The sequence below is a fragment of the Hyphomicrobium sp. NDB2Meth4 genome (genome assembly GCF_900117445.1).
Classification (GTDB): Bacteria; Pseudomonadota; Alphaproteobacteria; order Rhizobiales; family Hyphomicrobiaceae; genus Hyphomicrobium_A.
In genome coordinates this window covers 1-115343 of record NZ_FPEJ01000001.1, presented here as the reverse complement: position 1 = coordinate 115343, position 115343 = coordinate 1, and the positions used below count along the sequence as shown (strand labels likewise).

Below are 115343 nucleotides of genomic sequence, written 5' to 3'. Positions count from 1 at the left end.
GGCATCACCTTTGAGGTCCTGCCGTGTGATGAATCGACGGTGTGGAAAGAGGTGCTGGAGCTGATGGGGATCGAGAAGAACGATATCAAGAAGCTCGATTCAGCCGGAAAGCTGGACTACGTGCTCGACGCGGTGATGGGGCTAAGCACCTCGTACGAGCCGATCAGCTTCGAGCAGGGCGTCGAGCGGATGGAGCCGGTCAAGAACCGGAACGAGAACCGCCCAGTCTAGCGACCCCTCCGGATTAGCGCTGCAATTGAGGCGAGGCGTGTGCACCCACACGTCTCGCTCTCTTTTTATGTGGTTGCTCCGGCCTGGCGGCGCCGGCCGGAGCCGGGCTTGTGCGGCGATCAAGCGTCCCTCAGATTGAACCATGCAATCTGAGGGCGAGAGGGTTTCATGGGTAAGCTGGTGCTGTCGATGTTCATCAGTCTCGATGGCTATATCGAGAAGGTGTCGGGGTTCGCCGGACCAACCTGGTCAGGGGACTTGGAAAAGCACTGGTCGGGGCACGCACTGGCCCGCGCCAAGCACCTCGTCTACGGGCGGAAGAACTTCCTGTTCAACAAGTCGTTTTGGAGCGCGGCCGAAACGGACCCCACCAGCGTTGCAGCCTCGATCTCGTATGCCGGCACGATGAACAGTCTGCCAAAGACAGTGCTCTCGACCACACTCACCGGGGATCCGGGCTGGAATGGGAAGGTGGTCGCCGACAACGTGGCCGGCGAGATGGCTCGGCTGAAGCGTGAGGTCGATGGTGACGTCTTCTGCTTCGGGGGCGCCGGCATCGCCAACAGCTTGATGCGCGCCGACGTCATCGACGAGTATCGGTTCATGGTCACGCCCAGCATCTTTGGCGGGGGCAAGCGCCTCTTCGAACCGGGGATGCCGGAGATGGATCTGAAGCTCATCGACAGCATGCGGCTCGACACCGGGGCTGTCGTGTTGCGTTACGACCGGGTCAGAAACTAGAGCGGCTGACGCTGCTGCATTTTAGCTAAAGCCGGGGCAATGGGCGGGTGCCAGTGCGGCTTTCCGCTTCCACTCGCGTCGACGGCGAGCGGCCGTTGCCAAAGCCTGGTGGTCTTCGTTTGATGACTGTCTATATTCCTAGGCAGCCAGACCCTGCGGAAAGGGAGCAAGCCAGCATGGTCAATTTCAGCGTCAACGGGGCGAAGGTTTCCGTGCCCATCGAAGACGACACCCCGTTGTTATGGGTGATCCGCGATGTTCTTGGCATGACGGGTACCAAGTTCGGGTGTGGAATTGGTCAGTGTGGGGCGTGCACGGTGCACCTGGACGGTGAGCCGATCCGGTCATGTCTGACGCAAGTCTCCGATGTTGCCGACCGCGAAGTCACGACGATCGAAGGTGTTGGCGCGACGAAGGCTGGCAAGGCGGTGCAGCAGGCGTGGCTGAACCTGGAAGTGGTTCAGTGCGGCTATTGCCAATCGGGTCAGATCATGACGGCGGCGGCGCTGATCGCAGCGACACCTGAGCCGAGCGATACCGATATCGACCAGGGTATGTCGGGCAACATCTGCCGCTGCGGCACCTATGTCCGCATCCGCGAGGCTGTCAAAGAGGCGGCCAAGGCCGCCGCAGGCAAGTGAGGCCGGTCATGCTCAATGCGAAGTCATCGGCTGGCGGGGCTGGCGAACTCTCCCGTCGCCGGTTTCTTCAGGCGGGCGCGGCCATAGGCGGCGGGTTGCTGATCGGGTGGGGCGACACCGCAGATGCAGAGCCGGGTAGTATGCCGGTGGCCGAGTTTGCGCCGAACGCGTTCATCCGCATAGGCCGAGACGGCAAAGTGACGGTGATCTCTCCGTCGATCGAGATGGGCCAGGGCACGTATACTTCGCTGCCGATGCTGGTGGCCGAGGAACTCGACGTCGATATGAGTGCGGTTGGCTTCGAGCACTCGCCGCCGAGCGACAAGCTCTACGGCAACCCGGCGATAGGCGGCGCGCAGATCACGGGCGGGTCGACGGCGATCCGCGGCTTCTACAAGCCGATGCGCGAGGCTGGGGCGGCGGCACGACTGATGCTGCTGGATGCGGCGGCGGCGAAACTAGCCGTCGGCGTGGTCGAACTGACGACCGCAAATGGCCATGTCATCCATGCCAAGAGTGGTCAGAGGATCAGTTACGGGGCTCTCGTCGATGACGCCGCCAAGCTGTCGGTGCCGAGCAAGGTCACGCTGAAGGACCCCAGCCAATTCCGCATCATCGGGACGCCGGTGAAGCGGCTCGATGGGCCTGAGAAGGTGAACGGGTCCGCCAAGTTCGGGATCGACGCACAGGTACCCGGCATGAAGATCGCAGCCATTGCGATCAGTCCTGTGTTCGGCGGCAAGCTTGCCTCGGTGAACGAGGCGGCAGCGTTTGCCGTGCCCGGTGTGCGACAGGTCGCCAAGCTCGATGAGGCCGTGGCCGTAATCGCGGATCACTATTGGGCTGCGAAGAAGGGACTGGAGGCGGCTGCACCGAAGTTCGACGACGGTCCGAACGCCAAGCTCGACACCGCCGACATCGTCGCGGCTTTGGCGAAGGCGTCGAAGAGAGACGGCGTCGTAGCCAAGAAGGAAGGCAATGCCGCTGCTGCGCTCGGCGCGGCGGCGGTGAAGCTCAACAGTGTTTATGAGAACCCGTTTCTCGCGCACGCCACGATGGAACCGGTGAACTGCACCGTGCACGTGAAGCCGGATAGCTGCGATATCTGGGTCGGCACGCAGATACCCAGCAGTGCGCAGCTTGCCGTGTCGGAAGTTCTGGGCATCGATCGCGATAAGGTCAGCATCCACAACAGCCTTCTGGGCGGTGGGTTCGGCCGGCGGCTCGAGTTCGACTTCATCGTGCTGGCGGCACGCATCGCCAAGCAGTCGAGCGATCCGGTAAAGGTGATCTGGAGCCGCGAGGAGGATATCCAGCACGATATGTACCGGCCGTATTACTACGACCGGATCACTGCGGGTCTCGATGGTGAGGGCAAGCTCGTTGCGTGGAAGCATCGCATCACCGGATCGTCGATCATGGCGCGGTTCTTCCCAGAGTCGTTCAAGGGCGGCGTCGATATAGATGCGGTCGACGGGGCGACGGAGCTTCCCTACGACATCCCCAATTTGCTCGTCGATTACGTGCGCGAGGAGCCACCGGGGATTCCGACAGCGTTCTGGCGCGGAGTGGGTCCGACCCGCAACGCCTATGTCGTCGAGAGCTTCATCGACGAGCTGGCGGCCGCGGCGAAGAAAGACCCGGTCGAGTTTCGTCGCGAACTCACGGGAAAGAGCCCGCGTGCGCGCTACGTGCTCGACCGTGTGGCGGCGATGTCGAACTGGGGGACGCCTATGGGGCCGCGCAAGGGTCGGGGCGTCGCGCTGCTCAGCGCCTTCGGCTCATACGTTGCGGAAGTCGCGGAGGTGACCGTCTGGGATAATGGCGAGGTGCACGTCGATCGCGTCTTCGCGGTGGTGGACTGCGGGCAAGTCGTCAACCCCAACACGGTCGAGGCACAAATCCAGAGCGGCATCGTTTTCGGCATCAGCGCGACGTTGTGGGGGGAGATCACGCTGAAGGATGGGCGAGTGCAACAGTCGAATTTCGACAGCTACCGGGTGTTGCGTATCGACGAAGCGCCGAAGATCGAGGTCGAGGTGGTGAAGAGCAGCGAGGCGCCAGGCGGTATCGGCGAGCCGGGGACGTCGGCGCTAGCGCCCGCGGTGCTCAATGCCGTCTATGCGGCGACGGGCGTTCGGGTGCGAAAGCAGCCAATCGATGCGGCGCTGCTACGGTCATCGTAAGGGTGATCGAGGCTGAGAAAAAAATTGGCGGCGCGCCAGATGATTTTGGCTAAGCGCGCCGCCAATTGCTATCCGGTGAGGCGCTCGAATTACTTCTTCTCGTCGCCCATCATCTTGTCGCCGCCCATCTTGTCATCGTGCATCATCTTGTCGTCGGCTTTCATGCCGTCGTGGGCACCCATCTTGTCGTCATGCATCATCTTGTCATCGCTCATCATGGAGTCGGTGCCGCCTTTTGGCGCCATGGAATCCATATGTGTGTCGCCCATGGCGCCGCCATCTTTGCCCATCGGCTCGGCGGCCTGGGCCAGAGAAATCGAGAGTGCGAGCGCGCATGCGGTGAGAAGAATCTTCTGCATCGGTAACTCCTGATGTTTTTCCCGTCCGAGGAGGATTACGGCGTGGGGTCGCGCGTAGTTACGCGAGAATATTTTTCGTTCGGCGCGTAACATTTCGCGCTTTGCACGTTTGAGCGAGCGGGCCGCCGGCGGCCGCATGTGGCGCGCCGGGGCCGCTGTTTCAGTGCTGGATGTTCAGTGCGTGCCCGGATGATCCTCCATCGCCTTCTGCGTGACGGAGCCGCTCTTGGGCACAGCGTTCGGGTTTGATGTGGAGCCACCGTGCGTACCAGGGAGATCGTTCATGGCTTTCTGAGTGGCGCTACCGGTGTCGGGGACTGCGGTCGGGTTGGCGGTATGGCCGCCCATGGTGCCGGGAGCATCGCGCATTACTTTGTTGGAGAGGGAACCTTCGTCAGCACCAGCGGCGAAAGCGGGACCGGCGACTGCGGTAGCGATGGCAATGCAAATGGCGGCGGTGATTGATTTGCTCATGGCGTTGTCTCCTGTAGCGTGTTGATGGTTACGCTACTGGTTACGCGATGCCATTTGCGCTCGTTACACGCCGAAATGCGCGTCAAATTTGGTGCAGCTTGCGCGAAGCCCCGGAAATAGGCGTGTCGCTATTTCGTTACGTGGCCTTTCGAGAACTTTTTTTGTCGCGCAGTGTTCAGTTGGCAGATTAACCTGCCCGCAGTTTCGACAGCGCATCCATGAGCGTGGCTGAATCGTAGGGCTTGCGCACGACGATTTGGCCTTTCAGCTCGGGCGGGATTTGCGTGGAGTCGCCATACCCGGTCGCAAAGACAAACGGGATGCCACGGCGGACGAGCTCGTGTGCAACCGGAATCGATGTGCTCATGCCAAGGTTGACGTCGAGTACGGCAACGTCGGGCTGTTCCGTCGCCAAAATGCGCAGGGCTTCTGCAGCGGTCGCAGCTGTCAGCACAGTGTTGGCGCCGTTTTCGGCCAGAACCGTCTCGACTTCGAGGGCGATGATGAGCTGGTCTTCGACGAGAAGCAGCTTCAAACCGTCCAAGGGCGTGGGGGCATTGGCGGTGGGGCTGGTGCTATGAGAACTCATTGCTTTGTCGTCACGTCGTTTTACGAACGTCCCTGGTATGAGAAAGCGGGCGCGTACCCCCGCTGGATCGAATTCCAGTTCGCTTTGGCCGCCGAGGTCGTAAGGAAGGCTGCGGTCAACCAGCACGGTGCCGAAACCGCGTTGCTTCGGTTGGGAAACGACGGGGCCTGCTGATTCACTCCAGAGCAGTGTGCAGTCGTTGGCTTCATTCAGGGACCAACGGACTTCCAATTTGCCTGCCTGTGCGGAAAGCGCTCCGTATTTTGCGGCGTTCGTCGCCATTTCGTGGAGGACGAGCGCCATGACAGAGTATGCGCGCGCGGCGAGAGTTATGCCGGGACCTTCAAGCGTCACCGTGCGCGTGCCATTCCGGTAAGGACTGAGTTCGGCATCCAGCAGTCCGCGTAAGTCGCCGCCGCCATCGCTGCGGACAACCTGATCGTGCGCGAACGCAAGGGCCATGATGCGACCCTTGAGAGAAGCGATGTAATCCTCGAGCTCTCGGCCATCACCGACCGATTGGGTGATCAGCGATTTGATGAGAGCCAAGATGTTCTTGACGCGGTGATTGAGCTCGTCGTTCAGAAGTTTCTGGCGGACGTCGGCCTGTCGGCGCTCGGCTGCGAGGACCTCGTTCTGGCGCATCAACACTTCGAGCAGCGCGGTGCGCGCGGCTTCGGCACTGTCGCGATCGGTTGGGAGCCAAGGCAGCGATTGGCGTTCTACTGTCTGCTTCCAGAGCGCGAAGCTGGTGCGCGGGGTGAGGCGATCGCCGTGTGGGCCGGTTTCGTAGCTCTTGTTCGGGTCGCCGGCCCAGTGGATCGTTTCAATCACTTCCTTGCGGAAGAAGAATAGATAGTCCCGCGGCATTTGCGATAGCGGCACCGCCAGGACGCCGGATGCTTCTGCGGCGTACGCTTCGGCGGCGGGCAGATGTGCAGAGAGTTCGTGCGTCGCCCAGACGCGGCCTTCAGACACCGAAGCGATGAATCGGGCAAGCGCGGGCACGGCCGACTCCGGCGGGGTGCTGCCGGATGAGTCCCAGGCTCCGTTGAGCCAAATGCCGACACCGTCGCAGGGTAGAAGCGCAGCGAAGGTCTCGATGCGCTCGCGCAGAAAGGTCCCCACATCGTCGCGATAGAAGACCTCAAGCAAGATGTCATCCAGCGTGCGGCGGGCGCGGAGCGAAGCGTCAAGCCGCTCGCGCTGATTCATCGCTTCAAGATTGAGCGAGAAGTAGTCACCGAACATCTCTGCCGCGATGCGCTCGGGCATTGCCAGGATGCGTGGCGAATAGTGATGGCAGGCAAGGAGCCCCCAAAGTTCTCCGCCAACAATGATCGAGATCGACATTGATGCGGCGACGCCCATATTGCGCAGGTATTCGCAGTGGATGGGAGAGACGCTGCGCAGATGCGCGAAGCTGAGGTCGAGCGGCTCGCCCGAGGCGTTGAGCACAGGATCGATTTGAACAGTCTCGGCATTCACATCCGAGATGAGACGGATGGTGTTCTCGAGATAAAGCTTGCGGGCTTGACGAGGAATGTCGCTCGCGGGGAAATGCTGGCCGAGAAAGCTTTCGAGATGCGACCGCTTTGCTTCTGACACGACTTGGCCGGATCCGTCATGGGCGAAGCGGTAAATCATGACGCGGTCGTAGTCGAGCAGCGCCTGAATCAATCGCGGCGCATGGTCGAGCATGGCTTTGGAGGCACCGATGCTTTTCAGACGCGCAATCAGTGTGCGCGGCAGGTGCAGCGGACGCGAAGATTCCTCCGCATCGGAGCGCTCAAATTCGATAATGGTCTTTGTTTTCCCGAAGTGGGCAGCCACATCGTAGTGGCGAGAGCCGATCTTCACGGATGTGAGAAGCGCCGGCCGCGAAGGGTGGCGCCACTGGGCCAAAGCATTGCGGATCGTGTGCGCCGCCTCCTCACCCAAAATCGCGGCGGTGGTTTTTCCATTGAGGTCTTGCGCACGTAAGCCGAGATATTCCGCCGCATTGATGGAGTGGCGTTTGATCACGTTCGCATCGGCGTCGCACGCGATCAAACAGCCGTGCGGTTGAATGCTGCCGGGGATGTGAATCGGCTCGCGGTCGCAGTTCGTAAGTGAAACGCTTTCTACGTCAGTCATCGGAACCTCCAGGCGCCGGGCGGGACTTGTATTCCCCGACCGGCAGCAGTCGGCTGCCGCTTCGCAAAGGTTGGGAATTGGCAGGTATTGGGATGGAAAGCTCCGGAGCGCCCCGTCAGATCGGTTAGATGGGTGGCGGTTATCGTCACCTGTCCATAAACGTCCGAAGGCCGTTTTCGGTTTCCTTGCCCTCAATCGGGGGCTAACGAGCGGCCATGCGCATGGGAGCGCGGCACGGATGCGGAAGCACACGCGTGCGACGTCCAGGTGGGGCGGAAACGATTAGCTATTTCTTGCGGAAGGCGTCGAGGCGCACGATTTGCGCGCCGCCGTTGTCCTGGCGTGGCTTCTCGGCGGGAGTCTCGGCCTCGGCTGCGGTCTTTTCCTCGGTGGAGGGCGTTGTTGCAGCGGGTGCCGTTGCGGGGCGCAGTTGCGTCGGGGGAACCGGCGTTGGTGCGCCAGCAGGCTGCACTGGGACGACGTTCGGCGATGGTTGCTGCGCGTTCGTCAACTGGTCGGCTTTTGCCTTGCGCGGGACACGCGGTTTCTTGGGGGCAGTCGAGCGCAGGTTCGGGCGACCGCCGGTTGCGCGTTCGGGCGTGCGACCAGACGAGAGGCGATCGCTGACGCTGTCGCTGCCTTCGGGTGCGGCGTTCGGATCCTCAAATTGGATGCCGTAGCGCACGGACGGATCGAAGAAGACGCGAATGGCGGTGTAGGGAACGACGAGCCGTTCGGGGATGCCATCGAAGGTGAGCTTCACCTCGAATTCGTCCTCGCTGACGGCGAGATCCCAGAACCGGTGCTGGAGCACGATCGTCATCTCTGAAGGATACTTGTCCTTCAAGCGCTTCGAGAGCACCACGCCGGAGGCGGCGGTGTCGAAGGAGATGTAGAAATGGTGATCGCCAGGCAAGCCCGACTTGGCTGCCTGCGAGAGAACCGCACGCACAACGCCACGCATGGCGTCTTGTGCTAAGGCCTCATAATCAATCGTCGGCTCGGCCGGCATCGGTCTCGCTATTGGTCCCCGATCACACCCGAGCGCGCGTGAAATGCGGCTCGAGCTAAAGTGGAGGGCTTCTGTTGCCCGGTGCCCTCCGGACCGCGCCTTACCCGGCTAAGGGCAAGGGCTTCAAGTTCAGGCTTTTGGCACTGCGTTACGCAGCGACAGCAGCCTCAGCATAGTTGTCATTGGCAACTATTCTGAATGGCCCGATGACGGCGGAACCATGCCGAGCGAAAGCAAAGCCCTTTACACCTTCGTCGATCCTAGTTCGCCCCCATCAAATGCCGCCGCGGATTGCTCCGCAGCTGTCCGTCGGCCAGTCAGATGCAGATCGTTGCGTCTGTCGGCGGCATTTGGTGGAGGCGCCGGGTACTGCCCCCGGGTCCGATCGGCTTATTACGACCGCGTTTATCGCCATAGTCGGACGAATCCGACATGCTCAATATAGATGCAGACGCGGCAGAAAAAAAGCCTGCCCCTTCCGCGGGATGTCGGAGCGTCCGGTGACGGATGCGGGAAGGCTGCGGTAAGCATGTTGCCGGAGACGCACTATCGAGGATAGTGCGTGGGAATATGGCCCGGTCGTCAAGGACGCGGCCATGATATAGGCGGGATGTACGCGAAGTCGCACCTTCAGGGGGTGCAACGTAACCGGGAGCCGCACGCTGTCAGTTCCAATTGTCGAGGAGGGCCCGCTCGAGACCAGGGCTGCGTATGTCCCCAGGACGGGCTGGCCAGCGTGGGCGGTGCTTCCGGCAACGCTAGCCATTTTTGCTGGGGCGGCTGCGGTCGGCATCGTGTTCTCGATTGTTGCCGGTGCCTTGCTCAGCGCGGGCGCGACAGGTCCGCTGCCGACAGCAACGCCCTTGGAGGTGGTGGTTGCATGGATGCTCGGACTTCAGGTCGGCGTCATCGTCCTGACGATCTTAGCGGCAGGCTTTTTTGCTTCGAACCGCTGGGAGACGCTGGCGTTGCGGCGGCCGCAGCAGGGGTGGGTCGTGCTCGCCTGGGCACCGCTGCCGATGTTCATTGCGACAGGTGCCTGGACCGCTTTCCTGATGTGGTGGCGGCCCGACGTTGTCGTCGATGATCTCAAAGTTTTCAAGGACATGCTGACGGGCAACACGGCGCTTGCGGCATTGATCGTGATCGGGATTGGTGCGCCGCTGTCCGAGGAGTTGCTGTTCCGCGGCTTTATGTTCTCGGGTCTGGCCAAATCGCGGCTCGGAATTCTCGGGACGACACTGCTCACGGCGTCCTTGTGGACAGCCCTACACTATAGCTACTCGATGTTCGGGCTCATTGAGGTCTTCGCGATCGGCCTTTATTTCTCATGGCTGCTGGTGCGAACGGGGAGCGCCTGGGTGACCATCTTCTGCCACGCGGTGTATAATACCGTCGTTGCCCTGGTGCTTTATTCCGTCACGCTGCCCGTGCCGGCTGGTTGATCCTGCGGCACCTGGAATCGGCCTATATAGACGTCATGCAGCAGTACCTCGACCTGATGCGCCGCGTTCGTGACGAAGGCGTGCGCAAGACCGATCGCACCGGCACCGGCACACTCAGTGTGTTCGGGCATCAGATGCGCTTTGACCTCGCCGACGGATTTCCGCTGGTGACTACCAAGAAGGTGCATCTGAAGAGCGTCATTCACGAGCTGATCTGGTTTCTCGCGGGCGAAACCAATACGGCGTACCTGAAGGAAAATGGCGTCAGCATCTGGGACGAGTGGGCCGATGAAAATGGCGACCTCGGCCCGGTGTACGGTAAGCAGTGGCGCTCGTGGGCGAGCCCGGACGGGCAGACGATCGATCAGATCACTGAGATCGTGGAGACGCTGAAGACCAATCCCGACAGCCGGCGGATGATCGTATCGGCGTGGAATCCGGCCGACATTCCGGACATGGCGCTGGCACCGTGCCACTGCCTGTTCCAGTTCTACGTGGCAGATGGGCGGCTCTCGTGCCAGCTGTATCAGCGCTCGGCGGACATCTTCTTAGGCGTGCCGTTCAACATTGCGTCCTACGCGCTGCTGACGATGATGATGGCGCAGGTAACGGGTCTCAAAGCCGGTGAGTTCGTGCACACGTTCGGCGATGCGCACCTCTACCTCAATCACCTGGAGCAGGCGGACGAGCAGCTCAGCCGAGAGCCGCGGGCACTGCCGAGGATGGAGATCAATCCCCAGGTGACGTCGATCTTCAAGTTCAAGTACGGCGACTTCAATCTCGTCGGCTACGATCCGCATCCGCACATCAAAGCCGATGTGGCGGTGTAGGTGGCCGGGCACATGAAGATTTCCATTGTTGTCGCGGTGGCCGATAACGGCATCATCGGCCGCGATGGCGGTTTGCCGTGGCGGATTTCGTCAGACCTCAAGACATTCCGGCGGCTCACCATGGGCAAGCCACTGATCATGGGCCGCCGCACGTTCCAATCGCTGAAGAAGCCGCTCGACGGCCGCGACAATATCGTCATTTCCAGCAACGGCGATTATCGGCCCGAGGGCGCGCTGATGGCGGCCGACTTCCAATCGGCGGTTTCGCTGGCGCGCGAATGTGCCAAGGCGCGCGGGGTCGACGAAATAGCCGTGGTTGGGGGGACGGCGGTGTTCGAGGCAGCTCTGCCGATCGCTGATCGCATCTACAAGACGGAGGTTCATGGGGCGCCGCCGGGTGATGCGAGCTTTCCGGACCTCGACTGGAGTGCCTTTGAAGAGGTCGCGCGGGAGCCATTGCCGGCTGGGCCGAACGATGATTACCAAGCCACGCTGGTGGTCTTCGATAGACTTGGCGATAGGTAAATCTTTCCCACCGGGACATCGAATTAAGCCGCTATCACCTGCTTGAAGGTGGGCTCAGGCCACCAAATCTATCGAGCGTGTTTGCGCAGCGAGGACGCCCTGGCCTATAAGCGACTTCCAACCTTTCCGTGCGAGACGCGGGAATGGCTTTCGTGGCCGGACGCTTAGCGTTCCCTGTCTTGGCGCTATCGCATAAAGTATTGAAGGATCTCAATATATGCCCTGGAGCAATCAAAGTGGCGGCGGCGGCTGGAAAAGCGGCGGCGGCAACGGTGGAGGCCCGTGGGGTCAGGGTCCGGGCGGTGGTGGCGGCGGACAGCCGCCCGACCTCGAAGAGATGCTCAAGAGGGGACAGGACAAGGTCAAGCAGGTGATGCACGGCGGCGGCGTTCCGGGCCCGCTGCTGTTCTTGGTGGCAGTGGTCGCCTGCTCGGTCATTGCCTGGCAGGCGTTCACCTTCCGCGTCAATCCTGACGAACTCGGCGTGGTGATGCGCTTCGGCAAGTATGTCGGCAAGTATCCGCCGGGTCTGCACTTCCGCCTTCCCTATCCGATCGACGAAGTGCGCCTGCCTAAGGTGACGCGCCAGAACATCATCGAGATCGGCCGTGCGGGCCGCACCGGTGCCCTGCGCGATGCGGGCGATGAGAGCCAGATGCTGACGGGCGATGAAAACATCGTCGACATCAACTTCGTGGTCTACTGGCGCATCCGCGATGCCGAGAAGTACCTGTTCAACATCCAGAATCCCGACACGACGGTGAAGGAAGTCGCCGAGAGCGCCATGCGCGAGGTGGTCGGTCAGTCGAACATCCAGCCGATCCTGACGCAGGAGCGGCAGAAGACCGAAGAAGCCGTGCAGGCGCTGATGCAGAAGACGCTGGACAGCTATGGTGCCGGCATCCAGATCGACCAGGTGACACTGCAGAAGGTCGATCCGCCGGCCGAGGTGATCGACGCATTCCGCGATGTGCAGGCCGCGCGCGCCGATAAGGAGCGCCTGCAGAACGAAGCTTATGCCTATTTCAACAAGGTGGTGCCGGAGGCGCGCGGCGAGGCCGAGCGCATCATTCAGGCAGCCGAGGGCTACAAGCAGCAGGTGGTGAATGATGCCACCGGTCAGACGTCGCGCTTCACGCAGGTCTACGATCAGTACAAGAACGCTCCGGAAGTAACGCGCCGGCGCATGTTCCTCGAGACCATGGAGCGGGTGCTGGGCGGAACCGACAAGATCATCATCGACAGCAAGTCCGGGTCCGGTGTCGTGCCCTACCTGCCGCTCGAAAAGCTGCAGGGCCGCAGCAACTCCAACACGGACGGAGCCAACTAACCCATGCGTGCGCTGCTTGCTCTGCTGATCATCGTCGCCGGTCTTGCGACCGTTGGCATTTACACCTCCGCCTACATCGTGCACCAGAACGAGCAGGCGCTCGTTCTGCGGTTCGGTGAACCATTGCGCGTGCAGACGGATCCCGGCCTTTATTTCAAGGCGCCGTTCATCGATACGGTCGAGATCTACGACAAGCGTATTCTCGATCTCGACAGCCAGGCGCAGGAAGTGACGGCGGCGGACCAGAAGCGTCTCGTCGTCGATAGCTTCGCGCGCTACCGCATCGTCGATCCGCTGAAGTTCTACCAGACATTGCGCTATGAAGAGGCCGTGCGCTCGCGGCTGGGACCGATCATCGACTCGGCGCTGCGGCGTGTTCTCGGTGGCGCTACCTTCCAGGATGTCGTGCGTGACAAGCGCGAAGAGCTGATGCAGCGCATTGCCAAGCAGGTGAACCAGGAAGGCAACGAGTTCGGCCTGAAGGTCGTCGATGTGCGCATCAAGCGAGCCGACCTGCCCGAGCAGAACTCCAAGAGCGTATTCGACCGCATGCGTGCCGAGCGTCAGCGAGAGGCGGCGGAGTTCCGCGCGCAGGGCGCCGCCGAGGCAAACCGCATCAAGGCGACGGCCGATCGCGAGGCGACTGTCATCGAGGCAGAAGCAACCCGCAAGGGCGAGGAGCTGCGCGGTGGTGGCGATGCCGAGCGCAACAAGATCTACGCCGAGGCCTACAGCAAGGATCCGGAGTTCTTCGAGTTCTATCGCTCGATGCAGGCGTACGAGCGGGGTCTGAAATCCGCTGACACGCGGCTTCTGCTGTCGCCTGACAGCGACTTCTTCCGCTACTTCGCTGATCCGCACGGCAAGCCTCAGCCCTCGACCCAGCCGCCACGCTGATGGCCGACCTCGTCGTCGGCATCGGTCTGGTCCTGGTGATCGAGGGGCTTCTCTGGGCCCTGACGCCCAATCTTGCCGAACGATTCTTGCAGGCGGCGGCCTCCGTGCCGCAGAGTTCGCTGCGCGCTGCGGGGTGGAGCTCGGTGGCGATCGGCCTCGGCCTCGTCTGGCTGATCCGTGGCTGACCACCCGCGATGCTGGCGGCCCGGCGGCAGCTGGGCCGCGTTGACAGGGATCGCGGCTTGCCATCCACTGGCCGCGCCCCGGGGTTATCAGGGACGCGGGTTACGTGCGGCTGTTGGCCGGCTAGACCGACAGGAGATAAGAACAATGCTTGGGATGACGGCGCGCGGCGGATTGCGGTGCGGTGCTCGGGCGGGTGCGTGGTTGTCTCAGCGTTCGAAGATGGCTGCCGTGTGCTGTGCGCTGCTCGCGCCGGCGGCAGTTCAGGCACGCGGTCCTGAATCGGTGGCTCCGATCGCAGACGGCCTAATCGAGGCGGTGGTCAATATATCGACCAGCCAAGCGATCAAGGGCCCGCAAGGATTGCCGCTGCCGAGCGTGCCTAAGGGCTCGCCTTATCATGAGTACTTCGAGGATTTCTTCGATAACCGCGGCGGGCACTCGGCGCAGGATCGCATGGTGTCGTCGCTGGGCTCTGGATTCATCGTCGACGGGAAGCAAGGCATCATCGTCACCAACAACCACGTGATCGACGGTGCGGAAGAGATTCAGATCAACCTGCATGACGGGTCGAAGCTGAAGGCGGAGCTGCTGGGCAAGGACACCAAAACCGACATTGCCGTTCTGAAGGTGACGCCGAAGTATCCCTTGAAAGAAGTGAAGTTCGGTTCCTCGCAGGCGATCCGCGTCGGCGATTGGGTGATGGCGATCGGCAACCCGTTCGGGCTCGGTGGCAGCGTCACGCTGGGTATCATTTCGGCCAAGGCGCGCAACATCAATTCGGGGCCGTACGACGACTACCTGCAGACCGATGCCTCGATCAACAAAGGCAACTCGGGCGGGCCGCTGTTCAACATGGATGGCGAAGTCGTGGGCGTGAACACGGCGATCATTTCGCCGACCGGAGGGTCGATCGGCATCGGCTTTGCCGTGCCTGCCGATACGGTGGCGCCGGTGGTGCAGCAGCTGGTCGAGTTCCACGAGGTGCGGCGCGGCTGGCTCGGGGTGAAGATCCAATCGGTTTCGGAAGAAATTTCCCAGGCGCTGGGACTGCCTGAGAACGCGGGCGCACTCGTCGCCGCGACGACACCTGCGGGACCGGCCGCGAACGGGGGCATCAAGGCAGGCGACGTGATCGTGAAGTTCGCCAACGAAGATGTGACGAGCATGCGCTCGCTGCCGCGTCTCGTCGCGCGGGCGCCGATCGACAAACAGGTTCCGGTGGAGATTCTGCGCAAGGGCGAGCGTCTGACGCTTCAGATCACCGTTGGCCGCCTGTCGGAGGAAGACGAGAAGTCGCCGGAGGACGAAGATGCGAAGCCGGCAGCCTCGGGCGTTGATGTGCTTGGGCTGAAGCTTTCCGCGCTCACCGATGCGCTGCGCTCGAAATACGGCATCGATGCCGACGTGAAGGGCGCGCTGGTCGACGCCATCGATCCAAAGAGCCCCGCGGCCGGGAGCATCAAGGTTGGTGACGTCATCGTCCAGGCAGCAAATGAGCCGGTTACCGGCCCCAAGGATTTGAGCATGCGCATCGAGACGGTACGCAAGAGCAAGCGCAAGACAATGATGCTCGAAGTGGAAGATTCAAAGGGCGGGCACAGGTTCGTCTCTGTGCCGGTGGAATAGGCGGCCTCGCTGAGGCTTTGGCGCCGGTATATGGCGCCGTTGAGAAACAATACGATCGAGGGAGTGAGCCGGTGTCCAATCGTCACGGCATTATCGACACCATTATGGACAGCCTCGCGCCGGTGAACCGCGACGGGCACAAGTTCATCGCCATCGCGGCGGGGCTAGCGCTGCTGTTCTTCATGATCTGGACGCCGCTGGCGTGGATCTGCGTGATCGCGGCGCTGTACATCGCCTATTTCTTCCGCGATCCCGATCGTGTCACGCCGCTGCGCGATGGCCTGATCATCGCCCCTGCGGACGGGCGCATCGCTGCAATCGAGACTGTGACGCCGCCGACTGAGATGGGGCTCGGGCCGGAGCCGCGGGTGCGCATCTCGACGTTCTTGAGCGTGCTCAACGTTCACATCACGCGTTCGCCGGTTTCGGGGAAGCTCGTTCGTTCGATCTACATCCCGGGGGCATTTTTTAACGCTGCCCTCGATAAAGCGAGTGAAGAGAACGAGCGCCGGGTGATGATCATCGAGAAGCCGGACGGGACGGAGATCGGCGTCGTGCAAATTGCCGGCCTCGTCGCGCGGCGCATCGTGCCGTTCGTGCACGAGGGCGAAAGCGTCGGCGTGGGCGAGCGGCTGGGACTCATCCGCTTCGGCTCGCGCGTCGATGTCTATCTTCCGCCCGGCAAGAATGCTCTTGTGTCGGTGGGCCAGCTCGCCAATGCCGGTGAGACAGTCCTGGCCGATCTGCAGTCGACGGAACCGGAGCGCGTGGCGCGGCGGAGCTGAGTATGGTCAAGGTCAAGCACTGGCGCAGGGGATTTCGTGAGCAGAAGGCGTTCGGCATGGACCCGGTACTTCCGCGACTGGAACGTGAGACCCGGCGCCGCCGGGGGGCGCGCATGTTTCATCATCAGCGCATTCCGGTGCGCATGCTGGTGCCGAACTTCTTCACCATCCTTGGGCTGTGTGCGGGTTTGACCTCGATCCGCATGTCGATCGAAGGGCGCTACGAGCTGGCGCTGGCGGCGATCGTTTTTGCAGCGCTGCTCGATGGTATCGACGGGCGCGTGGCTCGGTTGCTGAAAGCGTCTTCGCGCTTCGGTGCTGAGCTCGACAGCCTCGCCGACTTCGTCAACTTCGGCGTCGCACCGGCGTTTCTGCTGTTCACCTGGGGGCTTGGGCTCGGCGAGTTCAAGAGCCTCGGGTGGATCTGTGTGATGATCTTTGCGCTGGCATCGGCGCTGCGACTTGCGCGTTTCAATGTCGCCCTCGACGAAGACAAGCCGAAGTGGCAGGCGGCATACTTCAGCGGCATGCCGACGCCGGCAGCGGCGATCGTGGTGCTGCTGCCGGTCTACATCGAACACTTGGGTTTCGAGGGTATTCGCACCTCGGCGGCGATGCTCGACGTGGTGCTGGTCTATACCGTCGTCATCGCCTTCATGATGGTGTCGACCATTCCCACCTTCTCGGGCAAGCTGCTCGGCGAACGCATATCGCGCGAATACGTCATGCCGCTCTTCATGCTGGCGGTGGGTTTTGTGGCTCTGCTCGTGACCTATCCCTTCGCCACGCTGACGGGTGCGTGCATTGCCTACCTCGCAATGATCCCCGTGAGCTGGTGGCGCTTCGGCCAAATGATGGCCGCTACGCCAATCGCACCGGCAGAAGACACCGGCAGCACGCGCCGCATCGTTTCCATTCGGTCAAACGATTCATCGGCGCGCTGAGGGCGCCGTCTGTCAGCGCTGCTGGCGCTGAATCAGACGGTCGCGCAGCGTTTTGAAGGTCGATTCCGCAGCCAGTTCGCGATCTTCCTCGCCGAAATTCTGCCCCGACAAATCGGAAGATCGCTGCTGCGGTGTTTCCTTGCGCACGCTCGATGAGGCGGTCCAGGCGTGCGGCTGCTGGGGCTGACGCGGTTGTTGCGCTGACCGCGAGCTTTCGGACGCGGGCGTGTACTCAGCTTCATGATGGTCGGGGTGCGGGGCCACATGGGGACCCAAGTCGATACCCGCGGCCATGTCGGACGTGCGCCAGCGCTCGACGACCTGCTCCAGGAAGCCGTCGTCACCCACCGACTTCTGCCAGTGCTCGGTGAAGCGAGCCGTCGTCGAGCGAGGCAGGCAGTGCGCGGGCAGCAGATCGAACTTGATGCGGACGGGCAAGGCAACGCCATCGCCGAAGGCGAGAGCTTCGCGCTGACCGAGCGAAGGCAGGAATTCGAGCAGGCCCGATCCGGTATCGCTGATGGCCGAATGCACGATTTCCTGGTCGCGGTCGTTCGACATGCGCAGGGCGAACACGGTGTTGCATTGGGAAAGGATGGTGGCGTCGACCTCGGCGGGACGCTGGGAGACGATGCACAGGGCAACGCCGTACTTGCGGCCTTCCTTGGCGATGCGGGCGATGGCGCGTTTGCACGGCTCGAAGCCGAGATGATCGGATGCCGGCACGTATCGGTGGGCTTCCTCGCAAACGAGCGTCACGGGGACTTTGCCCTCGCTCCAGTGGGCGAAGTCAAACGTCATGCGCGCGAGCACCGATACGACGACGTTGATGATCTCAGTCGGCAGGCCGGTCAGCTCGACGATGGTGATCGGCTTGTTGTTCACGGGCACGCGGAACAGGCGGCTCAACACCTGCGTCATGCCATCATAGATGGTGAGCGAGCCGAACATGAAGGCGTAGCGGCCGTCCTGCGAGATGGCGTCGATGCGGGCGCGAAGGTTGCGATAGGGTGAGAGATCGCGCTTGTTCTCCAGCTTGCCCATGCGCTCGTCGATGAGGCCGGTCAGGTCGGATATGCGATACGGCACCGGGGTGTCGACGGTGAAGCGCGCCTGCTCGGGAATGATCGAGCGGCGCACGACCTGATTATCCCGAGCACGGCCGGCGCTGTAGCGCGCCTTGGCGATAGGGATCAGCTCCTGCAGGATCTCGATCTCGGCCTTGCGCGAAGGATCTGAAATGAGCACCTCGATCAGCTCCTCGAAATTGAGGAGCCAGAAGGGGAGCTGCATGTTGCGAGGGCTGATGACCTCGGCCCATTCGGCGAAAGCGGTGGCGTATTCGTTGTGCGGATCGAGCAGCACGATGTGCGCCGCCGGGTTCTGCTCGAGGATTGCGCGCAGGATCAGTGCCGTGGTGCACGACTTGCCGGTGCCGGTGGTGCCGAGGATGGCGACGTGCTTGCCCAGCAACTCATCGACGCGGATCATCGCGGGGATGGTGCTATCCTGGCGGATACTTCCAACGCGAACCGAGTGTCCCGGCTCGCCCCAGAAGGCGGCGGCAAGCTCGGCTTTCGAGGCGACGCGCACGCGGTTGCCGAGTGAGGGATACGCTGTCACGCCGCGCGCGAAGACGTTGGCTTGGCCGGCCTCATCGGGCCAAAGTTCGCCCACGAGACCGAGTTCGGCGATCCAGATTTCGCCTTCATCCTCGCGGTGTGCAGGCACCGGGACGCTCAGGGCCGAGACGATCGCCAGCACGATGGTGTTGGCAGTATCGATTGCCAGAAGCGTGCCCATGTCGGGACGCACGGGGCGGACTTGGCCTTCCTTCGGGCTATCGAGAAGAACGATTGCCTTGGAGCCGGTTACCGAGACGATGCGTCCGATGGAGCGATCGGCGGCGCTCGTCTCATGTGGAATGTTGGACATGAAGCGCTGGGCGTCCGCAATATGGCTCACGAGGCAATATCCTGCTGAAAACTATCGGATTCGGTAGCGGTGGCACGCGTGGGGATGATCACCTCAACAGTCGTGCCCCGGCCCTTCACGCTGTCGATGTTTACAGAGCCGCCATGCAACTGGACGAGGGCGCGGGCGATGGGAAGACCGAGGCCTGTTCCGTCGCGCCAGCGTGCGTGGCCGCCGTCGGCTTGACCGAAGGGTGTCAGGGCGACAGCGACTTCCTCGGGTGTCATCCCGATGCCGGTGTCGCTGACGGCAATCGCAACGATACCGGGGCGCGCTGAGGCGATGATCGCAACTCGACCGCCGGCCTTGGTGAACTTCAGCGCATTGGAAATGAGGTTAGTGAATATCTGGCGCAGACGCACACCGTCGCCCCGGATCAACGGCAGATCAGGATCGATGCGCTGCTCCAGCACGACACCTGCATTCTCAGCCATGAGGCGGAACGAGGAAGCAGAAGCGCTCAGGACCTCGCACAGGTTCACCTCGCGCGCTTCCATCACGCACTTGCCGCTTTGGATCTTGGAGATGTCCAGGATGTTGTTGATGACGGCGAGCAGATGCCCCGCGGCGTCGTGAATGAGGTTGGCGTAGTCGGTCACCTGGGTGGATGACAGGCGGCGCTGCTCCTGTTCGGACAGCAGCTTGGAAAAACCAATTATGGCGTTGAGCGGTGTGCGCAGCTCGTGGCTCATGTTGGCGATGAACTCGGATTTCAGCTTGCTGGCGAGCTCGGCCTCGACGCGAGCCGAGCGTTCGGCCACACGGGCCCGATGGCGCAATATCGCGTCGCCCAGAAGCGAGGCGTACTCGTTCATCAGGGAGGACGGTTTTGGCTTGGACAGCGGACCGCTAAACATCGCCGGATATTGAACCCTTTTTTACGTGGCGACGGTATCGGGCAGCCGATAACGGCCGGTTAATCGGCGTCTGTTCCTGAGACAAATAAAGTGTTGAGGCGCGTGCCGGGGTGGCACGCGGATTGGCGCTCAAGGCGGAAATGCGATGGCGAGATGGTGCCCGCGTCCGCGCTCGATCAGCGGGTCAAGAAATGGAAGGGGACCTGGAGTTCCAAGGAGCCGCCGGTCTGGGCATCGCCGGGCGGAGGAGGAAACGGCGCGGATCGTTCCAGCGATGCCAAGGCCGCATCGTCAAGAAGCTTTGAGCCAGAACTCTGCACGATCGTGCGCGAGACGATCTCGCCCTGGGGGTCGACGGTAAAGCGCAGCAGGACCGTGCCGGTCTGCGCGGAACGCGGATTGACTTTATGCCGCTGCAGCTTCTTGGCGATCTCGCCCATGTAAAGACGCCGCGCGGTGACGTCGGCGCCGCTGAGCTTGGAGCCGACGCTCTGCTGCTCGGCGGCAACCATCGGTGCCACGGCTTGGGCCGTCATCTCGACGGGCTTTTCTTCCTCGACCGGCTTTGCTTCGGCGATCTCAACGGGTGCTTCGGTGGTAGCCTCGGACGAGGTGACGATGTCCTTCAGTTCGGGCTCTTTGGTCTCGACCGGCTCCGACTGCTGCATCTCCTGCACCGGCGCGATGTCGACCGCCTCGACGACTTCTTCGGCGCCGCCCAACATCGCCGAGCCTTCGATTGTGACGGTGAGGTCGGTGCTGAAGCTGTCGTCGCCCGATCCCGCGTCGAATGCCGATACAGCAGGTTCGGATGTCACGAATGCAAAGGCTAGCGCTCCGTGTGCGGCGAGCGAAAGCAAGACTGCAATTGGGCGGAGCAACTGCATTGCGCTATATTAATTCTGAGCCGGCGGGGCCGAACGGGATTGGGCCTTAGCCAAAAGCGAGACGCGTGCATAGCCGCTCTCACCGACAAGGGTGAGAACTTCCATGACGTCGCCATAAGCTGCTTTCGTGTCGCCGCGGACGTAAACAACTGCGTCGCCTTCCTCGGCGCGGATCTGACGCAAGCGGGGGACGAGGCTGGCGCGGTCGATGAACTCGTCGCGGATCTGGAAACGACCATCGGGTGTGAGTGTCACGACCATCGGCTTTTTTGCCTGGCCTAGTCGCGGAGCTGTCGTCTTCGGCAGATCGACCGGAACGCCGGCTACCATGAGGGGAGCTGCCACCATGAAGATGATGAGCAGGACCAGCATGACGTCGACCATCGGCGTGATATTGATCTCGGCCATCGGCCGATAGCCAACGCCGTCATCATCATCTGCCTGCGGAAGGTTTACAGACGCGCCCATCGGAGCTCAGTGTCCCTTGCTTGCGCGCATCGGGACGACGGTCTCGGAAGTGGGCCGCGACATCTTCTTTGCGATCTCGGTGAGAGATGTGTTGGCGCGCGCGGCGAGGCGGCCGAGCGACACGGATACAGCGTTGTAGGCCATCACGGCTGGGATGGCTGCCGCCAGACCGAGCGCGGTCGCGAGCAGAGCCTCGGCAATACCCGGAGCAACCGTCGCGAGACTGGTGTCCTGCTGCTGGCCGATGGCGGTGAAGCTGTTCATGATGCCCCAAACGGTACCGAAGAGACCGACGAACGGTGCTGCGGAACCGATGGTGGCGAGAAAGGGAAGCCCCGCTTCCTGCCGCTGCAATTCGCTTTTCAGCGTGCCACGCAGGGCCCGCTCGATGCGTGCGCGTACGGCACTGCGATCTTCGTTGCGGGATGCGCCGTCGTTCAGCTCGTCTTCGCCGGAATCGAGCAGGCGCTTGATAAGGCCGCGTTCGGTGTCGCTAGCCGTGCCGCTGCGGGCAACGGCTTCGAGCCGGCGGACTTGCCGTCGCAACCACATGAGGCGGATCATCTTCTCGAAGATGATGGCCCAACATGCGACCGAGGCGACGACAAGGCCGATCATGACACCCTTCACCACCGGGTCGGCCTGCATGAACATGCCGTAGAAGGAGTAGTCCTGCTGGGCGGCGGCGGCGAACACTATCACTGGCGAAACCCTTACTTTGAAATTTCAGCCTTGGTCAGCGATTTGACCTTGAGGTTGGCCAGGCAATTGGCAACCGGGCCGGATGCAGTCTTGCAATCGAGCACGTCGTTAACGAGGAAGTTGCCGATCGTGTCGCACTGCGTTCCCTCGAGGTCGAACAGCTTAACGGTGCGCTTATCTGCCCGGACGGGGGCCAGATCGAGCGCCAGGCGGCGTCCGATGACGCCATCCGTCTGGAACAGTACAAGATCAAGTTTGTACGCATCGTAAGAGGCTTGCGTCGGATTGCTCACGACGATGTAGGCGCGGCAACCTTTGTCGGACGGTTCGAGCTTGTTGAGCTCAACGGTCACACCTTCACCGCCTGTGTCGGACTGAGCAGAGGGCGTTTCCTGAGCGGCGAGTCCCGAGCTGACGCACAGGGCGGTGAGGACAGCGATGACCGCGCTCGATTTGGACTTTATTGTTTTCATGGGTCGCAACCAGTTCATTGTTGATCCGAACGTCCCGGACGCTCGATGAAGCGGTCGCCTATGTCAAAGACTTGGCGTGGCATCATTTGTTGCGCAGGGGCGACCGTGTGAGTTGCTAAACTTTCTCGACGTCTGGTTGCTGCGAGTGCGATCGCATCGTTGCTCTTCCTCCCTCGGCCGATCCTTATACGGTCGGCTCTATTTTTCGGTGTCCCAGGGGAGCCAGCCAAATGCCTCGGCGACGTAGCCGGGGATGAGTTTCCACCTGTGCGCCACTGAATGAAGTAACACTGCGCAGACGACCCCTGTCAAATACGGAAATGAGAGCACCGGTTGCCGGGAATAACTCCCGAGCCAACCGGGATTTTTTCCCGAATTCGATGCGCGTGAGACACACCGCCTCTGGGTTTGTCGGGACGGCTGCCGCGCAACCTTGACCAGAGTACGGCGGGAGACTTTTCTACCTCAGTTAATTACGCCCCCCTTCAGAAAATATCCCGAGCAACGGGAAAGTTTGAGGGAAAGGGTGACGACGGGAACGGGCTGGCGAACGGTGGCGGTTCGCAACACAAAGGCCCGGCCGGATCGGTGAGTTAGTCACCTCGCGTAACTGGGGGAATCGAGTAATGCGTTCCGCGACGGCGTTTGCGTCCGTATTGTGTCTGGTTGGTCTGGCTTCGACTACCGCGCTAGCACAGGAGCAAGGTGGCAACGCCGCTCCAGCACCGGCTTCGGCGGCCGCTGAGCTGCCCCCGGTGGAAGTCATCCAAGACACGCCCAGCCAGAAAGCGGTGCGCGCCAAGAAGAAGGCGCCGGCAGTATCTCCGCTCAGCAGTGTCGGTTCCGGTTCAGGTGGTGCGCCGCAAGCTGCCGCTGCTCAGGCTCCCGCCGCCGTATCAGCCGCGCCGCCAGTCACGGTGCCGAGCGCGGTCACCAATGTCACCGACACCGACATCGAAGCAGAAGGCACCGGCTCGATACAGCAGGCGCTGCAGCAGAAAGTGCCGGGCATCATCATCTCCGACGCAGCCGGTAATCCGCTCCGTGCAGAGCTTTCATATCGCGGGTTTGATGCCTCGCCGGTGAGCGGCCGTGCGCAGGGCCTTGCCGTCTACCAGAACGGTGTGCGCATCAACGAAGCCTTCGGCGATGTGGTCAACTGGGATGTGTTGCCGAGCAATGCCATCTCGTCGATGTCGGTCGTCAGCAACAACCCATCGTTCGGATTGAACGCGCTGGGCGGCGCCGTCAGCATCGCGATGAAGGACGGCTTCAGCTATCAGGGCGGCGAACTCGACATCATGTTCGGTTCGTTCGGGCGCAAGCAGGTTGGTGTGCAGGCTGGCGGCTCCAGCGGTAACGCCGCCTTCTATGTCGCCTCGGAGGTGTTCGAGGATGACGGTTTCCGCGACTTCTCGGATAGCGAGGTCAAGCGCTTCTATGGCGACCTCGGCCTCAAGGGTACTTACACCGAGATGCACTTCAGCCTGACGGCTGCCAGCAATCACTTCGGTGCGACGGCGGCGGCCCCTGTAGAGTTGCTCGACAGGAGCTGGAGCAATACCTTCACATCACCACAGACGACCGATCTCGAAGTCTTGATGCCATCTGTGTCGGCCAGCGTGAAAGCAACCGATACATTGACCTTCTCCGGCGTCGGCTATTATCGCCGCTATAAAAACCGGGTTGTCGACGGCAACCTGACCGAGGCGGAGGAGTGTGGTGATTACCTCTGCGTCGATGGTAATCCTCTGCTCTATAACGGGACCGACGAGCCTATCAACATCGGTCCCGCTCCCGCAGGCATCGACCTTGAGGAGCCTTATGGCTCGATCGAGCGTCTCGCCACGACAAGCAGCAGTTGGGGCGGCGTGATCGAGGCGCAGGAAAGAGCGAAGCTGTTCGGCAAGCGTAACCTGTTCCTCGCCGGCGTCTCGTACGATCACGGCGATACCAACTACAAAACCTCGAGCGAGCTTGGCACGATTGGCCCCAAGTATGTGGTCGAGGGAACGGGAATCATCGTCAGCGACGAAGAGAACGAGCTTTCTCCACGTGACCTAGACGCCGAGAACACGTATTGGGGCGCCTACTTCTCCGACGCGCTCGACGTGACCGACCGCCTCACGGTTACGGTCGGTGGGCGTTACAATTACGCTCGGATCAAGCTGACTGATAACACCGGGCTGTTCGACGAACTGAACACGACCAACACCTACGAGCGCTTCAATCCAATGGCGGGCGCCAACTACAAACTGGCTCCGGGGCTTTCGGTCTATGGCGGCTACTCGGAATCCAATCGTGCGCCGACGCCGGCCGAGCTTGGTTGCGCCGAGCCCGACAATCCCTGCCTCATCGAGAGCTTCCTGACCGACGATCCGCCGCTGAAGCAGGTGGTCGGGCGCACGGGCGAGATCGGCCTGCGCGGGCAAGGCGTGCTGAATGGTGGCGTCTATACGTGGGGCGCGGGTTTGTTCCGCACCCTGGCCTCGGATGACATTCTGCCAGTCACCGAATCGGGGGGCGCAGGACGCATCTACTTCGTCAACGCCGGCGATACGCTGCGCCAGGGCGTTGAGCTTTCCGCCACGTATGAAACGCGCAAGTGGAGCGTGTACGGGTCCTACGCCTACGTCGACGCTACGCTGGACAAGTGCGACGACCCGAGCGGTGAGTGCGCCTTCCTCGAGGCGGGAGATCGGTTGCCGGGAATCCCGCGTCACCGCTTCAAGGCTGGCTTCGACTACTGGCTGACGTCGAAGTGGAAGTTCGGCGCCGACGTGGTAGCCGCGAGCGATCAGCCGCTGTTCCCGAACGAGGCGAAAGAAGAGGCTGACGCGGACGGCATTTCGTCGATGCTCGGCGGCTATGGACGGGTCGACCTGCATACGTCTTACGACGTCACCGAGAAGTTCCAGATCTACGGCTTGGTCAAGAACCTGTTCGACAGCAGGTACGGCCTCTACGGCACTTACTTCGAGGCTGACGACGTCAGCGATGTCGACCAGGCCTTAGGCGGTGCCGGGTTCAACGACCCGCGCACGATCTCGCCGGCCATGCCTTTCGCGGCCTACGGCGGCGTCAAGATCAAGTACTGAGCCAACTCGCAGAGCTACTCCTGCCCTGCTGACCACCGAAGCCCTTCTCGTTCGCGAGGAGGGCTTTTGTGTTTGCCACTTGTGGAAGAGCTGTGCGTGGCCTGAAGGCAACTTTTGGCAAGTGATACACAGTTGCGGTTCCGTGGGCCGCTTGACGCGGCATCTGGCCCACCCTGCAATTCTTTTGATGTTGCGATTTGAGTCGCAGCAGAAAACAAGAAGAATTCGGGAATTTTTCCCGAATTTCACTGCGTGGTTTCCTGAGTTGCGTCGTTGCGTTGCCGAAGGAGTGCAAACAGCAAAAATTCATTCTTCGAGGGGGCGAGATGGACGGCAGAGGCCTGAGACGGTTGGCGCGGGCGGCTGGCGTAACTGCGTTATTGATTGTTCCAGCAGGTGCGCAGCAGGCAACCACTCCCGCACCTCAGCAGGCAGCGCCGGCACAGGGCGCGCCGCCTTCAGGGACGCCGTCGCAGGCTCCATCGCCAGCTTCGCCGCCAGCTCAGGCAGCGCCCGCACCTGGCACAGCGCCTCCGGCTGCCGCGCCCAACGCGACAGCGCAACAGCCGACGCCGCCGGTCCCCGCGGCGAACCAGCTTCCGCCGGTAGAGGTCATTCAGAAGAAGGCGCAGCCGGCACCCAAGGCGGCTGCCAAGAAGCCCGCGCCGACGAAGAAGCAGGTGGTTTCACCGGCCCCGCAACCGGCTCCCGCGCCAGCAGCTCCTCCAGTCACCGCCACACCGCAGCCGGTACAGCTTCTCGATACGCCAGCTACCTATGAGCCGGGCGAGGGAGGCATCGACAGCGGCTCGGTGCAGATGTCGCCCGTGCAGGGCAGCGCCATTCCGATCGGCAAGTTCCCCGGCGGCGTCGGCCGTGCCAGCGCGGAGGACTTCGCGCGAACGGGTTACACGTCCGTGCCGGAAGTGCTGCAGCAGACGGTCCCGGGCGTCATCTTAGAAGATGCGCAGGGCAACGTGTTCCAGCGCAACTTGCAGTTCCGCGGCTATGAATCATCGCCGGTCAACGGCGTGCCGCAGGGGCTTGCAGTCTATCAGAACGGCGTGCGCATCAACGAAAGCTTCGGCGACATCGTCAACTACGACTTCCTTCCGGACAACGCCATCAGCGGCATGACGCTGATCGGCGCCAACCCGGTGTTCGGCCTGAACGCACTGGGCGGCGCGCTGACGATCATGATGCGCGACGGCTGGAACTATCAGGGCGCTGAGCTCAACATCATGGGTGGCTCGTTCGGTCGCTATCAGGGCGGGCTCGCCGTCGGTGGCAACAGCGGCTCGTGGGCTGGGTTCATGTCGCTCGAAGGCATCCACGACAACGGTTATCGCGATTTCTCGCAGTCGCGCATCCGCCGCATGTATGCGGATATCGGTGCAAGGGGTGATGGCACGGAATTCCACTTGAACTTCACGGGTGCCGCGAACTTTGTCGGCGTGACTGCGGCAGCGCCCGAGCAGCTACTCGACCTCAGCTGGAGCAACACCTTCACCTCGCCGCAGACGACGAAGAACCAGGTGGCGATGATCTCGGCCAACGGCAGCATCGAGGTGTCGCCAACGTGGTCGTTGCAGGGTGTCGGCTACTATCGGTGGTTCAAGCAATCGCACATCGACGGCAACATCTCCGAGGCTTCGGCGTGCGCCGGCGACCCCAGCATTCTCTGTCTCGAAGGCGAGGAAATGGGCGGCTCGGGACCCGGTGTTAACGCCGACGGCACCATTCCGACTGATATCGCCGATACTCTCGGATCTTTGGATAGCACCTCGCAGATCACGAACAGCTTTGGCTTCTCAGGGCAGGCGGTCAACAAGGACTACATTGCCGGTTTCAAGAACCAATTCCTGATCGGCGCGAGCTACGATCAAGGCAACGTGTCGTACGGTGCGAACTCTACGCTCGGATCGTTCGAGCCCCTGTTCGTGGTCAACAGCCTCGACATTCTGCTGACCGAGCCGGATGACGTGCAGCCGCGTAATCTGGCCACCACCAATAACTATGTAGGTCTCTACCTGTCAGACACGGTCGATCTCACGACCGACCTCGCGCTTACGGTTGGGGGCCGCTATAATTTCGCTCGCGTGCTGATCGAGGACAAGTCTGGCCTCGCTCCCGAGCTCAACGGCAACAATAGCTATCAGCGCTTCAATCCCATGGTCGGCGCCACGTATCTGATCTCGCCGGGACTGACGCTGTATGGTGGCTATGCGGAAGCCAACCGCGCTCCGACGCCGGCCGAGCTTGCTTGCGCTGATCCCAATAATCCGTGCTTGCTCGAAAGCTTCCTGACGGCAGACCCGCCGCTGGAGCAGGTCGTGTCGCACACCTGGGAGCTTGGCCTGCGTGGCAAGCTCCAGGGGTATAACAATGAACGGTTCGAGTGGAGCGCGGGGCTCTTCCGCGCCCTCAACACCAACGACATCTACACGGTGGCGGCGCCGATTACGGGCCGCGGCTATTTCGACAACATCGGTGACACGCTGCGGCAGGGCGTTGAAATCGGCGGCCGGTACGTGGACCAGCGTTGGATGATGTACGCCAACTACGCGCTGGTGGATGCGACGTTCCAGTCGAGTTTCATCCTGCCGTCGCCGAACAATCCGGTCGCGTTCGAATGCGGCGAGAACGACGGTGAAGAAGTGACCTGCGTGCAGGTCAATTCCGGCGATCGTATCCCCGGCATTCCATTGAGCCGCTTCAAGGCGGGCTTCGATTACCTGATCACGCCGCAGTGGCGGTTCGGTGCCGACCTCACGGCGGCTTCCAGCCAGGTCTTCTACGGCGACGAAGGCAACGACACTGCGCCGCTGGGTGGCTACGCCAAGGTCGATCTGCACACTTACTACGACCTCACGGAGAACGTGCAGCTCTACGGCCTCATCTACAACCTCTTCAATTCGCACTACGGGCTGTTCGGCAACTACTTCAACCTGGAAGCGGCGAACGAAGCTTCGGAAGCCAATCCCGCAACGGGCGCCGACTTCTTCACGAACGCGCGCACAATCACACCGGCTCCGCCGCTGGTGGCCTACGGCGGTGTGAAGTTCCACTACTAAGTCGGTACTAAGTCGGTCTCAGTGCTCCCGGGCGCCGGCGGTCTTGAAAGAGGCTGCCGGCGCTTTTTGTTGCCCGGCTACATTTGCGTGACGTAGGCGCGCTCCTCGATCACGTCGTACTCGCAGACGGGGGCGGCGCCAGCGTTGGCGAGCGTCAGGACCACGTGGGGGTGCTTGAAGCGCAGCGGCCAGCGCTCGTTGGCGAGCTGCCAGAAGCGGACATCGACGTTCGAGCGGCCGATGACCAGGTCTACCGTGCTGGGACGCGTCCAAAGCGGGGCCGCGATGCCGGAGACGGGCATATAGGTGCTCTGACACGCGGCGATCGCGCGTTCGCGGTAGGCGCGGATGAGGGCTTCCTCAGCGCCGTCGCGGTAGAGGCGATCTTGGACCCATATTTTTGCCCCCGCCAGCACGGCGAGCGTGAGAACGATTGCTCTCAGCATGGAGGTCAGCTCCGCTTGAGAGGGAGAGGATCCGCGGGGTCTTTCGGCAGCGCAGCATGCGAGGGGGAGATTTTCGCCCCGGTATGGTGAAGAAAGCGTTGCCCAACGTGTCGCTGCGCTTGTCAGGCGGGGCCCATTGCGGCATGGATCGCGGCCATGTATCGAGCGGGCTTCGACTTTAGTCCCGCAACAGGTTGGCCTTCCGGGGGAGACGTCCCATGAGCAAGAAAAAAATCCTGATCACCTGGCCTCTGCCGGAGGCCGTCATGGCCCGCGCCCGCGAGAGCTACGATGTCATCGCGCACGGCGACAACCCGAAGATCACCGTCGACGAGATGCTGGAGACGGCGAAGTCGGTAGACGCGATCCTGCTGACGCTGAACGAGAAGTGCCCGAAGGCGGTGATCGACCGGGTGCCCGAGAACATCAAGTGCATCTCGACGTTCTCGATCGGCTTCGACCACATCGATCTGGAAGCCTGCAAGGCGCGCGGCATCAAGGTGGGCAACGCCCCGCACGGTGTCACGGTCGCCACGGCCGAGATCGCCATGCTGCTGCTGCTCGGCTCGGCGCGCCGCGCCTCCGAGGGTGAGCGCATGATCCGCACGCACTCCTGGCCGGGCTGGCAGCCGCTGCAGCTCGTTGGCCAGCGCCTCGACAACAAGAACCTGGGCATCTACGGCTTCGGCAAGATCGGCCAGGCGCTGGCGCAGCGCGCGCGCGGGTTCGACATGAACATCCACTATTACGACATCTACCGTGCGAAGCCCGAGGTCGAGGCGAAGTACAACGCTACGTATCACGACAGCCTCGACAGCCTGCTCGGCGTGTCGCAGTTCTTCTCGATCAACGCGCCGTCGACGCCGGAGACGCGCTACTTCTTCAACAAGGACGTGATCGAGAAGCTGCCGCAGGGCGCCATCGTCGTGAACACGGCGCGCGGCGACCTCGTCAAGGACGAGGACATGATCGCGGCGCTGAAGTCGGGTCGTCTGGGCTATGCCGGTCTCGATGTCTTCGCGGGTGAGCCCAACATCAACGAGGGCTACTACGACCTGCCGAACACGTTCCTGTTCCCGCACCTGGGATCGGCGGCGGTCGAAGCGCGGAATCAGATGGGCTTCGAGGCGCTCGACAACATCGACGCGTTCTTCGCCGGCAAGGACATGCCGTTCAAGCTCGCATAAGGATCGCCATGGGCGTCAAGCTCGCGCGTATCATTCTTTATGTTCAAGACGTTGAGCGCCTGTCGGAGTTCTACCGGCAGGCGTTCGGCTTTCCGCTCGTGCGCGATCTCGAGGGCAATGCGTTTCAGCTCGCGGAGACGGGCGAAAAGGGCTAATCAAAAGGTAAGACTACGGAGGGATTATCGGGGGGAGATGGAGTGAATCGAGGCGTCGCGCTCTGCCTGCTGGCCGAGGCGACACGAAGAGGAGCACTGCCATGGAACCTATCGAGCAGACCTCAACCGGCGCCGTGACGCCGGAGCGCAAGTCCTCCTTCGGCGACATCGCCGTGTGGATGCGCGGCCTCTACATGCTGCTTCTGGCGCTGGCGTTCGGAATTGCGCAAACGCTTCTGTGCGTGACGGCGATCGCGCAATTCCTGTGGCTCTTGTTCTCGGGTGAGCCCAACCGTCAGCTGGTGAAGTTCGGCAGTTCGCTGGCGAAATGGGTCGCGGACACGGCCAAATTCCTCACCTTCGTCAGCGACGAGAAGCCGTTCCCGTGGGCAGCGTGGCCTGCCGCAGACTAGGCGCACGCTTCAGCCCTGGCCAGTTACCGCATCTGCCAGCCAACGTCCTGTGCGAAGCAGGCGCGCATCGTCGTGGCGGAGGCCGACCAGCTGAACGCCGACGGGCAAACCCTTCGCTTCGAGCAGTGGCAGCGACAGCGCGGGCATGCCGAGGTAGGTCCACAGGCCATTCATGATCGGGCTCCCGGTGATCGCGAAGCCTTCGGGCGCCGGTCCTAGTGCGGCGGCAGTGAGGATGGCGCTGAAACCGCGCATGGCCATAGCGATGGTGCGGTAGGCTGGCTCGCGGCCGGTGATCGATCGCAAGTATGTCTGCGCGTCGACGGCGCGACCTTCCTTCAGTCGTTGAGTGAGGCCAGCGGAGATGTGCTGCGGGGCTTCGTCCAGCAGCGGGCCATAATAATGGGCGTTTTCGGCGAGCTGTACGATGCGCTGCCATTCGATGACATCGGCCAGGACTGGTATTTCGATCTCGACGGCGCGGTCGCCAAGGCGGGCGATGAGAGCCTCTAATGCGGCCTGCATTTCGGGATCGGCGTCCGACCAGGGCGGAGGCTTCACGAATGCGAAGCGTGGCGGGACAGGTGGGCGGGCGCGCGACGTGGCGAGCAGGCTTGGGCGGCTGCGGCGGAAGCTGACTTCATCATCGGGCTCAAGTGCCGCCATGCTGTCAGTGAGAAGGGCCACGTCTTCAATCGAGTGGCCGTAAACGCCTACCGTATCGAGTGTATGCGACTGCATCAGCACGCCCGCGCGGGGGATGAGGCCAAGCGTCGGCTTGAAGCCGTACACGCCGCAGAAGGAAGCCGGGCGGATAATCGACCCGGCAGTCTGGCTGCCGAGCGCGGCCGGGATCATGTGATCTGCAACGGCGGCAGCTGAACCTGCTGACGATCCCCCGGGCGTGTGGCCGAGATTGACGGGGTTGCGCGTGCGAGCGGGCGTCAACAGCGCCAGCTCCGTGGTGACCGTCTTGCCGATGATGATGGCGCCCGCTGCGCGCAGGGCCGCGACGCACGTTGCGTCGCGCTCGGGACGACGGCCGGCAAAGATGGGGCATCCGTTTTCGGTTGGATAGTCGGCAGTGTCGAAGATGTCTTTGACGCCGATGGGGACGCCATGCAGGGGGCCGACATCATCGCCGCGGTCAAGCTGCGCATCGGCTTCGCGCGCTTCAGTGATCGCAAGGTCGGGGTCGAGATGCGCCCAAGCGCCGACCTCTGGCTCGCGCTCGGTGATGCGTTCAAGGCACGCGCTGACAAGATCAACAGAGGAAATCGCCCCCTCCTTGATCGCGGTCGCGGCGGCCGTGGCAGAGAGTGCGGTGAGGTCGCTGGGAAGCGGGCGGCTCATACTTTAGATGGCTCCAATTGCGTCGTGTGGGCGGTGGGCGAGGAAGCAGCGGCGCGCCAAGGCGGTGTATCTTGGCCAGGTGCCTGGTTCCTACAGCCCACAGCGGGCCGTGGCATTGTGCTCAATCCTCGTGCAGGTGGCTTGACGGCTCTTTGCTTTCATACCTATAGCTGCTCCTTCCGCAGATAAAAGAAGCCTCGAGGGTTGCCTCGTACCCGGTTTCTACCGGGGTGGCGCCGCAAGGAGATGCTGCGGAAAACGTAGAGCATGCCGAGGGGAACGCACATGGCCAACCAGACCGGCCGCCACTTCCTGCAGATACCTGGACCGACGCCGGTGCCGGAGCGAATCCTCAATGCCATGTCGCGGCAGATGCTGGATCACCGCGGTCCGACATTCTGCGAATTCGGGCAGAAGCTCTTCGCTGACGTCAAAACGATTTTCAAGACGCAGAACCCCGTCATCATTTATCCCTCGTCCGGCACGGGCGCGTGGGAAGCGGCGTTCGTCAACACGTTGTCGCCCGGCGACCAGGTTCTGGTGATCGAGACCGGGCAGTTCGCCGTGCTGTGGCGCAACATGGCCGAGCGCATGGGCCTGAAGCCCGAGGTGCTGCCGACCGACTGGCATTCAGGCGGCGATGCGAACGCGCTCGAAGCGCGCCTCAAGAAGGACAGCTCGCATCAGATCAAGGCCGTGTGCGTGGTGCACAACGAGACCTCGACGGGTGCGCGCACGTGGGTCGACGACATGCGCCGCGCGATCGATGCGGCGAAGCATCCGGCGCTGCTGATGGTCGACGCGATTTCGTCGCTCGCGGCGATGGATCTGCGCTTCGACGAGTGGGGCATCGACGTTGCGATATCGGGCTCGCAGAAGGGCCTGATGCTGCCGCCGGGGATGTCGTTCACGGCGGTCAGCCCGAAGGCGATTGCGGCGTCGAAGAAGGCGAAGCTGCCGCGCTCGTACTGGAATTGGGACGACATGCTCGCGATCAATCCGACGGGCACGTTCCCCTACACGCCGCCTGTCGGGCTGCTGTTCGGCCTTTCCGAGGCGATCGCGATGCTGCACGAGGAAGGCCTCGACAACGTATTTGCGCGCCACGAGCGTCTCTCCGAGGCGACGCGCCGGGCGGTGCGCGGTTGGGGGCTGGAGACGTGGTGCCGCGATGCGCGCGGTCATTCGCCTGCGGTGACGGCGGTGGCGATGCCAGACGGGCACAACGCCGATACATTCCGCAAGCTGGTGCTCGAGAACTTCAACATGTCGCTCGGCACGGGGCTCAACAAGCTGGCCGGCAAGGCGTTCCGCATCGGCCATCTCGGATACACGAACGAGCTCACCATTCTCGGTGCGCTGACGGGTGTCGAGATGGGGCTGGAACTTGCCGGCGTGCCGCACCAGAAGGGCGGCGTGGCGGCGGCGATGGCATACATCGCCGAGACCGCACGTCCGGCCACCGCTAAAGCGGCTTAACAAAATCGCGGGCCGGACGTGATCCTGGCCCGCGCATTTTCTTAGATTATTTCGCAGACGCTTCGAGAAGCGGTCCTTTGACCGACTTCGGCACGTTCGATGGGCCGGAGTAGCCGGCGAGTGCGAGCTGCATCTTGCACTTGTTGCCAAGCTTCATGTAGCGGGCGACGACGCAGCTTTTCACCTTCGCGTAGGTAGGCGATGGGCCAAGGCAGCCGATGCGGCGCACGTCGCTTTCGCATGCTGCGCGCAGCGCAGGTGTGACTTCAGGCGGGAGCTTCAGCTCTTCTGCAATAGCCATGGATGCTGCCGGCCATGCGATAATCAAGGCAGCTACGCGCGCAATATTCATTACTTCCCCCTGGTGAGTGGCCGAGGTCATCATCAGTCAGTGCGATGCAGCAAAATATTGACGAAGCGGCCGCTGCGACAGCTCACCGCAGAAATAAGTTACTGAGCGTGATCTGGGTCAGCGACGAGCTGCTCAGACGGAGGCTTGCGCGCTGATCGTGTTCGCGCGGAATGCCGCGAAGCTCGCGGCGATGCGCCGGGACGTTGCGTCTGTGCCTGCGGCGTGGGCAACGACCGCCGCTGCCACGCGCTGAATGGCGTGGTTAAGCTCTGCTGCGATCGGCCAAATGCGATCAGGGCTGGGCGTGGGATGTAGCATGGGGCGGTGTGCTTCTTCCTCGGAAAGGGAGAGCTGGAACTCCGCTGCCGCTGCCGCGCTGATCATGTTCTGCTCGCCAGCGTCGAGACTATCCCAGAGCCCGCGACGCACGCCGAGGAGCATCGCGGTTCCGTTCTGATTGATGCTGGTGCCTGTGAGGTAAGGCGCGGCCGCCGGAATTTGCAGCGCGTAGCTGACGATCGCGCCGCCGCATTCGGCGATCTCGATGTCGCCTGCTCGCAGCGATGTGGCGATGGCGTCGGCAGGCAGCGAGACGACTTCCAATCCGAGGCCTTTGGCGACGTCTCGGGCCAGCCCGGTGACATGCGTTGTGCGCCCGGCCAGTGTCGCCATCGTATCCACGGGGCGCGTCGCGAGCATAAGGCTGTGCGATCCGGTATGGGCAGCGAGGAGCGGCTTCACACCCGCTTCGGCCGCAAGGTCATCCCAAAGTGCCTGGCCGCCGCCTACGGTGATCCAGGTCTGCAAATCGCGCGGCGCCAGGCCTTGGTCGCCCGGCAGGCCGGCGAAATAGGCAAAGGCGCGGTGCATATCGAGCTGGCTGTCGGCCGCATCGAAGAAAAGATCAGCGTCGCCAGCGCGCACAGCGTCGGCGGCATTTGCGATACCGAATGCTGGCGCAACGCGAATGCGGCCAGCGCTCAGCTCGCCGATGTTGCGGGCAAGCCGACGGGCATAGTCAGCCGGACCAGCAAAGCCATCGTTGAACGGGATTGCGAGGCGAAGCTCTTTGAGGCCCTTGCTCACTGCGGGGCTTGCCGAAGCCGCGACTCCAGCCTCCGTGGCGACTGCCTGCGTAGCAGCTGCGGCGGTGGCAGCGGCAGCTGCGCCGGTCGATTTCAGGAACTCACGCCGATCCATCGCGCCATCCCTTGAGGCAAGCGGCCTAAGCCGCATCAAAACCGATCGTGGCCCACACTACAACAGCGACCGGCATCCGTCTTCCGATGTCAAGCAGCTGAAGTCGAATGCAAATTATGACTTGGCGCAATCGACAGTGACGGTTGCGCCGCCGCTGCCGATGCTGACGGTTCCACCATCGCCCATCGGACCGCCGGCGCCTTGCTGACCATCCTTGCCAAGCGCGTTGGAGAAGGCGTCGTTGAGGCGCTGCGTGTCGCTATCTTCCTCGGGCTCGTGCACGGCGGCTTTGCAGCCTGCCGGTGCGTTGGCGCCGAGCTTCACGGGATCGGTTTCGGCGTAGTCGAAGGCGATGAAGTAGCTGGGGTCGAAGACAGCGAAGTTGAAACCTGGGGTGGCGGCTTCGATGGGTTTTTCGAGCGGCAGTGTGAAGTGGAGCGTGAGGATGCCCTTGTCGGTGTAATCGAGCCAATAGTCGACGGGCGGACTGAACTTCAGCGGATTTTTGCCGACCTTGGCGTAGGTGAAGTAGTCAAACTCCTTGAGGCCATCGATGTTGACCTGCGCCAGCTCTTTCAGCTCCTCGCGGTCGAACTTGCCGTCGCCGTTCTTGTCCAAGCCCTCGATGGCCTGCTGCGTGTACATCTCGTCGAACGTCCAAGCCTGGCGGAGGCCGGTGATGTTGCCTTTGTCGTAGAGTACCGTTTCCTGCATCGTCACCCAGACGTGCGGGTGGGCAGACGCTTTGGTGGCGGCTAGGGCCGCGCAGACTGACACTGCCGTCAGTACGAGCCAGGATCTGGTGGCGTGCACTTGAGGTGTCTCCGGGTCAAAGCAAGGTGCTGCCCGCTAGATGGAGCGGGAAGGTGGCGGTTGCGTGTTCGGCGTGGGTGCACTAACTTGCGGATATTATCACAATCAAGCCATCGATCGGATCTATAGCATGACGGGCGCCCGTTGGACGCTGGGAGAGAAATTTTGCCGCGTGGGCAAGGGGCGCTGGGGGAAACGTTGGGTTTGTGTCTGGCTCCCCGCCATTGCGGCCATTTGCCTGGCGCTGCCCGGGATGGCGTTGGCGGACGAGACGGACGTCGTCGTTACGATCAAGCCGATCCATTCGCTGGTCAGCAACGTGATGGAGGGAGTGGGTACGCCGCTGCTCCTGGTCGACGGGAAGGCATCTCCGCACAGCTTTTCGCTGCGTCCCTCGCAGGTGCAGGCCGTCGATGCCGCGGCGGTGCTCATTCGCGTCTCTGAAAGGCTGGAGCCGTTCACCGGCAAGCTGGTGCGCGCGCTTCCGGAGGGCGTGGAGGTGGTCACCCTGGTCGATGCGCCGGGTGTCCGTCTGCTCGAGCAACGCCATACGGGCACATTCGAGCACCGGCACGACGACGAGCCGGATGGGCACGGTGCCGAGGAGGAGGCTGATGCCAGCGACGCCGACGCGCACATTTGGCTCGATCCCGAAAACGCGAAGGCGATCAGTCGCTATGTGGCGGAGGTGCTCGCGCGACGCTTTCCCGAGCACGCCGCGCGCTTCAAGGCGAACGCTGAGCGCCTCGTCGGCGATATCGATGCGCTGACGAGCGAACTGTCGGCCACAACGCGGCCGCTGCAGGGCAAGCCCTTCGTCGTGTTTCACGACGCTTATCAGTACTTCGATCGCCGGTTTGACCTTGATGCCGTCGGTTCGATCACAGTCAGTCCGGAGGTGCAGCCGAGTGCGAAGCGTCTCATCGAGTTGCGCAACAAGATCCGCGAGCTGAAGGCGCTGTGCGTTTTCGCCGAGCCGCTGTTTCAGCCTCAGCTGGTCGCGGCGCTGACCGAAGGGACGGGCGCGCGGGGTGGCACGCTCGATCCGGAGGGGCTCTCATTGGACGCGGGGCGGCAGCTTTACTTCGTGCTGATGCGCAATCTGGCGAGTTCGCTCCAGGCGTGTCTGGCGCCGGCGCAGTAGGCTACCGAAAAAGAAAAAGGGCAGCTCAGCGCTGCCCTTTTCAATTCGATCGTGGTGCTTCGTCGCTGACTTACAGTGCGGCACTCTTGCCCGGCTCCATCGCCTTCTTGGCGTCCTCAGCCGCCTTCTTTGCGGCTTCGGCGGCGGCGCGGGCAGAGGCGGCTGCCTTGGCGGCAGCTTCGGCGGCTTTCTCAGCCGCAGAGGCGGCATCGTGAGCGCCGGAGCTGTGTGCCGGTGCAGCTGCCGTAGCGGCGGGAGCGCGCGGTGCAGCCGACTTCTTGTGAACCTCGGCGGTCTTCACCGTGGCTGATGGCTGGTGGGCTTCGGATTTCTTGACCGGCTTAGCGGGCTCCAGCGGCTGCTCTGCAGCAGCGGCAAGAGTTGCTTCGTCGGCGTTTGGATCGACGGCGTTGGGATCGGCGGCGTCCGCTTCGCCCATACCGGTTGCCGAAATCTTCTCGACGAGAGAAGACGCGGTGCGCGAGCGAATGCTGCGTCCCGGCGTCTTGTAGGATGCCATCGTCGCGCTGGATGCGTTGGCAGCAGGCGGCTCTGCGCCATCGGCAATATGCTCTGAGGAGAAGCGCTGCCAGGTGACCGTCACCTTGGTGCCGACGGGGACGCGCGGATAAAGGTCGAGCACGTCGTCGTTGAGCATACGGATGCAGCCCTTCGACACCGCCTGACCGATCGTCCAGGGCGCGTCAGTGCCGTGGATACGATACAGGCTGGAGCCGAGGTACATGGCGCGCACGCCAAGCGGGTTCATGCGGTGGCCACCAGGGACCCACAGCGGCAGCTTGGGGTTTTCGCGCAGCATGTCCGGCGTCGGACGCCAAGACGGATTTTCGCGCTTATTGGTGACCGTGGTGGTGCCCTGCCAGCGGCTCTGCTCGCGCGGCACGGCGATCGGATAGCTGATGGCGACGCCCGGCTTGGTGATGAGGTACAAGCGGCGGTCACCGAAGCTGACGATGATCTGGCCCGAGGTGTATTTGGGATCGAAAGAGACGGTCTGCTTGCTGCCGCCCCATTCCTGGCCGCCGCCCCAAAGAAATTCGAACAGACCCTGCGCTTGCGCATGCTGGGTCGTGAATGTGGAAGCGGTGGCAACGAGGGCTGCCAGGGCAATCGAACTCATCAGACTGCGAGACGTCATTACTGAATGTCTCCGGGGGTTAGTTTCGCTCGCGGGGAGCTTGCGGCCATAAGGTGAAGGCATCGTATATAGCAGTCTCATTTCTCGACGGCAGAGCAGGCGGGCCACACTGTGTTCGCATCCGCACCCTGAAGTGTTCTTTGGTGGGTTTTTCTGGCGACTGTCGCATTAGTGCACGGCCAAGAGCCTGATTTTCCATCACTTCCGCGCCTGTTGGTGCGGCAGTCTGGCTGCAGACCGAGTCGATTCGTCTGTGTGCAACCCCTTTGCTGTGGAGAATCTGTGCATCACTCCGGGTGTGACTGAGCAACCTTCTTGGACGTCGTTTGTTCTCTGTTTGATCTTGACGTGAACGCGTTTGGCATTTAGAACAAATGACGAACTCGATGACGTGTCATCGCAACGTTTGGTGCGAGAGCGTTCCAGTGGATCAGCCAGCCTCATCCCCCACCCCACCGTCCGGCTGTCTGCCCTGGGTCTCGCGGTCAGAGCCTGGCCCCAGTGCGTGTTCGCGTAGCGAGTTGCGTGGCGTAGGGCCTAGGAGCTCTTGCCCGAACCGGAATGGCGAGTCCCTCCTCGCCGTTCCGGAGGGCGGCATTTCAGGAATGCCCGGATCACTCCTGCCCGCGCTGGGTGGCAGACAGGAGGTGCTGGCGCGATTGCGTGCGAGCATCCGGACGATGGAGCGCGGCGCGCCTGAACTGCAGGCGGTCGATGATCCGCAGACGCGCGGCGGCTGGACTTTGGGTGTTCGAGAGTTCGATCGCCGGTTGGGCGGAGGCCTCGATCCAGCCTCGTTGCATGAAGTGAAGACGGTGCCACGCGGCGCGGGGGCTACGGCGGGCGACTGGGCGGCGGCTCTCGGCTTTGCATTGCGGCTTACGGCGCGTCGTCTTGAATGTCTGACGGGGGCGCAGTCCGCCCCGGCGCCCGTGTTGTGGTGCTGGTCATCGCAATTCGCACGTGAGTTCGGCGCGCCATATGGCGGTGGTCTTGCCGCCTTGGGCTTTGCGCCCTCGGATTGGCTGTTCGTCGAAACGGCGCGGGCGAGCGAAGCCTTGTGGGCGATGGAAGAAGGCTTGCGTTCACAGAGCCTGGCGCTGGTGATCGGGGTTATCAGTGAAGTCGAGCTGACGCCCGCCCGGCGCCTCAGCCTCGCTGCGGCAGAGCACGCAACGCCGTGCCTTCTGGTTACCGATCCGCGGCTGTCTCCTGCCGGCTCCACAGCCACACGCTGGCGCATCGAGGCGTGTTCCAGCGGCAGGCATCCCTTCAATGCATCGGCACCAGGAGCGCAGCGCTACGGCGTTGTGCTGGAGCGCTGCCGACATCGCCCAATGACGCACGAGCATCATCCTCTTTGGTTGGAGTGGTCGGATGAAACGCATCGTTTCCATATGGCTGCCGCTTTGGCCGATCGAGCGTCTGAGGCGCGCGCAGCCGGCGCTCGTTCCCGATGATGCATCGCTTGCCCTCGTCGAGGCAGGCGTCAACGGAATCCGTATAACCGCCGTCACCCCGCAGGCGGCGGCTAAAGGCGTGCGCATCGGCCAGGCCCTCGCCGATGCGCGCGCCGTCTTTCCCGAACTGATGACGCAGCAGGCCGATCCGCGCCGTGATCGCAGCGCGCTGATGCGCCTTGCACGCTGGTGCGGGCGCTATGGTCCGAACAGAAACATCGACGGCGAGGATGGGCTGTGGATCGACATCACAGGGGTGGCGCATCTGTTCGGCGGGGAAGAGCAGCTGCTGAACGATATCGCCACGCGTTTGCGCCAGTTCTCGCTGACGGCGCGCGTCGGCCTTGCCGATACGCTTGGCGCGGCGCATGCCTTGGCGCGCTTTGCGCCGTCGACGCCCGCGGTCGCTGGCGAGGGGCGAACTGAGCCGTCTTTGGCGCGCTTGCCTGTCGAGGCTTTGCGTCTGGTGCCGGATTCGGTGCTGCTGTTGAAGCGTCTCGGTCTGCGACGGATCGGTGATCTTTACCACCTGCCGCGGGCGGCGCTGGGGCGCAGGTTCCGCTCGGCGAAGGGTGTCGAGGCTGTGCTGACTCGTCTCGATCAGGCGCTGGGCGTGCGGGCTGAACCATGCAAGCCACTGCTGGAGCCCCCGGCACTTTATGTGCAGCGCTCCTGGCCTGATCCGCTGATCGCATCGGAGCAGCTGCAATCCGAGATGCGGCTGCTCACCAAGGAGCTTTGCGTGCATCTATGCGCTCGCGGGCTCGGCGCGCGGCACTTGGCGCTGTCGCTCTACCGGGCCGACGGCAGTGTTGCCGAGGTGCGTGCTGGGCTCAGTCAGCCATCATGGGCTGCCGAGCACATGGCGGACTTGCTGCTCGAGAAGATCGCCGCGCTCGATGCCGGCTTCGGTGTCGATGTGATGGTGCTGGCTGCCGTGCAGGTCGAAAGGCCGGGCCTTCAGCAAGAGACGCTTGCAACGCGTCTTACCCATGAGGCGCGTGCGGGGGCCTCAGAGCTCGTCGACCGGCTGACGAACCGATTGGGCGCAGCGCGCGTCAGCCGGATCGTGGCGTGCGAAAGCCATATCCCGGAGCGGGCACAGGTGCGTGTTGCGGCCCTCGCGCGCCAGCGGGCAGCCCTCTGGCCGGAGCATAAAGGTTCCGCGCCACCGCCGTTGTTGCTGCCAAATCCCGAGCCGATCGGGGTCGTCGCGGAGGTGCCGGAAGGGCCGCCGGCGAGTTTCACTTGGCGACGGGTGGAGCGACGCATCGTGCGCGCGGAAGGACCGCAACGCGTGGCTCCGGAATGGTGGGACGAGATCAGCACGAAGAAGAGCGGCACGCGCGATTACTACCGCATCGAGGATGAAGGAGGCGCGGGCTACTGGGTGTTTCGCGAAGGGCTTTACGGGCGGGGAGAAGAGGATCTGCCACGCTGGTTCCTGCATGGCCTCTATGGGTGAAGCATGAAGGGTAAGCACCACGGTGTCGCGTATGCCGAGCTGCAGGTGACGACGAACTTCTCGTTCCTGCGCGGGGCCTCGCATGGAGAAGAGCTCGTTGCGCAGGCGCAGGCGCTGGGGCTGTCGGCGCTCGCCATCACCGACCGCAATACGCTCGCCGGTGTGGTACGCGCGCATGTCGAGGCAAAGCAGCTCGGATTGAAGCTGATCGTCGGCGCGCGTCTCGATCTTCAGGATGCGCCGAGCCTCATATGCCTGCCGCGTGACAGGCAAGCCTATGGGCGCCTGTCGCGTCTGTTGTCGGAGGGGCAGAGGCGCGCGAAAAAAGGCGAATGTACGCTTTATCTCGACGACGTCGCGCGGCATGCCGAGGGGCAGATTTTCATCGTGGTTACGCCTGATGACTGGAGCTGGCGTTCGCTCTCATCGGGCGGGATGCCAGAAGTACCGGGCGCCACGATCATTCCCTTCAATCCCCGCCGTGACGATGCCGCCGCTTCGCAAGCGAATGCTGAGAACAGGAGCAATGCCGACATGTCCTGGCCTTCTTTCGAGGCGCAGCTGCGGCGGGTGCAGATGATGCTCGGGGAAAGCGCTGACGTCTATCTTGCGGCGAGCCATACCTATCGCGGTGATGACCGTACACGCATTGCGGCGTTGGCCGAGCTGGCGCGGCGCTGCGGAACGCCAATGGTCGCCACGGGGGATGTGCTCTATCACGCACCGCAGAGGCGCCCGTTGCAGGATGTTCTGACCTGCGTGCGCGAGAAGACGACGATCCGCGAAGCCGGACTGAAGCTGACGGCGAATGCGGAACGGCATCTGAAGCCGCCGCTGGAAATGGCGCGGCTGTTTCGCGGGCATGAGGATGCCATCGCGCGCACGATGGAGATTGCCGAGGCGTGCTGTTTCTCGCTCGACGATCTCAAATACGAATACCCCGACGAGCCGGTGCCGCCCGGCAAGACCCCACAGCAGCATCTGGAGGATCTGACCTGGGCGGGCGCGAGCTGGCGTTTTCCCGATGGTATCCCAGAGAGAGTGCGTGGGTTGCTGGTGCGTGAGCTGGAGCTGATCGCGAAGCTCGAATACGCGCAGTATTTTCTCACCGTTCACGACATCGTGCACTTCGCGCGTTCGAAGAGCATTCTATGCCAGGGGCGCGGGTCGGCGGCCAACTCGGTGGTCTGCTACTGTCTTGCCATCACGGCGGTCGATCCGATGCAGATCGATGTCCTGTTCGACCGGTTCGTGTCGCCGGAGAGGCGCGAGCCTCCGGACATCGACGTCGATTTCGAGCACGAGCGGCGCGAGGAGGTGATCCAATACATCTACGCGCGCTATGGGCGGCACCGGGCAGGCTTGGCGGCGACTGTCATCTCCTATCGCGCGCGCTCGGCGGTGCGCGATGTCGGCAAGGCGATGGGCTTGTCGGAGGACACGGTCTCGGCGCTGTCGGGCATGGTGTGGGGCACGTCGAGTGGGGGCTCGCTGCCCGAAAAGCACGTGCGCGCGGCGGGGCTTGATCCGAAAGACCCGCTGCTGGCGACTGTGCTGGAGCTGGCGCATGAGCTGATGGGGTTTCCGCGGCATCTATCGCAACATGTCGGCGGGTTTGTGCTGACGCGTGGACCGCTGATCGAGGTGGTGCCGGTCGGCAATGCGGCGATGGAGGATCGCACCTTCATCGAGTGGGACAAGGACGACATCGCCGCGCTCGGGCTTTTGAAGGTCGATGTGCTGGCGCTGGGGATGCTCACCTGCATCCGCAAGGCGTTCCAGCTCATCGCGCAGCACGAGGGCAAAGAGCTTGCCCTGGCAACGGTCCCGCGCGAGGACCCGCAAGTCTATGACATGCTGTGCCGCGCCGATTCCATCGGCGTGTTCCAGGTGGAAAGCCGGGCGCAGATGAACATGCTGCCGCGCCTCAAGCCGCGGTGCTTCTATGACCTCGTCATCGAGGTGGCGATCGTGCGTCCTGGGCCGATCCAGGGCGACATGGTGCATCCGTATCTGCGGCGGCGCGATGGCCTGGAAGCGGAGCATTATCCCTCGCCTGCGCCGGGGATGGGTCCAAAGGACGAGTTGAAAAATATCCTCGGCAAGACGAAGGGCGTGCCGCTGTTCCAGGAGCAGGCGATGCGCATCGCGCTGGTGGCGGCGAAGTTTTCCGACGCGGAGGTGAACGAGTTACGCAAGGCGATGGCGACTTTCCGGCGGCGGGGCACCATCGGTCTGTTGGAAGAGAAGATGGTGTCGCGCATGACCGCGCGCGGCTACGACAAAGCCTTCGCGCAACGCTGCTTCAACCAGATCAAGGGATTCGGTGAATACGGCTTTCCCGAAAGCCACGCGGCGAGCTTTGCGCATCTCGTCTATGTGTCGTCGTGGATCAAGTGTCATCACCCGGCGGCGTTCGCGGCAGCGCTGCTCAATTCGCAGCCGATGGGATTTTACGCGCCGGCGCAGATCGTGCGCGATGCGCGCGAGCATGCTGTCGAGGTGCGGGCGGCGGACGTCAATCTGTCGACGTGGGATTGCAGCCTGGAGAAGGGTGGGGCGGATGGCGGCCCGGCGATGCGGCTGGGGCTGAGACAGGTCGACGGCTTACAGGAAGAGGAGGTGGGGAAGATCGTTGCGGCGCGGGCGGCGGTGCAATCGTTTCAGGATGTGCACGAGGTGTGGGCGCGAGCGCGCGCGAAGCTGATCACACTGGAGAAGCTGGCGGCGGCCGATGCTTTCCGCTCGGTGGGGCTCGACCGGCGCCAGGCGCTGTGGGAGGTGAAGGCGCTTTCGGCGGCAGAGCCGCTGCCGCTCTTTACGTGGAGCGAGACGCGCGAGACCGCGGCCGAGCCATTCGTGCCTTTACCCGCCATGCGGCTTTCGGAGCATGTCGTCAACGACTACCAGACCCTGCGCTTGTCGTTGAAGGCGCATCCGATGAGCTTTTTGCGCGCGCGGTTCGGCATGCGCCGGGTGATCTCGTGCGAGGAATTACGCAGCATCAAGGACGGCGCGCTCGTTGCGGTGGCTGGTGTCGTTTTGGTGCGTCAGCGGCCCGGCTCGGCCAAGGGCGTCGTATTCATGACCATCGAGGACGAAACCGGGATCGCCAACGCGGTGGTGTGGGCGAAGACGCTGGAGCGTTTTCGCAAGGAGGTCATGGGATCGCGTCTCATCGTCGTGCACGGGCGCGTGCAACGTCACCAGGACATCATCCACGTGGTGGCGTCGAAGCTGGAAGATCGCAGCGACTCGCTACAGCTTCTTTCCGCGGAGGCGAGCGACATGAAAGTGCCGCTGGCGAATGCCGATGAGGTGGCGCGGCCAGATTCGCGCGCGCCGGAGCCGGGGAAATTTCCGAACGATCCTAACGCCGACAAGATGCATCCGCGGTGGGCGACGCATCCGCGCTATGTCCGGGTCATCCCGAAGTCGCGCGACTTTCACTAACCGCGGGGTGGAGGCTCCCGGCGGAAACTGCGATCAAGGTGCAGGTGCTTTCGGCAACATGACGGTGTTGGGAACGCCGTCGGCGCCCATGAATACGCCGAGGATGCGCGCGGGCACCGTGCCGGTGTTGCGGCCATTATGCGGCCAGTCGATCGCTTCCATCACGGCGTCGCCCTTGCGGTAGACGCGTGTGCCCTTGGAGCCATAGTCGACGGTGACCTCGCCTTCGAGGATGTAGCCGAACATCGGGATCTCGTGCTTGTGCCAACCGGTTTCCTCGCCGGGCAGCATGGTGACGATGGCCGAAGTGACCTTGGCCGGAGCGCTGCTGGGATAGACGATCGGCTGGCCGACGACCGTGTCGGAGGTGCTGAGCAGGCCGGTCACGGCTTCACGCGAGGTGCCGCGGTCGGTGGCGACGAGCAACAGCGCGGCCGCCATAAACATGGCGGACAGTGTCAATTGAAACCAGCGCGCGGCGGGCATTGCTTTGTTCCTTCGGTCCCCATTGTGCTCGGCGCCATGATGGCCGAAGTTGGTGAACAACTCTCGCTCAACTGGGTGTCCATGATCCTCCGCCTCTCAAGTCTCCTGGCGCTGGCCTTTGCAGCGGTGATTTCGGTCACCGGTGCGCAGGCGCAGCTGCTCGATCCGCGCAGTGCGCCGGAGGGTGATACGGGGCTGCAATCGCATGCCCTGGCGAAGGCGCAGCGACACATGATTGCGGCGGCCAATGTGCACGCCGCCGAAGCCGGGCGCGAGATGCTGCGCGCGGGTGGATCGGCGATCGACGCGGCGATCGCGGCCCAGCTGGTGCTCAATATCGTAGAGCCGCAGTCGAGCGGCATCGGCGGCGGAGCTTTCCTGCTCTACTGGGACGCTAAGAAATCCGAGCTGAAGACGTTCGATGGACGAGAGACAGCGCCGGCGTCGGCGCGCCCGGATCGGTTTCTGGTCGATGGCAAGCCGATGCCTTTCAACACGGCGGTGCTGTCCGGGCTGTCCATCGGTGTGCCGGGCGTCGTGCGCCTGATGGAGGACGTGCACGCGAAGTACGGCAAGCTGCCATGGGCGATGCTGTTCGAGCCCGCGATCCGCATTGCCGAAAACGGCTTCAGGATTTCGCCGCGTTTGCACTTGCTGTTGCGGTTGCAGAATCCGGACGATTTCGTGCCGGCAGCGCGGGCCTATTTTTTCACGTCGACCGGCAGCCCTCTGCCTATCGGGCATGAATTGAAGAATCCCCAGTTGGCCGAGACGCTGAAGGCGATTGCGGCGGGCGGGGCGAATGCGTTCTACGAGGGGCCGATCGCGGAGGCCATTGTCCAGGCGGTCAACTCAGCGCCGATCGCGCCGGGGGGAATGACACTCGACGACCTCAAAGACTATCGCGCGAAGGAGCGCCCGCCGCTGTGCATCACGTACCGGAGCAATGAGGTTTGCGGGATGGGGCCACCGTCGTCTGGCGGGCTGACCGTGGCGCAAACGCTGAAGCTGCTAGAGCCGTTCAATCTCGGCAAAGGCCCTGACCAAGCCCTCAATGCGCGCGCGGTGCACACCATTGCCGAAGCCGAGAAGCTGGCGTTTGCCGACCGCAATCGCTACATCGGCGATCCTGATTTCGTATCGGTGCCAGATGGGCTGCTGGACGATACTTATGTTTCGCAGCGCCGCGCGCTGATCAAGCCCGACAGTGCTGCGGTGAAACCGGGGCCGGGCGAGCCGCCTGGCTTGAAGCGACAGTCGTTCGGCGTTGATGCAACTATCGAGCGGTCAGGCACCAGCCATATCTCGGTGATCGACGACGATGGCAATGCGCTGTCGATGACGACGACGATCGAGGGCGCGTTCGGCTCGCACAACTGGGCAGCGGGATTTCTGCTCAACAACCAGCTGACTGATTTCTCGTTCGTCCCGGTGGATGCGGACGGGCAGCCGGCGGCGAATGCGGTTGGACCGGGCAAGCGGCCGCGCTCGTCGATGGCGCCGACGATTGCGTTCGATACGGAGCGGCACGTCACGGCGGTGCTGGGATCGCCCGGTGGCAGCCGCATCATCCTCTATGTGCTGAAGACGCTGATCGGCCTGATCGACTGGGGGCTCGATGCGCAGCAGGCGGCTGACCTCCTCAACTTCGGCAGTCAGGGGAGCGTGCTGGAGCTGGAGCCCGACTGGTCGACGGTGCCGCTGTCGCTCAGCCTCAAGCCCATCGGGCACACCATCGTGCCGTCGCCGATGAATTCGGGCGTGCATATCCTGACGCGGCGCGAGGGGCATATCGAGGGTGGCGCTGACGCGCGTCGGGAGGGTGCGGCGCTCGGTGATTGACCCCGTACCGTTATGGGGATTGAGCGCGCGGCTGCGGCGTGCGAGGGGTACCGCGTCGCGCTGAAACCGCAAATGAAACCATGACCGTGCAAACGCGCTCGATCACGATCCTTGGTGCTGGAATCCTGGGCCTCTGGCAGGCGGTGACGCTGGCGCGAGCCGGGCATCGCGTCCGGCTGGTCGAGGCGAGTGCCGAGCCGTTCGCGGATTGCGCAAGCATCCTTGCGGGCGTCATGCTGGCACCGGAACGCGAGGCAGAGACGGCGCCCGCGATGCTGCGCAAATATAGTCTCGAAGGGGTCGCCGCGTGGCGCGACTTCTATCCGGATGTGAGAGCCAACGGCAGTCTGGTGATTGCCGCGGCGCGCGACCTAGATGAGCTCGACCGGTTTTCGGCGCGCACCGAGGGGCACCGACGGGTGTCGGGAGCCGAGCTCGCGCAACTCGAGCCGGATCTCGCGGGGCGGTTCGGGACGGCGCTGTTCTTTGCGGAGGAAGCGCACGCACCAGCGCCAGCCGCTTTGGCATTCCTGCTGAGTGCGGCGCAGGAGGCAGGCGTCGAGATCGTGTTCGGCGAAACATCGTCCGGGGATGGCGCTGACATTGTCGTCGATTGCCGCGGGATCGCAGCGCGCGATGATCTGCCGACGCTGCGAGGCGTGCGCGGGGAGCGGGCGCTGATCCGCACGCGCGAAGTATCGCTGAACCGGCCGCTGCAGCTCCTGCATCCGCGTCTGCCGCTCTATATCGTGCCGTGGGACGATGGGGTCTACATGGTCGGCGCAACGGTGATCGAGAGCGAGGAGCGTGGGCCGGTCAGCGTGCGCTCGGCGCTGGAGCTTCTGGGGGGTGCCTATGCGGTGCATCCGGCGTTCGCCGAGGCGGAGATCCTCGACCTTTGTGCCGGGGTGCGGCCGGCCTTTCCGGACAACGTTCCGCGGGCCGTGGTGCGCGAGGGCGGGCGGCGGATATTCGTCAACGGCGCCTACCGCCACGGATTTCTTCTCGGGCCGGTGCTGGCGCGGACTGTCGCCGACTATATAGAGGGTAAGCCCGCCTCGGAGCTGCTGGTCGAGCATGGCGGCTGATTTGGCGGCCATCGGCGAATGCAGTAGATGAGTGGGCGAGAGATCTATCTGTTGCGGGAGCAGCGGTTTGTCAGAGACCCTTTCGGTTGCAAGTCAGCGTCGGGTTATCGTCAACGGTGAGGAAGTCGTGACCTCGGCGCCGACACTCGATGCGCTCGTCGCAGAGCGCGGGCTTGATGGCGCACCGGTGGCGACCGCGCGCAATGGCGATTTCGTACCCGCTCGCGTGCGGGCGGCGACGCTGTTGGAGGCGGGCGACCACATTGAGATCGTTTCGCCGCGGCACGGCGGGTGAGCGTTGCGCATGAATGCACCTGAGCCAGCAAACCAGGCTACGAGCGCGCTGACGCTGTATGGCGTCGCGATGCGCTCGCGCATGCTGATCGGCACGGCGCAATATCCCTCGCCGCAGGTTTTGGCCGAGGCGGTGGAAGCGTCAGGCGCCGGTATCGTCACGGTGTCGTTGCGGCGCGAGCAGGCGCGTGGACGAACGGGCGAACGCTTCTTAGAGCTGATCAGTGCGCTGGGTGTGCGCGTGCTGCCGAATACGGCGGGCTGCCACACGGTGAAAGAGGCCGTGACGACGGCGCAGATGGCGCGCGAGGTGTTCGGCACCGACTGGATCAAGCTCGAAGTCATCGCCAACGACGATACGCTGCAGCCGGAGGTGTTCGGGCTGGCAGAGGCGGCGCGCATCCTCAGCGAGGATGGCTTCAAGGTGCTGCCGTATACGACGGAAGATCTATCGGTGGCGGAGCGCTTGCTTGCCGCTGGGTGCCGTGTGCTGATGCCGTGGGGCGCGCCGATCGGCAGCGGGCGCGGGCTGGCCAATCCCTATGCGCTGAAGAGCATTCGCGCCTATTTCCCCAACGTGCCGCTGATCATCGATGCGGGGATCGGTGCGCCGTCGCACGCGGCGCAGGCCATGGAGATGGGCTTCGATGGCGTGCTGCTGAATACGGCGGTGGCGAAGGCGGGTGATCCCGTACGCATGGGGCAGGCGTTCGCGCAGGCTATCGAGGCAGGACGGGCTGCATATGAATCCGGTCTGATGGGTGTGCGCGACATGGCGCAGCCATCGACGCCCGTTGCCGGTACGCCGTTCTTCGATCTCGACCGCAAATGAGCAGCGGCGCTGGCGCTCCCGACATCTTCTATCCGATCGTGCCCGATGCAGCGTGGGTTGCGCGGATCGCGCCGCTCGGTGTGCGTACGCTTCAGCTGCGTGTGAAGGACGTCAGCAGTGAAGAGGCGGCGCGGCAGATTACCGAAAGCCTCGCCGTGTGCCGTCGGCATGGCTGCCAGCTGATCGTCAACGACTACTGGCGCGAGGCGATCGACGCGGGCGCGGATTATATACATCTCGGCCAGGAAGACCTCGCTGCGGCGGACCTCGCTGCGATCAAGGCTGCAGGGCTGCGGCTTGGTGTTTCGACGCACAGCGAAGACGAACTGGCGACGGCGCTCGCCGCGGAGCCCGACTACGTCGCTCTTGGTCCGATCTACGAGACGAAGCTCAAGGTGATGAAGTGGGCGCCGCAAGGGCTGGGGCGGATCGCGGCGTGGAAGCGGCAAATCGGCGGCGTCCCGCTTGTCGCGATCGGCGGAATTACGCCCGAGCGTGCCGTTGATGTTGTCGCAGCCGGGGCCGACAGCGTTGCTGTGATCACTGACTTTATGACAGCGCAAGCGCCTGAGGCCCGAGTCAAATTCTGGCTCGCGTGGGCCGACGAAGCTCGTGCTCGCGCGGGCGGATAAAGCGAAAAGCGCGTGCCCGTCGCCTGCTTGCGCGCGCAGAGGCACTGGTTTCATATGGCCTTTAGAGCTGTACAGTTATGTGGTCACAAGTGTGTGCAGCCACCTGGATGATGCATGGCCTTCCGATTCAAGTTGGGCGAATCCTTCGACGAAGGCGCAAGGCGGATCGCTGCTGAGCAGATCGATCACGGGCTAAGTCTGCTGCAAGGCAACGGCGATCAGGTTGTTTCGATCCACGAGACACGCAAGTCACTGAAGAGGCTGCGGGCGCTGCTGCGGCTGATACGGCCGGTGATCGGCGACAATGTCTTCAAGCAAGAGAATGCAGCGTTGCGTGAGATCGGGCTGTCGCTTTCGGGTGCGCGCGACCGGCACGTGCTGCTGGAAACACTCGACAAGCTCGAGGCTTCGGTGGGCTTCGGGCGGCGAACCGTCGCCGATCAGATGCGCCGATCGATTGCGGCGGTGAACGGCGTCGGTGCACTGCTGACGATGCAGGAGGCGCACGACCGGCTGATGGAAGCTAAAGCACGGCTTGCCGTGATCAAGATCAACGGCGACGGTTTCGACGTCGTCGGCGGCGGGCTGGAGCGATCGTATCGGCGCGCGCGCCGCGCATTTGGGGCTGCCTATGCGCATCCCAGCGATGAAGGATTTCACGAGTGGCGCAAGGGCGCGCAGGCGCATTGGCGGCATATGACGCTGCTGTCGCGTGCGTGGCCCGATTATCTGGGCGCGCGGGCGCTGGAGGCGCGGACACTGTCGCAGCTCATCGGCGACGATCATGATCTGGCGCTGCTGATCGCTTTTGCCCATTCGGATGCGGCTGGCCTCAATGCCGAGCAGGCAGCGGCGGTTGAGAGTGCGGCGCGGCAGCGGCAGGGCACTTTGCGGGCAATGGCACGTCCGCGGGGAGAGCGGTTATTCGCGGCGAGCCCCAAGCGGCTATGCAAGAGCATCGCGGCTTATTGGAATGCGGCCACGGCGCTCAAGGCGCAGGAACTCGACGCGACCAAGGTTTCGGGCGCTCCGAAGCGGGTGCGGCGGAAGGGGACGGGCCGCCGCAGGGCCGCCTCGGGCGAGGTTTGAGACTTCGCTTCGATCGCCCATATTGGCTATGGTGCGCCAGCCAAGCAGCCCCGAAGCCATAGGTTCGATTGCCCGTGAACGAGATTAAGCCCGCCGACACCTTCCAGCCCGATCCGGCGCATAGGCCGGCTGACCATCCGCGCGTCCGGTGCGGGCGCATTGGGGTGCTGCTGCTCAACCTCGGCACGCCGGACGGCACCGACTACTGGTCGATGCGGCGCTATCTGAAAGAGTTTCTCTCGGACGAGCGCGTCATCGAGGTGCCGCGCTGGAAGTGGTGGCCGATCCTCAACCTTATCATCCTCACGGTGAGGCCCGGGCGCAAAGGCAAGGACTACGCGACGATCTGGAACAACGAGCGCGATGAGGGCCCGTTGAAGACGATCACACGCGCGCAGGCGGAAAAGCTGGCGGTGGCGCTGGGCGATGCGGAGCGGATCGAGGTGGATTTCGCGATGCGATACGCCAACCCGACGACCGAGAGCCGCATCCAGGCGCTGCTCGACAAGGGCTGCGACCGCATTCTGCTCGTGCCGCTCTATCCGCAGTACGCGGCGGCGACGACGGCGACGGCGGCGGACCAAGCTTTCAGGGCGCTGATGAAGATGCGCTGGCAGCCCGCGGTGCGCGTGGCGCCGAGCTATCACGACGACCCGGTCTATATCCGCGCCTTGGCGGATGCGATGCGCGCGGATTTGGCCAAGCTCGATTTCGAGCCCGAGATCATCATCGCGACGTTCCATGGCATGCCTCAAGCCTACCTCGAAGCTGGCGACCCTTACTATTGTCAGTGCCAGAAGACCTCGCGACTGCTGCGGGCCGAACTGGGATGGCCCAAAGAGAAGTGGCTGACGACGTTCCAGTCGCGCTTTGGCAACGATCCGTGGCTGCAGCCCTATACGGACGAGACGGTGAAGCGGCTGGCGGCCGAGGGTGTGAAGCGGCTCGCGCTCGTGGCGCCGGGCTTTTCGGCGGACTGTCTCGAAACACTCGAAGAGTTGAACGGCGAGAACCGGCACTACTTCGAGGGCGGCGGCGGAGAGAAGTTCGCTTACCTGCCGGCGCTCAACGACAGGCCGGAGGGCATCCGCGCCATCGAGGCAGTGGTGCGGCGCGAGTTGCAGGGGTGGCTGTAGGCCGGCCATTCCGTTCGCGACCGCCTGCCTTTGAGCAGGCGGCTCGAAGCTGAATCGGCGCCTTTAGGCTGTTCCATAAGTAACTGCACGAAAACCACATTTTAACTCTATGTTTTCCTCGCCGCGCTAGCGTTGCGCAGAGAATTCTTGTTGCCAATCAATCAGGTTGATCATGGAACCCGACATTGTGAGCTCGTTCTCGGGCGGCTTTGAAGTTTTTGGCGTGCTGCTTGTCATTCTTGCGATCGTCATCCTCTGGTCGACGGTCAAGATCGTCCCACAGGGCTATAGCTACACGGTCGAGAACTTCGGCCGCTATACGCGCACGCTGCAGCCGGGCCTGCACATCCTCATTCCAGTGATGGAGCGGGTCGGGCGTCGCATGAACATGAAGGAGCAAGTGCTCGATATTCCGAGCCAGGACGTGATTACGCGCGACAACGCCATGGTGCGGGTCAACGGCGTGACGTTCTTCCAGATCCTCAATGGCGCACGCGCGGCATACGAGGTGGACGCGCTCGAGCCATCGATCATCAATCTGACGCTCACCAACATCCGCACAGTGATGGGGTCGATGGACCTCGACGAGTTGCTGTCCAATCGCGATCAGATCAATTCGCGGCTGCTACAAGTCGTCGATCAGGCGACGGAAGCTTGGGGCATCAAGGTAACGCGCATCGAGATCAAGGACATCGATCCGCCGCGCGATCTCGTCGACAGCATGGCGCGGCAGATGAAGGCCGAACGCGAGAAGCGCGCCCAGATCCTCGAATCGGAAGGCTTGCGGCAGGCCGCTATCCTACGCGCCGAGGGTGAGAAGCAGGCAGTCGTGCTCGAAGCCGAGGGCCGGCGTGAATCTGCTTTCCGCGACGCCGAGGCGCGCGAGCGCGCAGCGGAAGCGGAAGCCAAAGCAACGCAGATGGTTTCTGATGCCATCGCCAAGGGCAATGTGCAGGCGATCAACTACTTCGTCGCCAACAACTACGTGAAAGCATTGGAGGCGCTTGCGAAAGCGCCGAACCAGAAGGTCATCCTGATGCCGCTGGAGGCGTCGTCGGTGATCGGTTCGCTGGCCGGTCTGGCGCAGATCACTGGCGAGGCCTTCGGCGACAAGACGTCCGCGCCGCCCGCGCCCACGCGCGGCAGCGTCCCGCGTACGTAGGATCGCAACTGGGGCAACCGGCGCGAATTCTGCTATTGTGCGCCGGTTGCGTTGGAGATGTGAGGCATGGGGCTGTCCGAATTCTTCTGGAACCTCGGCGCGTGGAACTGGTTCGTCGTTGCGGTGGCGCTGTTTGCCCTCGAAGCGATGGTTCCGGGAGTGCACTTCGTCTGGTTCGGTGCTGCTGCGGTGATCGTGGGGATCGTCGGCATCAGCGTTGATATCGCATGGGAGTGGCAGCTGATCGCCTTCGCCATCATTTCCTGCATCACCGTGTTCTTTGCACGCCGCTACGCTTCGCCAGACGTGGCGCTGAGCGACGAGCCCGATCTCAATGCGCGTGCTCTGCAGTATGTGGGCCGCGTGGTGCTGGTCGAGCAGGCTATCGCTGATGGACGCGGCAAGGTCCGCGTCGGCGACACCGTGTGGAACGCTCAAGGGGCGGATGCGCCGCAGGGCGCGCGGGTGCGGGTCACCGGCACCAACGGCAACTGTCTCGTGGTCGAACATGCCGTCAACTGATCGCGAGCCCGATCGCGGGCCCAGCATGCTCGTGTGGGGCATGGCGCTGCTCAGCCTGCTGATGCCCATCGTGGGTGTGGTGCTGGCGCTCTACGGCGCGTTCAAGGGCTTTTCCGGCTCGACGTTGGGCTGGGTCTGGCTGGTGGCGGGCATCGCCATCCTAATTGCCGACCTCTTCATCGACGAGCGCTGGTCTTATTGGATGCACCCCGGCGAATCCGACCTCAATCGCCGCGGGATGCAACTCGTTGGGCAAGTCGCCGCTGTGACGGCGGCCATTCCAACGGGCGGTCGCGGCAGCGTAAGTGTGAGCGATACGATCTGGGTGGCAGAGGGCGCCGAAGCGGCGGTCGGAGCCAAGGTGCGCATCACCGGTTGCAAAGGCACGGTGCTGACCGTCGAGACTGTCTAGCGACACTGGCGGCGAAGCGCTCTTGCGGAGTTGCCCCATCAGAAATTGAAGCTGGACGTCGATGGCCGCCTTGCGCCATGACGTTCGCCGTGGTCGGCTTCAGGCGATGCCAGCGCGGAGGAGGTCGTGCACGTGCACGATGCCGACGGGCTTGCCGCGATCGACCACGAACAGCGCGGTGATGCGCGATGCGTTGATCAATTCCAGAGCAGCAGAGGCCAGCATGCCCGGTTTCACCGTCTTGGGCGCGCGCGTCATGATATCGACGGTACGGCGGGTGACGAGTTCCTGACCCATATGACGGCGCAAGTCGCCGTCGGTAACGATGCCGATAAGCTTGCCTTTGGAATTGATGATGCCGAGGCAGCCGAGGCTTTTCTGCGTCATGGTGACGAGCGCGGCGCTCATTTCGTCGGTGTCGCGTGCCAGCGGCATGCGATCGCCCGAGTGCATCACGTCGGATACGTACTTGAGGCTAGCGCCAAGAGAGCCGCCTGGGTGGAAGGCTTTGAATTCCTCGGGCGTGAAGCCCTTGGCTTCGAGCAGTGCCATAGCGAGGCAGTCGCCCAGGGCGAGCTGCATCGTGGTGGACGTGGTTGGGGCCAGGCCGTGTGGGCATGCCTCCTTCGAGCGCGGAAGCTCGAGCACAACGTCCGAGTGCTGGCCGAGCGCGGACTCGGAGCGCGACGTGATGGCGATCAGCGGCACGCTGTAGCGCCGGGAATAGGTGATGAGCGGTTTCAGTTCGACCGTCTCGCCGGACCACGAGAGCGCGAGCAGGACGTCATCGGCGGTGATCATGCCGAGGTCGCCGTGGGAGGCTTCGGTCGGGTGGACGAAGAAGGCCGGGCGTCCGGTGGAGGCAAAGGTGGCGGCGATCTTCTGACCGACGTGCCCACTCTTGCCGATGCCGGTGACGACTACCCGGCCGCGAGCGGAGCGCAGGATGCGCAGGGCGTCGGCGAACGGCCGGCTCATCGGTCCGGTCAGGGATTCGCGCAGCCTGCTCAGCCCCTCGCACTCGAGGTCGAGTGTCCGCAGGGCAGAGGCCACGGGAAGACGGCTCAGCTTTTTGCCGCCGTCGACAGAGCGAAATTTGCGCAAAGGCCCTTCGGCCGCCGTCATGGCTTCTTACCCCCGATGCCTTCAGCGACGCCTAAGTGTTAACAGCTTCTTACAATTCCGGCGACCTGTCCAGCGGCACTGAACCGATGTTCACCGATCCCGTCAGCTTCCTAAACAGGGCATTAACCAACGCTCTCTAGCGTTCCATTTCGTACAGCGTTCGCGTGCCGAGTGATATTTCGCATGGAGCGCTTTTGGCTGACGGCCGCAAGATCGTCGGGTTGATGCACGTCCTCGCCGCAACGGCCGGCGCAGGGGCGGCGTTTGCGTGCCTTTTTGCCTCGCCCGCCGCAGCACAGATCCTCGATCCTCCGGGGTGGCGGACGACCGTCACCAGCCGTCCTCCCGCGCCTCGTCTGCGTCCCAGCCTGCCCGATGACGGTTCCGTCTCCGAGGAGGACGCGCGCGCGTTTGATTCGGGGGCGTTCGGGCCGAACGAGACGGCGCGGGCTCCGCAGCCGGTCGGTGTGGATGGCGTCGTCGAAGACGCTGGCGGCCTCAGGCCCACGCTGGCTGACGACGAAGCGGCGGATGGCGAAGGTGAGGAAGGTCAGCCCCGCCGCGTCAGGATTCCGCAGGATGGGGATCCTGTCTCGGTGATCGAGGAGGCGGCGGTCCAGGACGGCATCATCGACCTCAATGGTCCGAGCGAAGTCTCCGAGATGGCGGGTGAAATCACCGAGTTCGATCTGCGCTCGCCAGAGGATATCCGGGCATTTGCGGGCGAGCCGGCGGGGTTCGATCCATTGCTGCTACAAGCCAACGAGCAGAACCCGGTTTTCAGCCCGAGCAACTTCCAGGGGTTCCTGCTCGATCCCTATCCGCCGATCGGCACCAAGATCGGCAGCTTCCTGCTCTTCACGACGCTGGAGGCCAACTATGACTACAACAGCAACCTGTTCGCCTCGCCCAATGCGCTGGGCGACAGCTCTCTAGAGGTGCGGCCAGCGGCGCGTCTTGCGTCCAACTGGAGCCGGCATGCGGTGGAACTGCGCGCGAGCGGCGATCTCAGCTTCCATGACAGGTATCCCTCTGAAGACGATCGCGCGTACGTCGTCGAGGGATTGGGGCGCCTCGATATTAACAGCCGCAGTAACTTGCAGGGCTTTCTGGCGCGCGAATACGCGCAGGAAAGCCGCTCGGCGATCAACGCGGAATCGGCGGGCACGCGACCGAACATCACCGTCGATCGCGCTCGTGCGGCCTATAACCAGCGGTTCAACCGGCTGACCATGCAGTTGCGCGGCAACATCGTCGACACGTCGTACAGTACGAACGTGTTCGACGATCAGACGCAGAGCAATTCGGATCGCGATTATACGCTGTATGAGCAGGCCGTGCGGCCGATGTGGGAGTTCTCGCCGTATCTCTTCGCGTTCGCGGATATTTCATTCAACCAGCGCGATTACAAGATTCCGACTTTCTCGGACGGAATCCTGCGCAGCTCGACGGGTGAGCGCTACCGCTTCGGTGTGTCGTTCGGCGATGTGAGCCACGTGCTGCGCGGCACGATCAGTCTCGGATACGCGCATCAAGAGATCGACAATCATTTGCTGCCGGCGGTGGATGGATTGCTGATCGATGCCGATCTCGCCTGGGCGGTGACGCCGCTGACGGTGCTTTCGTTCACAGCGACAAGTGATGTTGCTGAGACGACGACGGCGTATTCGCCGGGCGTCATGGAACGCAATTACGGGCTCGAAGCGCGGCATAGCTTCACGCGCTATCTCATCGGCACTGCGGGCGCCGGGTACATGACGCGCAACTTCATCAATACCGACTACAACGAAGAGCAGTTCACCGCGGCGGTGGGCACCGAGTACTATGCGAACTCCTGGTCGGTGCTGTTTGCGCGCTATCAGCACATCGACTTCCAAAGCTCGCAGCCCGAGAGCAGCTATACCGCCGAGATCGTGCAAGCCGGCGTGCGGCTGAGGCACTAGTTTGTTGGGTGACACAAGCTTAGGGAAGCTGGTTTGCGGCCGTGGCTTCCAAGCTGATGGCCGCGCCTCCTTTTGCGCTGCCGATTCACGCCCTCGCTGATAGGCGCTCGGGTGATCGGAGCGCAGGCGCGGGGCGCCTTGCGCCCTTGCCGCTGCGCGGCCCAGCAGTCGTAGCTAGGTCAGTTTGGAGATGCCGGCCTTGAGGGCAGTGGCGAGATCGGGCCGCTCCAAGCCGTAGGCGATGTTGGCGAGCAGGAATCCGATCTTGGTGCCGGTGTCGTAGATGGTGCCGTCGAAGCGTACGGCGTGGTAGGGCTTGCCGGCCTTCTGCATGGCGAGCATGGCATCGGTCAGCTGAATCTCGCCGCCGGCGCCGCGCTCCTGGGTTGCGAGTATGTCGAAAATCTCAGGCTGGAGAATGTAGCGGCCGGTGATGTGGAGATTCGAGGGCGCAGTGCCCTGCTTGGGTTTCTCGACCATCTGCGTGATGCGTGAGACCTTGGCGTCGCGATCCTCGACGCCGACGATGCCGTATTGATGCGTTTCGCTTTCGGGAACGGGCGATACGGCTATGTGGTTGCCGCCGTGCTCTTCATAAGCGGCGATCATCTCTGCGAGGCATGATTTGCCGTGGTGGAGCATGTCGGGCAGCAACAACGCGAAGGGCTCATCGCCGACGATATCGCGCGCGCACCATACGGCGTGGCCGAGGCCGAGCGGGGCTTGCTGGCGCGTGAAGCTGGTGCGTCCAGCTTCGGGCAGATCCTTCAGAAGCTCATCGAGTTCCTTGGTCTTGCCGCGCTCCGTGAGTGTCGTCTCGAGCTCGGGGGCGTGATCGAAGTGCTCCTCGATCGAAGGCTTGTTGCGGCCTGTCACGAAGACGAAATGCTCGATGCCGGCGGCGCGAGCCTCATCGACGACGTGCTGGATCACCGGGCGATCGACGACGGTCAGCATCTCCTTGGGGATTGCCTTGGTGGCGGGCAGGAAGCGGGTTCCGAGGCCTGCCACGGGGAATACGGCTTTGCGGATGCGCGTTTTGGTGGCGGGCATGGGGAACTCCGGGTCTTTAGGATGTTAACGTGGGGGGCGAGGTGGGTTTGGTGCGGAACTTGAATAAGTAGCGCTCGAATGTGAACAGATGCCGGGATCAGGCCGTATCGTTAAATCAGTGCGTGGTTAAAGTCTCGCAGTGGTAAGATCAGTTCCAAATCGATCCAGGATTCAGAGGGCCAAGAAGACCGATGACCATCCTCGTTACCGGCGGTGCCGGGTACATTGGCAGCCATATGGTTCTCGAACTTCTCGACAATGGGGAGAATGTCGTCGTTCTCGACAACCTGTCGACGGGCTTCCGATGGGCGGTCCCAGAAAACGCGACACTGGTCGTGGGGGATGTGGGCGATCAGGAACTCGTCCGGAGCATCGTGCGGAAGCATGGCATCAAGTCGATCATACATTTTGCCGGCTCGATCGTGGTGCCGGAATCGGTCGTCGATCCGCTGGGCTACTATCACAACAACACCGTGAAGTCGCGCGCCCTCATGGAGGTCGCCGTCGAGATGGGAATCGAGAATTTCATCTTCTCATCCACAGCAGCCGTTTATGGCATGCCCAAGGAAATCCCGGTGCGCGAGGATGCCGCGCTGGCACCGATGTCGCCGTACGGCTCATCTAAGCTGATGACGGAAATCATGCTGGCCGATACCGCGCGGGCGCATAAGTTCCGGTACGTCGCGCTGCGCTATTTCAACGTTGCCGGTGCTGATCCCAAGGGACGCGCGGGGCAGTCGACGCCGCAGGCAACGCATTTGATCAAAGTGGCGAGCGAGGCGGCTCTGGGCAAACGGCCTTACATGGAGGTGTTCGGCACCGACTATGAGACGCCGGACGGAACCTGCATCCGCGATTATATTCACGTCACGGATCTCGTCCGGGCACACATGGCGGCGTTACGCCATCTGCGGGCGGGCGGAGAGTCGGATGTGTTCAATTGCGGGTATTCGCGCGGCTTCTCGGTTCTGCAGGTAATCGATGCGGTGAAGCGCACCTCGGGCGCGGATTTCGAGGTGCGGATGTCGCAGCGGCGTCCGGGTGATCCGGCGGCGATCGTTGCGGCATCCGATAAAATCAGGATGCGTCTTGGTTGGCGCCCTGAGTTCGATAATTTGGAAACCATCACCGTGCAGGCTCTCGCCTGGGAAACGCATCTGCAGCAGTTCAAGAACGCTAGCTAGCGCTTCCGGCGGCTCCGATTAGCGACATGGGGCCGCAAATTCGCCCGGAAATCAGGGTGGACGAGCGTGCGAGACGCGCGCTCGATCAGCATTGAGGAGGTCCAAGTGAAGCTTGGCAGCGTTACATCGGATAAGCGCGGATCGGGTTTGCGCGCTGGTCTCAGCGCACGGGCGCTCGGGGCTCTGGCCGCCATCGCAATGGCGATGGCTGCCGCGATCTCGGTGAGCGCTCCCGCGTCTGCCGCCGATGCGTTCCAGGATTTCCTGCAGAGCCTATGGCCGGAAGCGGAAGCGCAGGGCGTTTCGCGTGCAACGTTCGATGCGGCCTTCAAGGGACTGAAGCCGGACTACTCGCTGCCGGACCTCGTCATCGATGGGCGCAAGCGCGACGACAGTGCAGGACAGGCCGAGTTCACGAAGTCGGCGTTCGAATATCTCAATCCGAAATATCTTTCGACGCTCGCGGTGCAGGGACGCAAGTTCCTCAAGGAGCATGAGAAGGACATCGTCAACATCGAGAAGAAGACCGGCGTCGACCGCTACATCATGGTGGCGATCTGGGGCCGCGAGACGGCGTATGGCACGCATAAGCTGCCGCACGACGCCATTCGCGTGCTGGCGACGCAGGCCTTCACAGGACGGCGTAAGGACGAGTTCAAGCTGGAATTGCTGGCGGCGCTGAAGATGCTGCAGTCGGGCGTGCCGCGCTCGAAGATGCGCGCTTCGTGGGCCGGCGCGGTGGGCCTCACGCAGTTCATGCCTACGGAATACTTCCAGCATCTGGAAGACGGTGACGGAGACGGCAAGGTCGACATCTTCACCAGCGTGCCGGATGCGCTCGCTTCGGCGGCGCGCCAGCTCGCCAACAAGGGCTGGGTGCGCGGCTTGAAGTGGGGCTATGAGGCGCACCTGCCGGACGGCGGTGATTGCTCGCTCGAGGGCCCGCCGGGAGAGCGCACGATCGGCGAATGGCGCAAGCTTGGCTTCACGCGCACGGGGAACAAACCATTCACCGCGGCGGACAACGATATTCGCGCCTATCTGATGATGCCGTCGGGTGCTTACGGGCCGGCGTTTCTGGTGACGGAGAATTTCAAGGTCATTCGGCTCTACAACACGTCAGACCTTTATGCGCTGTTCGTCGGCGACCTAGCCGACCGCATCGCCGGGGCGGGCGGATTCCACGTGCCGGCGGCGAAGGTGGCGCAACCGCGCACGGCACAGGTGCGGGAGATTCAGGCCCTCCTGGAGAAGAACGGCTACCCGATGGACAAGATCGACGGCAAGATCGGTTCAAATACGCGTCGGCAGGTCGGTATCTACCAGAAGAAGAACGGATTGAAGATCGACTGCTGGCCAACGGAAGCGGTGCTCAAGCATCTGCGCACCAACACGGCGCAAGCAGGCAAATAGCGCGCGGCACGTGTAGAAAAGTCTGCCCGGCGTGGTATTCCCTCTGGGTCGGCGGCATCGGCGTGTGCTGCTGCTGAGGAGGCTAAATGGATCGCTGGATCGAGGAGACGTTTCATCCCCATTGGCGCGTGCGCCTTGCGGCGGACGAGGTGCTGCATGAGGTGAAGACCGAGCACCAGCATCTCGTTATTTTCAAGAATCGCACTTGGGGCACGGTGCTGATGCTCGATGGCGTGTGTCAGCTGACGACGTCGGACGAGTTCATCTATCACGAGATGATGGCGCATGTTCCGCTGATGGCCCTCGATAAGCCCCGGCAGGTGCTGGTGGTCGGCGGCGGCGATGGTGGCGTGCTGCGCGAAGTGCTGAAGCATCCGTCGGTCGAACGGGCGTTGTTGTGCGAAATCGACCGAGAGGTGATCGACACGGCGCTGAAGTACTACCCGGAGATCCCGGGCAATACATTCGATGATGAACGCACCGTGGTGGTGATTGCCGATGGAAGGAAGTTCGTTGCTGAAACGGAAGAGCGCTTCGACGCCATCATCGTAGATTCATCGGAGCCGATTGGACCTTCGGCGGTGCTGCATACGCCCGAGTTCTTTGCCGCGTGCAAGCATGCGCTGAAGGAAGACGGCATCTTGGTTACGCAGAACGGTTTGCCTTTCCTGTTTCCCGATCATTTGCGCGACACGACGCGTTCGTTCGCGACCCTGTTCAATCATGTGGCGCCGTACCTGTGCACGCAGCCGTGCTATTTCGGTGGCCCGTTCGCGCTTAACTGGGCGTCGGATGAAGACGATCACCTCGACATCACGGTGAAGAAGCTGGCGAAGCGCCAAGCCAAGCGCGGGATCGCGACAAGGTATTGGACGCCGGCGGTGCACAATGCTTCATTCGCGCTGCCGCGGTACATTGAAACAGTGGTGCACGGCGCGGTTACGGATGGGCGGCTGCGTCGCGCGGTGGTCGCGAAGCCCAAGGAGAGCACGCGGAAGGAAATGCGCGGGCCTTAATCGTGGGCGGCGGAGGCTGCCCGAGCTTCGCTATTCCGCGGCCAATGCGGCCTCGGTGCTGTGCACTGAACGGGTGAGGAAGCGGCGGCACTGCTGCTCGCAATCGTATCCGAGCAATGTGCCGAGCATGAAGTCTTCCTCGGCGGTGAGCGCGTAGAGCGGGCGCGTCACCAGGAGCTGCGCTACGGCGACGTGTGGGGCCGATCCGAAGAACAGATTGACCTTTGCCGGGTTCAGCTCCTGGACGAAATAGGAAATATCCTGGGTCACCAGCTTGGGGTGAACCAATTCAAGCTCGGGGCGGCTGACGGTCATGAGGAACAGGGCGCGGACGCCACGCTTCAGCTCGTAGAGGCTGTGATGGAACAGGCGCAGCACGGGAATGCCGTTTTCCGCACTGGTGGGCTGGGGCGAGAGGGCCGGGTCGCGGGTGCCGATCAGAGCAATTGGCTCAACCATGCAGTTACCCTCTTTTCTGTCATGCTTGATTGGGTATCGAGATCGAGGGCAAGGCCGACGAATTTGCCGTCGCGCTCAGCGGCGGAACCGGAATAGTCGTAGCCGGCCGTTTCGGTGAAACCGACAACTTCTGCGCCGAGTGCGGATACCTCTTCATAGAGGATGCCGATCGCATCGACGAAGGAGAGCGGATAGGTCTGCTGGTCGCCGGTGCCGAAGATGGCGACGCGTTTGCCCTTGATGTCGGCGGTTCGCAGCTTTTCGATGTGTTCTTCCCAGTCAGACTGCAAAGTGCCGTCGCCGTATGTCGGCGATCCGAGGATCAGAAGAGTGCAGTTCTCGAAATCCGAGGTCGTCGCGTCTTTGATGTCGACGGACCGCCCTTGGCATTTTTTAGAGATCCTCGAAGCTACGCCGCGCGTTGCACCGCCGTCCGATCCGAAAATAATAGTGACGCTCATGGTCTGGTCTCTTTCCGCATTGGGAAGGGGAAAAAATCCGTCTTCCGGGCGGGGTCTGAAAATACCTTACTCTATTCGTATAGAAAATTACCCGATGGTCGCAGTTCGGCCGCGCAATGTCAGCGAGACGGTGATTGTGCAATCTTGCCGGGGGCTTCTGCTGACGTTTTGCGCACAGTGTGGCGCTCAGCGAAAATGGCGGCTCAGACCTTTTGCGCGAGCTCAGTGCCGAGCAATTCGTCATAGACCTGGAGCGTCTGCTGCTTCATCTGCCGCAGCGAGAATGACCTCAGCACGTGGTCGCGGGCGCGCTCGCCCATGCGGGTCAGATCAGTTCCGGACATGGCAAATGCTTCGGCGAGAGCATCAGCGATGCAAGTTGCATCCTCGGGCGGGACAAGCCAGCCGGTGGCGCGCGTTGCCGGCACGCCGGGGCGACCGAGCACGGTTTCGGGCGGCGCGCCGATGTCCGTTGCGATGACCGGCGTCGACATCACCTGCGCTTCGGTGGCGGCGCGGCCGAAGGCTTCGGGCTCAATCGAGGCGACGACCGCGATGTGTGCGGCGCGGAAGGCGGCGGCCATGTCGTCCTCGTGGCCGACGAGGCGCACACTGCCCTCGAGTCCGGCGGCTTCGATCTGCTGTACGAGGGCTGCCTGGTAGGCGCCGCGGCGCTGGGCGTCGCCCGCAAGGATGAAGACGACCTCATCGCCGATGCCGCGCTGCTTGAGGATCTGAGCTGCCTCGATGACGTAGCGCTGACCTTTCCACGGCGTCAGGCGAGCAGCATGCAGTACGACGCGCTGCTTGTCTTCGACGCCCCAGCGGCGGCGGACGGCCTCGACGCGGGTCGCGGCGACATTCACCGGATCGAACAGACGGCCATCGACGCCGCGATAGATCACGCGCAGCTTAGAGCGCGGCGTTCCGTAGCGCATGCGAACGAGGTCGGCGGTGTAATTGGAATTGGCGATGACGACGTCGCCGCGTGCCATGACGCTGTTGTACTTGCGCTTGAGCTCGGATTTTTCCGCGTAGGCGCCGTGGTAGGTCGTAACGAAGGGCACGCCGGTGCGCCGGGCGGCGATCAATGCGCTCCAAGCGGGCGCGCGGCTGCGCGCGTGGATCAGCGAGACGCTCTGGCGGCGGACGATGTTGGCGATGCGGTGCGCGTTCCACAGCATGTGGATCGGGTTCTTGGTGGCGGCCGAGAAGAAGTGCACCTCGGCGCCCGTGTCGCGCAGACGCTGAACGAGGCGACCGCCTTCCGTCAGGACGATGCAATGGCCGCCGGCGGTATGCACGGCGTCGGCGATCTCGATGGTGGAAAGCTCCGCTCCGCCGGTATCGAGCTCCGGGATGATCTGCAGTATGGTCGGGCGCTTCTCGGCCACAAGCTAATCCTCCGGCGGCGAAAGGGTTGTTTAGATTGAGTGACAGCGAACCGCAATTCCTTGACATGAAATCGGTTGCCGGCGCGCTGCCGCGCCGCATCGCCTATCGCATCGATCCGGCTCCGGACGGGGAAATGGGGCTGTTCTGGCTATCGGGCTACAAGTCCGACATGGCGAGCACCAAGGCCACGGAGCTTGCCGTCTTTGCCAAGGCCAATGGCTATGGCTGCACGCGCTTTGACTATTCGGGGCATGGCGTTTCCGGCGGAGCCTTTCTCGACGGCACCATCGGCGCTTGGCTGGACGAGGCCGAGGCCGTGTTCCGGCTCACCTCGGGCCGGCAGATTATCATTGGCTCCAGCATGGGCGGCTACATCGCGCTGCTTCTGCTGCGGCGGCTGATGCGGGCAGCTCCCGAGGAGGCAAAGCGCATCGCCGGTCTGGTGCTGATCGCGCCGGCCTGGGACATGACCGAAGAGCTGATGTGGAAGCAGTTCGATGCGCGGGCGCGGCAGGAGATGGCCGAGACTGGCGTGTACCGTCAACCTTCCGAATACGGAGCGCCCTACGAGATCACGCGGGCCTTGATCGAGGAGGGGCGCAATCATCTTATGGCAAATGAACCGTTCGATCCCGGACGCCCGGTCGTCATCCTGCAGGGGCGCCTGGACGCCGCCGTGCCGATCGGCCACGCGCGCGCTCTGATGAGCCTGCTGCAGGGGAATTGGGCCGAGATGGTGGAAATCCCCGACGGCGAGCATCGGCTGTCGCGGCCGGAGGATTTAGCCCTGCTTTTCAATAAAATCGGGCAGGTCGCGCGGGACGCTAAGCCGCACAGCGAATGAGGCATCGACAGACGCGTCAGTCCGTGGAAAGCTGGTCGGTGAAGTTACAGAAGGGCGAGCGCCGCCATGACACATTGGGGCTTTCGCGTTATCGCCATCACCGGATTGATGGTGTTGCTTCCGACCGGCGCTGCAATGAGCGCTGAGGACGGGACCAGTGTCGAGGTCGAAAGGCCGGCCGCCGTGCCGCAGCCTGAGCCGGACACGGGCTATCGCCCGCCTTGGGCAAATCCAAACGCCAAGCCACCGATGCCTGGAATCGAGAACGATCCGACGCCTTTCAATCCGGCGGATGTTGATTCCAACTCCGACACACTCAACATCAATAATCTGAAGCAGTAGGCGGGCGCACGGCGTCTGGCGCCAGTGTGCGCCCGGCCCAGGGATGCAAACGACGGGACAATTGCCACTTGAGAAATGCCGCTACTCTTTCAGCAGCTTGCGCCACATCAATTACCACCGATGCGCCATCGGACGACCATGAGTGGGCGCTTTGATTGCGCGTCGATACGTTGCGACCGAAGAACGGAGAGAACTATGGAAAGACCTCTGCAGATCGCATTCAAAAACGTGGAAAGCTCGGCTTCTATGGAAGCGCTGATCCGCGAACGTGCCAAGCGGCTGCAGCGCTTCTACCCAAACATAACGGGCGCGCGCGTCGTCGTCGAAATTCCACACCGTAGCCCGGAAGGGGCAAAGCCGCCGCTCGCTATCGCGGTTGAGATCGACATTCCCGGGCGCGGTCCGGTTGTGGCCAAGGGCGAGGAAGAACGGCGCCAGGTGAACGGTGACCATTCGCCGATCGTCAACCGGGTGTTCGAGGCCGCTGAGCGCCAGCTCGAGCAGATCAGCGCGATCCGCAAGGGCGAGGTGAAAGTGCACGGGACGGCGGGCGATACCGGCGTGGTGGTGCGCATCTTCCCCGACCAGAACTATGGGTTTGTCGAGGTGAAGGACTCGCCGGATCTCTATTTCTCCCGCGAAGTCTGCGGAAACGGTTCGTTCGAGAACATCAAGATCGGCTCGCTCGTGCATGTGACGCGGGCGGTGGCGGAGGGGCCGATGGGCCCGCAGGCCAGCTCGGTCAAACTGCTGGGTGGCAGCAGCCCTTCATGATGTTGCCAACATGCATCCGTCGTCTTTCCCCGGCATGGTAAGGAGGTAGCGGGACTAGGGGAGGACAAGATGCTGCATACTGCGCCCCGGCACCGGCTCGAGGAGGACCTCGCAGCCGTCGGAGAGATCGCGGAGCGGCCAGCAACCACTGCAAAGGAGCTGGCCGCCAATCTCAACGATCTTTACGAGGCGACGTTCAACGTCAGCTTCGATCGCTACGATGTGCAGACGCTGGCGCGGCTCGCCCCGGACATCGCGCAATCGATCTTTGCGCTGCGGCTTAAGCTGCGCGGTCAGATCGCCGATTGGCACGCGCGCGGGTTCATGACGCTGCAGGGGCAGAAGGCGTTGCGCAATGCGCTGCGGATCGCGCGCTATGCGACCGACATGCTGGGCGAATTGAACATTCGCTATGCGCACCTGGGGCCGGACGAGGCAACGCTGCGCGGCTTCACCGGCCACAACATCAATACCCTGGTCAATCCGGCGTTCGACAACGGACAAGACATCGACTTTCGCTCGGGCGATGTGCTGCTGATGCGCGGCATGCATCACAACAGCGCCGCTATCGCGCGGATCGGAGACGTCGACAGCCAGTTCAGCCACCTCGCGATCATTCACACCGATGCCAACGGAAAGCATTGGGTGGTGGAAGCGCTGATCGAAGCAGGTGCGGTGATCAATCCGCTCAGCCACACGCTGCAGCATGGCCTCGGAAGGTGCGTGCTGTTCCGGCACCGCGACGCGCAACTTGCGGCGCGGGCGGCGGCGCTGATCCATGAGCTGGTGCGGCACTCCAACGAAAAAGACAGCCGGCACATCTGGTACGACTTCACGATGGAGCTTTCCGGCAACAAGGAGCTGTTCTGCTCCAAGCTGGTGCGGAAGGCCTTCGCACTCGCCAGCGACCGGGCGTATATGCTGCCGACGTTCACGACGCGCTTCGACATGAAGAACCGCGATTTCGTGGAGCGGATCGGTGTGACCGCGCGCGAGACATTCGCGCCCGCGGACATCGAGCTGGAGCCGGCATTCGATCTGGTTGCCGAGTGGCAGGACTATCGTGTGACCTCGCGCCTGAGGCTGCAGGATCTGCTGATGGACCGGCTGTTCCTATGGATGGACGAGCACGGATATCGATTCCGCGAAGACATGCCGATCAAGTTGATCGGCTATCTCGGCCAGCTTTCGGGGCAGCTGTCGTCCAGGGCGAAGGATCTCATCGCCGATGTGGTGCCCAAGGTGCCGCCGAACATGCAGCGCGCGACCATTCAAGCCGTGGCCATGCTGCACAGGACGGCGGAGCCGCTACTAGCCGAGCTACTGGCGTTGGAACGGCGCAGCATCGACCGCACGGGGCGGCCGCTGCATGCGCGTGAGGTGTACGAGTTCTTGGAAGCGAAACGTCAGGTTTCGCACGGGCGGATCGGCTATCTCACCGGCGAGGCCTGAACGGTCGAATTCCAGCTGCCCATTCCAGCAGAGCGCGAGACGGGCAGGCCGTGATCGAGCGCGTACTCGATCAGGCGGCTTCCGGCTTTCTCCGCGACTTGCTCGGGGATGACCCAGGCGCGATAGCCTTCGGTTTCGATGGCGCCCGAGCAGCTGAGCTGTCCGGCGGCAACGTCACACGAATAATCGGGTTCCACGGTGCGGATCTCGCGGCGGTCATGGCGCAGGAAGCCCATGTCCACGGGCTGAATGGCGGATAGCGGTGCGGGCAGCATCACGCCGCGGAACACGCACGTGGTATGGTTGCGGCAGACACCTGCGTTGCGGCCGATGGTGTTGCCGGGCCCGAGTGCCTGGGCGCGGCGCAGGGCGCTGGCCGGTTTGCCGGCGCCGTTGCTGACGTAGCAATCGTTGCCGACGCAGAGGACGGGGTTAGCGGTCATCTTGGATCCGGCGAAGCCGTGGCGGCGCGGCTGCATAACGACAAGCACAGTCACGCGCTGCGGATAACTAGGGCGTGCAGTGCGGGCGGGCGCTGCCTGCTCGATGAAAGGCGATGGTGCAGCAGCCGCTTCGGGCAGAGGTCCGCCGAGACTGTTGCGCGTAGCCTTGTTGCGCTCGCGGGCTTCGCGAGCGATGCGGAATTTTTCGGCGATGCGCTGGGCCTCGGCTTCGCGCTGCGCTTCGAGGGCGCGGCGGGTTTCGGCTTCTTTGGCTTCGGCGATGCGGCGCTGCTCGGCAAGGCGGTCTTCCTCGGTCTTGCGCTTCGCTTCGGCTTCAAGTGCCTGACGCCTCAGATCGGCAACGCGTGCTTCTTCGGCCTGGCGCCTCTTTTCGGCTTGCTCGGCCGCGCGGCGGATTTCAGCGACGCGGGCCTCCTCGGCCTTGCGCTTCTGCTCGGCGACACGGGCGGCTTCTGCCTTGCGCGCAGCTTCGGCCTTTGCTTCGGCGATGCGGCGCTCCTCAGCGATTTGGCGTTCTTCGGCAATACGCTTTGCCTCCACTTCGCGCGTCAGGCGTTCGGCTTCGGCGCGGCGTGCCTCTTCCTGGCGGCGTTCCTGTTCCAGCTGTTGCTGGCGCGCTTGAGCAGCCATTTGATCGGCCTGAGCGCGGGCAGCCTGCTGCTCGGCTTCGAGCTCGGCTTTGAGGCGTGCCTGGTCGGCGGCGTGACGCTGCTCGGCTTCGGCCTGAGCACGGCGCAGCATCTCTGCCTCGTCGGCGGCGCGCTGGGCTTCGGCGGCTGCCTTGCGCTTGGCGGCTTCCGCCTTGCGGCGTGCTTCGGTCTGGCGCGCTTCCTCAGCGCGTTCGCCGTCGTCGGCGGCCTGGGAGAATTTCTGTGCAAGTGCGTGCGCGGCGTCGTCAGCAGCCAAAGCATTCTGCGTGCTCAGGGCACAGCTCATCAGTGTCGCGGCACACAACATCCCGCGACGGAGGCAACTCGTTGCCGACCGCATAGCATCCTCGCCAATATCGTCCGATGGAGCCGGTGCTCCCCTCAGTCGTGCCTAGAGCACGACCTAATTCCGCCAATAAAGCGGGCGGCGGTTGAACGGAGGCTGAACGGACTGTGGATAGAGAATCAGCCGCCAGACAACTCGGCGAGGATGGCGCGCAGGCCTTCGCGGTAGGTCGGAAATTTCAGTGTCACGCCAAGCTCTTGGTGAAGGCGTGCATTGCTGGCGCGCTTGTTGTCGGCGTAAAAGCTGCGCGCCATGGGAGAGAGCTGCGCGTCGGCGTAGGGGACTTCGGGGGGTGGTGCAACTCCCAACAGCTCGGCCGCATAGGTGACGACGTCCTGCGGCGGCGCGGGCTCGTCGTCGGTTACATTGTAGACTTGGCTCATGGTGGGGCCGACCATGGCCGCGCACACCGTGCGTGCGATGTCATCGACGTGGATGCGGTTGAATACCTGGTCCGGCTTGATGATGCGATGAGCTGTGCCTTCACGCAGCTTGTCGATAGCGCTGCGGCCAACGCCATAGATGCCGGCGAGGCGGAAAATCTGCGTCGGGACATGCAGAGATTGGCCGAGCGCGAGCCAACTGGCTTCGGCGGCAACGCGCTGGCGTCCGCGCACCGACGTCGCGTCGGTTGCGGAGGTCTCATCCACCCAGCCGCCATTGCGGTCGCCATAGACGCCGATGGTCGACAGGTAGCCGATCCAGTTCAGCGATGCGGCGCGGCGTAGATCATCGCCGTGATGGCGGAGAACAGGATCGTCGTCCCCGGGCGGGGCGGAGATCAGCACGTGGGTTGATGCTGCCAATGCTTCGGCAATGGCGGAGTTCGGCGTCTGGCCGTCAAATATGAAGGGCTGATAGCCGGCAGCGGATATCGTGTCGGCGCCCTTTTGCGTGCGCGCGGTGCCGGCGATCTGCCAGCCTTCGGAGGCGAGCGTGCGGGCGATGCGGGCGGCGCTGTAGCCGAGCCCGAAGCAGAATAGCTTACTCATAGCGGTGCCGTTGTCTGCCATTCGGCGCGCACGTCGCTGTCGCCTTCGCGCGCGAGGTGCCTATGCCGGAGTGTGTCGCCGATGTCGTCGGCGGTGATCTGGCGTATGGCCCACACGGCCATCGCGCGCACCAGCGGGGAAGCGTCGGTGAGCAACGGCTCGATGCGGGGCAGGAGGCCCTGATCGCCCGCGTTGCCCGCGGCGATCAGCACGTTGCGCAGGAAGCGGTCGCGGCCGGTGCGCTTAATGGGGGTGCCGGCGAAGCGCACACGAAAGGCTGCGTCGTCGAGCGTGAGGAGTTCGGCGAGCGGGGGATTGTCGGTTTCGGCGCGGGCGGCAAAGCGCGCTTCGCGCGCGCGCTCTGCGAACTTGTTCCATGGGCACACGGCGAGGCAATCGTCGCAGCCGAACACGCGGTTGCCCATGGCGCGGCGAAACTCAGCGGGGATGTGCCCTTTGTGCTCGATCGACAGGTAGGCGAGGCAGCGGCGGGCATCGAGCTGGTAGGGCGCGGGGAATGCCGACGTGGGGCAGACGTCGAGGCAGCGGGTGCAACTGCCGCAGTGATCGGGCTCGCTTGCGTCGGGCGGCAGTTCAGCCGTGGTGAAGATGGCGCCGAGAAAAAGCCAAGTGCCGTGCTCGCGCGAGATGAGCATGGTGCTCTTGCCCTGCCAGCCCAGTCCAGCGGCGGCGGCGAGCGGCTTTTCCATCACCGGGGCCGTATCGACGAAGACTTTTGCCTCAACGCCACCTTGCTGGGCGAGGAATGCCGCGAGCTGCTTCAGCTTGCCCTTGAGGATGTCGTGATAGTCCTTGCCGCGCGCGTAAACGGAAATCACGCCACGCTCCGGACGATCGAGTGCGGCAAGCGGGTTTTCCTCGGGCGCGTAGCTCATGCCGAGCATGATGATCGAGCGCACATCGGGCCACAGGCGCGCCGGGCTCTGACGGCGTTCGGCGTGCGCTTCCATCCAGCCCATGTCGCCGTGACGGCCTTCGGCGAGGAACTCGGCGAGCCGGGTGCCGGCGGCAGCGACCGCATCGGGCGTCGTGACGCGCACGGCATCGAAGCCGAGCTCGCCGGCTCGCCGATTGATCAGCTGTTTGAGCTCCACACTCACGCGTCGTCCATCAAGTCCATCAGAAATCGAGATCGGCATAGTGCGCCGTCGGGAGAGCGCCGGGAACGCGATCGGCCAGCAGCGAGCGGAACGAGCGCCGCGACTTGAGGCGTGCGTACCACGTCTTGGCGACGGGATGCTCCTCCCATGGCACTTCACCCAGGTAGTCGGCGACGGAGACATGCGCGGCGGCGGCGAGATCGGCGATCGAAAGTTCCTCGCCGGCGAGCCATCGCCGGTTGTCGGCCAGATAGCTGATATAGCTCATATGGTAGCGCAGGTTGGCGCGTACAGCGCGCAGGAAGTCGACGTCCGGGGCACTGGCGGCGTCTGGCTGCAAGCGTGTGTAAACCCTTTGCTGCAAAAGTTCGTGTACGACCTCGCGGTTAAATTTGCCGTTGAACCAGTCGGCCAGACGGCGGATTTCGGCCTTCTGGACGCGGTCACCGGGTAGGAGCTGGATTGCCGGCTCGTCCTCGCTTTCGGCGGCAGGTGTTTCGGCGAGATATTCGGAGATGGCGTAGATGCCGCATAAGGGGGGCGTGCCGTCCAACTGCAGGACAGGCAACTCGCCCGCGGGATTGAGTGCCAGAAATTCGGGGCGCCACTCCCAGGGGCGCTCTTCCGCCAGATCAACCTCGACGCCGAGCTCCGCCAGGGCCAAGCGCGCGGTGCGCGAATAGGGGCAGAGCCGAAAGTGGGTCAGTGTTGGCATTGCTCAGCGTTGCCTATCATCATTGCATGGGCGCAAACGGGTCGTACGGGGTGACAGCGAATATGACAATCGTCGCATGTGGCGCGGGAGTGGCACCGGGCTCGGCTAAATCCTGCTAATCGTGCGCTCCGCACAGCCCCTCAGATAAATCACGAGGCCTAAATGCCGATCTGGGAAGTGATTCTGCTTGGCCTCATCGAGGGCTTGACCGAGTTTTTGCCCGTCTCATCGACCGGGCATCTCTTGCTGACTGAACACTTCCTGGGCGTGTGCAATCCAGGAAAGACGTTCGAAGTTCTCATTCAGCTCGGCGCCATCCTCGCCATTCTCAGCGTCTATTCGGTGAAGCTGACGCGGGTGGCGATGGCCATTCCCTACGATCCTTCGGCGCGGCGGTTCGTATTCGGCGTGTTCCTGGCGTTTCTGCCGGCGGCGGTGATTGGCGTTCTGGCGCATGGCTTCATCAAGAGCGTGCTGTTCGAGACGCCGATGCTGATCGCCGTGATGCTGATCGTGGGCGGGATTGTCCTGCTGGCCGTCGATCGGATGCATCTACCGGTTCGGTACAACAACGCGATGGATTTTCCGCTGTCGCTGGCCTTCAAGATCGGCGTCATTCAGTGCTTCGCGATGATCCCCGGTGTGTCGCGGTCGGGATCGACGATTGTCGGCGCGATGCTCTTGGGAACTGACAAACGCTCGGCGGCGGAGTTCTCGTTCTTCCTTGCCATGCCGACGATGGTCGGTGCGTTCAGCTACGATCTCTACAAGAACTGGTCGGTGCTGCAGCCGGGCGATGTGTTCAATATCGTTCTCGGATTCATCACCGCGTTCATTGCAGCCGTGTTCGTTGTGCGGCACCTGCTCAATTACGTGAACCGCCACGGCTTTGCGCTGTTCGGATGGTGGCGCATCATCGTTGGCGGCGTGGCGCTGGGAGCGATGCTGGTGCTCGGGCAATCCAACGGTTGCCCGGCACTTCCTTAAGGCGCACCGATACGTTCTGGTCTCGGTGCTAAGCTGCGTGCGAGGGCAGCGGGTGCGTCAGTGCAGAGCGCAGTGCCGCTGTGTCCTGGGCGGTGCGCAGCGCATCGAGCACCGAAGGCTCGCGCACGACGCGCGAAATGCTGGCTAGCGCTTTCAGATGATCGCCGCCGGCGTGGTCCGGGGCCAGCAGCAAGAACAGAAGATCGACCGGTTCGTTGTCGTGCGATTCATAGTCGATCGGCTCTTCGAGGCGCGCGAACAGACAAAAGATGTTGCGCAGGCCGTGCAGTTTGACATGCGGAACGGCGACGCCGCGGCCGAGCCCGGTGGAGCCGAGGCGCTCGCGCTGCAGCAGCGTGTTGAAGATCTCGTGCTGGTCGAGACCGGTTCGCTCAGCGGCGATGGTCGCCAGCTCCTGAAGCGCGTGTTTCTTGCTCGTTGCCTTAAGCGACGGGATGATGCCGTCGGAAGCCAGCAGGTCGCAGAGATCCATCTTAAAATCCTGTTCCAACCTGATGCGAGTGATGGTCGTCAGCGAGGCCCGAAGTACCTGCGCAGCGACGACCCGCCAGTCTCGCAATTCTACCTATACGATCGTGCCCCCGCACGTACCCTCTGCCGGCGCAGCCGCGCTATCCCCTGGGTAAGTGCCTTGGTGTGCTGAGAAACCAAAAAGATGGCACTGCCAAGGTCGACTGCACAGGAAACCGGCAGCTCAGTCTAGCAACGCGCTGAATTCGGCTTTGGTTCACAGGGGCTTAGCCTCTTGTAATGCCGCTGCCGCGCGCTGTTCCGGGAAAATGTCCTCCAGCTTGTGTCCGTTCGGGGGATATCCTCGTCGCATGAAGCTGCAAGAACGAGGCCATGCCCGGTTATGCATGCGAGTTATAGCGGGGGTCGGTTATGCATCGGCTCACCTCGCCATGCGCGGCTGCCTATAGAGCAGTCGGGAGGTGCACACAAGCCCTCCGGAAGGCGTGGTCAGGTGGCGGGCCCGACGCGCTCGGTCAGGCGCTTGTCGCGGCGACGCTGCACGGATGAGGGAATGCGCATCGCTTCGCGGTACTTGGCGACGGTGCGGCGCGCGATGTCGATGCCGTCGCTCTTGAGCTTCTCGACGATCTTGTCATCGGAGAGCACGGTTGCGGGTGTTTCGCCGTCGATCATCTGCTTGATGCGATGGCGGACGGCTTCGGAGGAATGCGACTCGCCGTCGTCGGCGGAAGCGATGGCCGAGGTGAAGAAGTACTTCAGCTCGAAGATGCCGCGCGGCGTTGCCATGTACTTGTTGGAGGTGACGCGCGAGACGGTGGATTCGTGCATCGAGATGGCATCGGCGACGGTGCGCAGGTTCAGCGGTCGCAGATACTGCACGCCGTGCGTGAAGAACGCATCCTGCTGGCGCACGATCTCTTCGGAGACGCGAAGGATGGTGCGAGCGCGCTGATCGAGACTCTTCACCAGCCAGTTGGCGGTCTGCAGGCATTCGAGGAGATAGTTGCGATCTGACGCCGAGCCGGCCGCTTGCGAAACGGTGGTGAGGTACGTGCGGTTGACGAGCACGCGCGGGAGCGTCTCGGTGTTCAACTCGATGATCCACGAGCCATTAGGAGAGGCGCGTACGAGGACGTCGGGCACGATGGGCTGAAGCTGAACCGAGCCGAACTTGAGGCCGGGCTTGGGATTGAGCTTCTTGATCTCGGCGATCATCTCGAGAAGCTCGTCCATTTCGACGCCGACAGCCTTGCGCAGTGCCGCTAAGTTGTGGCTGGCAAGTATGTGCAGGTTATCGAGCAGCTTTGCGACGATCGGGTCGAATCGGTTCTGCTCTTTGAGCTGCAACGCGAGGCATTCAGCTAGCGAGCGCGCGCAAACGCCGGGCGGATCGAGTGTCTGCAGGGAGGCGAGGACTTTTTCGACGAGTTCGAGCGGAGCACCGAGCTTCTCGGCGATGGAGGCAAGGTCGGCGCCAGGCAGGTAGCCCGCTTCGTCGACCATATCGACGAGATACTGGCCGATCAGGCGTTCGGCGGGCTCGCTGAGGACGAGCGGAACCTGCTCGCTCAGGTGCTCGCGCAGTGAGACGTCGTTGGTGAGGTAGGCCTCGATATTGACGTCATCGCCGCTGACAGCTCCGCGCTGGCGCAGCGAGGCCCAGCCAGAAGCGTCAGCGCCTCCGGCGGCGTCGGCGGCGCTGCCGTCGGGATATACGTTCTCGTATTCGGTATCGAACGTTGCCTCAGGGTCGGCCACCGGCTTTTCGAGGTCGACCCAATCGCTTTCGCCATTGGCTGCCGGCTCGTCGTTCTTGCTGAATTCTGGCGCGTCAGTTTCAGTGCGCACCGGAACTTCGCTGGCGCCGTCGTCGGGCTCGAGCAGCGGATTCCGCTCCAGCTCGGATTCGACGTACTGGGTGAGTTCGATGTTCGACAGCTGAAGCAGACGGATGGCCTGCTGCAGTTGGGGTGTCATCACCAACTGCTGGCCTTGTCTCAGCTCTAGCTTCGTCGAAAGCGCCATGCGCCCGCCCGGTTTCCTCTTGCGCGGAGTTCCGTCTACTCAGCGCTCGTTAACAAACATGTCTCCCAGGTACACACGGCGCACGTCGTCGTTCGCTATGATTTCCTCAGGCTTACCTTGGGTTAGGACCTGTCCGTCATAGATGATGTACGCGCGGTCTATCATACCGAGCGTTTCACGCACGTTATGGTCGGTGATGAGAACGCCGATCCCACGCTCGGTCAAGTGGCGGACGAGTTCCTGGATGTCCCCGACGGCAATCGGGTCGATGCCGGCGAACGGCTCGTCCAGCAGCATGAAGGATGGACCGGATGCCAGTGCGCGGGCGATTTCGCAGCGGCGCCGTTCGCCACCCGAAAGGGCGATCGAGGGAGACTTGCGCAGTCGTGTGATGCGGAATTCTTCGAGAAGGCTGTCGAGTTTTTCTTTGCGCTTCTTCTTTGATGGCTCGACGATCTCGAGCACGGCCATGATGTTCTGCTCGACGGTGAGGCCGCGGAAGATCGATGCCTCCTGGGGAAGGTAGCCGATGCCAAGGCGGGCGCGCCGATACATCGGCAGACGGGTGACGTCCATGCCATCGATGGTGATGTTGCCGGCGTCGGCGGGCACTAGGCCGGTGATCATGTAGAATACGGTGGTCTTGCCTGCGCCGTTGGGACCCAGCAATCCGACGGATTCTCCACGCCGCACGGCGAGGCTGACTCCGCGGACGACCTTGCGCTTCTTATAGCTCTTTTGGATGTGATCGGCCGTCAGCCAGCCCTCGGCGCCGAGCTGCTCGGCGCTGCCCCCCAACGCTGCCTGGCCGGCCTGCCCGTACCCATCCTCTCCCCACTCGCCGTAGGCGTCGGCAGGGGATGGTTTGGAGCCGAAGGAAAGGATTTTAAGCACGTCCGGAGAACCTCACGTGGCCCTCTAGGGCCGCCTGTCCATGGTGCGCCGATCACCGCCCCTGTCAATCGGGCGTATTGGCCGCGATCTGGGTGTCAGTTGGAGGAATCGGTCGACCAGCCCCTGCCGGGGACTTCGGTTCCGGTAGCACCGGCCGAGGGCTTCTTTTCGGCAGGCTTTCGCTCGCGAGGGTAAAATATTGCGCTGGGGCGCGAAGGCGTGGTCTGGCGTCCTTTAGATCCCTGAGGCGACTGACCATTTTGGGTCGCCGTGGCCGACCAGGGGCCATTGTTGGCGCTGTCGATGATGCTCTCGCCGCTAACCATGTCGATAGTGAGCTTGGTGCCACGCACGACGTTCTTGCCCTGGGTGAGGATGACATCGCCGCCGAGTACGACCAGGTTCTTTTTTACATCGTAGTCGGCCCAGTCGCCAGTAGCGTTCTGGCCGTTCTTGGAGGTGACGATGACCTTGCCGCGTGCTTCGATGCGGTTGATCTGCGCGGCCTGCTTCTGTGCGGGCGATGCCTGCTCTTCGGCTAAACCTGCGGAGCCAGCGTAGAACGTGCGCAGCTCGGATGTGCGTACGACAAAGTCTCCCTGGACCACGCGGACGTCGCCCTTGAAGACGGCTTGCTTTGCCCGGTCGTCAACGTCGAGGCGTACGGCGTCGATGTCGATCGGCGCGGTCGGGTCGGTCTTGAAGACGGGTGCTTGCCCCAACAGTCCGCTAGCCGCCTGCTTGACCGCCTGCGTGGCGGCGCTTTTGATCTGATCTGTGCTCTGATCGGTGCGGAAGAAGCGCGAGGAAATGCGTCCCGGCTGAGCCGGGGGTCCACCGGGCGAGGTCAGCTGCGTACGGCCCGTTGCGCGCTCTACAAAGAGACGCTCGCCCTCGAGCTTGTTGCGGCCCTGCTTAACGACGACGTTGCCTGTGAGGAGGATGGTGTCTGCCGTCTGATCGACGACGGCTTTGGCTGCGGTCGCGCTGCGGTCAGTGCCAGATGCCATGTGCACATCGCCGGCGACGACGGCGATTTGTTTGGCGGCGTCGTAGTCGAGGCTGTCGCCGGTGACGCGATCTTGCGGGGCGCGCGTCATGACGACGGGGTCGGTCGAGACGATGCGCTTGATCTTGCTGCCAGCGCCGGGCAGAGCGGCATCGTCCGCATTTCCGCCTTCGTAGAAGACCTGCAGTGCCGCGGTTTCGATGGCGGCTTCTCCCTGCACGGCGCGTACGTTGCCAGTGAAGGTTGCGGTCTTGCCCGTGTCGTCGATGTCGAGGCGGTTGGCCGTGACGTCGATCGGTCCCGTGCCGCCGCCAATGAGCGGTGCGGCTGCGGTTTTCTCAGCCTGCTTGTCGGCTGCCGCCGGGTCAGTCTTCGGTGTCAGATGGGCGTCGACGTTGCCGACAAAGGCGATCTCGCGGGTCTTGTTGAGCAGGCGCATCTCGTTGGAGCGGATGGTGCCGGATGGCATTTCGACAAGCACCGGCTCCTTGGAGAAGATGACGTTGTCCTTGGTAAGGATGGTCGCGCTCGACAGCTTCGCTTTGAGGCCACTCTCGGCGACGATGTCGATGCCGCCGGACAGCAATAGCTCGTTGGTCTTGGTGTTGAAGTCACCTTGCACGGCCTTGAGATTGGTCTTCGATTTTTTGGCGTCGGTTAGGTCGCCGTTGATGCCGTTGAGGCGGACGTGCTCGGTATTGACGAGATCCTGGATGGCCGTGTCGGCAACCACGACATACTTGCCGCCGTCCTTGTTGAACCCTTCGTAGCGCGGGTTATCCATCGTCAGGTTGTCGGGGATGATACGCGGCAGCTCGACGTGGGGGATGCCGTCGACCAAGCCAGCAGTTTCGAGCACCATGACGAGATAGAGGGCGAGCACGGCGCAAGCGCCGCTCGGCAGCAGGAAACGCAGTGCACGGACGAAGCGCGTGTGCCGTCGCGCGCGCACGAAATTGCGTGCACGGTCGGCCGCTGAGGATCCCACCGTCCATGGCTGGCCGGGGGCGAGGTTGGTCGTCGTTGCCATGCGCCCGTTCAAAGCTGGCGGCTTCAGCCGCTGCCGGTAAATGTCCGTGAATTGGGGTTATATTGGGACTAGCGCCAATGGCCTAGCCCGTGGCGCGGGCGCCCGCTGGGAGAGCTCAGTGGGCGAATATATCGATCTCGCCGAATCCGGCCAGATCCAGCTTGGCACGTGTGCTGAGGAAGCCGAAAGCGGCCTGGGCGAACTGGGTGCGGCCGTCGCGCTCCAACATGGCGTCGAGTTTTGCTTTCACCGTGTGGAGGTGGAGCACGTCTGACGCTGCATAGGCCAGCTGCTGCTGGGAGAGTTCGCTCGCGGCCCAGTCGGAGCTTTGCTGCTGCTTCGACAACTCGACGCCGGCCAGCTCGGAGACGAGGTCCTTGAGCCCGTGGCGGTCAGTATAGGTGCGCACGAGCTTGGAGGCGATCTTGGTGCAGTAGATCGGCGCGGTGACGATGCCGAGGTACTTTTCGAGGACGGCAATATCGAAGCGGGCGTAGTGGAAGATCTTCAGGACGGCCGGGTCGGTGAGCAGCGCTTTGAGATTTGGGGCGGAATAGTCTTTGCCGTCGAGCTGGACGAGGTGGGCGGTGCCGTCGCCCGCGGACAGCTGAACGACGCACAGGCGGTCACGATTGGGATTGAGGCCAAGGGTTTCGGTGTCGACGGCGACGCTGGGGCCGAACGACAGCCCGGCTGGCAGGTCGTTCTTGTGAAGGGTGATCGCGGTCTTAGTCATCGAATGTCTGCCCTGGGCGGAGTGGTGGCTGCCAAGGGGCAGCCGTCCAATTTCTGCGTAAAAGCTTTCGGTCCGGTTGACCTATCGATTTCTCGCCCGAAGGCAAGTGCTGCGGGTGGCAGATGCATCTTTGCGTCAGCCAGGCACCTATCAGCAAGTTTGCTCTGCTCCTTAAGCGCGCCAATACCTACTGGTCAGGATTCCGGGGACTTCTGGGGGCCGCACTGCGACACTGGGGCGAGCAAACAAGGAGCCTCCAGACGTGGTCAGCTTTAGAAGCATCAGCATCGCCGCCGTCGCCTCCCTGGCGTGTTTGGGTCAGCCGGCCGTGGCGCAGTCGCAGGACTTCGATGCCTTGTTCCTTGGCGGCTATTGGTGCAACACGCGCACTGACGTCAAGACCGAGAACATTCCGCGCAACCGCAGCTTCCTGCTCAGCCGAAAGGTCGAGGAGGGAAGCACTTCCGAGGCGGCATTTACCGAGCGCCTGATCGACATCACCGGCGACGTGCGCGGGCAGCGGATCATTCTGGCGCAGAAGCTGAAAAACTCCGACGGCACAGAGTGCAAGTCGAACTGCACAATCGCCGAGCGGGTGGTGAACCGAGATCTGCTCGAAATCGGCGACTGGAATTCCAACACGGCGGTGTTCAAATCGAACTCCCCGCGCGAGTATCTGCATCGGTGCGAGAAATAATGACGGTGGTTCGCTCTCCTCGACCTTGCAGACACGATTGAAAATCAGTCTCTTGACGAGATAGCGTCGTTTCGAGTCTATAAGGCAATCTGCGCATAAGCGTGCGCGACACTTCGGGCAGTCGGGGGACTCTCGTGGCTGGTCGGATTTTCTCTTACTGGTCGGGACCGGTGACGTGGATGGAGCGGCTAAGCTGCGCATCTGCGGTTGCCGCTGGCCATGACGTCACGGTTTTTTCCTATAGTCCAAACGAGCTGCGTGCGGCTGGGCTGGGTGTCCGCGTAGAGGACGCGCGAGAGGTGCTCGATGCACCGGAACTCAGCTGCATCAACCAGCGCGTGCCCGATCACTTCTCGGACTGGTTTCGGGTCGAGGGTTTGGCGCAGGGTCGCGGTACGTGGTTCGACCTCGACATGATCGTGCTTAAGCCGCTGGGGTCTGAGCGATACCTCATGTCCTGGGAGGTTTCAGGAGAGAGCATTTGCGGCGCTGTTCTGGGATTGCAGCCCGGGTGTCCGGTACTGACCGATTATTTGGCATTCTGCCGCAAGCGACCCGTAACGTACGCTCCGCCTTGGTATCCCCTGCCGACGCGGCTTGGCATGCACTGGAAGCGCTTCGAGAAGTGGGTGCAGGGCAAGCCGCCGCCGCGGCTACTATACGGCCCTGCGGCGCTGACGCATTTCGTGCGTGCGAACGGCCATGTTGGCGATGTGCAGTCGAAAGATGTGTTCTTTCCGTTCGCGCCTGTGCGGCGTGACGACATTCGCATCTTTCACGATGGTCAGGCGGTTACGCAGTACTTCACGCCGCAAACGCGTGCCGTGCACCTCTGGCACAGCCTCTACAAACGCGTTGTCGGAATGGACACCCCACCACATGACAGTTGGCTGGGCGGTCTCGTAAGGGAATACGGCGTCACGCAACCGACCAGCCTGGCTGGCTGACGATCCCTTCCCTCTCTCTCCGGTAAGCGCGTGAGCAGTCCGGTCCACCTCGCGATGGACCGGAGCATTTGCATTCACTTCGAGATCTGATTGACGTCGCGGACGGCGCCGCGCGCGGCGTTGGTGGTGAGAGCAGCGTACGCGCGGAGTGCGGGCGAGACGTTGCGTTTGCGGCCGACCGGTTTCCAGGCGTCGGCGCCCTTTGCGATCATCGCCTCGCGCCGCTTCGCCAAGATGGCGTCATCGACCTCGAGGCTGATGATGCGGTTGGGGATGTCGATAAGGATCGGATCATCGTTCTCGACGAGGCCGATGAGGCCGCCCTCAGCAGCCTCGGGCGACACGTGGCCGATGGAAAGTCCGGACGTTCCGCCCGAGAAGCGACCATCGGTGATGAGCGCGCAGGCTTTGCCGAGCCCCTTCGATTTCAGGTAGCTGGTGGGATAGAGCATCTCCTGCATGCCGGGGCCGCCCTTAGGGCCTTCGTAGCGGATGATGACGACATCGCCGGCTTCCACCTTGCTGCTGAGGATGGCAGTGACGGCGGCTTCCTGGCTCTCGTAGACGCGGGCGCGGCCCTTGAAGACCAGGATCGACTCATCGACGCCGGCGGTTTTCACGATGCAGCCCTCGGGCGCGAGATTGCCGAACAGCACGGCAAGACCGCCGTCCTTGGAGAACGGATGCTCGGCCGAGCGGATGACGCCGTTCTTGCGGTCGGTGTCGAGCTCTTTCCAGCGCGCGGACTGACTGAAGGCTACTTGCGTCGGGACGCCGCCCGGCGCGGCGCTGAAGAGCGTGCGCGCGGCTTCGTTGTTGGTGCGGCCGATGTCCCAGCGAGAGAGCGCATCGCCGAGCGTGGGCTCATGCACGGTGGGCAGGCTGGCATCGATCAGGCCGGCGCGCTCCAGCTCGCCGAGGATCGACATGATACCCCCGGCGCGGTGCACGTTCTCCATGTGCACGTCGCTTTTCGAAGGCGCGACTTTGCAGAGACACGGCACGCGGCGCGAGAGGCGATCGATGTCGGCCATGGTGAAGTTCACCTCGGCTTCCTGCGCGGCGGCAAGGAGATGCAGCACCGTGTTGGTCGATCCGCCCATGGCGATATCGAGGCTCATCGCGTTCTCGAATGCGCCGAAGGTGGCGATGCCGCGCGGCGTGGCGGTGACGTCGTCATTCTCGTAACAGCGCTTGGCTAGGGCGACGATCCGGCGTCCGGCCTCGCGAAAGAGCTTTTCACGGTCGGAATGCGTGGCGAGGACGGAGCCGTTGCCAGGCAGCGCCAGGCCGAGCGCTTCGGTGAGGCAGTTCATCGAGTTGGCGGTGAACATGCCCGAGCACGAGCCGCACGTCGGACAAGCAGAGCGCTCGACGGCATCGACTTCCTGGTCGGTGTAGTGCTCGTCCGCGGCCATCACCATGGCATCGACGAGATCGAGCGCGCGCTCCTTGCCTTTCACGGACACCTTGCCGGCTTCCATTGGTCCGCCGGAGACGAAGATGGTCGGGATGTTGAGGCGCAGCGACGCCATCAGCATGCCGGGCGTGATCTTGTCGCAATTGGAGATGCAGACCAGCGCGTCGGCGCAATGGGCGTTGACCATGTACTCGACGCTGTCGGCGATCAGCTCGCGGCTCGGCAGCGAATAGAGCATGCCGTCGTGGCCCATGGCGATGCCGTCATCGACGGCGATGGTGTTGAACTCCTTGGCGACGCCGCCAGCCGCCGCGATCTCGCCGGCGACGAGCTGGCCGAGGTCTTTCAGGTGCACGTGCCCGGGCACGAACTGGGTGAAGCTGTTGGCGATGGCGATGATCGGCTTGCCGAAGTCTTCGCCTTTCATTCCGGTGGCGCGCCAGAGGGCCCTGGCGCCGGCCATGTTGCGCCCATGAGTACTTGTTCTGGAACGATAAACTGGCATTTCAGGCTCCCGACGGCTTTTGGCAAGCCACGTTAGCGCCCTCTACAGCTATTGAGAAATATATTATTCAGCGCTGATAAGGTCGCAGAGGATATGAGTGTTGGACGTCCGGCAGCTCAGACACTTCGTGGCGGTGGCCGAAACCCTGCATTTCGGCAGGGCGGCGGAACGCCTGCATATGACGCAGCCTCCGCTCAGCCAGTCGATCATCGCGCTGGAGCGCGAGCTGGGTAAGCCTCTCTTCGCACGCACGAAGCGGAGTGTCACGCTGACGCCGTTCGGCGCGTTGTGGCTCGGCTACGTGCAGAAGGCGCTGGGCGGTATTGACGCGCTGCCGGAAATTGCGCGCCGGCTCGGCGCGGGAGAAGTGGGGCGGCTGGAGGTCTCGTTCGTCAGCACGGCCGACTACAGCATCTTGCCGGTGCTGGTGCGCCGCTACGCGTCGCTCTATCCGGAGGTGGAAATTGCTCTGACGGAAGCGACCAGTGACATTCAAATCGCCTCGCTGCTCGATGGGAACGGCCATGTCGGCATCATCATTCAGCCGCCCGGCGCGGCACTGCCCGAATCGCTCGCACACAGCAAGCTCGTCACCGAGCCACTGGTCGCGGCGGTGCCGGAGGTCTGGCTCGATGAAGGCCGCATCGCACTTCGAAAGGGGACGCTGGCGCCCGCGGCGGTGATTGATGGGCCGCTCATTCTGTTTCCGCGACGCGTCGCGCCTGCTTTCCACGATCTCGTCGTGGACTATTGCATCTCGCGCGGTGGAAGCGGCCGCATCGCGCAAGAAGCCATTCAGATGCAGACGATCATCAGCCTGGTGTCAGCGGGCATGGGCATCGCCCTGGTGCCGGCGTCGTTGCGCAATCTGGCACGGACGGGCGTTCGCTACGTCGACCTCGAAGGGGATGCGCCGCAGCTCGATACGGTGATGGTCTGGCGGCGCAAGGATGCGACGCCCGTGCTCGAGCGCTTTCTCGAAGTGGCGCGCACGGCGGTGCAGCCGCTGGGAGCGCCAGCGCGTCGGGAACAGTAGATCGTCAGATGAAAGTACCGCCATATCGAGGCGGACCGCTGCCCGGGGTTACCCGGCCGGGAAATGCGCAGGTTTGCGGTCAGTTTGGATGGTGCCCAGAAGAGGACTACCAGGACGGTCCTCTATGGCATTGAAACACAATGACAAAATCGGACAGTAGCGGCGGGTTGTGTAGCAGTCCTGTGGGGCAGTTTCAAGGACAGCGCGAAGCTGAGAATCAATGCCGTCGCGTGGCGCTCGATACCAATGGCGGGAGGTGAGCTTCGATGGGCCGCCGTGGGCCTCGTAGGGGGTAATGCACGGTGGCTTAAGGCGGCGAGTCCTTACTCCCCCCGCTTGGGTGAGGTGGCCCTGTATGACTCAATTTGGCGGCTTGAGGTCGGGTGCGACGGGCTGACTCAGTTGGGACCCCCGTGGACGAGGTTGCCGATCAGCGAACCGAGCGCCCCGATCAGCACGACCCAACGCCGTGCACCTCAATACGGGACCGATAGGGAGGGGTAGTAAGCGCTGTGCTTACCGGTCCTGTTAGTGGAGGGAAAGGGTGGAGGTACGTTTACTGCTAGAGCCAAGTTAGGTGCTCTCCCGACGACGACTCCCTCTAAAGAGACTTCACTAGCTAGGCTGCACCTAAAGGTGCCTGAGGAGCCCTCCTATAGGTATCGTAGGCGGCTCCTCAGGTGGGCTTAAGGCGTCTCGATAGTCTACCTTGGTGAGGAGGGACTACGTCTTGTCGGCCACGGGGAACTCAGCACCGGTCAGCTCATGGGCGCATGTCGCCATGACGTGGATAGCAAGCTCGCAGGCAGAGACCGGCACGATCAGGCCGTCGTGAAGACAAAGTGCAGGGACGTTCTGAGCCGCCAGCTCTGTCAGGACGCTCATCATGATCTCGCTCTCCCTGAACATCAGCCGGTAGCCGAGGCGGCGATCCCACGCCTTTTCCAGCATCGGGTGGACACCAAGTATCGCCTCCTTGGCCAATGCCACGGTAACTTCCGGCGGCAGTCGGGCTTCGTATCTGGCCGCCTCGCAGTCGCCGTCCGTCTCGGCGTCTAGATCGTTCCCAACGCCAATGCCCAACTCGCTTGGCCACTTCCTTCGCGGGCCTCCATCGAAGAGAAAGCAGTTCATCGCGAGCTTGACCCCGCTCCGGTAGTTCTCGAAGCCGGGAATGGCATAGAGGTCGCCAGCAGGAGCGGGCACCCCTAGCTCGGCGTAGGCAAGACGAGTGAACATCGAGCTGTAGTCCAGGATGGCGGTGGGCTCGCCACCAATCCTGATGTGCCGCCTCCTCTCAGACTTCATGTTCTGCCAGAAGCCGCCGAACAGTCTCCCGACCTGGTCGAAGCGTTCTTTCTGATTGGAGAAGATCGTGAAGCGCCGTCGCATCGTCCGGTCAAAGGAGTCGATACGCGGTTCCAGGCCGTCATCCAGAAATTCGATTTGCGCGGTCTTCAAGAAAGCGTTGAGCCTCCTCAAGTCATCACGATATTTCCGGGTCTCTGGAGTGTCGGCATAGTCAATCGGATCCCGATAGGCGGTGCGGTTCGAGCCACGAGCGTGGCGGCTGAGGATGATGACCTCCTCATCCTCTCGCCGGTCGAAGTCAGCGAGGCTGACCCCGGCCTCCAGCACCTTTCCGGCAAACCAGTCGGACACTCCAATCGACGAGACCTCCCCGCGCACGACGCTGGGGCGCCGTACATCGAGGAAGTCCAGGTCCCATAGCAGCGAGAGCGTCGGGGACAAGAGCTTGCCCACGGCGGGACTGTCGTACCGGGAACGCCCCTTGCCTCCGTGTCCCAAGGGAACCGCGATGCGCCCCTCAGGAGGGGGCAGCAAGACGGCGTGGGCAAGATTGCAGACGATGGCCTCGATGCGTTGCACGTGGTGCTGGTGGTCTTGCGGCCGCCTTGCTCGCTTACGTGCGCCTGTGTGGCGCTCATGGTGATCGACGAAGTTGACCGTGGCATCGACCAACTTCTTCAGTGGTCCAGACTTTGCAATCAGCCACTGATCGAACCATTGGTAGCGCTGGGGCTCTTGCTTCTTCCGCCGACGGGGAGTGTCTGTGATGCTGATGGTGGAAACAGTATCAACGATGCTCATTCGTATCCCTTAGGAGAGCTTCGATAGTGCGTCGTGAAGATCGCGGCGTTCTGCGAGCTGCTTTTCGTGATCGGCTTGTTCCAGACGAGCTAGGTGCATACCGCCTACCCCAAGCGTCTCGGCCAACCAGCGTCCGAACACGATCCCGGCCCGAGGGGACAGCTCCCGATAGCAGCGCCTCACCTTTCCGGTCGCGTGGACATATCGCTCCCCGTAGTTGAGGTCTGTGAGACCTCGAACGCGGCGTCCAAGCTGGACCCAAAAGGCACGGTCGGAGCGGAAGCAATGTGGATGCAGTTCGCGCAGCACCACCATCGCCATCGTCATTTCGACGACAGCGCGGGCCTCCACGCTCCTGCCTAGCTTGATGATCTCCTGGGCAGCGAGCCTTTCGGTGCGCGATCCGGGGCGCCCGCGTTCGTATTCAGCGATGATGTGCTCGGCGTGGTCCACCAAGGCCCGCCAACGTGCCTCCAGGGTTGTCCACGCGGGGCTGTGCGGGTTCTTGGCGATCCGCGCCTTGACGAGCGCCAGGTAGGGTTTCACGTGCGTCTTAGTAACGGCCTTCTGGTCGGCTTCGCCGTGGCGGCGGAAGTTGGCGCGGTGTGCCGAGCAGTAGGGAGAGAAGCCGGAGGCCGCAGGGGCGCTGCAGCCGGAGACTTGGCAAGTCCGGTTCATTGAACCTCAAAAAATTGCAGCCGTAGGGGGAAAGGCAGGGACGGAAAGAAGCGCAGCTCAGTCGTCGGCGGCTGCATCGTCGGCCAAGTGCCCAAGGTAGGCTTCGACCGGCACCTCTATCGCGGCAACCTTGCTGAGGTTGACGATCTCGTAGTGCCCTGCATCAGCGCAGACCATCATGAAGCCGTTCTCCTCAAACGCTTCGAGGCCATCTTCCATAATGGTGATGTTCGTCGTCACGTCCTCAGAAAGGTAGTGAGGAGACACTCGCCCGTCGCCAAAGACGACCTCAAGACTGTTGAACTTGGCACTGGCCGCGAGGAGGTCGGGTTTGCCCTTCTTGTCGAACAGCTCGTGCCGCCTGAGGATCATCTGGTATTCCTCACGGAGGAGGGGACCGACATCGCCAGGCTGATGGCTGCTCAGGGCCTTGTACGCCTCCGGCGATGCAAAAAACGGCATCGAGTCCTCATCGTCTGTCACGAGGACCGCGCTGTTAATGAAAGACGGGTTGAGGAACACAAGGCGGTTATCGAGGGCACTGAACTGTATCCATCTGTTTGGCCGGTCCAGGCTGTTGCCGGGGTGGAGCCTGTTGAACAGCCTATCGAACACTTCGACATCGATTGGATATTCGCGGGTGCCGAAAGGAAAGCTGACTGCGAAGGCCCCCCAAGGCATTTCGGGTCGGGCACGGGCGAAGCCGTCTCCACGCCGTTTCTCGGCCTCCACCCCTAGGAGTTCGTCGATGCTGCACCCAAAGAGGACCGCGAGGTCCTTGAGGTGGCCAGCGGGGATCTCTGTGTGGCCGCTCTCCCATCGCTGGATGGTCTGCTGGGTCGTATTGAGCTGCTCCGCAACCTGCTTCTGGGTGAGACGCAACTGGGTCCGGAGGTCCTTTAGCTTGTTCATGTGCACCTATTTTACGTGTTTCTATACACGCTAGATAGGTGCGCATGGAAGACACGTCAAGTGTGTGTATCACACACTTTTTATGTCATGGAGCAGCCGGTAGACGGATGCTCGCCCAATGCCGAGCCGCCGAGCGATATCTGTCGCTCCCAAGCCCTCGCCCGCCAGTCGCCGCACCTCATCCGCATCAATGGAGGGCTTGCGGCCCTCGTAGACGCCCCTGGCCTTGGCCTTGGCTATCCCTTCCATCTGCCGCTCCCGGCGTAGGTTGGTCTCGAACTCGGCGAAGACGCCGAGCATGTCCAGGAAGCACTTGCCCGCTGCGGTGCTCGTGTCGATTGGCTGGTCAGTCGCTCTCAGCGCCGCGCCCTTCGCCTTGATTGACTTGACGATTTCCTGCAGGTCGCCCACCGAGCGGGCCAGCCGGTCCACCTTGGTGACCATCAATACATCGCCGGACCGGAGAAACTGGAGCAGGGTCTCAAGCTCGGCCCTTCCCTCGCGGGTGGTGCCGCTCGTCTTCTCCTCGCGGACGATGCTGCAACCTGCCCCGGCCAGCTTTTCGACCTGGGTGTCCAGGTCCTGGTCGGTCGTGCTTACTCTCGCATAGCCGTAGATCGCCATCGGTCTATCCCCTCAAATTGTCTCGTTTGGGTCTAGACCATAATCGATACTGTCTCATTTGTCCACAAGTTAACCCAAATAAGACAGTCTTGGTGTCTCACCGCACTGTCTCGGCGGGGTATACCCAAGCGACGCATACCTCGGCGGGGGCGTTGCACCTGCTGATTGGGTTCGATGGGGAGTTTTGACAATCGCGCCTAAACTTCCGGCTGCGCTGCGCGGTGAATCTCCTAAGATTGCGCGACGACATTTCTGCAACCACGCGGCGTGAGGGAAAGTTGAACAAGGCCGAGGCGAAGAGGCTAGCGCGAACACTGCGCGGCCAGATGGTGGGGGGCTGGACTATCGGCGAGCTTCTCAACAGCGGCGGCTCCGCAGTCGTGTTTTCCGCATCAAAAGGTGGTCTCGACGCTGCTCTGAAGATTATTGATCCGGCTCTGGAAGAGCGGTTTGGCGCGGATGAGCAAGAGGAACGTATTTCGCGTGAGGTGACTTTGATCGGCCGAACGCATCCGAACATTGTGCGCATCTACGATGGGGGCCGCTGCCCGACGACTGGCTATCTCTTTATTGCGATGGAAAAGCTCGAACTGCCCGACTTGGGGGATGCGCTCAGCGCAATCCCTCGGGCGGCAATACCCTCCTTAATCTCACAGCTCGCTGGTGCGGCCCGATATTTGGAGGCAAAGGACATTGTCCACCGGGATATCAAGTCCGAAAACATTAAAATCACCGCGGCGGATGATCGGATAGTGTTGCTGGATATGGGCATCATGCGCCCGACCAGCCCAGGAACACCGTCGGCTGGAACCGGGGGGCAGTTTATCGGGACAGTCCGATACAGTCCGCCAGAGTTTGTCTGGCGCCAAGAAGACGACACGCCAGAGGGATGGCGAGCAATCACCTTCTACCAGCTGGGCGCAGTGTTGCATGACATGATCATGCGCAAAGGCATGTTTTCCCACATCAAGGGACCTCAGGCTGCGATTTACGACGCCGTAAAATCGGAGGTCCCAGTGGTCGAAGCCGACGACGTTCCCCTATGGCTCATAAAGCTCGCGCGAGCTTGCCTTCAGAAGGATCCTCGCCTGAGACTCGAGCTTGTCAGCTGGGATAGCTTTGATCTACCGCGGCTTGCAGGTGTCGAAGAAGCTCGCACAAGGGTTCGAGCCGTTTGGGAAGCCACGTCATCACCACCTCCCCCAGCGGGCGATCAATCTGCAAAGGCGATCTCGCCGACTGCTGTCGGAAGTTCTCTGCGCGGACAGTTGCGCAAGGTGCAGCTTGCGGCTGGCGATCTTCCGAACATCGAATTAGATTATCGCGTCATTGGTTCGGCAACAGCGTGTGTAGTTGCTGATTTGCATCCGTCGCCGCGGCATCAGCTTTTAGGCGCGGTGCGCGTATTGATTCGTGCAGAATTGCGCGACGGGGGTTTGATAATTTTGTCTTGGGCAGCTGCCTGGGGAAAGCCTGATCCAAAATCTTTCAATGGAACGTTCGAGGTTCTGGGGAGCATGCAGTCTCTCGAGGAGCCCGTCGAAACGACACTTCTCGACGCGATTTATCTGACTATCGACGCCGCGATGTCTGAGCCTCCCGGCGATGAGGGTTCACAACTACGTACGTCATGACGAGGCGTTGCCGTGCCCGATCAAACTTGGTGGTGTAGCGAGTCAGAGCTGGATGATGACCAAAAGGCGGTGATGGAACTCCCGCCCGACGGAAGCTTTCTGGTCCGCGGGCCGCCGGGTTCAGGGAAGACGAACCTTCTGCTTATGAGAGCCTCGTATCTTGCGATGTCTCATAAGAACCTGATTGTGGTTGTCTTCAACAGGACTCTGGCCGAGTTTCTCAAGGCGGGAGCTGCGAAGTATAAGTTCCCCCCAGACAACGTCTACACCTACGTGCAGCTAGTGCGTCAGCTTGCACAAGAGGCCGGTTACCCCTTCGAGAAAGTTACGTCGTTCGATGAGGCGCGGGAGCAATCAATCGCGATCCTGACGTCCCTCGTAGAGGATCGGGACGAGCCGATGTTTGATGCGCTGCTCATTGATGAGGCGCAGGACTACAGACTGGAGGAGCTTCGTGCGCTTAGGAAGCTCTCGTCGGACATTTTTCTCGCAGCCGACGCTCGCCAAAGGATCTATAAGCAAGACGATGCCGACGGCAGCGGGCTCGCCAAGCTGGTAGACGAGGAGCTGGACCTTAGATTCCACTATCGAAATGCTCTCGGCATCTGCGAGCTTGCTGACCGGATTGGTGACACCTTCGCCACCCAACACAAGTATGTCAGGATCACCCCGGGCTGCCGCTATCCTCTGGACGGGCCACAGGAAGAGATACGCATTGTCCAAGCAAATTTGGACGAGCAAACGGCACTGATCATCGAGCGTGTGAAGGTGCAGTTGCGAGCTTTTCCCGATGAGCTTATCGGCGTCTTTGCCCCCTATCGGGCAGACGTCGAGTACATTGCTTCAGCCTTGTCTCAGGCGGGATACGGAGAATTACTTGCCGCGCAGGGCTCGGAGGACGGTTTCATTCATATTGACCCGACGCGGCCCATCTTCGTCTCTAGCGTTCACGCTGCGAAGGGACTGGAATTTCGCGCGGTTCACTTCGCGGCGGCGGAAACTGTTAAGAAGGCTCGTGCCGAACAGAAGCGAGTAGCGTTCACGGCTGTGACCAGAGCCAAAACTTCGCTCACGGTGTACCACGATGGTCCACTGCCGGGGTGGTTTGACAAGGCCGTAGATCCTAATCGAACAGCATCGGGGCATCGGCACAGTTGGAAGGACGTGTTTAGCGATGGCGAGTAGCTTTGAGATTGCTCGTCTGAGACGCGAGGAGCTTGGAGAAGCCCTTCAAGGGTCCGTAAAGCGCACCCCGCTGTCGGAAGAAGAACTAGCCACGCGCACTGCACCTCAGCGTTCTGGTGAATTGGTAGCGGTGTGGAGGAAGCAGTCCGGTCAGTTGCCGGTTCTTCTATCGGGACGGCCGGATGACCTTTCGGATGCCTGTGCTTGGGCTGGGGCCTATCTTAGCGGCCTCGGCCCGCTAAGTAGCATAATGCGATTGCTTTCTACGGATGCGCTTGCTGCCAGTTTAGCTCCCACGGTTGAACAACCCAGCCGTTCGCAACTTGCCACACAGTTCGTCGGCGTCATTTTCGGCGAACTCTTCGCGCGACTGCAGCCTTCAATACGCGCGTCCCGTCCCACCTTAGCTGGAGCAACGAGTACGCTCGCGTATGCGATCGCCCGAGCGTGTCTCGGGCTCGTTCCCTTCGGCGTAGAGGAGACCATTAGTCGATGGCACTTCGCCAGGTCGGTCGTTGGCTCGGCACAGTCGCCGCGGATCGACGATAGTGTGATTGCGGTTTGCAGAGAAATTGTGGGTTCCGCGCTCTGGCGCTCGCCGAAGGGAAGCTCGCAACTGTCTTTCCTGACCGGGGACAAGTCCCCCGCTGCTCCACCAATTGAGACGTTGCTGGCGAGTGAAGGGCAACCGGAGTTTGCCAAAATCGACACGCTGCCTGCTGAAGAGCGGGTCCGGGTCGCTGATAGGGTCCTCGCGTCGATTTTGGCTTCGGGCGTTCCTCCTCCGGTTCAGGCACAAGCCGCCGCTATCGTGGTACGTCGAGCCGTACACGGCTACTTCGCGCAAAGGCGACTGATAGAGCCATTTTTAAATCGGTTACCCGAAGCGTCCGTATGGCTTGGCGCTGCTCAGAAGGACACCGCGCCCCCGGAGCTGTTCGGAACAGAGGACGGTCTGGGATGGCGCATTCTTGGGCGGACGGAAGAGAACGTGGATATTTTCAGCCGCCCCCAGTGCGATGTCTCGGTCGATGAGTTGCGCACCTACGTCAATAGGAGCCGGGCCGATCTTCCCGGTTCCACCACACGATCCATCGTAGAGGTCGCCCCCGGGGTGAATCTCGCTATCTTAAAGGCGGCAACCGAGATTCCATCTAAGCGCTCAAGCAAGCGCGTGGACCCGAGAAAAGATGCTTTAGATGCCGCCGCGGACAGTTTGAAACAGGCAATGGCCGCTCTCGCGGAGTTACGAAAGCGAGAAAGGCGCTAAGTCGTGCCTCGCCGCAGTTATGCTCGCTGCTCAGTGGAATGGCATCAGTAGCAGACATGGATCGATCTAGACCGCGGCTGACGCGTCAGGATGCTCACATCGATGCAGTGAGCATGGCTCCTGTGGGAGAACCAGCTCGAAAAGCTTCTTAGGCTCCCGTGATCGGCACCCCCAGAGGGGGGATAGTGCAATTTACGAATATTCAGACGCCACATTGGGCGTTTGCATCAAAACATCCGGGTTACCTGTTAACTCGGATCTGCCTCCGCCCGCTCCCGCAGCGCCTCGTAGAGCTGCGCTGGCCCTAGCAGGATGTCTTTCAGGCCGTCTTGCACCCGTTTGGAGTTCAGCGCCTGGGCGCTCATGGCCGTGTGTGCGGCGAGGGCGTCCATGATAGCGTGGAGAAGCGCGTCTGACAGGTCCGGGGAGTTGGCGAACTGCTCCTTGGTGTTGTTGGCGGCTTGCTCGACCAGCGTTTCGGACTCCAAAAGCTTCCCTTTGATGACGTTGTTGACGTAGACGAGGCGGTCGTCATCGGTGAGGTCGCCCTCGAATAGGTCATTGACCTTGGCGATGATCTCCGCGAGGAGGACCTTCTCCTTTTCATGCACGTAGCCTGAGCCCGCCTCATCGAAGCCCCGGAGCTTGGGCTTGTCTCCCTCGCCAAGTGGCAGTGAGTGCGAACCCTGGTTGCGGATGTTGTGGTGCGTGAGGACGACCTTGGAAAGGTCGATCTCTTGACGCTCGCGGCCGAACTCAAGCAGAGGTACAAGCGCCCTGTAGAAGATCGCCCGCTTCTCGATGGCCGTGCTCCCGTAGTCGAAAATCTGCGACAGGAACGAGTACATGCGCAGGAACGCGCCCATGTCGCCCTTGAACAGGATGAGGGTGTTCAGTTCGTCTTGTGCCTTCTGAGCGGCCTCGGTGTCCTTCGTATCAGTGGTGGCCCGCAGCCTTTCCTGAGCAGCGCTGTAGCGCCGCATCAGGCGGTCCACGACGGGTTCCAGCGCGGCGAGTAGGTCGCCTTGCTTGGACTTGGGGTTCAGCTCCACCGCCACCACGCGGTCAACTTCAAAGTCATCGTAGAAGCCAGCGGTATCGAGCTTGGCGCGGAGGTCAAAGACGAGGTTGGGGTCCGTGACCGAGGACAGCTCTGCAGTCGTGTAGTAGGTGCGGAAGGCGTCGAGTATCTCTCCCTCGCTGTTGACGAAGTCGAGTACGTAGGTGGTGTCTTTGCCGGGGTGTGCCCGGTTCAGCCGCGACAGTGTCTGAACGGCCTGGATGCCCGCTAGTCGGCGGTCGATATACATGCCGCACAATAGCGGCTGGTCGAATCCCGTCTGGAATTTGTTGGCCACCAGTAGGATTTGGTGCTCGTCGTCCTTGAATGCCTCGCGGATGTCGCGGCCGCGCAGGTTGGCGTTCAGTGACTTGCTGGTCTCGCTGAACGGGTCCTCACCCGACTGCCTGTCGCGCACCTCGCCCGAGAACGCGACGAGGCTGCCGATCCTGTATCCGCTGTCGCGGATGTACTTGTCGATGGCGAGCTTCCAGCGCACGGCTTCGACACGGCTTCCCAGCACGACCATCGCCTTGGCCTTGCCGTCGAGCAGCGGCGCGACGTTCTCACGGAAGTGCTCGACGACGATCTCGACCTTCTGGCTAATGTTGTACGGATGCAGCCGGACCCAACGCACGATGCCCTTCATGGCAGCATCACGCTCGACTTCGGTCTCGTCCATCTCCTTGCCGCCGTTCGCCAGCTTAAAGGCGAGTTTGTAGGGTGTGTAATTCCGGAGCACGTCCAGAATGAAGCCCTCTTCGATGGCTTGGCGCATGGAGTAGACGTGGAACGGCCCCGGGAGGTTGTCCGGCTCCCTGGCGGGCTCGTCGGGCTTGGGGCGGCGGCCGAACAGTTCCAGCGTCTTGGCTTTGGGAGTGGCCGTGAAGGCAACGTAGGTGATGCCCTTGTCGCTTGCGCGGGCGGTCATCTCGGCGGCCAGCATGTCGTCCATGCTGACCTCGCCACCGTCTTCCAGCTCCTTGGCCTCCTCCGCGGTCAGCACCTGCTTCAGCTTGGCGGCGGCCTGACCGGTCTGGGAGCTATGGGCCTCGTCGGCAATGACGGCGAACCGCTTGCCCTGGGTGGTCGCGGCCTCGCGCACGGCCTCCAGTGCGAACGGGAAGGTCTGGATGGTGCAGACGATGATCTTCTTGCCCGCGGCCAATGCGTCCGCGAGCGCCGCGCTCTTGCTGCTCTCGGCGTCGGTGATGACGGCGACCACGCCGGTCGTACGCTCGAAGTCGAAGATGGCGGCCTGGAGCTGAGCGTCGATGACGTTGCGGTCGGAGACAACGATTACGGAGGAGAACAGCTTCTCGTTCGTGTCGTCATGCAGGTCGGCGAGGAAGTGGGCGGTCCAGGCGATCGAATTGGTCTTGCCGGAGCCAGCCGAGTGCTGAACCAGATACTTGCGTCCCGGACCTTCTGCCTTGACCGCCGCGACCAGCATTCGGGTGGTGTCGAGCTGGTGGTAACGGGGGAAGATCAGGCGCTCGATGCGCTTCTTGCTGTCGCACTCGGCGACCACGTAGCGGCCGAGAATCTCCAGCCAGCTGTCGCGCTCCCAGACTTCCTCCCAAAGATAGCCCGTGCGGTGGCCGTTGGGGTTCGGCGGGTTGCCCTTAGCACCGTTGTCACCACGGTTGAAGGGGAGAAAGCGCGTGGCCGGCCCGTCGAGCCGCGTCGCCATGTGCACCTCACTGTTGCTGACGGCGAAGTGCACCAGCGCCCCGCTGGCGAAGCCAAGCAGCGGCTCGGCGGCCTGCCCCTTGGGCTTGGGGTGGCGGTCGAAGCGATACTGATCGACCGCGTCCTCCACGCTCTGGGTGAAGTCGGTCTTCAGCTCCGCCGTGGCGACGGGGATGCCATTGAGGAACATTACGAGGTCGATGCAGTTCTCGTTGGCAAGCGAGTAGCGCACCTGGCGTACGACGCGCAGCCGGTTGGCGGCGTACTTGGCGAGCGTGTCGGGGTTCATTGCCAGTGCGGGCTTGAACTGGGCGAGCGCGATCGAGCCCCGCACCCCGATCATCTCGATTCCGTGCCGCAGCACATCGATCGTACCTCGGTCATCGAGCTGCTTGCGTAGGCGGTCGAGTAGATCGCTCTCGGCTGTAGCGCCTTTGCTCTTGATTAGTGTTTCCCACTGTCGGGGTTGTGCCTCCCGAATCCAGGCGACCACATCGGAAGGGAACAGGGCGCGAGCACGGTCGTAGGCGGCCGCATCACCTTCCACGTACAGCCAGCTGTGGGAGGCGAGGTGAGTGCAGATTTCCGTCTCGAAGCTGACTTCACGGTGGAGGCTCACTCAGTAGCCTCCGCGCTCTCACTCAGCTGTGCCGCTTCCCACTCCTTGTAAGTTCTCCCGTCCTCTAACTTCCAGGTCCCCGGACCACTGATGAAGCTGCCATAGACAACCGCAGCGGCTGCACTCGGGCTGGAGAAGGCATAGTTCTGGGTGAATATGCAGTGGTCACCGTCATCTCTGAGCACACCCGTACGCTTTAGTTCCTCATGAAGACGCGCGTAGCCACTGTCTTCAGTGTTCATGCCGCTCCACTGCCGACGGGCTAGGGAGCCGGAGAGGACGACAAAGTCTCCATCATCGAGCACGGCCTTCGCCGTAAGCCCATGCGTAGGGATACTCAGTGTGAACACCGGTGTGGTGGTTCTCGGTCCAGAACCACTTTCCAGGGTGACCAACGTCGGTCGCGTATTCTTGACGAACAAATTCACGCCGAGAGCGGGCAAGACCATGAAGAGGTAGTTCAGAAATGCCTCCATGTTGGATTGGCCTGCCTCCGTCAAGCCGGCGCGAACAGGAGTATTGCCGTTGTCAAGCATCACTCTGCCAGTAGCCTTTGCCTCCTCAACAAGGCGCGCCTCCAAGTATTTCACATGCGCCTTGTTCAAGTTGTTGGCCATGGAGGTCACGAGGACAGCGGTCGTCCACCAATCCTTTCGACCATCGTGATTTCGGATGCGATCTGAGATGTCCTCGCCTTCACCGATGTAAGCGCACGGCTGACCATCCTTCTCGCCAAGCAGTAGATAGATGCCAGTGAAGCTGGCCTCCTTCCGTGATAGCGCTGGACCAATTCTGGTACGCGGTGTCATGAGGACGTGACCGGTCCAGTTGAACACCTCGGCGGTCAACATCCCATCTGGCTTGCCTTCGATGAAATAGAGTTCGAGCGAGCGACCTTCCGCGGTGGCGTTCATGCTGCCTCCTCCGTTAAGGGAGTTGCACCGCGCACGTCGATCTTGCCGGTAACGGCGGCTGAGATGAGGGCGGTGCGGCGCTCTTGGAGGAGGGCGATAGAATGTTCCGCAGTCGCCACTAATTCGGCTGTCCCGGCGGCGTTCTCCTCAATGAATGCCAGAATCTGCTGTTGCTCGCGTAGAGGCGGGATTGCAAGTCTGATATTCTTAAACTCGTCCCAATAAAGACGGAGGCGGAAATCCGTCACGCCATGGGAGTATCGCCGTATTTCTTCAACTGCGTGTGCGGTTCGTAGCATGTGCTCAACGAAGCGAGTGTGGATCGCTGATAGGGGCCGCGCTACGACGTACGCAGGGCTTACCATGCCTTCGACCTGGACAGTGCCGAAGCCGCCCTGCCAAGCCCGCATCATGTTGTAGACAAGGTCGTTGGGCTGCACTCGCTTGTATTTCGTGCGGTCTTCGCTCCTCGTGATCTTTCGATCTGCCTCGTCATCGCTCAGTTCTTTGTCGGACACGCCATCATGGATCGAGACGCTCAGCACCGGTAGATCGTGAAGGCCCTCTTCTGTGGCCTCGCCGAAAAGGCACCCGATACGCCGCACCTCCCAATGCTCGGGCACACGCCCTAACCACTCCACGCCGGATTCTTTCAGCGGCGTGGTCGGGTCGAGACCCCGGGTGACGGCGTGGGAGATGACAGCTTGTCGCTTCTCCTTGAGCAGCTCGATCAGCTGCCTCTGCTCCTCCACCAGCGCGTCGATCTTGGCGGTCTCGCGGTCGAGGAAGGCGACGATTGCAAGCTGCTCGCGCAATTGCGGCTGAGGAAAAATGAAGCTGCGAAACTGGTCTTGTGACAAGTTCTGCATACTTGAGCTTGTACCAGTGCACGCCATTTGGACCTGTGCACGGTAGCTATGCGTGAGCGTCCAGTAGTGCGCGAACGAGGGCTCCACGTCAGCGAAGTGAACCTGCCAGAGGCGGTCCGGGAGAAATAGCCCCCTCGGCGCATCGCGCACGAGGCCTGCCGCTCCCACAAGGTCGGGAGTGTTCATACGGCTAACAATCAATGTGCCCGGCCTGAGAGGACACGAGACGCGATTATGCTCCTCGGGCAGCACTGCCTTATTTTGTGCCGCGTCGAACTCCCCGAGGTAGACGCAACTTGTTTTCAGCACTCCAAACTCGCCGGTCTCCGCGGGCCTATCTACGGCGTTGACGCTAGTGCCGGACTCAACCAGTGACACGACCTGCCGCAATGGAATGACCAGCCATTGTGCCGGCACCTGCCCCAGCCACTCCACGCCGGAGTCCTTGTACCTCTCATATCTCGGGAAGCTCACGCCGTTAGCCCCTCGATCATCTGCAGGATGCGCGCTGTCACCTGCTTGAGGTCGGCGTCGATCTCGGTGAGCGAGCGTGGAGGTTCGAAGACGTAGAAGTGGCGGTTGAACGGAATCTCGTAGCCTACCTTGGTCTTTTCCTCATCGATCCAGGCATCGGGCGCATGGGGCAACACCTCGCGTTTGAAGTAAGCCACCACGTCCTCGTCGAGTGGCACGTTCTCAGTGTCGCGCAGCGAGGTGTCAGGTTGTGGCTTGCCTTTCTGTTTGCCCCTCTCGATCAGCACCACGTTGCCGTCCTCGTCGCGCAGGGGGAGCTCGACGGTGATAGTTCGATAGCCGAAGTCCTCGTTGCGAAAGATGCGAGAGATCGGCGTCAGCTTGATTTGCCCGCCCTTCGGGGCTTTGGGTTTCCTCTCGCCAGCGGTGACAACCTCGCGGGATAGTTCCTTGCCTTCCGCATTGAGCACAGCGGCAAGCTGCGCCTCCACGCAGGCGCCGAACAGCCGCGTCACGGTTGCGATGTGCTCCTCGCCCATCTCCTTGCGTTTGGAGCCAAGGCCCTTGCGCATCTTCTGCCAGAAGGCGCTGGCGTCGATGAGCTGCACCTTACCCTTTCGGGGTTCTGGCTTGAGGTTGGAGACGATCCATACATAGGTGGCGATGCCGGTGTTGTAGAACATGTCCGTAGGGAGTGCGACGATGGCCTCTAATAGGTCGTTCTCCAGGACGTAGCGTCTGATTTCGCTCTCCCCGCTTCCCGCCCCACCCGTGAACAGCGGCGAACCGTTGAGCACGATGCCGAAGCGGCTGCCACCGTCTTTGGCGCGGCGCATCTTAGACAGTAGGTGCATGAGGAACAGCAGCGACCCATCCGAGACGCGGGGGAGGCCTGGCCCAAAGCGGCCGTTGAATCCTTCCACCTCGTGCTCGCGGCGAACCTCCTTCTCCACCTTCTTCCACTCCACACCGAATGGCGGGTTGGAGAGCATGTAGTCGAACTTCTGCGCTGGGTGGCCATCGTCGGACAGTGTGTTGCCGGCGACGATGTTGGCCACGTCCTGGCCCTTGATGAGCATGTCAGCCTTGCAGATGGCATAGGACTCATCGTTCAGCTCCTGGCCGAACATGGTGAGCCGGGCCTTGGGGTTCAGCTCACTCAAATACTCCCCGGCCACCGACAACATGCCGCCCGTCCCTGCCGTGGGATCGTAGATGGTGCGCACCACACTGGACTTGGTCAGCGCCGCGTCGTCCTCCACGAACAGCAGATTGACCATCAGCCGGATCACCTCCCGCGGCGTGAAGTGCTCTCCGGCCGTCTCGTTCGACAGCTCCGCGAAGCGGCGGATCAGCTCCTCGAACACGAGCCCCATCTGGGCGTTGCTGACCTTGTCGGGGTGCAGGTCGATGTTGGCGAACTTCTCGGCCACCAGATAGAGCAGCTCGGCCTTCGCCAGCTTCTCCACCTGGGTGTGGAAGGCGAACCGCTCGAAGATGTCCCGCACCGATGGCGAGAATGCCTCGACATAGGCCGTGAGGTTGTCGCGGATGCGGTCAGGGTCGCCCAGGAGCTTGCGCAGGTCCATTGGTGAGGTGTTGTAGAACGACTGCCCTGACTTCCTGAGCAGGAACGGCTCGGGGTTGACGCCTGCCTTCGACCTAGCCGTGTGCTCCGTGAGCACAGCTTTCTTGGTCCCTTCCAGCACGCAATCCAGGCGCCGCAGCACGGTGAACGGCAGGATAACCTTGCCGTAGTCCGATTGTTTGTAATCCCCCCGCAGCAGGTCAGCGACCGACCAGATGAAGGAAGACAAGCTCTGATGGTTCACGCCTAGGCCCCCGACCGATGATCCTGCACGAATCAAATCTAGCGGGGTGTTATGGTGCTGGCGACCCTGAAGAGGGGCGCTAGGTTGAACGAGGGGGCACCTGGACCCGGTCCTTCACCTCGACTCCAAGCTGGTTCTTGAGCGCCGCAAGCGATTTCGGAAGTGGTCCTTCTAGCACTAGGACTACACGCGCAGAGCGCTCCTTCGACTCCGTGATTTGTACCGCCCGCATCACCGCGAGATATTTGACGCATTGGTAAATGCCGCGCATGATGTCGTCGTCAGATGAGCGGGCCGACTTGACCTCGGCCGCGACCCATTCGTTCCGGTGCCGGAAGGAAACGTCGAGCGAGTCGCCGGAAGGCAAGGGATACTCTTGCTCGCCGATCGGTGTCCCCAGAGGCAAGTCGAGTAGGGCAGGTGTGCTGGCCACGTAAGTCTTGAGGACTTTGTGATCATCGCTCTCGCCACCGCCGCCAAGAGCTGCTGCCCGCCTGTTTGCCTCCGTATAATTCTGCGGCACGTAAGGAAGGTGGAGGGCCTCCAGAACCTCACGCCATCGTGGGTAGGCAAAGATATCCTGTAGCTTTGCGTGGATCACTTCACGCTTGCGAGCACGGGAGAGCGCTTTGAAATTCTCCTCATTGATGAACCACCCAATCCCTTTGCCTGGAAACCCGTCAGCCTTGTTGATGACGACACATTGGATAGGCGGTATGGCTTCGCCCCACTCCGCTCCTAGGCTCAGCAGCCTCTTGCCGATGGCACCAAGAGGGTAGTCAAGGTTGCGCGGGTTCGGCATAGCCAGTTCATCAGCAAGATCGCTGTAAGTTATGGTCTGGGCTGCCTCAGCCTGTCTCACCAGGAGAGGCAAGGCCTTCCGAGCGCGTTGTTGATAGAGCTGGTCTCCATCGATCGAGCCATCCCAATCGTCTGGATCAGGCATGTATCCCCCCTCCCGGCTGCCCACCCTTTCACTTTACGTCATATCGGGGGATTTTGCTCAGGGCGGCGACCATTGCCGCGTAGAGTTCGTCCTTGCCGTACTCGCCAGCGACGCTAACTGAGGCATGATCGGCAAAGGCGTTGCGCACCTCCAGGTCGATGCCGTACTGGCGAGCGACTGCTTTAAAGCGATGACGCCAGCCGTGATTGGGTGATGGGCCGTTGCCTGTGTTTGGCATGACCTCTCTGACAAATTCGGCAAGCTTGTTCTTCACGCTCTGCAAAGGACCCAGGATGCCGCGAGGGTCGTTCGTCCGGCTGGCTTTCGCGTCGGGGCGGTAGAGGTCGGGGCGCGGGGTGAGGAACATGTGTCCGTCCTCCGCTTTGGCTACGAAATCAAGGAAGCCTTGCTCGATCAAGTGAGGATGCAGTGGGATATGCCACGTGCTCTTGGTCTTGACGGTTCCTGCCTCCACCGTGATGGCGATGGCTGGGTGTCCATCAAACGGCGCCACGTCGGACTTTCTCAGCTGGGCGACTTCACCTACTCGGGTCCCAGTGTAAGCCATCAGCCAGGGAACCCAACGCTTGGCCGCAACTAGCTTTGGGTCTTCTCGCCGGCTTGCCCTTGCTGGGTAGTTCAAGGCGTGTCTAAGGATCGCCCGCGCCTCAGCTTCGTTGATCGTCTTGCGCTTTTTGTTTTCCCCTTCGGCGCCTTTTCGAACCTTGCGCTTGACGCCGTCGGCTGGATTGGTTGTCAGCTTGTCTTGTTCGACTGCCCAGTTGAACACTGCGTTAATCGCCGCGAGGTCTCCGCGGTTGATCGTGTTAGCTGAAACCGCGTCCTTTTCGGAGCGCATGTCGATGAATGCGCGAAAGTCGTCGCGGGTGAGGCTGGGCGCGGTTGGCTCCGCTCCGTAGCGCTTCACAAGGAAGGCTTTGAGATTTTCGAAGACAGCCGAGTAAGACGCCAATGTGCTTGGCGTGACCGTTTTCTGGTCGGGATGCCGCTGCCAGAGTTCGAAAAGCTCGGTGGGCGTCAGGGCGCCCCCTGAGCCGTTAGCTTTCGGCACCCCGCTGTTAGCGGCTTCCCACTTCGGGAAGCGCTCGGCTACAGGGTCGGGGCGAAAGTCGCCTTCTGCGTTCCGTTTGAGCTTCGCAGCGGCGTCGTTGAATGCGTTGGCGACTTCCCGCAGCAGGGCCTTGCGGCTCTCACGATCCGTCTTGATGCCCAATTTGGAAAGAAGCTCATCTGCGCTGGGGCCAAACCAATGCTCCATTCGCTCCGGTGAGGAGGCGGCGCGGTCATTCGCGTTGCGAACAAGCTGCCAGATTTCTGCCTCGCCAGGATTGTCCTCGAAGTTCTGAGCCAAGTCGCGATAGAGGATGCCCGCGATTGTTACACACTCTTTGTGAGTTAGCCGCTGCGGGCCTTCGCGGTAGGCAGCCATGGTGCGCTCGAAGTGTTCCGACGCCTTGCTGAGGCGAAGCTTCACCAGAGCCGGGTCTGACGTGCGCAGGGAAAACTCCACGTGCGTCCCGATCTGTGCAGTCACCTCGATGCACTCATCTCCGGTCAGCGCTTTCGGTAGCGAGAATACGATGGTCTCGCCGCGGGCGACGTGCTGAACGTCGGCAGGTACACGCTTTCGGAACTGTTGGTTGGATGAGCCGGAACGTTTCGTTGGGCGGGTCATAAAAAGCACCATTGTGGGGCACCCCTGTGTGGCAGTCGGGTGTCCGATTTCTCAATGATGCTCGATGCTTACGACGCCTCAAGGACTTAGAAAAGTCCTGGTGCCCAGAAGAGGACTCGAACCCTCCGCCAGCGCCGTGCGCAAATGTTTGATTTCCAAGGCAAAATCAGACGCTCTGGCTGCTAGGAATATCGCGAGGTTGGGTCAGAAGTTGGGTCGAGAGTTATGTCCGCGCGAGCATTGATATCATAACGGAGGGAATCGCTGAAAGGGCCCCTGACTCGATCGTCGCTCCAAGCACGTGCGTGCGCAGGCGCGGGGTCGGAAATGCCGTATCAGTCCGTGGTGCGCCGTATCACGCCGTAAGCCCGTGACTGGGAGTTCCCCTCTCTGGGGGACTGGAGATCTAGAGTGCAATTCAGACAGGGTAGCCACAGTGGGCGCCGTAACCCAACGTAACCTGCCCTGCGCTCCTCAGTAGTGCGACCGTCGGATTGTGGATCGGACGTCCCCGTGTTCGGGACAGAATCTCCTCGAACGGCTGCAGAACTGTCGAATTACAGTGGCGACCAGTACGCGAACGTGATCATCCGTAAGCACGCTAGCGGAGCGTGCACCAGACTACGAATCTGAGGGTTACGGGTTCGAAAAAGACTCGCCGCTCGGCTAAGAAATACCGAAGCGAGCCGTAAACCAACGTCGCCGTCCGTAACGTTTCACAAATTCGATCACCAGATTCCTAATCTGGGGGTCACAGGTTCAAATCCTGTCGGGGGAACTCAATCGCATCCCGACTTCCTACCTCAATGCAAAGCTACAATTGCTTGCGCCATAGAGCAAACCAAAGATCCCGTGAGCGACAGTACCGCTCCGTAGTCACCCGTAACCTGAGCGAGGTTTTTGCCTGCACTGATAAGGGTGACTGCTCATCGTGACCTCGCACCGAACTCTGCGGATGATCCGACGTGCCGCTCGTCAAGCCAGGCGTCGATATCCTCTTTCGTATAGAGTACGTGGGATCTGGGGTGGGGCCCCATCTTGTAATATTTCGGTCCGCTGCCTGAATACCGCATGTCTTCCAGCGTGCGACGGCTCAGACGCATGTACTCAGCCGCCTCGGCAGATCGAAGATAGTTCCGCAGCATGATCTAGCTCTCCACAGATGCTCAAAAGGGGAGCATTTTGAGCGAGAAACATTTGCCGGGTGTTCGTCTGGCGGATTACGCTCCTGGCGCGGGTTGAGCGAGCTTGTGAACAGCTCCCGGCCAGCGATCAGAAAGGTCCGATTTTGATAACCTGTGGACGACCCAACTTATGGCGGGGCGACGAGACCCCTCTTGCCTCCCCGGAGGCATCGCTCTTCGTGTGTCTATGAAAATCGGCTATGCGCGCGTTTCAACCGATGACCAAAGCCTCGCGCTGCAAGTCGATGCGCTTGTGGCTGCCGGATGCGAGCAGATCTTCCGCGATGAGGGTGTTTCAGGCGCGCGGACGAGCCGTCCCGCACTCGACATGCTGCTTACAACAGCTCGACCTGGCGATATGGTTGTGGCTTGGCGCCTCGACAGGCTCGGCAGGAGCCTCTCTCACCTGATCGATCTCATCAATGTGCTTCGGGAAAGAGGCGTTGGTTTCGTGTCGCTTTGTGAGGCAATTGATACCGCTACGCCAAGCGGTCGATTGCTGTTTCACGTCATGGGCGCGCTGGCTGAATTCGAACGTGCTCTTATCAGCGAGCGAACGCGTGCCGGAATTGCCGCCGCGCGCAAGCGTGGTAAACGGCTCGGTCGGCCAAAACTATTGGGAACGAAGGAAGTTCAGGCCGCTCTCGCCGCTCTAGATGATGGTTGCACGACTGTAGCTGCGGTCGCGCGTCAACTGAGAATCTCACGGCCGACGTTGGCGCGAGCGCTGAAGGCAGGCGTTCGCTAGGAGGAGCCAAGATATGCCGCGCGCATCGACGGCAAATGCCATCAGGCAATTTGGAGCTTTGGTCGGTCGAACATTGACCAAAGCGCTCAGCGCCACCAAGGAGGACCGGCGCTCGCTAATCTTGTCGGAGAACCATCGCTGTGAGCGCTGGGTCTACCGCACCGAAGAATTGCCTTCTGAGCTGGCGAATGCCATCGCAGTTGCCGAGCCGGACTCCAAAGCCTTCGCGTTTGACCACGAGGTCAACGGCGCGGCCAAGACGGCCGTACAGTCCCACTGAACACGTGTTCTGGGTGTGAGGCCTCTTGATGCCAAGCGGTGCTCGGGTGGGCTGCGGGAGCCGATCGCTGGGTCGGCTATAGTAGGGTTGCCAGCGCAGCCCCGAACGGACAAGCGCTTTGTCCCAACAACGACGGTAACGACCGTGGAACTCGCCGCCCGTGCGTGCCTGTCGTAACAAAGTCCGCTTTTCGAAGTCGCAGATGTCGTCAGAGAGCCTCCTCCCAGTGTGGATACGTCACGTATGCAGTGACGGCACCTTGTTCGTGAGAGCGGATGCTAACCTTCTGACCCTTGGGCATGTAGACGATTTCACCAGGCTCAGCGGTCATCTCCGCAGAATCTGTCGAAACCGAAAGCCGCCCTTCGAGGATCACCATAACATCATCGACAGCAAGCACCTCATCGAGAACTTGGTTTGGCCCATACCGTCCGAAACCGATGGTGATAGGCGCTCCGTGTCGCTGATCGACCATGTTAGCGGCGAAGACGTCGCCATCTTGTCCCGGTGAGCGTTGGAACGAAGCATCGGCTTTTGCGAACTTGCGAACTCTCATTGGATTCTCCTGCGTATCGTCGGTATTGGCTGCCAAGGACAACCGTCCGCAGCTGCGATTGGTTCGGATAGGAGGCGCGCCTGTAGTCCCTGACGGGCCTCAAGAGAGGGTTACCGTTTACCGCTCGTGTGAGCTGAGGACGACAGGTTCGTCCCAGAAGCTGTCATCAGCCAGAACTAGTCGGCGCCCCCCTGGACGATCGCTGACCAGGTCCGCTCTTGGAGGTGAACCGGCTGACTACACTAAGCGCTGCAAGCGCCTGCGGTCACGCGCGTTGCTAGGAACTGCGCAGCCGGCTGCGCACCTCCATCAAGATTCGGCCCGCCCAGTTGAGACCGGCGCCGTCCGGGCCGGTGCCCCAGAATGGCTCGCCGGGCGAATCCTCCACCAACTCGGCATCGCCGGTGGCGAGAAGGCGTGCAGCCAGTTCGGGGTTCTGAGAGAACTTGGCGTGATCGGTGCGGCGCATAATGGCGAGCTTCACATCGTGCCAGTCGGGGCGCGGTTCCTTGCCGTGCTTGCGAAACCACGACTGCTGCGAGATGCGGCGCGGCGCAGATGGCGGTGCTGCAAGGCGCTTCGCCATGCCGGGTTTAATAGCGGCGCGAATTGCCGCTTTGTATGCAGGGTCGGCCGATTTCTGCGCTTGGTAGTAGTGCTCCACCGTCGGCCAGTCCTCGCCATCGATGACGATCGGACTTGGATGGAAATGCGAGAGAAAAGCGAAGTGATCGCGGTCGCGCCCGAAGTAGAGTATGCGGTTGTCCGGCGGGACAATGATTTCCGCTCCGTCGGTGACCATGCTCTATTCCCGTCGCTTAGCGCTACCGTCTCGGCTGCGGGTTGACCTCGGGCTCAGGGTTCATGTTCTCCCACTTGGGCGGTGGTGGCTTCGGCGGGGCCGGACTGTTATCGCCCTGGTTGCCGCCCATGAAGAGAAACGCGGACAGACCCTCGAGTGGAATGTTGAAGGGCCCGGCCTTCCTGCCTTCGGTGAGATCGAGCTCCAGAACGGCGTACCGGCCTGTGCGCAGGCCTGTATTCACCTTCGTTCGATCCGCCGTGCAACGGTCGCCGCCGGCGTAACAGATGAACTTGCTCGTCACTCCGCCCTCGACGGTGAGCGTTCCGCCGACCATATGGCCGCCTTGGGTCATGACCTCGACGATCAGCGGCTCGACCCAGAACGCGTAATACCGCCAGTTGTCGGCATCGATGATGTTGCGCGCGACGCTGCCGCCGTGCTCGGGTCTTATCTCCCAGGGGCCGTACTTGACGCCGATCTTGCCGTCTGCCGGATAATCTTCCTGCGCCGCTGCTTGATGTGCACCGATCAGAAGGAAGGCGGCGATTGTCAGATTACGAAACCACACAACGCAAACCTCTTGAATATTTCTCTGAGCGACAGCTCGGTGGCGCATGCTGCGTGCATCAGCGGCGAACACCCAGCTTGCGCAGATTGTCCCGCGCATACGCGAGGTCCGGGGCGATTTCCAGGGCATGGCGCAGATCGGAGATCGCCTGCTTCTTGTTGCGATAGTAGGTGAAAAGAACGCCGCGGTTGGCCCACGCCCAGGCATTTTGCGGGTCGGAGCGGATCGCCTCGTTGTAGTCCGCCATCGCTAGGTCGTTCTGGCCGAGATTCGCATAAAGGACACCGCGGTTGTTGTAAGCCGCGCCATAGTCGCGGTTCGCGCGCAGCGCATAGGTGTAGTAGTCGATGGCTTTGCGCTGATCGCCCGTTTTGTCTGCGATGAGCCCGAAAAGGAAATTTGCCTCGGCTTGGTTCGGATCGAGCGTCAACGACTTATCGAGGTCCCTTGCGGCCGGCTCGAACTTCGTAGCCGACGAGCATGATGGCGGCGGCGGCAGCATCGCCTTGCACGTGTCTCCCTCTGCAATAGCAAGCTGTAAGCTTGAGCGTGCGCGCGCGTAATAACCGATGGCCTTCGACTTATCGTCGGCGGATTGGGCGGCGTCGATATACTTGTCCATCGCCGCTATCGCGGCCCTGTAATCGCCTTTGTAGAAGGCAGCCTCACCTTGGTCGAAGAGGCTCTGGAGATCAGAGGGGCCGACGGCGGACTTATCGGGCTGCGGAGTGCTGGATGAAACGCCGGCGATCGGGGGGATGGACGGCCAGATTGCCTCGAGCCGCGGGATGGGCGGGAGCTCGGCGAACTGGATGTGCAGCTCGGGCGGCTCCGGGCTCATGCCTTCGAGCAGCTTTTGTTCGAGCGTCGCAGCCTCGGCCCGCTGCGCAGGGCTCAGTTTCGCATCGATCTCGTTGAGCTGGGCGATACCGTTGGGGTTGAACCTGGTGCTGACAGCGGTATGCGCGCGCGCGGCGAGGAGGTCGACCTTGCCGAAATTTCCTTCCTTCCATTCATAGCCGACGTAGACCTGACAGTAGGGGAGAGCCGAGCAGCGACGAACGTAGTCTGCCGCAAGCTTCTTGTTGCTCCAGGCACCCGGCGTGCCATCCAAGAATGCCGCTAGGCCTGTCAGTCCGGTGAGAGAGCGTCCTTTCTCATAAGCGCGCTCCATCCACGCGATTCCCTCCTTGGGGTCCGCTCGCACTCCCTTGCTGAATTGATCGAAGATCCATTGGCCGAGGGTGAACTGCGCCATGGTAAGGCCGGCGTTCGCCGCCTTCTCGAGGTAGGCGGCGGCGAGATCGCGATCAGCTTTCGCAACGCCAAGGTCGTCCGATAGCATCCGCGCGTATAGCGCCATCGCCATCGGATCGCCGGCGTCGGCGCTGCGCTTCAGAAGATCAGCTGCACGAGTTGGGTCGAGCTTGCCGAGCTCACCGCTCAGATAGCCGATGCCGGCAATGCGCATTGCTTGCCGGTCACCAAGATCGACACCAGCGTCAATGAGTTGAGCCGCCTCAGTGGGATTGCTGGCCGCTCCCGTCAGGCCGGTGCCGATAAGCTGGCCAAGTAGCGCCTTTGCTTGCACGCTGCCGCCATTGACCGCCTGCCGCCAATATGTTTGCGCCGCCTTGTAGCCTGCTTGAGTACGGCGGCCCGCCTCGGCGGCACCGCGCAGCAAGGCGACGTTGGGATCGGCGTCGCTTGCGCCCTTCAGAGCGGCGAGAGCTTTGTCACTTTGGTCGAGCGCGATTGCCACCCATGCTTCGGCGAGGCGCTTCTGGTCGTCGGAACTCGAGCTTTGAAATACGGATTTGTCGATGTCGAAGATGAAGGGATCGGAGAAGCGTGCATTCTTGATGTTGGGTGGAAACTGGATAGGGACGGCCGCGGCAGCGGGTGGTAAGGGCGTCGGGGTCGGTCCCGGAGTGGGCGTAGGGGCCGGGCGCCAGATATCCCAGGTTGGCAATTGGATGGCTGCGGGTGGATGCAGGAACATCATGGTGACGAAGCCGATGACGGCGAAGTCCGTCATGCCGCGAAACGCCAGGTCGCCCTTATAGAGATCGATCAGGGTGCCGATCAAGGACTTGCGGGCCGCCTGTTTCGACAGCATGCCTTTGGTGGGCGCGCTCATCACCGATCTCCGCTATTCGCTCTGCTCGCTCGCCAAGCCGGTTGCGTTGGCGGTGTCTGAGCCGGTCGCAGGCGCATCGATGGGGATCACGCGAACGTCCGGCCCGTCCGCTTCGAACATCACGCTCATGGCGCCGTTTGCGCGCGCATCGATAAGCCCGTCCGCGATCTTGTCTTCGATATGGCGAGCGATCTCGCGCACGCCGCCGCTCGGCTTGTTCTCGGTGAACTCGTCGATGGCGGTCATCAGGATTTCCGGGTCGATGCCCTGGCCGGCGATTTCAAGGCCGTAGGATTTAGCGGTCTTCTCGATTTCGAGGGCGACGACGCGGGCGATATCGAGCCCGGCAAGCTCGCGGAAGGCGAAGACGTCGTCCACGCGCGAGAGCACCTCGGGCGCGAATTGGGCGTCCTCCAAAGCGCCTCTGGCCAGCTTGTTGAGTTCCTCCTGGGTGATTTTCGGATCGCGCGTGTACTCGTTAATGCGGGCACGCCCGGCGTTCGTAGTCATGATGAAGATGGCCTCGGCGGTGGAATGCTTCGAGCCGTCGCTCATCTCGGTGATGAAACCGTCATTCCAGGCCGAGAGAAACTGCGTGAGAATGCTGCGGTGTGCCTTCTCGATCTCGTCCAGAAGTACGACGGAGTTCGGCACGTCGCGCAGGTAGCGAGGGAGCAGGCCGGGCTTGTTGGAGCCGACGTGGCCGCTGGCGGAGCCGAAGAGCGTCCAGGAGGTCGCCTCGCTGCCGAACTTGGTCATGTCGATGTAGTGGAGGTTCTTTGGGCTGCCGTAGATTTTCTCGGCCAGGATCTGGGCGAGGTAGGTCTTGCCGACACCGGGTGCCCCGGCGAAGCAGAACACGGCGATTGGCTTGTTCGGCCGCTTGGCCGCCATGCGCCGATGCAGACGCGCAACGACGGAATCAACGACCATATTCTGCCCGATGACCCTCGACTTCAAATAGCTCGCCAGCTCTACCGGATCGATGACGGCGAGTTCGCGGCTCTTGGCTTCCCATTTGTCGGAGAGCACGTTGAAGTTCGACAGACGATCGAGGGGGTCCTGGCTCAGGGAACCGCTCTGCTTGCCATCTCGTGCCATGGGGCTTCCCTCGCTCCTATGCGATTGCCTCTGAGCTGACGGGCGCGGCCGCAGCGGCAGACATCGCGTCCTGCTCCGATACCGGTATGACGCGCACGCGCTTTCCCGATGCTTGCAGGCGGATGAAGGTGGCTCCATCCGCTCTCGCTTCGATCAAGCCGTCGGCGATCTTGTCTTCGATCTGCCGCGCGATATCGCGCACGCCGCCCTTCGGCTTGGTTTCGGTGAAGGTGCTCATTGCGTCGAGCAATATGGATGGTTCGATTCCGCCCGGTGCGATCTGCAGCTGGTATTCGGCTGCCTTGCGTTCGATCTCCAGCGCGACGACGCGCGCGATATCCAGTCCCTCGATGGCGCGGAATGCAAAGACGACATCTATTCGAGACAACACCTCCGGCGCGAAATCGGCATCGACGAGCGCCGCCTTAACGAGGTCGTTGACCTCGTCTTGCGCGATCGTGGGATCGCGCGTTAGCTCGGCGATACGGCGCGACCCGGCATTGGTGGTGAGAATGAAGATCGCTTCCGTGGTCGAATACTTGGTGGCGGTGCCCAGATCCGTGACGAAGCCGTCATTCCAGGCCGACAGGAACTGCATGTGAATGTCGCGGCTGGCTTTCTCGAACTCGTCCAACAGGATGATCGCGTTGGGGGTGTCGCGCAGAGCGCGCGAGAGGAGTCCCGGCTCTCCGGAGCCCTGCAGCCCGGCGGGCACGCCGAACAGGCTGTTGGCAGAGTAGCCTTCGCGAAACTTCGCCATCTCGAAGACGTGTAGGTGCGCGTCGTTCCCGTAGAGTTTTTTCGCAAGGACCTGCGCAAGATAAGTCTTGCCCACTCCGGGGGGCCCGGCAAATCCGAACACCGCGATAGGCTTTCCTGGTCTGCGCGCTGCCAGCCGCTGGCGCAATCGGCGGGAGATGGCCGACACGACGTCGTTCTGGCCAATGACACGTGATTTCAGATAGCTGGCGAGTTCTGTCTCGTCGATGACGGTCGGTGCCTTGGGCTCGCTGGCGCGACCGTGCTTGCCAACAGCGCTGTCGATGGCGCGCAGGATAGGTTCGGGGAAGAGGCGGCCCTGATAGGGCACGAAGCAGATGGCGCCCACACCGGCGAGAATGACCAGAAACCAGGCGAGAGCCGGCGAGGCCCGCTCGATGACAATGATGGCAATGATGATGCCGAGCCGACCGGCCCACGCCATCCCCGTCATGTCAAAAGTCCTCGGTGCGCGAGATTGCCCAAGCCATATGTATAAAGAAAGTCTGCCACCTGAGAGAAATCCCGTAAAGCGACGTTGCCCGTGCCCATGCGCGATAGTGAATGTGCGAGAGGTTGCCTCGATCTAAGGCGTCGGAATCTGGAGCGTTTCTCCCTGTTTGAGCGGCTTGAGCGAAATGAGCCCGCCGCCAGTCGAGACGGACACGGTGATGTCGCCATCGATGCCATCGACCAGGCCGGTTACGGTTGCCGTGCTGCCCGGCAGGTATGGGACGGCGATCTGGTAGGGCTGGTGCAGCAAACGGATGTCCTGGCGAAATCCCGCTGCTTCAAGGCGTATCCAGTCGCCGTCCTCGGTGAGGTTATCGGAGACCTTGATCCATGCGAGCCGCAGCCGTCCGCGCGAGACATCCTCGCGCACTTGCTCCTTCTGCGCTTCGCTCAGGAGCAGGCGCGCAATGGCTTGCTCGGCTTCAGCGGCGGCGACGGTGGTCATCAGAGAGTTTTGTTCGCCGGGACGTTTCGGCGACCGGTCATCATCGAAATAGCCGACGCTCAACAGCGCGGCCGCGAGAAGGCCGACCCCGGCGAACAGTACGACGCGAAGATCGAATGCGGGCTGGGCGCTTGCGCCGCGATTGCCGGCACCTTGCTGCATTGGCCGATTGGGGCCGGTGCCGGCTGAACCATGAGCTTCAGGGTGTTCAGGCCTTTGTGCGTGCATGGCTGCGATGCCTAAAAAAGACTCGTTAGCTCGGCGGCTCAGCGGGAAACACCAATTCGGCGGACGAAAATGAAATGTCCGACGTCTTCCAAGTTAGATCCCATTCTCGGCCTGCCGCCAGGCAAAATGCACGCCCAGATGTACATCGTAAATTGAACGCACGTCTCGATACGGTCCTAAGACCGCAATCGGGAAATTGAGACCTCTCTCCTCTTGTCACGCGGGCATGACGCAAACCATAGTCGGCGCATGAAGCTGTTGGTCGTGGACGATCATCCTGTTTTGCGAGAAGGGCTCGTTGCCCTTTTGCGACAGCTTGGGCCTGACGCGGTCGTCCTTGAAGCGGGTGATGCCCAGGCGGCACTCCGGCTGGTCGAAGAGCAGCAGGACCTTGATGTCGTCATTCTCGATCTTGTCATGCCCGGCATGAACGGCTTGTCCGCACTGCCGGAGTTCGGCCGCAGCCGCCCTGATCTTCCGGTGATCGTCTTGTCATCGTCGGAAGAGCCGCGGGATGCCCGAAACGCGCTGGCGCAAGGTGCGCTCGGCTATGTGCCGAAATCGGCGAGCCAGCACACCCTCATCTCAGCCATCAAACTGGTTCTCCAGGGCGAGATCTACGTGCCGCCGCTGGTCCTCAGTGAAATGGGAGCCCGGGCCGGCTCGACGCCGAGCCGCGGCCAGGATGGCGGTTCAAACTTGACGCCTCGCCAGATCGAGGTTTTGCGGCGCCTCAGCGAAGGGCAGCCAAACAAGATCATCGCTCACGAGCTCAATCTGTCCGAGAAGACAGTAAAGGCGCACATCACTGCAATCTTCAAAGCCTTGAATGTCGTCAACCGGACGCAAGCCGCCGCCGTCGGACGGGAGTCGGGTTTGATCTGATCCTCGCCTAGGCCGAGCCCGCCTTGTGCATCAGGTTTGCAATGGCGGCACGCAGTTTTCCATTGGGGACCGGCTTGTGCAGGACGAGCAGCCCGCTTTTTTGAGCATCGGAAATTCTGGCGGCCGACGTGTCACCGGTGATCAGCATGGCAGGGATCGTATCGTTGTACTCCGCTCGCATTCGCTCGATCACCTCGATCCCAGTCTCTTGATCTCGCAGTCGAAGGTCGCTGATGATCAGGTCCGGCTTCTTCGGGCAGTTCGCCATATGGCGGATGGCTTCGTCGCCTGAGCTGGCAGCGACGACCTGATGACCCCAGCCACCTAGAAGGCTGGCCATGGCTTGGCGGATCGCGATTTCATCGTCCACGACGAGAACGAGGCCGGTCGCCAGCGGCCCCATCTCGTATTGGTCGCTCGTCGCGAGAGCGTCCGGTGCGGCCAGCGGAACGCTGATAGAGAAACACGACCCTTTTCCGGGTACGGATCGCAAGCTCAACGGACAATCGAGCAAGGTGGCAAGCCTGCGCACGATCGCCAACCCCAACCCAAGACCTTTGGTCCGGTCTCGTTCCGGATTACCGACTTGAAAATACTCCTGGAAAATCTTCTCCCTGTCGCGTTCTGCTATTCCACGACCGGTGTCGCAAACCTCGATGGATAGTTGTCGGTGACGTATGCGACAACCGATCAGGACGCGGCCGCGATCGGTATAGCGGACAGCATTCGACACCAGATTACGCACGATCCGCTCAAGCAGCACAGGATCGGTGTCGACGAGCCGGCCGGAATGCACGCAGGTTACCGTTAGACCTTTCGCCTCGGCGTCTAGCCTCGCATCACGGCATATGCGCGCGAGAAACGGTGCGATCTCGAATGGGCGTTTTTGGACTTCGACGACACCGGCATCCAGTCGAGAGATGTCGAGCAGCGCCGAGAAGAGCCCGTCCATTGCGATGAGGGAAGCTTCAATTTGCTCGATGAGCCTTCGCCCCGGCTGGGGGATTTCTACCGCGCGCAAAGCACCCACGAATAAGCCCAGAGCGTGAATGGGCTGGCGCAGGTCATGGCTCGCGGCGGCGAGGAACGTGGACTTAGCTAAGCTCGCCTGCTCCACGATCTCTTTCTGTCGCCTCAACTCCTCGGCCATCCGCTGGGTGGCGATGCGCAGCCGCACATTGTCTTTGAGGGTCCGATTGGTGCCGACACTGAGAATGGCCAAGGCAACAATGAATACCAGCATCAACAACGAGCTTGCTTGGGCCAACGGGTCGGTCGCACCGAGACTGACCAAGGCGTAAGGCAAGGTGGCTGGAAGAAAGATTGCGAAGAAGGCGGGCAGGTAAGCGCTGAACGCGGGGATGGCACCGGCCGCAACACCGAATACAACCATCATCGCAAGCAGGCGAACCTCGAAGCCGCCGCTCACGAGGTACAGCGGTGCCCAGCCCCAGCCCAGCCCTTCGGCGAGGGCGATTGCCGTGAACCCCATTCCCCAGGCTTGCCAATCTGATGTGGCCGGCCTGGCGCGGGAATAGGATCGCTGCAGGAGTATGTGAGCGAGGGCGCACAAGGCGATATAGCCAGTCCAGAACATTCCGGTTCTGAACTGCGTCAGTCCGAGCCACCAGAGCGTTCCACCGAGGATGGCCGCGCCGGCCGTCGCCGCAAGCACGCCGAAGGCAACGTGGCTAAACAGGGTCGCGACTTGCTCGGCGGCCACCTCGTCCTCGAGACTGGGTAGCGGCGAGTCTCGGGGCGTCTGTCGAGTAGCATGCAGCATAAATCGATACCGATGGTACGTGTCGTGGATGCACGCCCGCTCTCGCTTGTCGCCCGACGTGCGTGCGTCCGCTCGGCGAGGTTAAGCGGAAAAAGGACTTTGACCAATGAAGCAACTGCCGATATCCGGCTGCACGTCCGCAAACTCGGCAAAGCGCCGTTTTGGCATTTCGGTCGACTCCGCGGATTTGAACGTTGGCTTGGCGTTGAGGCCGCATCTGATTCGCGGCGCGGCAGATGTGCACTATTTCGGTAATGCACGTGACCTCACTTGCGACCCGGGCGTGGTTGACCCGATCCATTTGTCAAAGAACACCTCAAGAATGGATTTTGCGAGGCGTATCGCCAGCGCGAGCGAAACGCTTGTAATGGCGATTGTGTCGAGCGATGTGTGGCGCGCGGCGACGACCGGGGAAGTATCGATTATCCGCAGTAGACCGACCGCGCCGAAGAGTAGGTACGGGAAGTCGAGGGCTTTAACCCACACCTTGCCGAAGCGCGCATTGAGTTCGACCGAGTAGAGGAGCAGAGATGATGTGATGAGTAAGGCGACGACTATGGCCGAAGGTAGAATGAGGGCGACGATAACGATGAAGGAGATTTTGACCGGAAGCCAGAGAAGGTAGGAGAGCGTCGCGAAGACGACGAACATCACGCCGAACCACATCGGTATGATCGTGCCGGGTCCACGGATTTGTTCTGGTCGTGTTGGGACGGGAAGCGCGCGAAGAGCCAGGAGCCGGCGGCCGAACCAGACGATCATGATCACTTCAGAGAGCGCGCTCGAGAAGAGTATGACTTCCAAGCCATTGAGACCGAACGCCCAAGGCTGAAAGAACGCTTCGACATATCGCATGCCAGCCTCCGCCGGGTACACCCGCTCACGGGATTTGGAATAGCGATCCTGAGGCAGGTTGCGGACTTTCGGGTAGCGTTTTTTCACCGAAGCCACCGCAGATGTGCGGCTTGCTTCTGCTGATCCGTAGCGAGCCCAATATTTAACCTCAAGGCGCGGCGCGCTTTGGGCGGCTTCGTAGGGAAGAGCGGACTCTTATAAGTGTCCGTCACAAAACCCCGTGGCCAGTGACCCGAAGTCCGATATCTCGGCATCACGACAACCGCAGTGTCCCATGTGTGGACATCGGGTAATCGCGGCGGAGCATGATCCTCCATAGTGCCGCGGTCAGAGCGCTATTGCTCGGCTCTTCGCACATCGGAGGCTGCTCGATGACCTGCTATGTCGGATTGGACGTGTCAC

The 115343-nt window shown here is 62.3% G+C and carries 102 protein-coding genes, 1 tRNA gene and 1 other RNA gene (1 of these 104 running past the window's edge); 52 read left to right on the top strand and 52 right to left on the bottom strand.

The genetic code is table 11. The annotated features are described in order from the left end of the window. The 4 genes from NDB2M4_RS00520 to NDB2M4_RS00505 all read left to right on the top strand — a co-directional run. Positions 1–231: the 3' end of a hypothetical protein gene (locus NDB2M4_RS00520; RefSeq protein ID WP_072369049.1), read on the top strand. The gene continues 360 nt to the left of window position 1, outside the view; only the last 231 of its 591 coding nucleotides appear in the window; its start codon lies beyond the left edge, outside the window; it ends in the stop codon at positions 229–231. A 168-nt stretch (positions 232–399) separates the two neighbouring features. Beyond that, positions 400–972, top strand: a complete 573-nt coding sequence (locus NDB2M4_RS00515; RefSeq protein ID WP_072369048.1) for a dihydrofolate reductase family protein — start codon at positions 400–402, stop codon at positions 970–972. Between the two features lie 176 nt (positions 973–1148). Next, entirely contained in the window at positions 1149–1613 is a 465-nt protein-coding gene (locus tag NDB2M4_RS00510) for a (2Fe-2S)-binding protein (RefSeq protein ID WP_072369047.1), read from the top strand. 8 nt (positions 1614–1621) lie between these two features. After that, positions 1622–3799 (top strand): xanthine dehydrogenase family protein molybdopterin-binding subunit, encoded by a 2178-nt coding sequence (locus tag NDB2M4_RS00505; RefSeq protein WP_072369046.1) that lies wholly within the window; start codon positions 1622–1624, stop codon positions 3797–3799. A gap of 89 nt (positions 3800–3888) precedes the next feature. Here NDB2M4_RS00505 and NDB2M4_RS00500 read toward each other — a convergent pair whose 3' ends face one another. The 5 genes from NDB2M4_RS00500 to ssrA form a co-directional block, all read right to left on the bottom strand. Next, complete coding sequence (locus NDB2M4_RS00500) at positions 3889–4158, bottom strand: hypothetical protein (RefSeq protein ID WP_072369045.1); 270 nt, start codon at positions 4156–4158, stop codon at positions 3889–3891. Positions 4159–4332: 174 nt separating this feature from the next. Next, positions 4333–4632 (bottom strand): hypothetical protein, encoded by a 300-nt coding sequence (locus NDB2M4_RS00495; RefSeq protein ID WP_072369044.1) that lies wholly within the window; start codon positions 4630–4632, stop codon positions 4333–4335. 187 nt (positions 4633–4819) lie between these two features. Then, entirely contained in the window at positions 4820–7357 is a 2538-nt protein-coding gene (locus NDB2M4_RS00490) for an HWE histidine kinase domain-containing protein (RefSeq protein ID WP_072369043.1), read from the bottom strand. 286 nt (positions 7358–7643) lie between these two features. Further along, entirely contained in the window at positions 7644–8369 is a 726-nt protein-coding gene (locus NDB2M4_RS00485; RefSeq protein WP_072369042.1) for an SspB family protein, read from the bottom strand. A 59-nt stretch (positions 8370–8428) separates the two neighbouring features. Beyond that, positions 8429–8840: a transfer-messenger RNA gene (gene ssrA, locus NDB2M4_RS00480) on the bottom strand. A 272-nt stretch (positions 8841–9112) separates the two neighbouring features. Here ssrA and NDB2M4_RS00475 point away from each other — a divergent pair. From NDB2M4_RS00475 to pssA, 9 genes are all read left to right on the top strand, one after another. After that, complete coding sequence (locus NDB2M4_RS00475) at positions 9113–9814, top strand: CPBP family intramembrane glutamic endopeptidase (RefSeq protein ID WP_072369041.1); 702 nt, start codon at positions 9113–9115, stop codon at positions 9812–9814. Between the two features lie 35 nt (positions 9815–9849). Then, a complete protein-coding gene (locus tag NDB2M4_RS00470; RefSeq protein WP_072371515.1) occupies positions 9850–10644 on the top strand; it encodes a thymidylate synthase in 795 nt (264 codons plus the stop codon). Positions 10645–10656: 12 nt separating this feature from the next. Beyond that, on the top strand, positions 10657–11169 hold the full coding sequence (locus tag NDB2M4_RS00465) for a dihydrofolate reductase (protein WP_139247033.1): 513 nt from the start codon (positions 10657–10659) through the stop codon (positions 11167–11169). A 217-nt stretch (positions 11170–11386) separates the two neighbouring features. Continuing rightward, positions 11387–12499, top strand: a complete 1113-nt coding sequence (hflK, locus tag NDB2M4_RS00460) for an FtsH protease activity modulator HflK (RefSeq protein WP_072369040.1) — start codon at positions 11387–11389, stop codon at positions 12497–12499. 3 nt (positions 12500–12502) lie between these two features. Further along, a complete protein-coding gene (gene hflC / locus NDB2M4_RS00455; protein ID WP_072369039.1) occupies positions 12503–13396 on the top strand; it encodes a protease modulator HflC in 894 nt (297 codons plus the stop codon). Beyond that, entirely contained in the window at positions 13396–13581 is a 186-nt protein-coding gene (locus NDB2M4_RS00450) for a DUF2065 domain-containing protein (RefSeq protein ID WP_072369038.1), read from the top strand. Before hflC ends, NDB2M4_RS00450 begins: the two co-directional genes overlap by 1 nt. A 145-nt stretch (positions 13582–13726) precedes the next feature. Next, on the top strand, positions 13727–15208 hold the full coding sequence (locus tag NDB2M4_RS00445; protein WP_244536010.1) for a Do family serine endopeptidase: 1482 nt from the start codon (positions 13727–13729) through the stop codon (positions 15206–15208). Between the two features lie 71 nt (positions 15209–15279). Further along, a complete protein-coding gene (locus NDB2M4_RS00440) occupies positions 15280–15993 on the top strand; it encodes a phosphatidylserine decarboxylase (protein ID WP_072369036.1) in 714 nt (237 codons plus the stop codon). Positions 15994–15995: 2 nt separating this feature from the next. Beyond that, entirely contained in the window at positions 15996–16937 is a 942-nt protein-coding gene (gene pssA / locus NDB2M4_RS00435; protein WP_244536009.1) for a CDP-diacylglycerol--serine O-phosphatidyltransferase, read from the top strand. A 12-nt stretch (positions 16938–16949) separates the two neighbouring features. Here the strand turns inward: pssA and NDB2M4_RS00430 are convergent, their stop codons facing one another. The 6 genes from NDB2M4_RS00430 to NDB2M4_RS00405 all read right to left on the bottom strand — a co-directional run bounded on the left by NDB2M4_RS00430 (position 16950) and on the right by NDB2M4_RS00405 (position 22298). Further along, entirely contained in the window at positions 16950–18902 is a 1953-nt protein-coding gene (locus tag NDB2M4_RS00430; protein WP_244536008.1) for an ATP-binding protein, read from the bottom strand. Next, a complete protein-coding gene (locus NDB2M4_RS00425) occupies positions 18899–19726 on the bottom strand; it encodes a sensor histidine kinase (RefSeq protein ID WP_244536007.1) in 828 nt (275 codons plus the stop codon). The genes NDB2M4_RS00430 and NDB2M4_RS00425 overlap by 4 nt, the downstream gene beginning before the upstream one ends. A 218-nt stretch (positions 19727–19944) precedes the next feature. After that, complete coding sequence (locus tag NDB2M4_RS00420) at positions 19945–20586, bottom strand: energy transducer TonB (RefSeq protein ID WP_171987990.1); 642 nt, start codon at positions 20584–20586, stop codon at positions 19945–19947. A 78-nt stretch (positions 20587–20664) separates the two neighbouring features. Further along, a complete protein-coding gene (locus NDB2M4_RS00415) occupies positions 20665–21123 on the bottom strand; it encodes an ExbD/TolR family protein (RefSeq protein ID WP_072369033.1) in 459 nt (152 codons plus the stop codon). A 6-nt stretch (positions 21124–21129) separates the two neighbouring features. Continuing rightward, positions 21130–21825 (bottom strand): MotA/TolQ/ExbB proton channel family protein, encoded by a 696-nt coding sequence (locus tag NDB2M4_RS00410; RefSeq protein WP_072369032.1) that lies wholly within the window; start codon positions 21823–21825, stop codon positions 21130–21132. Positions 21826–21836: 11 nt separating this feature from the next. Continuing rightward, a complete protein-coding gene (locus NDB2M4_RS00405; RefSeq protein WP_244536006.1) occupies positions 21837–22298 on the bottom strand; it encodes a hypothetical protein in 462 nt (153 codons plus the stop codon). Positions 22299–22924: 626 nt separating this feature from the next. On the opposite strand from NDB2M4_RS00405, the gene NDB2M4_RS00400 reads away from it, so the two are divergent. Further along, complete coding sequence (locus NDB2M4_RS00400; protein WP_072369031.1) at positions 22925–25396, top strand: TonB-dependent receptor; 2472 nt, start codon at positions 22925–22927, stop codon at positions 25394–25396. 326 nt (positions 25397–25722) lie between these two features. Next, positions 25723–28470, top strand: coding sequence for a TonB-dependent receptor (locus NDB2M4_RS00395; RefSeq protein WP_083555557.1), 2748 nt, complete (start codon positions 25723–25725; stop codon positions 28468–28470). A gap of 77 nt (positions 28471–28547) precedes the next feature. Here the strand turns inward: NDB2M4_RS00395 and NDB2M4_RS00390 are convergent, their stop codons facing one another. Further along, a complete protein-coding gene (locus NDB2M4_RS00390; RefSeq protein ID WP_072369030.1) occupies positions 28548–28916 on the bottom strand; it encodes a hypothetical protein in 369 nt (122 codons plus the stop codon). 218 nt (positions 28917–29134) lie between these two features. Between NDB2M4_RS00390 and NDB2M4_RS00385 the strand changes: the two genes are divergently transcribed. The 3 genes from NDB2M4_RS00385 (at position 29135) to NDB2M4_RS00380 (ending at position 30671) form a co-directional block, all read left to right on the top strand. Further along, positions 29135–30103, top strand: coding sequence for a 2-hydroxyacid dehydrogenase (locus NDB2M4_RS00385; RefSeq protein ID WP_072369029.1), 969 nt, complete (start codon positions 29135–29137; stop codon positions 30101–30103). A gap of 8 nt (positions 30104–30111) precedes the next feature. Continuing rightward, positions 30112–30258: a VOC family protein gene (locus NDB2M4_RS19880; RefSeq protein ID WP_139247032.1), complete on the top strand. Its 147-nt coding sequence runs from the start codon at positions 30112–30114 to the stop codon at positions 30256–30258. 101 nt (positions 30259–30359) lie between these two features. Continuing rightward, entirely contained in the window at positions 30360–30671 is a 312-nt protein-coding gene (locus NDB2M4_RS00380) for a DUF4389 domain-containing protein (protein ID WP_083555555.1), read from the top strand. Positions 30672–30680: 9 nt separating this feature from the next. On the opposite strand, the gene NDB2M4_RS00375 is transcribed toward NDB2M4_RS00380, so the two are convergent. Beyond that, a complete protein-coding gene (locus NDB2M4_RS00375; protein ID WP_072369028.1) occupies positions 30681–32024 on the bottom strand; it encodes an amidase in 1344 nt (447 codons plus the stop codon). 285 nt (positions 32025–32309) lie between these two features. On the opposite strand from NDB2M4_RS00375, the gene NDB2M4_RS00370 reads away from it, so the two are divergent. Beyond that, entirely contained in the window at positions 32310–33503 is a 1194-nt protein-coding gene (locus tag NDB2M4_RS00370; RefSeq protein ID WP_083555553.1) for a pyridoxal-phosphate-dependent aminotransferase family protein, read from the top strand. Between the two features lie 46 nt (positions 33504–33549). On the opposite strand, the gene NDB2M4_RS00365 is transcribed toward NDB2M4_RS00370, so the two are convergent. The 3 genes from NDB2M4_RS00365 to NDB2M4_RS00355 all read right to left on the bottom strand — a co-directional run bounded on the left by NDB2M4_RS00365 (position 33550) and on the right by NDB2M4_RS00355 (position 35868). Next, the gene (locus tag NDB2M4_RS00365; RefSeq protein ID WP_244536005.1) at positions 33550–33804 is read right to left on the bottom strand and encodes a hypothetical protein; all 255 of its coding nucleotides are present in this window, start codon (positions 33802–33804) and stop codon (positions 33550–33552) included. Between the two features lie 183 nt (positions 33805–33987). After that, complete coding sequence (locus NDB2M4_RS00360) at positions 33988–35055, bottom strand: twin-arginine translocation signal domain-containing protein (RefSeq protein ID WP_072369026.1); 1068 nt, start codon at positions 35053–35055, stop codon at positions 33988–33990. A 114-nt stretch (positions 35056–35169) separates the two neighbouring features. After that, a complete protein-coding gene (locus NDB2M4_RS00355) occupies positions 35170–35868 on the bottom strand; it encodes a DUF1007 family protein (protein ID WP_072369025.1) in 699 nt (232 codons plus the stop codon). A gap of 253 nt (positions 35869–36121) precedes the next feature. Between NDB2M4_RS00355 and NDB2M4_RS00350 the strand changes: the two genes are divergently transcribed. Next, positions 36122–37012: a zinc ABC transporter substrate-binding protein gene (locus NDB2M4_RS00350; protein ID WP_139247030.1), complete on the top strand. Its 891-nt coding sequence runs from the start codon at positions 36122–36124 to the stop codon at positions 37010–37012. Between the two features lie 70 nt (positions 37013–37082). On the opposite strand, the gene NDB2M4_RS20320 is transcribed toward NDB2M4_RS00350, so the two are convergent. Next, a complete protein-coding gene (locus NDB2M4_RS20320; RefSeq protein WP_083555551.1) occupies positions 37083–38171 on the bottom strand; it encodes a L,D-transpeptidase in 1089 nt (362 codons plus the stop codon). A gap of 605 nt (positions 38172–38776) precedes the next feature. On the opposite strand from NDB2M4_RS20320, the gene NDB2M4_RS00340 reads away from it, so the two are divergent. Genes NDB2M4_RS00340 through NDB2M4_RS00330 form a run of 3 tightly spaced genes read left to right on the top strand, consistent with a single transcriptional unit; the run spans position 38777 to position 44549 of the window. Further along, positions 38777–39631: an ImuA family protein gene (locus NDB2M4_RS00340; protein WP_072369024.1), complete on the top strand. Its 855-nt coding sequence runs from the start codon at positions 38777–38779 to the stop codon at positions 39629–39631. Then, entirely contained in the window at positions 39549–41096 is a 1548-nt protein-coding gene (locus NDB2M4_RS00335; RefSeq protein WP_072369023.1) for a Y-family DNA polymerase, read from the top strand. Before NDB2M4_RS00340 ends, NDB2M4_RS00335 begins: the two co-directional genes overlap by 83 nt. A 3-nt stretch (positions 41097–41099) precedes the next feature. Continuing rightward, complete coding sequence (locus NDB2M4_RS00330) at positions 41100–44549, top strand: error-prone DNA polymerase (protein WP_072369022.1); 3450 nt, start codon at positions 41100–41102, stop codon at positions 44547–44549. A gap of 33 nt (positions 44550–44582) precedes the next feature. Here NDB2M4_RS00330 and NDB2M4_RS00325 read toward each other — a convergent pair whose 3' ends face one another. Next, complete coding sequence (locus tag NDB2M4_RS00325) at positions 44583–45035, bottom strand: cupin domain-containing protein (RefSeq protein WP_072369021.1); 453 nt, start codon at positions 45033–45035, stop codon at positions 44583–44585. Between the two features lie 39 nt (positions 45036–45074). On the opposite strand from NDB2M4_RS00325, the gene ggt reads away from it, so the two are divergent. The 10 genes from ggt (at position 45075) to NDB2M4_RS00275 (ending at position 54044) form a co-directional block, all read left to right on the top strand. Beyond that, positions 45075–46877 (top strand): gamma-glutamyltransferase, encoded by a 1803-nt coding sequence (ggt, locus tag NDB2M4_RS00320; protein WP_244536004.1) that lies wholly within the window; start codon positions 45075–45077, stop codon positions 46875–46877. A gap of 80 nt (positions 46878–46957) precedes the next feature. Further along, a complete protein-coding gene (locus tag NDB2M4_RS00315) occupies positions 46958–47965 on the top strand; it encodes an FAD-dependent oxidoreductase (RefSeq protein ID WP_072369020.1) in 1008 nt (335 codons plus the stop codon). 67 nt (positions 47966–48032) lie between these two features. Then, the gene (gene thiS / locus NDB2M4_RS00310; RefSeq protein ID WP_072369019.1) at positions 48033–48260 is read left to right on the top strand and encodes a sulfur carrier protein ThiS; all 228 of its coding nucleotides are present in this window, start codon (positions 48033–48035) and stop codon (positions 48258–48260) included. Positions 48261–48269: 9 nt separating this feature from the next. After that, positions 48270–49091 carry a thiazole synthase gene (locus NDB2M4_RS00305; RefSeq protein WP_072369018.1) on the top strand — a complete coding sequence of 274 codons (822 nt, stop codon included), beginning with the start codon at positions 48270–48272 and terminating at the stop codon, positions 49089–49091. Continuing rightward, the gene (locus NDB2M4_RS00300) at positions 49088–49723 is read left to right on the top strand and encodes a thiamine phosphate synthase (RefSeq protein WP_072369017.1); all 636 of its coding nucleotides are present in this window, start codon (positions 49088–49090) and stop codon (positions 49721–49723) included. The genes NDB2M4_RS00305 and NDB2M4_RS00300 overlap by 4 nt, the downstream gene beginning before the upstream one ends. 114 nt (positions 49724–49837) lie before the next feature. Then, positions 49838–50812, top strand: a complete 975-nt coding sequence (locus tag NDB2M4_RS00295; RefSeq protein ID WP_072369016.1) for a CHAD domain-containing protein — start codon at positions 49838–49840, stop codon at positions 50810–50812. 74 nt (positions 50813–50886) lie between these two features. After that, entirely contained in the window at positions 50887–51948 is a 1062-nt protein-coding gene (hemH, locus tag NDB2M4_RS00290) for a ferrochelatase (protein WP_083555549.1), read from the top strand. A 172-nt stretch (positions 51949–52120) separates the two neighbouring features. Beyond that, complete coding sequence (locus NDB2M4_RS00285; protein ID WP_072369014.1) at positions 52121–53110, top strand: SPFH domain-containing protein; 990 nt, start codon at positions 52121–52123, stop codon at positions 53108–53110. A gap of 66 nt (positions 53111–53176) precedes the next feature. After that, positions 53177–53632 (top strand): NfeD family protein, encoded by a 456-nt coding sequence (locus NDB2M4_RS00280; RefSeq protein ID WP_072369013.1) that lies wholly within the window; start codon positions 53177–53179, stop codon positions 53630–53632. Beyond that, complete coding sequence (locus NDB2M4_RS00275; RefSeq protein ID WP_171987989.1) at positions 53619–54044, top strand: NfeD family protein; 426 nt, start codon at positions 53619–53621, stop codon at positions 54042–54044. Before NDB2M4_RS00280 ends, NDB2M4_RS00275 begins: the two co-directional genes overlap by 14 nt. A gap of 99 nt (positions 54045–54143) precedes the next feature. On the opposite strand, the gene NDB2M4_RS00270 is transcribed toward NDB2M4_RS00275, so the two are convergent. Continuing rightward, complete coding sequence (locus NDB2M4_RS00270) at positions 54144–55169, bottom strand: KpsF/GutQ family sugar-phosphate isomerase (RefSeq protein WP_083555545.1); 1026 nt, start codon at positions 55167–55169, stop codon at positions 54144–54146. A 194-nt stretch (positions 55170–55363) separates the two neighbouring features. Between NDB2M4_RS00270 and NDB2M4_RS00265 the strand changes: the two genes are divergently transcribed. Then, positions 55364–57112, top strand: a complete 1749-nt coding sequence (locus NDB2M4_RS00265; RefSeq protein ID WP_072369011.1) for an outer membrane beta-barrel protein — start codon at positions 55364–55366, stop codon at positions 57110–57112. A gap of 174 nt (positions 57113–57286) precedes the next feature. Here the strand turns inward: NDB2M4_RS00265 and galU are convergent, their stop codons facing one another. Continuing rightward, on the bottom strand, positions 57287–58165 hold the full coding sequence (gene galU / locus NDB2M4_RS00260; protein WP_072369010.1) for a UTP--glucose-1-phosphate uridylyltransferase GalU: 879 nt from the start codon (positions 58163–58165) through the stop codon (positions 57287–57289). Between the two features lie 191 nt (positions 58166–58356). On the opposite strand from galU, the gene galE reads away from it, so the two are divergent. The 3 genes from galE (at position 58357) to speE (ending at position 61778) form a co-directional block, all read left to right on the top strand. Beyond that, positions 58357–59349: a UDP-glucose 4-epimerase GalE gene (gene galE / locus NDB2M4_RS00255; RefSeq protein WP_072369009.1), complete on the top strand. Its 993-nt coding sequence runs from the start codon at positions 58357–58359 to the stop codon at positions 59347–59349. 105 nt (positions 59350–59454) lie between these two features. Then, positions 59455–60762, top strand: coding sequence for a lytic murein transglycosylase (locus tag NDB2M4_RS00250; RefSeq protein WP_244536003.1), 1308 nt, complete (start codon positions 59455–59457; stop codon positions 60760–60762). A gap of 86 nt (positions 60763–60848) precedes the next feature. Then, positions 60849–61778: a polyamine aminopropyltransferase gene (speE, locus tag NDB2M4_RS00245; protein WP_072369008.1), complete on the top strand. Its 930-nt coding sequence runs from the start codon at positions 60849–60851 to the stop codon at positions 61776–61778. 30 nt (positions 61779–61808) lie between these two features. On the opposite strand, the gene NDB2M4_RS00240 is transcribed toward speE, so the two are convergent. From NDB2M4_RS00240 to NDB2M4_RS00230, 3 genes are all read right to left on the bottom strand, one after another. Beyond that, a complete protein-coding gene (locus NDB2M4_RS00240) occupies positions 61809–62237 on the bottom strand; it encodes a DUF2023 family protein (protein WP_083555543.1) in 429 nt (142 codons plus the stop codon). Continuing rightward, positions 62216–62698 carry a flavodoxin FldA gene (gene fldA, locus NDB2M4_RS00235; RefSeq protein ID WP_072369007.1) on the bottom strand — a complete coding sequence of 161 codons (483 nt, stop codon included), beginning with the start codon at positions 62696–62698 and terminating at the stop codon, positions 62216–62218. The genes NDB2M4_RS00240 and fldA overlap by 22 nt, the downstream gene beginning before the upstream one ends. Positions 62699–62901: 203 nt before the next feature. Continuing rightward, entirely contained in the window at positions 62902–64092 is a 1191-nt protein-coding gene (locus tag NDB2M4_RS00230; protein WP_072369006.1) for a glycosyltransferase family 4 protein, read from the bottom strand. A 65-nt stretch (positions 64093–64157) separates the two neighbouring features. Between NDB2M4_RS00230 and NDB2M4_RS00225 the strand changes: the two genes are divergently transcribed. From NDB2M4_RS00225 to NDB2M4_RS00210, 4 genes are all read left to right on the top strand, one after another. After that, entirely contained in the window at positions 64158–64937 is a 780-nt protein-coding gene (locus tag NDB2M4_RS00225) for an alpha/beta hydrolase (RefSeq protein ID WP_139247029.1), read from the top strand. Positions 64938–65003: 66 nt separating this feature from the next. Further along, positions 65004–65279: a hypothetical protein gene (locus NDB2M4_RS00220; protein WP_072369004.1), complete on the top strand. Its 276-nt coding sequence runs from the start codon at positions 65004–65006 to the stop codon at positions 65277–65279. 195 nt (positions 65280–65474) lie between these two features. Next, positions 65475–66053, top strand: a complete 579-nt coding sequence (locus tag NDB2M4_RS00215) for an HPF/RaiA family ribosome-associated protein (protein ID WP_072369003.1) — start codon at positions 65475–65477, stop codon at positions 66051–66053. A gap of 69 nt (positions 66054–66122) precedes the next feature. Continuing rightward, positions 66123–67505 (top strand): YiiX/YebB-like N1pC/P60 family cysteine hydrolase, encoded by a 1383-nt coding sequence (locus NDB2M4_RS00210; protein WP_072369002.1) that lies wholly within the window; start codon positions 66123–66125, stop codon positions 67503–67505. On the opposite strand, the gene NDB2M4_RS00205 is transcribed toward NDB2M4_RS00210, so the two are convergent. The 4 genes from NDB2M4_RS00205 to NDB2M4_RS00190 all read right to left on the bottom strand — a co-directional run bounded on the left by NDB2M4_RS00205 (position 67484) and on the right by NDB2M4_RS00190 (position 71793). Next, the gene (locus NDB2M4_RS00205) at positions 67484–68875 is read right to left on the bottom strand and encodes a hypothetical protein (RefSeq protein WP_139247028.1); all 1392 of its coding nucleotides are present in this window, start codon (positions 68873–68875) and stop codon (positions 67484–67486) included. The two genes, NDB2M4_RS00210 and NDB2M4_RS00205, sit on opposite strands and share 22 nt — an antisense overlap. Before the next feature lie 209 nt (positions 68876–69084). Continuing rightward, on the bottom strand, positions 69085–69957 hold the full coding sequence (locus tag NDB2M4_RS00200; RefSeq protein ID WP_072371480.1) for an SDR family oxidoreductase: 873 nt from the start codon (positions 69955–69957) through the stop codon (positions 69085–69087). Next, a complete protein-coding gene (gene queG, locus NDB2M4_RS00195; RefSeq protein ID WP_072369000.1) occupies positions 69954–71117 on the bottom strand; it encodes a tRNA epoxyqueuosine(34) reductase QueG in 1164 nt (387 codons plus the stop codon). The genes NDB2M4_RS00200 and queG overlap by 4 nt, the downstream gene beginning before the upstream one ends. Continuing rightward, on the bottom strand, positions 71098–71793 hold the full coding sequence (locus NDB2M4_RS00190; RefSeq protein WP_072368999.1) for a glutathione S-transferase family protein: 696 nt from the start codon (positions 71791–71793) through the stop codon (positions 71098–71100). The genes queG and NDB2M4_RS00190 overlap by 20 nt, the downstream gene beginning before the upstream one ends. A gap of 162 nt (positions 71794–71955) precedes the next feature. On the opposite strand from NDB2M4_RS00190, the gene NDB2M4_RS00185 reads away from it, so the two are divergent. After that, positions 71956–72780 (top strand): undecaprenyl-diphosphate phosphatase, encoded by an 825-nt coding sequence (locus NDB2M4_RS00185; protein ID WP_072368998.1) that lies wholly within the window; start codon positions 71956–71958, stop codon positions 72778–72780. A 28-nt stretch (positions 72781–72808) separates the two neighbouring features. On the opposite strand, the gene NDB2M4_RS00180 is transcribed toward NDB2M4_RS00185, so the two are convergent. The 5 genes from NDB2M4_RS00180 to NDB2M4_RS00160 form a co-directional block, all read right to left on the bottom strand. Beyond that, on the bottom strand, positions 72809–73273 hold the full coding sequence (locus NDB2M4_RS00180; RefSeq protein WP_072368997.1) for a PTS sugar transporter subunit IIA: 465 nt from the start codon (positions 73271–73273) through the stop codon (positions 72809–72811). Positions 73274–73761: 488 nt separating this feature from the next. Continuing rightward, positions 73762–75300, bottom strand: coding sequence for an RNA polymerase factor sigma-54 (gene rpoN / locus NDB2M4_RS00175; RefSeq protein WP_072368996.1), 1539 nt, complete (start codon positions 75298–75300; stop codon positions 73762–73764). Between the two features lie 39 nt (positions 75301–75339). Then, positions 75340–76194 (bottom strand): LPS export ABC transporter ATP-binding protein, encoded by an 855-nt coding sequence (gene lptB, locus NDB2M4_RS00170; RefSeq protein WP_083555539.1) that lies wholly within the window; start codon positions 76192–76194, stop codon positions 75340–75342. A 95-nt stretch (positions 76195–76289) separates the two neighbouring features. After that, on the bottom strand, positions 76290–78233 hold the full coding sequence (gene lptC / locus NDB2M4_RS00165) for an LPS export ABC transporter periplasmic protein LptC (RefSeq protein ID WP_072368995.1): 1944 nt from the start codon (positions 78231–78233) through the stop codon (positions 76290–76292). Positions 78234–78348: 115 nt separating this feature from the next. Next, positions 78349–78969: a ribonuclease D gene (locus NDB2M4_RS00160; RefSeq protein ID WP_072368994.1), complete on the bottom strand. Its 621-nt coding sequence runs from the start codon at positions 78967–78969 to the stop codon at positions 78349–78351. A gap of 262 nt (positions 78970–79231) precedes the next feature. Between NDB2M4_RS00160 and NDB2M4_RS00155 the strand changes: the two genes are divergently transcribed. Together NDB2M4_RS00155 and NDB2M4_RS00150 are read left to right on the top strand one after the other, a co-directional pair. After that, positions 79232–79666, top strand: coding sequence for a hypothetical protein (locus tag NDB2M4_RS00155; RefSeq protein WP_139247027.1), 435 nt, complete (start codon positions 79232–79234; stop codon positions 79664–79666). 134 nt (positions 79667–79800) lie between these two features. Continuing rightward, the gene (locus NDB2M4_RS00150; RefSeq protein ID WP_139247026.1) at positions 79801–80613 is read left to right on the top strand and encodes a glycosyltransferase family 32 protein; all 813 of its coding nucleotides are present in this window, start codon (positions 79801–79803) and stop codon (positions 80611–80613) included. Positions 80614–80687: 74 nt separating this feature from the next. Here NDB2M4_RS00150 and ilvD read toward each other — a convergent pair whose 3' ends face one another. After that, entirely contained in the window at positions 80688–82538 is a 1851-nt protein-coding gene (gene ilvD, locus NDB2M4_RS00145) for a dihydroxy-acid dehydratase (protein WP_072368991.1), read from the bottom strand. A 97-nt stretch (positions 82539–82635) separates the two neighbouring features. Between ilvD and NDB2M4_RS00140 the strand changes: the two genes are divergently transcribed. Beyond that, complete coding sequence (locus NDB2M4_RS00140; protein ID WP_348533024.1) at positions 82636–83574, top strand: LysR family transcriptional regulator; 939 nt, start codon at positions 82636–82638, stop codon at positions 83572–83574. Between the two features lie 723 nt (positions 83575–84297). Here the strand turns inward: NDB2M4_RS00140 and NDB2M4_RS00135 are convergent. From NDB2M4_RS00135 to NDB2M4_RS00120, 4 genes are all read right to left on the bottom strand, one after another. Beyond that, on the bottom strand, positions 84298–85686 hold the full coding sequence (locus tag NDB2M4_RS00135) for a hypothetical protein (protein ID WP_072368989.1): 1389 nt from the start codon (positions 85684–85686) through the stop codon (positions 84298–84300). Between the two features lie 9 nt (positions 85687–85695). Further along, the gene (locus tag NDB2M4_RS00130; RefSeq protein ID WP_072368988.1) at positions 85696–86364 is read right to left on the bottom strand and encodes a hypothetical protein; all 669 of its coding nucleotides are present in this window, start codon (positions 86362–86364) and stop codon (positions 85696–85698) included. 57 nt (positions 86365–86421) lie between these two features. Next, positions 86422–87276, bottom strand: a complete 855-nt coding sequence (locus NDB2M4_RS00125) for a helix-turn-helix domain-containing protein (RefSeq protein ID WP_072368987.1) — start codon at positions 87274–87276, stop codon at positions 86422–86424. Positions 87277–87345: 69 nt separating this feature from the next. Next, positions 87346–87900 carry a recombinase family protein gene (locus tag NDB2M4_RS00120; RefSeq protein ID WP_072368986.1) on the bottom strand — a complete coding sequence of 185 codons (555 nt, stop codon included), beginning with the start codon at positions 87898–87900 and terminating at the stop codon, positions 87346–87348. 236 nt (positions 87901–88136) lie between these two features. On the opposite strand from NDB2M4_RS00120, the gene NDB2M4_RS00115 reads away from it, so the two are divergent. The 3 genes from NDB2M4_RS00115 (at position 88137) to NDB2M4_RS00105 (ending at position 91989) form a co-directional block, all read left to right on the top strand. Then, the gene (locus NDB2M4_RS00115) at positions 88137–89534 is read left to right on the top strand and encodes a protein kinase domain-containing protein (protein WP_139247025.1); all 1398 of its coding nucleotides are present in this window, start codon (positions 88137–88139) and stop codon (positions 89532–89534) included. Between the two features lie 12 nt (positions 89535–89546). Beyond that, entirely contained in the window at positions 89547–90719 is a 1173-nt protein-coding gene (locus NDB2M4_RS00110) for an ATP-binding domain-containing protein (RefSeq protein WP_139247024.1), read from the top strand. A 256-nt stretch (positions 90720–90975) separates the two neighbouring features. Further along, positions 90976–91989, top strand: a complete 1014-nt coding sequence (locus NDB2M4_RS00105) for a hypothetical protein (RefSeq protein WP_072368983.1) — start codon at positions 90976–90978, stop codon at positions 91987–91989. A 248-nt stretch (positions 91990–92237) separates the two neighbouring features. Here the strand turns inward: NDB2M4_RS00105 and NDB2M4_RS00100 are convergent, their stop codons facing one another. The 6 genes from NDB2M4_RS00100 to NDB2M4_RS00075 form a co-directional block, all read right to left on the bottom strand. Further along, entirely contained in the window at positions 92238–95360 is a 3123-nt protein-coding gene (locus NDB2M4_RS00100) for a type I restriction endonuclease subunit R (protein ID WP_072368982.1), read from the bottom strand. Beyond that, positions 95357–96274, bottom strand: coding sequence for a GIY-YIG nuclease family protein (locus NDB2M4_RS00095; RefSeq protein WP_072368981.1), 918 nt, complete (start codon positions 96272–96274; stop codon positions 95357–95359). Before NDB2M4_RS00095 ends, NDB2M4_RS00100 begins: the two co-directional genes overlap by 4 nt. Next, positions 96271–97617 carry a restriction endonuclease subunit S gene (locus tag NDB2M4_RS00090; protein WP_072368980.1) on the bottom strand — a complete coding sequence of 449 codons (1347 nt, stop codon included), beginning with the start codon at positions 97615–97617 and terminating at the stop codon, positions 96271–96273. The genes NDB2M4_RS00095 and NDB2M4_RS00090 overlap by 4 nt, the downstream gene beginning before the upstream one ends. Next, entirely contained in the window at positions 97614–99449 is a 1836-nt protein-coding gene (locus NDB2M4_RS00085) for a type I restriction-modification system subunit M (protein WP_072368979.1), read from the bottom strand. The genes NDB2M4_RS00090 and NDB2M4_RS00085 overlap by 4 nt, the downstream gene beginning before the upstream one ends. 79 nt (positions 99450–99528) lie before the next feature. Then, the gene (locus NDB2M4_RS00080) at positions 99529–100395 is read right to left on the bottom strand and encodes a PDDEXK family nuclease (protein ID WP_072371477.1); all 867 of its coding nucleotides are present in this window, start codon (positions 100393–100395) and stop codon (positions 99529–99531) included. Positions 100396–100423: 28 nt separating this feature from the next. Beyond that, positions 100424–101845, bottom strand: coding sequence for a site-specific integrase (locus NDB2M4_RS00075; protein ID WP_171987988.1), 1422 nt, complete (start codon positions 101843–101845; stop codon positions 100424–100426). Positions 101846–102793: 948 nt separating this feature from the next. On the opposite strand from NDB2M4_RS00075, the gene NDB2M4_RS00070 reads away from it, so the two are divergent. From NDB2M4_RS00070 to NDB2M4_RS00055, 3 genes are all read left to right on the top strand, one after another. Beyond that, positions 102794–102869 (top strand) — tRNA-Leu (locus NDB2M4_RS00070). A gap of 593 nt (positions 102870–103462) precedes the next feature. Beyond that, positions 103463–104023 (top strand): recombinase family protein, encoded by a 561-nt coding sequence (locus NDB2M4_RS00060; RefSeq protein WP_072368976.1) that lies wholly within the window; start codon positions 103463–103465, stop codon positions 104021–104023. A gap of 13 nt (positions 104024–104036) precedes the next feature. Then, positions 104037–104303, top strand: a complete 267-nt coding sequence (locus tag NDB2M4_RS00055) for a hypothetical protein (protein WP_139247023.1) — start codon at positions 104037–104039, stop codon at positions 104301–104303. A gap of 208 nt (positions 104304–104511) precedes the next feature. Here the strand turns inward: NDB2M4_RS00055 and NDB2M4_RS00050 are convergent, their stop codons facing one another. From NDB2M4_RS00050 to NDB2M4_RS00020, 7 genes are all read right to left on the bottom strand, one after another. Beyond that, positions 104512–104859, bottom strand: coding sequence for an ethanolamine utilization protein (locus tag NDB2M4_RS00050; protein WP_072371474.1), 348 nt, complete (start codon positions 104857–104859; stop codon positions 104512–104514). A 277-nt stretch (positions 104860–105136) separates the two neighbouring features. Further along, positions 105137–105661, bottom strand: a complete 525-nt coding sequence (locus NDB2M4_RS00045; RefSeq protein WP_072368974.1) for an NADAR family protein — start codon at positions 105659–105661, stop codon at positions 105137–105139. A gap of 22 nt (positions 105662–105683) precedes the next feature. Beyond that, complete coding sequence (locus tag NDB2M4_RS00040) at positions 105684–106232, bottom strand: hypothetical protein (protein WP_139247022.1); 549 nt, start codon at positions 106230–106232, stop codon at positions 105684–105686. A gap of 58 nt (positions 106233–106290) precedes the next feature. After that, a complete protein-coding gene (locus NDB2M4_RS00035) occupies positions 106291–108372 on the bottom strand; it encodes a tetratricopeptide repeat protein (RefSeq protein WP_072368972.1) in 2082 nt (693 codons plus the stop codon). A 12-nt stretch (positions 108373–108384) separates the two neighbouring features. Beyond that, on the bottom strand, positions 108385–109473 hold the full coding sequence (locus tag NDB2M4_RS00030; RefSeq protein WP_072368971.1) for an AAA family ATPase: 1089 nt from the start codon (positions 109471–109473) through the stop codon (positions 108385–108387). Between the two features lie 16 nt (positions 109474–109489). Continuing rightward, a complete protein-coding gene (locus tag NDB2M4_RS00025) occupies positions 109490–110686 on the bottom strand; it encodes an AAA family ATPase (protein ID WP_083555535.1) in 1197 nt (398 codons plus the stop codon). 132 nt (positions 110687–110818) lie between these two features. Further along, complete coding sequence (locus NDB2M4_RS00020; protein WP_072368969.1) at positions 110819–111352, bottom strand: hypothetical protein; 534 nt, start codon at positions 111350–111352, stop codon at positions 110819–110821. Between the two features lie 315 nt (positions 111353–111667). On the opposite strand from NDB2M4_RS00020, the gene NDB2M4_RS00015 reads away from it, so the two are divergent. Continuing rightward, entirely contained in the window at positions 111668–112303 is a 636-nt protein-coding gene (locus NDB2M4_RS00015; protein WP_072368968.1) for a response regulator transcription factor, read from the top strand. A gap of 7 nt (positions 112304–112310) precedes the next feature. On the opposite strand, the gene NDB2M4_RS00010 is transcribed toward NDB2M4_RS00015, so the two are convergent. Both NDB2M4_RS00010 and NDB2M4_RS00005 read right to left on the bottom strand, forming a co-directional pair. Next, positions 112311–114026 carry an ATP-binding response regulator gene (locus NDB2M4_RS00010; RefSeq protein ID WP_171987987.1) on the bottom strand — a complete coding sequence of 572 codons (1716 nt, stop codon included), beginning with the start codon at positions 114024–114026 and terminating at the stop codon, positions 112311–112313. Between the two features lie 303 nt (positions 114027–114329). After that, the gene (locus NDB2M4_RS00005) at positions 114330–115037 is read right to left on the bottom strand and encodes a hypothetical protein (protein ID WP_139247021.1); all 708 of its coding nucleotides are present in this window, start codon (positions 115035–115037) and stop codon (positions 114330–114332) included. Positions 115038–115343: the final 306 nt, after the last annotated feature.

Coding starts and splice junctions, on each gene's coding strand:
- NDB2M4_RS00305 (WP_072369018.1), top strand. CDS start 48,270: ATGAATGCACCTGAGCCAGCAAACCAGGCTACGAGCGCGCTGACGCTG.
- NDB2M4_RS00395 (WP_083555557.1), top strand. CDS start 25,723: ATGGACGGCAGAGGCCTGAGACGGTTGGCGCGGGCGGCTGGCGTAACT.
- NDB2M4_RS00515 (WP_072369048.1), top strand. CDS start 400: ATGGGTAAGCTGGTGCTGTCGATGTTCATCAGTCTCGATGGCTATATC.
- NDB2M4_RS00190 (WP_072368999.1), bottom strand. CDS start 71,793: ATGCCAACACTGACCCACTTTCGGCTCTGCCCCTATTCGCGCACCGCG.
- NDB2M4_RS00035 (WP_072368972.1), bottom strand. CDS start 108,372: ATGAGCGCGCCCACCAAAGGCATGCTGTCGAAACAGGCGGCCCGCAAG.
- NDB2M4_RS00390 (WP_072369030.1), bottom strand. CDS start 28,916: ATGCTGAGAGCAATCGTTCTCACGCTCGCCGTGCTGGCGGGGGCAAAA.
- NDB2M4_RS00135 (WP_072368989.1), bottom strand. CDS start 85,686: ATGAGCATCGTTGATACTGTTTCCACCATCAGCATCACAGACACTCCC.
- NDB2M4_RS00415 (WP_072369033.1), bottom strand. CDS start 21,123: ATGGGCGCGTCTGTAAACCTTCCGCAGGCAGATGATGATGACGGCGTT.
- NDB2M4_RS00470 (WP_072371515.1), top strand. CDS start 9,850: ATGCAGCAGTACCTCGACCTGATGCGCCGCGTTCGTGACGAAGGCGTG.
- NDB2M4_RS00050 (WP_072371474.1), bottom strand. CDS start 104,859: ATGAGAGTTCGCAAGTTCGCAAAAGCCGATGCTTCGTTCCAACGCTCA.
- NDB2M4_RS00285 (WP_072369014.1), top strand. CDS start 52,121: ATGGAACCCGACATTGTGAGCTCGTTCTCGGGCGGCTTTGAAGTTTTT.
- galE (WP_072369009.1), top strand. CDS start 58,357: ATGACCATCCTCGTTACCGGCGGTGCCGGGTACATTGGCAGCCATATG.
- queG (WP_072369000.1), bottom strand. CDS start 71,117: ATGCCGATCTCGATTTCTGATGGACTTGATGGACGACGCGTGAGTGTG.
- NDB2M4_RS00490 (WP_072369043.1), bottom strand. CDS start 7,357: ATGACTGACGTAGAAAGCGTTTCACTTACGAACTGCGACCGCGAGCCG.
- pssA (WP_244536009.1), top strand. CDS start 15,996: ATGGTCAAGGTCAAGCACTGGCGCAGGGGATTTCGTGAGCAGAAGGCG.
- NDB2M4_RS00400 (WP_072369031.1), top strand. CDS start 22,925: ATGCGTTCCGCGACGGCGTTTGCGTCCGTATTGTGTCTGGTTGGTCTG.
- NDB2M4_RS00025 (WP_083555535.1), bottom strand. CDS start 110,686: ATGACGGGGATGGCGTGGGCCGGTCGGCTCGGCATCATCATTGCCATC.
- NDB2M4_RS00335 (WP_072369023.1), top strand. CDS start 39,549: ATGAAACGCATCGTTTCCATATGGCTGCCGCTTTGGCCGATCGAGCGT.
- NDB2M4_RS00120 (WP_072368986.1), bottom strand. CDS start 87,900: ATGGCGATCTACGGCTATGCGAGAGTAAGCACGACCGACCAGGACCTG.
- NDB2M4_RS00485 (WP_072369042.1), bottom strand. CDS start 8,369: ATGCCGGCCGAGCCGACGATTGATTATGAGGCCTTAGCACAAGACGCC.
- NDB2M4_RS00295 (WP_072369016.1), top strand. CDS start 49,838: ATGGCCTTCCGATTCAAGTTGGGCGAATCCTTCGACGAAGGCGCAAGG.
- NDB2M4_RS00125 (WP_072368987.1), bottom strand. CDS start 87,276: ATGAACAAGCTAAAGGACCTCCGGACCCAGTTGCGTCTCACCCAGAAG.
- NDB2M4_RS00225 (WP_139247029.1), top strand. CDS start 64,158: ATGAAATCGGTTGCCGGCGCGCTGCCGCGCCGCATCGCCTATCGCATC.
- NDB2M4_RS00180 (WP_072368997.1), bottom strand. CDS start 73,273: ATGGATCTCTGCGACCTGCTGGCTTCCGACGGCATCATCCCGTCGCTT.
- NDB2M4_RS00215 (WP_072369003.1), top strand. CDS start 65,475: ATGGAAAGACCTCTGCAGATCGCATTCAAAAACGTGGAAAGCTCGGCT.
- NDB2M4_RS00275 (WP_171987989.1), top strand. CDS start 53,619: ATGCCGTCAACTGATCGCGAGCCCGATCGCGGGCCCAGCATGCTCGTG.
- NDB2M4_RS00465 (WP_139247033.1), top strand. CDS start 10,657: ATGAAGATTTCCATTGTTGTCGCGGTGGCCGATAACGGCATCATCGGC.
- NDB2M4_RS00200 (WP_072371480.1), bottom strand. CDS start 69,957: ATGAGTAAGCTATTCTGCTTCGGGCTCGGCTACAGCGCCGCCCGCATC.
- NDB2M4_RS00060 (WP_072368976.1), top strand. CDS start 103,463: ATGAAAATCGGCTATGCGCGCGTTTCAACCGATGACCAAAGCCTCGCG.
- lptC (WP_072368995.1), bottom strand. CDS start 78,233: ATGGCAACGACGACCAACCTCGCCCCCGGCCAGCCATGGACGGTGGGA.
- hflK (WP_072369040.1), top strand. CDS start 11,387: ATGCCCTGGAGCAATCAAAGTGGCGGCGGCGGCTGGAAAAGCGGCGGC.
- NDB2M4_RS00445 (WP_244536010.1), top strand. CDS start 13,727: ATGCTTGGGATGACGGCGCGCGGCGGATTGCGGTGCGGTGCTCGGGCG.
- NDB2M4_RS00505 (WP_072369046.1), top strand. CDS start 1,622: ATGCTCAATGCGAAGTCATCGGCTGGCGGGGCTGGCGAACTCTCCCGT.
- NDB2M4_RS00375 (WP_072369028.1), bottom strand. CDS start 32,024: ATGAGCCGCCCGCTTCCCAGCGACCTCACCGCACTCTCTGCCACGGCC.
- NDB2M4_RS20320 (WP_083555551.1), bottom strand. CDS start 38,171: ATGACGTCTCGCAGTCTGATGAGTTCGATTGCCCTGGCAGCCCTCGTT.
- NDB2M4_RS00015 (WP_072368968.1), top strand. CDS start 111,668: ATGAAGCTGTTGGTCGTGGACGATCATCCTGTTTTGCGAGAAGGGCTC.
- NDB2M4_RS00020 (WP_072368969.1), bottom strand. CDS start 111,352: ATGCAGCAAGGTGCCGGCAATCGCGGCGCAAGCGCCCAGCCCGCATTC.
- NDB2M4_RS00270 (WP_083555545.1), bottom strand. CDS start 55,169: ATGACGGCGGCCGAAGGGCCTTTGCGCAAATTTCGCTCTGTCGACGGC.
- NDB2M4_RS00370 (WP_083555553.1), top strand. CDS start 32,310: ATGGCCAACCAGACCGGCCGCCACTTCCTGCAGATACCTGGACCGACG.
- NDB2M4_RS00385 (WP_072369029.1), top strand. CDS start 29,135: ATGAGCAAGAAAAAAATCCTGATCACCTGGCCTCTGCCGGAGGCCGTC.
- NDB2M4_RS00365 (WP_244536005.1), bottom strand. CDS start 33,804: ATGGCTATTGCAGAAGAGCTGAAGCTCCCGCCTGAAGTCACACCTGCG.
- speE (WP_072369008.1), top strand. CDS start 60,849: ATGGATCGCTGGATCGAGGAGACGTTTCATCCCCATTGGCGCGTGCGC.
- NDB2M4_RS00315 (WP_072369020.1), top strand. CDS start 46,958: ATGACCGTGCAAACGCGCTCGATCACGATCCTTGGTGCTGGAATCCTG.
- galU (WP_072369010.1), bottom strand. CDS start 58,165: ATGCCCGCCACCAAAACGCGCATCCGCAAAGCCGTATTCCCCGTGGCA.
- NDB2M4_RS00350 (WP_139247030.1), top strand. CDS start 36,122: ATGGCGTTGGCGGACGAGACGGACGTCGTCGTTACGATCAAGCCGATC.
- NDB2M4_RS00510 (WP_072369047.1), top strand. CDS start 1,149: ATGGTCAATTTCAGCGTCAACGGGGCGAAGGTTTCCGTGCCCATCGAA.
- NDB2M4_RS00450 (WP_072369038.1), top strand. CDS start 13,396: ATGGCCGACCTCGTCGTCGGCATCGGTCTGGTCCTGGTGATCGAGGGG.
- NDB2M4_RS00220 (WP_072369004.1), top strand. CDS start 65,004: ATGACACATTGGGGCTTTCGCGTTATCGCCATCACCGGATTGATGGTG.
- NDB2M4_RS19880 (WP_139247032.1), top strand. CDS start 30,112: ATGGGCGTCAAGCTCGCGCGTATCATTCTTTATGTTCAAGACGTTGAG.
- NDB2M4_RS00130 (WP_072368988.1), bottom strand. CDS start 86,364: ATGAACCGGACTTGCCAAGTCTCCGGCTGCAGCGCCCCTGCGGCCTCC.
- NDB2M4_RS00280 (WP_072369013.1), top strand. CDS start 53,177: ATGGGGCTGTCCGAATTCTTCTGGAACCTCGGCGCGTGGAACTGGTTC.
- NDB2M4_RS00360 (WP_072369026.1), bottom strand. CDS start 35,055: ATGGATCGGCGTGAGTTCCTGAAATCGACCGGCGCAGCTGCCGCTGCC.
- NDB2M4_RS00080 (WP_072371477.1), bottom strand. CDS start 100,395: ATGCCTGATCCAGACGATTGGGATGGCTCGATCGATGGAGACCAGCTC.
- NDB2M4_RS00495 (WP_072369044.1), bottom strand. CDS start 4,632: ATGAGCAAATCAATCACCGCCGCCATTTGCATTGCCATCGCTACCGCA.
- NDB2M4_RS00240 (WP_083555543.1), bottom strand. CDS start 62,237: ATGGTTGAGCCAATTGCTCTGATCGGCACCCGCGACCCGGCCCTCTCG.
- NDB2M4_RS00095 (WP_072368981.1), bottom strand. CDS start 96,274: ATGAACGCCACCGCGGAAGGTCGCTCGCTCGAACTCTATTTCATCGAA.
- NDB2M4_RS00160 (WP_072368994.1), bottom strand. CDS start 78,969: ATGACTAAGACCGCGATCACCCTTCACAAGAACGACCTGCCAGCCGGG.
- fldA (WP_072369007.1), bottom strand. CDS start 62,698: ATGAGCGTCACTATTATTTTCGGATCGGACGGCGGTGCAACGCGCGGC.
- NDB2M4_RS00405 (WP_244536006.1), bottom strand. CDS start 22,298: ATGAAAACAATAAAGTCCAAATCGAGCGCGGTCATCGCTGTCCTCACC.
- ggt (WP_244536004.1), top strand. CDS start 45,075: ATGGCCGAAGTTGGTGAACAACTCTCGCTCAACTGGGTGTCCATGATC.
- NDB2M4_RS00340 (WP_072369024.1), top strand. CDS start 38,777: ATGCCCGGATCACTCCTGCCCGCGCTGGGTGGCAGACAGGAGGTGCTG.
- NDB2M4_RS00425 (WP_244536007.1), bottom strand. CDS start 19,726: ATGAACGAGTACGCCTCGCTTCTGGGCGACGCGATATTGCGCCATCGG.
- NDB2M4_RS00380 (WP_083555555.1), top strand. CDS start 30,360: ATGGAACCTATCGAGCAGACCTCAACCGGCGCCGTGACGCCGGAGCGC.
- NDB2M4_RS00300 (WP_072369017.1), top strand. CDS start 49,088: ATGAGCAGCGGCGCTGGCGCTCCCGACATCTTCTATCCGATCGTGCCC.
- NDB2M4_RS00325 (WP_072369021.1), bottom strand. CDS start 45,035: ATGCCCGCCGCGCGCTGGTTTCAATTGACACTGTCCGCCATGTTTATG.
- NDB2M4_RS00075 (WP_171987988.1), bottom strand. CDS start 101,845: ATGGCTGCCTACCGCGAAGGCCCGCAGCGGCTAACTCACAAAGAGTGT.
- NDB2M4_RS00030 (WP_072368971.1), bottom strand. CDS start 109,473: ATGGCACGAGATGGCAAGCAGAGCGGTTCCCTGAGCCAGGACCCCCTC.
- NDB2M4_RS00330 (WP_072369022.1), top strand. CDS start 41,100: ATGAAGGGTAAGCACCACGGTGTCGCGTATGCCGAGCTGCAGGTGACG.
- NDB2M4_RS00045 (WP_072368974.1), bottom strand. CDS start 105,661: ATGGTCACCGACGGAGCGGAAATCATTGTCCCGCCGGACAACCGCATA.
- ilvD (WP_072368991.1), bottom strand. CDS start 82,538: ATGCCAGTTTATCGTTCCAGAACAAGTACTCATGGGCGCAACATGGCC.
- NDB2M4_RS00055 (WP_139247023.1), top strand. CDS start 104,037: ATGCCGCGCGCATCGACGGCAAATGCCATCAGGCAATTTGGAGCTTTG.
- NDB2M4_RS00185 (WP_072368998.1), top strand. CDS start 71,956: ATGCCGATCTGGGAAGTGATTCTGCTTGGCCTCATCGAGGGCTTGACC.
- rpoN (WP_072368996.1), bottom strand. CDS start 75,300: ATGGCGCTTTCGACGAAGCTAGAGCTGAGACAAGGCCAGCAGTTGGTG.
- NDB2M4_RS00500 (WP_072369045.1), bottom strand. CDS start 4,158: ATGCAGAAGATTCTTCTCACCGCATGCGCGCTCGCACTCTCGATTTCT.
- NDB2M4_RS00210 (WP_072369002.1), top strand. CDS start 66,123: ATGCTGCATACTGCGCCCCGGCACCGGCTCGAGGAGGACCTCGCAGCC.
- hflC (WP_072369039.1), top strand. CDS start 12,503: ATGCGTGCGCTGCTTGCTCTGCTGATCATCGTCGCCGGTCTTGCGACC.